This window comes from Mesorhizobium sp. M2A.F.Ca.ET.043.05.1.1, from assembly GCF_003952445.1.
In the GTDB taxonomy this organism is placed as follows: domain Bacteria; phylum Pseudomonadota; class Alphaproteobacteria; order Rhizobiales; family Rhizobiaceae; genus Mesorhizobium.
In genome coordinates this window covers 6,637,730-6,749,192 of record NZ_CP034446.1, presented here as the reverse complement: position 1 = coordinate 6,749,192, position 111,463 = coordinate 6,637,730, and the positions used below count along the sequence as shown (strand labels likewise).

Below are 111,463 nucleotides of genomic sequence, written 5' to 3'. Positions count from 1 at the left end.
CGGGTTCGACAGCGCCCAGCAGATCGCCGGTCGTGCCGCTGGCGCCCACAATCTGCCGGCGTTCTCGCCTGCCCTCAGGCTGACAGCGGATTGGGGTTTTCGCTTGCGGGACTCGCAAGCGTCCTCGCCTTGGGCGGGCGGCAACAACTTGTCGGCGTGCGGGACGTGATGCGGCGGCGGTTTTGTATCTTCCTTTTCGCGGCACCGAGCGGCCTCCTCGTCTTCCAGATGGGCGGAATCTTCCTCGGCCCAATTGGTCGCGCGACATGCGCGACGGTATGCTTTTATCTTTGGCGATCTTGGTCGCCGCCTGGTTCGCCTCCGGGCAGATGTTCGGCAAAGCATGGCTCTGGCCCGCCTTTCACATGTCTTTGCTCGTGCGGGGGGAGATAGGCCCGCAGTCAATCATGCGCGGCCCTGTTCGCACCGCCTTCGTGGAATGATCGTCGATTGGCTAACTCTCCAGCCAAGGCTGACGGCGAGAGCGCAACTGCTTGGACCGAGTGTAAAGAAAGCGGAATGGCTGATGCTTCACAGGAGCGAGCATTCTCATGCAGCTTAAAATCTCGGCTCATTGGGTGAAATGGAACGGTAAATGATGCAGCAGTCGGCAGAAACTCGGCCTACCATCGGCGACGCCGTTGCGCATGAGCAACGCGCCTATGAGAACTCAAACCCGACGAGCAGACAGAAATTTGAAGCCGCCAAGGAGGTCTTGCCTGGCGGCAACACTCGCGGTTCGCTGTATTTCGATCCGTTCCCGCTTTTCTTCAGCTCTGCACGATCCAGCAAGGTAATAGATGCGGACGGCCACGAATATTCGGATTTCGGAAATGACCTAACCGCCGCCCTCTTCGGCCATTCGAATGAAGCGATCGTGTCAGCGCTCAAGGCGGGGCTGGACCAAGGAGTGAGTTACGGGGGCACGCACGATCATGAGGTGGCGTTTGCCCGCGAGATCTGCGACCGGTTTCGCTCCATCGAGAGGGTCCGCTTCCTGACGTCTGGGACGGAAGCAAATGTTGCCGCGATACAACTTGCCAAGGCCGAAACAGGACGGCCATTGGTGCTGGGCTTCTTCGGCGGCTACCACGGCAATGTCTTGAACTGGCTTGAGCCCGAGAGTGAGATGAACGTCGATCGCGCGGACGTCCGCCTCGCGCGATTCAATCACTTTGAAACCGTCGAGGAGATCGTCCGGAAGGAAGGCAAGGACATCGCGGCCGTTCTGGTCGAGCCGATTATGGGCAGCGCTGGTGGCTTTGTGGCTGACACGGCTTTTCTGAGCCGACTGCGTTCGATTTGCGATGAGATCGGCGCGTTGCTGATATTTGACGAGGTGCAAACCGCAAGGTTCGCCGTCGGCGGTTATCAATCGGTCATCGGTGTCTATCCGGACCTGACCACGCTGGGCAAGTTCTTCGGCGGCGGTCTCAACTTCGGGGCTTTGTGCGGGCCCGCGCGGCATATGGACAGGCTGGGGCCCGGTCATGCAAGAACGCTCTCGCACGGCGGCACTTTTAGCAACAACGTTCTGACCATGATCGCGGGGCATGCTGCGCTGAAAAAGGTCTTTGTTCAGGAAAATGTCGACCGGCTGAATGCCCGCTCCAACGAACTGCGGTCCGCTTTACTAGGTCAAGCGAACAACCGAAGAGTGCCCCTGCAATTAGGCAGTTTTGGCTCCCTTATCTCGACACATTTCCAAGCGGACTTGCCGCGCGGCCCTGAGGACGTCAAAACCCCGCCGGCCTTTCGAAAGCTATTACAGCTTTTCATGATCAACAACGGCATCTTTGTCACCAGGCGCGGCCAGTTTACCGTGTCGATGGCCAATACCGAGGACGAGTTCTCGGAGCTGGAGAATGCTTTTGGCATCTTTTTGGACCGATTCGGCGAACTGACTGATCACTTCGACTGACGATCCGCACGCCAATATCGAAGCGGCTGCCGGCCGGTCAGGCGAGGACGTTGCTGTAAATGCACGAACAATTCTGCCTTCTGGTCATGTCTCACTGAGGGCGGCAGACCCGAGCCTCCGGGTGCGCCTATTAGTGAAAGATTAGGGAATACAAACATCCACAGACGGCCCTGCTCCCGCACGAGGAAGCTGGTGCCAAGGTCCTGCGCGGAGCAATAGAGCTCGTAGATGTCGCTCTTCCGGTCACACATGCCCACAGCGCTCGGGCGCGCCAGACGCTTGTCGGGAAGGCCGCCGTAGAAAACTCTTCCTTCTGCCAAGCGGCTTCGCTGCTGCTGGTCTTGTCTCGCATCCGCCTCCTTGATTCGGGTCACGGTGCGGAGAACAGGTTCGGTCGTTCGGCTACAAGGCCGCTGAAGCTCGATGCCGATGCGCCAGCACTGTTGAAGCTGTTGCAGCGCTGGCGCGACGAAGCCGACCAAGCCGGGCACGCGATCAAGCGGATCGCCGTCGCCTATGAGGCGGCCGGCGACGGCTTCTGGTTGGCGCGCTTTTTGCGGGCGCACGGCATCGAGGGCCTATGCCATCCATCCCGCCAGCGTTGCGGTGTCGCGGGAGCACCGCCGCGCCGAGACCGATCGCCTCGACACCGAACTGCTGATGCGTGCCTTTCTTGGCTGGCTGCGCGGCTAGAAACGCCATTGCTCCATGGCTGCGATCCCGATCATCGAAGAGGAGGACGCGCGACGGCCGAGCCGCGAGCGGGAGAGCCTGGTCGGCGAGCAAAACGCGGCTTATCAACCGCATCAAGGCGGTGCTCGCCCGCTTCGGTATCACAGCTTCCGGCTGAGTCTGCGCAGCGCGGCGGATAGGCTCGAGAATATCCGCACGGCTGAGGGGACGGCGCTGCCGCACAATACCCGCGCCGAGGTCCACCGCTTCCTTCAGCGGCTCAGCTTGGTGCGCCAGCAGATCCGCGCGATCGAACAGGAACGGGAACGCAAGCTCTCGGCCGCCCCGCCGGCGGAAAACGGCCATGCGATGGTTGGCCTCATCGCGCGGATTATCGGCATCGGCGTCGACATGCTGGTGCACGAGGTCCTGTCGCGCGGCTTGCGCGATCGCCGCGCCGTGGCGCGCTATGCCGGGCTGACGGGATCGCCGGACGAGAGCGGCAAACGCCGCCGCGAGAAAGGGGTGGCACGCGCCGGAGGCGCGGCATGATCCATTGGCCTGGCCCTTTCTCCGCTTCCAGAAGGCGCGCACGATCGACGGCCGCAAGACCACGCGCAAGACGGTGATCGTAGCGCTGGCCCGCAAGCTGCTGATCGCGCTATGGCGTCTCGTCACGGCGGGCGAGGTGCCGCAGGGCGTCATCGTGCGTGCGGCATGATGGACAGAGGGACAGAGGAGAACAACGCACGACCCAATCGGCAGACCAGCAGCAGGGTCTGCCGATGACGATCCGAGGTGGCGGCAACCCGAAGCTACACATCGTCCTTCGGACCGCCGACGTAGAATGGGCCCCCGCCGCCCCGGAGCTTCGCCACCGATGCGCATGCTGCATCATGGTCAGATCCGCTGCGATCTACCGCGTACAAGTCTGCCGCGCGACCTTTGCGCCTGGCTCGGCGAGCTCGCCCCTGAAATCTGTCGTCGGCATTTGGCCCCCACCGGAAACGGGCTCACCCGACCCGGCAAAGCCTGCCGCCCGTGCTCGTGACCGTCAAGGACAAAGTCGCTTCGCGATGGCCCTGCAGCCACCCTTGACCGTCACTGCGCGCGGCGGCTAGTTCGAAGCCAGGTCGGCACGAGGAGATGAAGAAATGAACCAGGATCAAGCTTGACAATCATCGCCCCATACAGGTGTAGCTGACGGCTTAGTCGCCGCGCTCTTCGGCATGGGGCCGGGCTGATCAGCGTGCCACGGCTGGCAGGCTGATGAGAGGATCATCGCTCATTTGGCTGATGGTTTCCAGCGTCATGTTATCTGGCGCGCTGCACGGCCCATTCGTTGTTCTGTTCGAGCAAGATCGCGCCAACCAGGCGGACGTCCTGCAGGCGCACCTCGTGCCGAAGTGCCCGCATGCCAATGTGTTCAACCGTCGGGGTCGCGCCTGGCTCGAGCGGCAGGTGCTTCCCGACGACGAGCGGACCGCTATCGCCCGCCACATCCGCGAGATCGATCGCCTGGCCGAGGATCTGGCTGATCTCGATCGCGACATCGCCCGGGAAGCGGTTGATGATGTGCAAGTCCGGCGGCTTCAGACGATCACCGGCGTCAACGCCATCGTCGCGAGCGGTATCATCGCCGCCGTCGGCGACATCCGGCGGTTCCGCGAGCCGCAGAGGGCAAGTGAGCTACTTTGGCCTCAATCCGCGTGTGCGCCAATCCGGTCTTGGCTTGGCGCAATATGGCCGGATCAGCAAACATGGGCGTTCCCATGCCCGCGCCATGCTGGTCGAGGCCGCCTGGGCGGCGGCGAAGGCGCCCGGACCGCTCAGGGCCTTCTTCCTACGCATCCGCAACAAGCGTGGCCATCAGGTCGCAGCCGTGGCGGTCGCCCGCAAGCTCGCGGTATTGATCTGGCATCTGCTGACAAAGGAGCAGGACTACTTCTGGGCTGGCCCGGCGCTGGTCGCGGCAAAGCAGAGGCAACTCGCTCTTAAGGCTGGCGCGCCGGGCGAGCGCGGTGTCGGTCGCCGCGGTTCGGCGTACGCCTACAACGTGAAGGAGTTGCGAAACAGCGAGAAAGCCGCGGCCGAGAATGCCGAACGTGCCTACGAGCTGATGGTTCGGCATTGGCGGTCACGCGGGCCGAAGCGGCGCACGGACGCCACAAACGAGGAACGACTATAACGGCTGCGCGGCGGCGCTCTCATCCTCTCACGCCGCTCTTTGCCACGTGGTCATCCGTGCCGGACAAATATAGCATAAGGAATGTCCCGGCACGACCACCGTCTCGGTCCGCTCCAGACTGGCGCCGTGCTCGACGCCGTCAAGGCGTGGCCTGGAAACCTCGCAGCCGGCCGTGCCGCCATCGCACCGGCCAGCCTTGACTGCGTCTCGAAACGCTCGCACGGGAAGAAACGCAACAGGAGTCGAATAAGCCGAAATCACGCTTGTCGATGTCATCCGTCGAATGCAGCTTGGCGCAGTGCTCCTTGGGGATGCCGAGGGCAATGTGACCGTCATCGTCTTCCGATTTATTCCACATCGTCGGCGGGGCCTATTGTCCCGGTGATGCTGGTCGGCGACGGCGCGCCATTGCGTGCTTGCGGCCTCGGGCGTTTCCTGGGCGAAGGCGGTGGCGATGAAAGCGGAGACGACGCGGCGCCCGCTCTTGCTGGCATGGGCCAAGACGTTGTGCATGAACTGCACGTTATGCCGACGTCGGCATAATGCAGAGCGTTTTTAGCTTGGCGTCGCGGAGAAAGGCGGGTGGCGAGAGCGCGCTGGGTTGGATCGCGACCGTGAGCTAAAAACGTGTTGGACTAAGCCGCCGGCACGGCTGGCCGCTATGGGCGTTCAATCAGGCCGTGGCCATGAACAGGCATGGCGTGGGCGGGGATGCGGTCGTGGACGCAGGGTCGCGTGCGCCGAAAGCGGCACGGATTAGATTCGGCAAAGTGAGGACCGGCGTCGCGCCTTGCCCGGCAAAGGCAGCGGGGGTGACGGCGCGCAGCTTCGCGGGACCGACTCGGTTTTCGGGCCGAACGGCTCGTCCGGCGGGCGGCGGCAAGGTGGCCGCCGGACGAGGCAAGAGCTCGAAGGGGGCTCGATGTGGCGCAGACCTTGTTGGTGGCAATCCGCAGGTAATGGGCGGTGGTCGCGAGGCTCCTGTGACCGAGCAGCAGTTGAATGGTGCGCACGTCGGCGCCGGCCTCCAACAAATGGACGGCAAAGGCGTGCCGCAAGCTGTGCGGCGTGACCGGCTTGGATAAGCCGGAGAGGTCGCGCGCTTTCGCGCAGGCTTGCCCGACCGGATCCCTGGTGATCGGCTGGCCGGCGCGGTCGCCGGGGAAGAGCTAGGCCACTGGCCGGCGCACCTTCGAGTAGCTGCACAGGATCTCCCGGAGCTGGGCGACAGCATCACGTAGCGGTCCTTCTGGCCTTTGCCCTGCTCGACACGGACGACCATTCTCTGGCTGTCGATGTCCGTGGGCTTCAGCTGAATCGCCTCCGAGATGCGCAAGCCGGCGGCATAGCACGTGGTCAGGATCGCGTGATGTTTGATGTCGAGCACACAGCCGAGGAATTGTTGAACTTCCTCGGGACCGAGGACGATCGGCAGCTTCTGCGGCTTCTTCGGGAGTGGGAGGACCTCTTCAGGCGCCCAGTCCCTTTCGAGCGTCACACTGTAGAGAAAGCGCAACGCCGCGATGGCGGTGTGGATCGAGCCGGGCGCGAGCTTCTTCTCGTTGGTCAGATAGACCTGATAGGTCCGAATGTCCTCGCGCCCGAGCAGGTCCGGCGATTTGCCGAAATAGCGGGCGAGCAGCGACACCTGTTGCAGATACGAGAGCTGAGTGTTGAGCGCGAAGTTGCGCACCTCCATGTCCTCGCTTTGCCGGCGAACTCGCCCGACAAGGCTATACGCCGCTTTCCGCTCGCGAGCAGATACGGCTGGTGGCGCGATTGAGCCGCTGGCTCGCATTGGAAGGCATGGATGTGGAGGGACTGGGTACGAGCGAGGTCGATCGGTTCGTCCGTACCCGTCGTGCCGCTGGCCCGCAACTCCGCTCGGTCAAAGCATTGCAGCCCCCGTTGGCCTATTTGCAGTGTCGCGGCGTGGTGCTGCCGTCGCCCCGTGCACCCGACGATCCGGCAGATCAGCTGCTGGAACGATACCAACGCTATCTGGCGATTGAGCGCGGTTTGGGAAAGCGACCGCCGATGTCTATGCCCGGATGGTGCGCCCCTTTCTGCATCATCGATTGTCGTCCGACGGGCGTGCCTGGACCTTGCGGGTTTGGCCGCGACCGACGTCGTCACCTTTGTCGTGGCACGTTGCCTCAGCTGAGCCGCGGCGCGGCAAGCCTGACTGTAACGGCGCTGCGGTCGCTGGCTCAAGAAGCTTGTGGTACAGGGAAACGCCGGCAAACGACACCGACTGTCGTGTTTGTCGAATCCGCGACACATCGTTTCGACTTTGCTGCCTAGGCGCAATTGGCATGACTTTTGCGAAGTTCTCTTCGTGAAACGCAACGCCAGGCGGCATTTCGCCTGGAGGATTCGGATTGGTCAGTGATAGCCGGAGCTTCTCGTTGCCCACGCAACGCCCAGTGGGCGCGAGTGACATTCCGAATGACCGACGGAGTTTCATGCCGCCGATGTATGGGAACTCATCAGCGCTCTACCGCCGTTGGACCGCAACTCGCTCTAGCGAACTCTTGCTCTGCACTGATTTCGCCAATACCTGCGTGCTCGTGGAGCGTGCCGGCGAGGTTATTGGCTGGTTGGGGGCCTACGGTCGGCCGGGCGATCCCTGCAGGCGCTCTTCATGGCAGATTGCTGGGCACTCTGCCTCGGCAAGGAACTGATCCGCTCAGCCCTGAGCAAGCCATCTTGCCAGGGTGTGACGCAGATCAACGCCACTGACGCTCAGCAACCGGGCGTCCAGGTTGCTCTTCGGAGCAGGGGCTCGGGACCTGGGTGCGCCAATCTCGCAGCGAAACTGTCCGCGATTTTCTGTGTCTCAGCTCCCCCAGGACCAGGGGGTGCACTCCAATAATATTTTTTCTCGATCCGATCGGCCAAATTGGCACGGGTTATGAACCCTTCAGTGTGAGGCTGGAGAGCTGCCGACCGAACTCATGTCGCCGGTAACTGCGATGGATGGAACGAAGAATGGAATTTCACATGAATCTGGAAACAGAGCGTTTATTCATGCGCCCTATACGTCCTTGGGATGCCGATGCCCTGCATCGGCTGCACTGTGATCCGCTGGTAGTCGAATGGATGATGCAGGGAAATCTGCCAACCCGGGAAGAGTCTTATGAGCGGCTGTCCCTCTATCTTCATGAGTGGGAAACCTACGGGTATGGATTCTGGATGGTCTATGAACGAGAGAGAAATGGCGGCTTGCGCTTCGCAGGGCGGTCCGGGCTGCGCCGCGTCGATGACAAAGACATCGAAATCGGATACGCCTTGTTCGGAAACCGGTGCGGTAAAGGCATTGCGCCGGAAAGCCTTAAGCCCGTGATCGAATTTGCCTTCGCAACCCAACGTGTCGATCGGCTGGTCTCTTTCATACGCCCGACGAATATACGATCTCAGAGGGTGACAACCAAAATGGGCTTTACCTGCCTTGGGCCGGTTGATGGAACGAACTATGAGGTCTTTGAATTACGCCGTCCACCTCAGTGATGCAAACTGATGCGCTTTGGGCTCAAAGGTGTCCGGATCAGGCCGCCAAACCAAAATGTTCTCGTCCGGATTGGCCGGCAAGTCGGACGCGACCATGCGTTTGGGGGTCATGCAACCTGAACTCGCAAAGCTTGCCGGCTGAAGCAGGAATTATGAGCCGGCACATTTACACCTGTATGGGATTGGCGAAAATCTCCTCGTCCCGACCTAACTTCGTTCTGGCCGCCGCGCAGTGACGGTCAAGGCTGGGCCGCAGGCCACCGCGAAGCGACTTGCCCTTGACGGTCACGAGCACGGCGGTAGGCTTGCCCGGCCGGCAGGGGACCCGGCGAGGTGCCGACAATGGATTCCGAGGCGGAGTTCGCCATGAGCAGTCGCGGGCCGCGGGCCCATTCTCGTCCGCTGTCTGAAGACCAATTGAGTGTGCGTTGCTCTCCTCTTCCCACGCGCCCCCATCACATCACACGCAAGCTGACGCCCTGTGGTGCCTCGCCCGTGATGACGAGGTGCCACAGCGCAATCAGAAGCTTGCGCGCCAGCGCCACGATCATCGTCTTGCGTAGCCTCGCGGCCGTCGGCCGTGCGCGCCTGCAAGCAAGCGGTGCAACTTGGCGCGGGTATTGTCCGGCAGCGGCCTTCCCTCTGCCTTGCGGATGGCCATGAGCCTGTCGACCGCATTGCGCAGGCTCAACCGAAGCTGCGAATGCCGAAGCGGGTGAGAATCGCCTTGAGTGCCGCTCGCGGTTCGGCCGCCGCGCGTCCGCTTATTCAAGCGTCGGAATCGCCGCCATACTGCAATGGCGCTTCTCGCCGCGCGGCCAGCCGAGAAAGGCGCGCATTAAAAGCTCCGTGTCGAGTTATCTGTCTTGGCACGCCGGTGCTCCCGCGACACCGCAACGGTGGCAGGGTGGATGGCATAGGCATCGATGTCGCGCGCCCGCAGCCAGCGCGCCAGCCAGCAGCCGTCGCCGGCCGCCTCATAGGACGGCGATCCGCTTGATCATATGCCCGGCCTGGCCGGTTTCGCCGCGCCAGCGCTGCAGCAGCATCTTCAGCGCCTGGCGCTTGAAACCCGGAACAAGCGCGGCAATCAGCCACTTCACCTTGCACATTTCGATGAGGGCGACGATCGTGTTATTCTGTTCGAGAGCAGTAAGGGACCGGCTTGCGTCAAAAGACCTCGGCATGGGGCGCCTCCTTCTGAAGAGTTCGTTCTAACAGCGCCGAAAGATGCCACACCCTCGCCGCTCGCCCCATAGCATCTAGGACATAGAGACCATGAATTCCGCCAGGCGCAGCTATCGCCAGACGGCTTTGAAGATGTCCAGAGCGGTGATTAGGCTGTTCGGGCTGGATCGGCGGCGCTGCGGTGATGGCGAACTGTGAATCGGCGTGCAAAATTGACCCCATAATTGGAGTGCGCCCCTTAGGGTAAACAGATCGGGATGTGTGGATTGACCAATGCAGCTATCGTCGCCTACAACCGGCATGGGCGACCGGTTTCACCGTGTCGCCGGTTATTTCTGCGAATGCTTGCTCCGCACGTTGGCTTTGCCTCCAGGCTGCGTCCATCACGATGATCGCGAAGGATGCCCTCGAGCGGGCGGGTATTCACGGTTATGCGCACCAGGGCGCGCACCTCTTCCGCCACAGCCTTGCGACCGACCTGCTGCGGTCGGGGGCCAGCTTTGCCGAGATCGGCCAGTTGCTTCGTCACCGGAGCATCGACAGCACAAGAATGCCAAGCTCGACATCGAGAAGCTGCGCGAACTGAGCCTGCCCTGGCCGGGAGGTGTCCAATGAGTAGTCTTCGAACAGCGCTCGAGCGCTATGTGGGCAGCGATTGGGATACAAGTATCATGGTCCCGCTCGCTCGACGGTTGTCGGAATGGATGTGCCAGGTGACATTCTTTTCTCTTCTCGTGCTGTCGCTCGGAATCCATGGTCTGAGCCCCGATGGCATGACGCGGCCCGTTTCCCGAGCCAAATCCACCTTATATACGTCGCTATTTAATACAGCAGCACCAACATCCCGCTTGCGGCGGACAAGGGCGCAGGACGGCGAACTAATCTATGAAGCGGCATTTGGCCATGGGATTGCTCGGTTCGCCCACCTGGATCAGCCAGGACTGATCGGGTTCCGACCGAAGCGTAGAATTCGGTTTGAGGTGACGGATCGCGATCAGGCGGCCGTCATGACTACTCCGTTGATGACGATGCCGGCGTTGACGTATTTCCACAGTGCGACGAGTATTGCGGGCGAGCGCCACAATCAGCGTCTTCTTCAGACGACCACCGTTCTGCTTCACCCGCTCCTTGAAGCACAGGGAGAGCGCCGATTGTGGTTGATGACGCAGCCACAGCCAGGCAAGTTGGACCAGCGTCGTGCGTAGCCTTGGATTGCCGGATTTTGAGACGCCTTGTTCACGGTCGATTGATCCGCTTCGCCAGGGGGTCGCCGCCAGGCCGGCATAGGCGGCGACCTGGCGCCGGTTGTCGAAGTGCCGTGACAGCCCTTCCGACCACAGCACGGCGGCAAACTCCGGCCCGATGCCTTTTAGGCCGAGCAGCATGGCCGGGACTGGCGAGGCATGCTGCTCGGGCGTCACGCTCGGCCTCGACCGCCTTGATCTGCTCCATCAGCAACTCCAACCGGTCGAGCTCGCGGCTCATCTGCCGCTTCAGATGGACAGATAGTGGACGCCATCGCCGGTCTTCAGTGCCTCGAGATATTTGCGCCGGTCGCGGTGCAGCGGTTGATAGCCGGACACGCCCAGGGCAAACAGCAGACCCTTGACGCGGTTGACGTGCCGCACGCGCTCGTTTGTCAGGACCTTGCGCTCGCGCGCGAGGCGGCGGCGGTCCTCTTCTTCGGGCGTTGGCACCCTGAGCATAGCGCAGACCCGCGGCTCGCCCCGTTTATTGGCGAGCAGCCCGTGTCAAGCGAAGTGAGGATTTGACCCCTCGTATTGCCTCACCGAAGAATGTTACCGGCGCGATGGGGGCCGACATGGCCGCTATCTCCTTCCGCCGCGGCGGAGTGCGGCGCGGCAATCAACGTGAGAGCGCGTATTGCCTCACGTAACGATGCTTCCCGAGATTCAAGCGTTGCCTCATCCATTTTGCTCCCGGCTTGGGGCGAAGGAGGCCGGGCGCGGAGATGGCCGGGGTTTCGCAGCGCCCGGCCTCCTTCGCGAGCGCCACGGCGCCTCAGTGTGGCCTTGCGATCTCCAGGATCGGCGGCTCCTTGTTCAAGGGGCCAAACAGCAACGCGTCCGCCTGTTCGCTGCGCCAGACCTTCAGCCGACGCTGAAGTGTTCGAAGCAGTTTTTCCGGGTAGGCGCCGGGATACTCGGCCTGCAGTCGTGACAGAAGTTCGCTGCCGGTCCGCCATGGTTCGGCTTCGAACCAATTTCGCAAGTCGGCAGTCGCCTTGACGAGAGGGTCAGGACGCCGCCGCCCCCTTTTGGCTTTCACAATCGGGCGATCCGTCGGCCGGATAGCACCGTCCTTCCAGGCAGTCCGCAAAGTCGCCAGGAAAAGGTCGATCGGCTGGGCTGCCCCGTCAGGGCGCACGGCCGGCGAAGTGTCGGCAAGCGCAGCGAGCCGCTCCTGCATGGCGCGGATATCGCGCAATAGCAGGACAGGATCGAGTCCGGCGTAGATTTCCTGCAGACGGGAGCGGACTGCATCTGAGGTGCGAGCGTCGGCAACCAGACGCTGATGCGGCGTAGCCGGCGGACTGTACGTCTTGCGCACACGCGCGCCGTCGCGCTGCTTCGCGATCAACTTGAACGACGGTTGAAAGAAGTTCACGAACAGCCGCGCTGACCGGTAGAGCTTCGCTAGCAGCGTGGCGGCCTCGAGCCCCTCGAACCGACGATATCCAATCATCCTGCGCACCACGGCGCCATTCTTCTGCTCGACAAAGGCCTGGTCGTTCTTGCGATAGGGGCGGCAGCGCGTGAAGACGATGTTGGCGGCGTCGCAGTAGTCCTTCAGCGTCTCGTTCATGAAAACGGTGTCGTTGTCCGTATCCAGGCCGAGAAGCGCGAAGGGCAGTTGCTTGCGCAATTCTGTGAGCACCGTGCTCAACAGCGTCTGTTCGCGAACCAGCAGCGGCGCACATTCCGTCCAGCCGGTTGCGATGTCGGTGAGCACGAGGGTTTGGATGAAGCTGCCGCGAGCCGAAGGGCCGCTATGGGCTACGAGGTCCGCCTCAACGAAGCCTGGCGCTGGATCGTCCCAATCCGCCGACGTTCTAATGGGAATGCTCCGTCGTAGGGCGTGCGCTGCGGGCCGTCGTCGGGGACGCCCCAAGCCTGCTCGGATCGGTCCCAGCGTCCTGTCGATCGTGGCCGCGCTCATCGCCAGCAATTTTCCCCGGATTTCGGGCGCTAGGTCAAAATGACCGTGCCGTTCCATCGCCTCGAGAAGGACCGGCAGCAACGCCTTCAGCCGCTTGCCGCAGACGCGGTCAGACGCCTCCCACAGCAATATCAGCGCATTGCGTTCCGCTTCATCATAAATCCGCGGCCGCACTCGCCGGCCTGAAAACGGCCCCTCACGGCGTCTTAGCAGCCGCATCGCGTGCTTGCGGTGAAAGCCCGTGATGACGACGAATTCATCCAAAATTCTCGCCTTCTCCGCTCGCGTCGAAGCACGATAGCGCTCTGAAACCGCAGCCGTCAGTTCTTTCCGTGTCGCCATGCTCAGCCGTCCCATAATTGCCCCTGCTCATACCCCTCGGTAGGGAGCAACTTATGTGAGGCAACGGCTGAAAATTCAGGAACATTTTCGACGAGGCAATGCGGCTTCTCTCCCAGATTGTCGCGCTATAGACGCACTCGCGAATTGACGCTGCCCGGCGGTTGCCGAAGTTTGCTCATAGGGCCGTACTTGTTGAACCGATGCTGATCCAGATGTGCGAGCAGCGCATCGATTTGCCGCCCATCCAGCGCCTCGAAGGCTGTGCATATATCGATGCCGCACGCCTTCAGGATTTTCGCGGGCGCGCTTCGCATTTCATTCCGTTCATGCATCAGGGTAGTCTCCGATTATGGCGGCAGTCGCTTTGGTCAGCAGCATAATCGGTTTACCGCAGAGATTGCGAGACCGAAAAGCCAATCCGGGCGGCCTTGACCGGATGGCTACCGCAGAACAGCTGGTTAGTAAGGATTCTCCAGCCAGCGTTCGCACAGGCTTCGTCGGAGAGGTTGTGCATCGACTTGAGAATGGCCAGTCCCGCCATTAGCCGTGTCGGCAAAGGCGGCCGGCCAGGATCGTCGTCATAGACCTCGCCGAGCCGCTCTTCCAGGAAGCGCCATTCGATCGTCTTGGCCAGCTTCACCAGCGCATGATCCATATTGAGGATGTGGTCGAGCCGGGATCGCAACAGGTCAGTCTGGCCGCTCTCGCGCCCTTCGGTCGCATCGCTTCCCTCGTAGCGTAGTCATCGCTCGAGTCACGCAGAAAAAGCGCATCCAATTTGCCGGAAATCGCAGCCTTTGGCCACCAATTCGGCAATCTGAAACCTGAACCAGCGGAACTTGCCTGAGACGGAGCGCCTCAAGCCATAGTGCTGGTTGCCGTGCCCAGCCCTGCTCCAGCATCCCGTGCAGCGCCCAACAGGTCAATCGCATTCATACGATTAACGCTGCCCCAAGATGAGTACGACAGGGTCGAATTTGGCGCCACAAGAAGGTTCACCTTGAAGGCATTCACGAACTTTCACGCCCCATATTTGTGGTCTACGGCGGCATCAAGGCTGTTACTGCGACTCCCACCGGTCATCGGCGAAGCCAGCGGCGTAGCGCCATACCTGGCTCCGGATCCGCACGTCTGGGAGCGAGTAAATCGATCGCTCGAGGCTTGGCACCTGCACAACTCGACAGATCCTCGGCTCGCCGCGTTCCCGCGCCCGATCGAGTCGAGACGTCATGAGGCGAAACCACATGAGTAGGCGAATTATGGCCTGCTACAGCCGTTTGGGCGGGGATATCTGCAGCCGGAGCGCGTACATGGCAGGCCACGACGCGCCGGTCCGCCATCGACACCAAAGGGGGCATTTCGACGCGGCAGCGTTCGATCGCGAGCGGGCAACGCGGGTGGAATGCGCACCCGCTTGGCGGATTGATCGGGCTCGGCACCTCGCCCTCGACGGGTACCTCCAGCCGAAGCCGCGTCGGATCCGGCACCGGAGCAGCCGCGATCAGCGCCTCGGTGTAGGGATGGACCGGTTTCGCAAAGAGCGCCTCGCTCGGGGCGAGCTCCACGATCCGCCCCAGGTACATGACGGCGACGCGATGCGCGATATGTTCCACGACGCCGAGGTCATGCGAGATGAAGACGAAGGCGATACCCATCTGATGCTGGAGATCCAAAAGCAGATTCAAGATCTGCGCCTGCACGGAGACATCAAGGGCTGATACCGCTTCGTCAGCGATGATGAGCGAGGGGTTGAGCGACAGGGCGCGGGCAATGCCGAGCCGCTGGCGTTGACCGCCCGACAGCTCGGACGGCAGCCTGTGCATCATCTCAGGCGACATTCCAACTTTTCGCAGAAGGTCCGCGGCGAGTGCCTGGCGCTGGTTCCGGCTGAGACGCTCAAAATTCTCGACGGGTTCGGTGATGATCTGTTCGGCGGTAAGGCGCGGATTTAGCGACGAGTAGGGGTCCTGGAAGACCATCTGCATGCGACGGCGCCAGGCGTGAAGTGCATTCTTCTTGAGTCCCGCAATATCCGTCCCGTCGATCAGCACGCGCCCGCCCGTCGGCTCGACGAGTCGCATCAGGAGCCGCGCGACGGTAGACTTGCCGCAACCAGATTCGCCGACGATGCAAAGCGTCTCGCCCGCCTCGACGGTGAAGGATACATTCTCCACCGCCCGGATCACCGGAATGCTTTTCCGGAAAATTCCCGCACCGAGCGGATAATGCTTGGTCAGATTCTCGACTTTCAGCAGAGGACCACTCATGCGCCCATCACCTCTTCGGCGCGCCAGCAAGCTGCGGCGTGGCTCGACCCCACATCCCGCAAGACGGGTGTCCTCTCGCGGCAAATATCGATCGCGAACGGGCAGCGAGGCGCGAAGCTGCAGCCGACAATGGGCTCGCGCAGACTTGGCACGATCCCGGGAATTTCTGGAAGGCGGCGCTGTCGGTCCCGCCGCCGATCCGGCACCGATCGCATGAGGCCTTGGGTGTAGGGATGTGCGGGACGCGCGAACAGATCGATCACGTTCGCTTGTTCTACGATCCGGCCGGCATACATGACGATCACGCGCTGGCATGTCTCGGCCACGACGCCAAGATCATGCGTGATGAACATCACGGCCGTTCCCGTGCGCTCTTTCAGATCGACAATGAGCCGCAGAATCTGCGCCTGGATTGTGACGTCGAGCGCGGTCGTCGGTTCATCGGCAATCAACAGTTCCGGCGAGCAGGCAAGAGCCATGGCGATCATGGCCCGCTGGCGCATGCCGCCTGACATTTCGTGAGGATAGTTGCTGACGCGACGCTCGGGTCCGCGATGCGGACGAGACGGAGCATTTCCTGTGCCTTTGCCATGGCAACGGAACGGGAGGCTTTTGTGTGGATCTGCACCGCCTCGGCAATCTGGTGGCCGACCGTGTAGACGGGGTTCAGGCTCGTCATCGGCTCCTGGAAAATCATGGCGATCTGGTCGCCGCGGATCTTTCGCATCTCCCGATCGGACAGCTCAAGCAGATCGCGTCCATGAAAGCGGACCTCGCCGCCGACGGTCCTGGCGGACAGCTTCGGTAGTAGGCGAAGGATTGACAGGGCGGTGACGCTCTTCCCGCATCCCGATTCGCCGACGACACCGAGCGTTTCACCTTTCTTCACCTGGAAACTGATGTCGCTTAACGCGTGGGTGACGCTGTCTTCGCCGTAAAAGTGCGTCTCGAGGTCGCGAACATCGAGAAGAACATCATCCTCTAGAGATTCTCGCATCAGCATGTCAGCGTCTCGGCTTCGCGCGGGGATCGAACATGTCGCGCAAACCGTCCCCGAGCAGATTGACGGCAAGGACTGTGACGGCAAGGCAGATACCGGGGCGAAGATCGTCAATGGTGCGATGGCGAGATACAGGCGCGAACTGGCGATCATGTTGCCCCAGCTCGGAATCTCGGGCGGCACGCCTACGCCGAGGAAGCTCAGCCCCGCCTCCGTCAGGATCGCGCTGGCGCAGACGGTGGCGCCCTGCACCATAAGCGCCGGAATGGTGCTCGGCAGGATGTGCCGCCACAGCACTTTCGGCAGGCTCGCCCCGCCGCAGAGCGCGGCCTCCACATAGGGACGCTCGCGAACACCCAGAACCACCGAACGAACCAGCCGCGCGACGCCTGGCGTCTCGGGGATCGCGATGGCGACGATTAGGATGGCGATGCCGGGGCCTGTCAGAGAAATGAGCGCAATCGCCAGCAGAATCGTCGGGATCGACATCAGGCCGTCCATGATCCGCATGATTATATTGTCGAAGCTGCGGTTGTATCCGGCGACAACACCGATCAGGAGCCCGACCACGGCCGCGCTCGCAGCCGCCAGCAACCCTACCAGCAGGGAGATGCGGGCGCCGAAGATCGTTCGCGCAAATACGTCCCGGCCCAGATTGTCGCTCCCGAACCACATCTCGGCCGACGGCGGCTGGAGGCGCTTGAACGGATCCATGTTCACCGGATCGCCGACGTAGAGCGGGGCAGCGAGCGCCAGAATGATCATGAGCGCCAATAGGCCGCCGCCTGCAACAACCAGCGGGTGCCGTCTTGCCAGCCGGGGAAGATCGGATAGCTGCAGCCGACCCATCGGCACGGCTTCAACTGGTGCGGAGATGAGGGTCATATCAGTACCGGATGCGGGGATCGATCAGCGTATAGGCGAGATCGACCGTGAGATTAATGACAACGTACAGACCCGAAGTCAGGATGAGCACGCTCTGGATTATGGGATAGTCGCGATTGTTGATCGCATCGACGACCAGACGACCGATGCCGGGGATGTTGAACACCGTTTCCGTGAGGACAACCCCGCCGATCAGATAGGCGAAACTTATGCCGATGACGGTCAGGATGGGGACTCCGGCATTCTTCAAGGCATGGTGGAAAAGCATTGCATAGGACGAAGCACCCTTGGCGGCGGCCGTTCGCATATAGTCTTCCGACAGGACCTCGAGCATGCTCGCCCGCGTGACCCGCGCAATGAATGCAATGTAGCCAAGACCTAAAGCCACGCTGGGAAGGATCAGATGCACAAACCAAGACCCAAGGCCACCGTCGATCGGCCTATATCCTTGGACCGGCAACCAGTGTGTCCTGATCGCGAACAAGTATATGAGGAAAAAGCCGACGACAAAGACCGGAACGGAATAACCAAGTGCCGAAAAAGCCGCTAGGAGGCGATCGACGAGGCCGCCCGTTCGCCACGCAGCAAGAATGCCGAAGGAAACCCCGACCGTCACTGCGAGGATCATCGTCAGGATCGACAGGGAAAGGGTCGGTTCAAGCCGCTGTGAGATCAGTTGGAGAACCGGCTGCCCAGTGAAAATCGAGGTCCCGAAGTCGCCGCGTAGGATGCTGAGCGCCCAATGGACGAGCTGAACAGGCAGCGGTTCATTGAGTCTCAGCTGTTCGCGAATGCCGGCGATCACCTCTGGCGTGGCCGTGTCGCCGGCAATGATGGCCGCTGGGTCGCCAGGCGTGAGCCTGAGAAGCAGGAAGATGAAGATCCCGACCATCGCCATGACGGCGATGGTCGATACCATCCTGCGCAGGGTGTAAGTGACCATTGACTCAGGCCTTCCGCATGTTCCACATGCACACGAGCCCGCTAGGCACCTCGATGAGGCCGGTAAGCGCCTTGCGGTGCGCGGTTGGTGAGACACTTCCACCTAACAGAACGCCGCCTACGAAGTCCACCAAACCCTTGCATCTTGCGGGCCAGGGCCTTGCGTTGTTCGAGCGTCTCAACATCTGCCCATGTGGCCCGCAGAGCCTCGTATTCATCGTTCTGCGGCCAGCCGTACCAGGCCTTGTCACCGCTCGCGAGTGCAAAGGAACTGGTGATAGGACTGCCGATGCTGTAATCGTCCCAGCTGCTGATGAAGATATTCCAGCCGCCGTCCTCGACGGGGCCTTTGTTCGCCCGGCGCTTGACTATTCCGCCCCAGTCGCTCGGCGCAAGTTCTGCATTGATCCCTATTTTCCGCAGTTCGGCCGCCAAAAGCTGCGCGGCAGCGTCGAACTGCGGGTAGTTTGTGGGCTGAAGAATGATGACCTTCTCGCCGGCATATCCGGCCTCTTTGAAGAGCTGCTTGGCTTTTTGCGGGTCGCCGCCCTTCTTGAACCATCCCGTATTTTCGTCATTGGAATAGGGTGTGGTGTTTCCGAATAGCGACGTGACGGTATGGGTGTATCGCGGGTCGGGAGACATCACCTTAAGAAAGGCTTCCTGGTCTATCAGGTGAAGCATTGCTTGGCGCGCCTTCACGTTGTCGAACGGCTTTTGCAGGAAGTTCATGCGGAGAAAAAAAACATCGCCCGACTTATTTAGCACTTGGAGTTGAAGGTTGGAGTCGCTCTCGATCACTGGGTAGAGATCGGGCGGCGGCGCCTCAACGAAATCAATCTCACCTGCCTGCAATGCCGCCAAAGCAGTCTGCTGATCGGCGATATTGTCCAGATGACACGATCAACCTTGACGGCCTTCCCGCCGGCCAATCCGTCAGACGGCTCCTTGCGCGGCACATATTGTTCATTGCGATCGTAGGTGAAGCTCGAGCCCGGCTTGGCAAGAGATTCATTGAATTTGAACGGCCCCGATCCGATATTCGCGGTCACCTGCTCTGTCGCGGGGCGACTAGCGTCCTTCTCGCGCATGATGAACGGCAACGGCGCCGTAGCGCCCGCCAGGATTTCAATGAGAGGCCCCAGTGGTTCCTTGAGTGTGATCGTGAAGATCTTGTCGTCCCTTTTCGAGATATCCCTTGCTCGTTCCATGAGCAGTTGTCCGCCGGGATGCACTTGGCCCCAACGACGGATCGAAGCCACACAGTCCGCCGCGGTGACGGTACTTCCGTCGTGGAATTGTAGGCCATCCCGGAGCTCGAAAGTATAGGTCATCTTCTCGTCGGAAACGCTCCACTTCTCTATCATTTGCGGCTGCGCCAAAAGCTTTGAGTCGAGCGCAAACAGTGTGTCGTAGATCGCTAGGCCATGATAGGCGGTTGTTCCAGCCGTCGTAAAAATCGGGTCGAAGATGCTAAGGTCGCCGTTTATCACCATGCGTGCCGTTCGCGCTGGGGTTGGTGCCGTCTGTGCCCGTAGGGCCGACGGGATAGAAAAAGCGGCTCCGGCGGCCAAACCCACCTTGATAATTTCGCGTCGTGAAATAGTCATGTTCCAGTTCCCCTTCTCATTAGCGCTGTTCTGAACAGTTGTCGTCATGACCCGCCGACGGCGAATTCAGGACAATGATTGGCCCGCCGTACCGTGGAGGGCGGCAGCAGGCCGACACATGAATTCCAGTTGCCACGTTAGCGGCAGTCGTCGTGCCGTGAAAACTGACGACAACGGGAGGACAAGGACTGAATATCAATCCGGCACTCGCTCTCGGGAAAGCGTCGAGAACTCCCTGCGCAGGATCATGAGTCGTGGTTGTGTAGCTTGAACGCACTGATCGTGCCGGGCTGCCCCCCATCGATACCGGCAAATGCCGCCGCGTCGACGCCAATGCTTACGGATCCCTCTAGCAACTTAAAATCTCGCTAAGCGCCCTGGCGGCGATGAATGTGATCTCGACCACTAATGTTTGGTATATTATCATAAACATTTTTGCACGTCAACAGAACAGCGCTTATTCAATGGGCAAACCTTCGGCAGCGGGCACGCCCTCCCCGGAGGGGGCCTCGCCGGAGGTGAGTTATGGGGAAAAGCCGCGATGACTGCAATCTCGCGCCGAACAAAGCGTCCGCCGTTCCCCCGCCGGGGACGCTTAATCGTGATATATTATGTTTGAAAATGGAATATCATTATGTTACCAAATGATCACGCAGGAGAAGAGTAGAATGCATGAAGACCGGTGGCTCCCCGCTCAAGGGCTCGAAGAGTCAGCCATTTTGGAGGCGATGGAAAATGCGCGGCGAGGTGACGTGGACTGGCGTGGAGGTCGCTTGCCTGGCTTCTACGTGCATTTCGCCGGCGATGAAGTTGATCGCATCGGCAAGCGTGCTCTTGAGATGTTCCACGCCACCAATGCGCTAGGCAGCGGGGCCTTTCCTTCGATCAAGCGCTTCGAGAGGGAAGTCGCAGACTGGTCACTGTCGCTGATGCATGCCGATGGCGGAACCGCCAGCATCACATCCGGGGGAACCGAAAGCATCTTCATTGCAATGAAGGCGGCGAGGGAGTGGGCGAGAAGCAACCGCCCGGAAGTGACAAGGCCCAAGATGGTAATCTCTCACAGCGCACACCCTGCCTTCGACAAGGCGGCCAAGTACCTAAGCATTGACGTCGAGCGGATTGCGCCCCGCGATGACTTCAAAGTCGACATGGACGCATTTGTGGCTGCGCTTGACGATCGGACCATATTTATAGCCGGTTCGGCGCCGCAATTCACGATGGGCGTGTTCGACCAGATCGAGGAATTGGCCTCCATCGCCATGTCGCGGAATATCTGGTTTCACACCGACGCCTGTGTGGGCGGATTCCTATCACCCTTTGCGGAGCAGAACGGACACGCCATCCTCTTTGGGATTTCCGGGTAAAGGGGGTGCGGTCAATTTCCGCGGACTTGCACAAATACGGCTTTGCGCCGAAGGGGGCCTCGATCGTCGCCCTCTCGGACCTCGCCAATCGGAAATATCAGGTGTTCGACTTCGACAACTGGTCCCGCGGACGTTATGTGACCTCGACATTCGCGGGAACACGTTCAGGCGCAAACATCGCGGCAGCTTGGGCCGTGATGCGTTTCCTTGGCATTGAAGGATACTGCAGGATTTCCGAGCGGATTTGGCAGGCGCGTGATCGGCTCATCGAGGGCATTCACGGCATCGACGGACTGTTCATATGTGGTAAGCCTGAACTTACCGTTATGAGTTATGGCTCAAGGGCGCTTGATGTCTCCGATATTGCGGCGGGCTTATCAGCAAGGGGCTGGTATACCGTAGCTCCTTCGCGGCATCCCCCTGCCATCAACCTAGGAATTCTGAGCCTAGCTTTCGCCGAGGTAATACATGAGTACTTATCAGACCTGCAAGAGATCGTCGAACAGCTGAACGGGGGCGAAAAGAGCTTCGATCATTCCCTTATCGGAAACTACGGCTCCGGCTAAACCCGTGACCGGGAGCAACCTCGTTGTTGGGGGTCATCCCCGAATCGGCCTCAAGATCGCGGCAGCATCCATAATATCGGCGATGTAAGTCAGCGACTGGTCAATGTCTTGCCTTATCTCCTCCGCAACCATTGCGGCATCCTGGTTCTCCACTCCGATGGCAATCCTCTCCCTCCAGTCTCCTCGGGCTGCGGATATCGAAGTGACATAGTGGGGAAACAAGAGGTTTAGATACGGTCCAGACTTAAGCCAAAGGGAATTGATGATCTTGAGCAGGTTCGGCATTTGGCACTCGCCATAGAGTTCGAACTGAAACCTATACACAAGGATCAAGTCGGCCCGCCGATCGCGCTCAGCTCGCGCCTTCTTCAGCTTATTGGATATTGCGCGCAGTCTGACGGCGAACTCGGGCGTCCCTCTTTGCGCCGCCCGCTCCGCCGCGAAGCGTTCGACGTGCAGCCGGATATCGCGCAGTTCGCAAATTTGTTCACGGGTCAGCAGTGGAATCAACGCGGACCGGTTTGCCTCACCCTGCAGCACACCCTCGGATATAAGCCGATAGAGGGCCTCGCGAACCGGCGTCGGGCTCATCTCGAAGTCCCTGGCCAAATTCCTAATCGTGATCTTTTCGCCGGGAGCGAACTGGCCGCTCCGGATCAGTTCACCGAGCCGCTCGTAGACCTGGTCTCGTAACATATCTGAGTTTGGTGATTTCAAGAAATCCATCCTTTGCTTCGTCCCTTGCCTTCTCTTCTAAACGTTGCGCCGCCAATAGAAAAGTCGTGAATTTGTCGGTCGACTTTGGTATATCAGTTATTATAGATTGACATCACATTTTTGGACGTATAATTTCGGGATCCGCGACGGACAATAGGGCACAGCAATGCGTGTGATGGCAGCGTTTTGGCAGCAAGAGACCAACACCTTCAATCCGCACCTCACAACTCTACAACGATTCCGGCACGGCGCGCTGATGTTCGGAGAAGACATCGCCCACCGCTTCCGGGGCACCGACACAGACTGGGGAGCGTTGCTCGAACGTGCCCAGAGCAAAAACTGGGAGCTTGTGACGCCGCTCCATGCCCACGCCGGATCGAGCGGCGCTCTGACGGGGTCAACTTTCGAAGAGCTGGCTGACATCCTACTCGAGCCGCTTCGTGAACCACGCTCGGTCGAGGGTATCCTGCTGATGCTCCACGGCTCCATGGTCTCGGAGAGGATTCAAGACTGTGAAGGGGAGATCCTGTGGCGCGTCCGGCAGCTGGCCGGGTGGGATGTGCCTGTTGTCCTGACATTGGATCCCCATGCGAACGTTTCCCACCGCATGGCCGACATGGCGAACGCCATTGTCGCTTACAGGACGACGCCGCACTTGGATCAGGCCCAAACGACACAGCTTGCGTGTCAACTGCTTAGCGAGATGGTCGAAGGGGGCGCGCTCACGCAGGTGAAGCTGATCAAGCCCCCTCTGCTGGCCGGTCTTGATAGCGCGAGGACAACCAGTAAGGACGGCCCGATGCCTCGGATTCTTGCCCTTGCCGAGCGCTTGACCGTGGAAAATCCGGCCATCCGACATATTAGTGTCCAAGCCGGGTTCTCGTATGGCGACGTTGCCGACATCGGGCCTAGCGCGGCAATCACCTGCTCAAGGGCCACCGATGACTACCACAAGGAAAGCAATGCATTGGCGCGGGAAATGTGGACAACGCGCGCCGAACGTACCGTGACGTTTCACTCTGTCTGCGAAGGATTGCAGATCGCGGAAAACCTCGCGCGCTGCGAACGGCCTGTCGTTGTGGTAGATTACGCGGATAATCCGGGGGGCGGTGCGGCAGGCGACGATGTCTCGATTCTCAAGGCCATGCTTGAACGAGGCACGCGTGACGCCTTTTTCTTCAGCTTATGGGCACCTGAGGCTGTCGAATCGTGTTTCTCAGCAGGTCTCAATAAGGAGGTTAGGCTCACGCTGGGGTGCGATCATGACCTAAAGGTGACCGGCCATGTTAAGGCGTTGACGCCTGGCGACTATTTGCGCAGGGGTGCGTATTTTCGCAATACAATTGGAAACTTGGGAGCAAGCTGTCTCGTCCTGATCCAGGGGATCAAGGTAGCGTTGACGTCTATAGCAATTCAGACTGAGGAACGGGAGCAGTTTAAGTTGTTTGGCGTGCATTTTGAAAGCGAGAAACTGGTGGTTTGCAAGGGAATGAATCATTTCCGGGCAGACCTCGAACCCCTCTCCCAGGCATTGGTTTTCGTTGACAGCGGCAAAAGCTGCACCGCAAACTATGCTTCCATTCCGTATGAACGAGTCCGACGGCCAATCTGGCCGCTGGATGATTTCCAATAACAGCGCCCGACGACTTCGGGAGCAATGTTTAACTGCTCACCGCATGCGCCGCCTACAAGGCCCTCTTGGAGCCCGGCAAGGGAGCGTTTGATTTCTATGTCCAATTCTGGTGAGCCGAGCAATTCTGCGGCAACGGGGATGTGACGACTAATGAATCAATGTAAATTCTGGCTTCGCGAGCCTTCAGAGGTAGAGAATAAAATGCGGAAGGAACCTGTGTCGGCCCCGAAGCAGCTCGGGACGCGTTCCCATGAGCTATTTTCACGTGCCCGAAACGTGTTTCCCGACGGCACGACGCGTGCGACCGTTGAAAGAGACCCCATGCCGCGATACGTCATGAAGGGTGAGGGTGCGTATCTCATCGATGTCGATGGGCAACGTTTCCTGGACCTGCACAACAATTTCACCACCCTCATTCACGGACACGGATTTGCGCCCGTAATTGAGGCCGTCGCGCGTCAGCTTCAGGACGGGACTTGCTTCGCCAATCCCACCGCTCACGAAATTGACCTGGGAGAGCTGTTGGTCGGCCGTATTCCGGCGATCGAACAGATCCGCTTCGTCAACACCGGTACTGAAGCCGTGATGTTCGCGATCAAGGCGGCCCGGGCGTTCACCGGGCGTCCCGCAATAGCAAAGATAGAAGGTGCCTATCACGGTGCCTATGACTGGGCTGAGGCCGGTCAGGTGGGCACCCCCGCCACATGGGGTCTAGCCAGTGCTCCCACAGCCTTGCCATCGTATATGGGTACGCCCGAGACAGTGGCGGACGACGTCATTATTCTTGGTTTCAACGACGCCCACGGCGCCCGCCAGCAGATCGCGGCCGCCGCGGGTCGTCTCGCGTGCATTCTCCTCGACCCGATGCCAAGCCGGGCCGGCCTGATCGCGCCGGAGGCCGACTTCATCGAGGCTGTTGTTACGACCGCACGCCAATATGGCATTCTAGTCGTCAGCGACGAAGTTCTGAACCTTCGCCAAGGCTATCAGGGCGCTTCCGTCCGCTACGGCATTCAGCCCGACCTCCTTGTTGCAGGCAAAATCATAGGCGGCGGATTTCCTATAGGTGCCGTGGGGGATCACGCCAAGTGATGGGAGTGTTCGATGGCTCGAGCGGGCCGGCCAAGCTGCAGCAGGGAGGTACTTTCTCCGCCAATCCAGTTTCCATGGTTGCGGGCCGGGTCAGCATGGAGCATATGACAGAAGCTGCATTCGAGCGCCTCGAACGCATGGGCGACTGGCTCCGCCGAGAGCTCGCCGCGGCCATCAAGATGCGCCAGGCTCCTTATGTGGTCACTGGCGCGGCTTCACTGCTCCGGATTCATCCTAAACGTCGAATGCCGCGCGACTATCGTGAGGCATATACGCAGCCTGGCGAAGCGGCATCGATCAGAGAGATGGGCCGCTTCTTTGCCAGCGAGGGCATTATATTTCCCGCAGCCGGAACCGCATGTCTTTCCACAGCGATGTCTGAGGGCGACTTGGAAAATGTCGCTCTGGTCTTCGAGCGTTACCTCGCGGTTGAATCCACTCTTTGACCCGGAGTTGCCGGCATATGGCATAGGTGTCGTCCCTCGGTCGAACTTGTTCGACGACACATGGCGGATCACCTCGTCCGGTTCATTGTAGCCCTTAGTGACGCCTTCGAATGTTCAGTCTTGCGGGGAAAGCGTGGTGATTTCTGCCGCCAAATCGAGAAGGACGGTGCCGAGCGAACGACAGTCGGTTGTGGTGCAAATATTTTAGCTTACCTCGGCTTCGAACTGCTCCTTGATTGTCTGGCGCGTTAGCTAAGCCACCGGCGGCGTGGACATCACCCCCGCATCAGGCTGGCCCCTCTGCTCGGCCAGTTCCCCGGGCGATCATTTTCAGGGCCGGCGGTATGGCGGCGGCCATTACTCGAAGGGTTCGGAACGCGGACGGTCGCCCCATAGTGATGCAATGTGATATTATCTTTCAAGGACATAAATGAGGTTTTGTGATTGCAAAGTTATATTTGTGATATTTGATGGCGCTGCTTAGTTGACGGCCGTGCTTGACTCTAGAGGAGATGACAACAATGCTGATCGGATACGTGAGCGACGAGAACTTCGTCGCGCTCAGTGACGTAATTGTGGAACTAGTCGGCGCCAGCGGGTCGGTCGCGACGCGATCGCGAGCGTCGGGCGCAGTGCACGCGGACATCCCCCCGGGCACTACACCGTATACCTGAGCTGTCCTGGATACGGCAGCAAACACAGCGAGATTGACGTGGCACCCGACCGGCCGGTGCAGCTACGACTGCTGCGGGACAGCCTGCTCGGCTACGCGTGGCCGAAGTGGGTTCGCGCGGGCGACGAGGTCGAGGTGCGAGTGCACTCCCCGGCGGAATACCGCGTCGAGCTATGGCGCTACGGCTGGGAGAAGCAGCTCGTCCGTAGGCTTGGCTACGGTCGTCATCCGCTAGACGCCACCCGCTTGATCGTGCCCGACGGCGATTACACGCAAACTGGTGTCGGCTGGCGCGACCCGCTCTGCACCGAGTCGCCGGCCGAGTCCGGCCTGTACTTCTTTCACGTGCATACGGCCTCTGGCGAGACCGCAGCGTTCCCGCTCGTTGTCGCGCCCGCCGTGCCGACAGCACCGATCGCTGTGCTCACGTCGTCAATAAACTGGAACGCCTACAACCACTTCGGTGGCCGCAGTAACTACATGCACCCCGTCGCACTACCCGAGAGACCGTCGGTCAACCGGCGCCAGGACCTTGAGCGGTACCACCACCCAGACTCCGCGTTCACGTCGATAGGGACGAGTGGCTTACGGACGACTACGCGCCGCTGTCCTTTGACCGTCCGGAGCCGCAAAACACTGTGCCCGTCGACGCACGGATCACCGATCCGATCGAGGGACGTGAGCCCAACCATCTTGCTGCCGCCGAGTGGCGGCTACTCGGGTGGCTGGAGCGCGAGGGCTTCGCCGCCGACACGTATTCCGACGTCCACCTGCACACGGGTGCTCTCGACCTCGATGCTTACCGCGTGCTCGTGCTCAACACGCATCCGGAATACTGGACTAGGCGGATGTACGACCGGGTATTGACCTGGGTCACTGAACGCGGCGGTCGACTCGTCTACCTCGGCGGCAACGGCGTCGACTGTGAGGTCGAGCTCCCGCACGAGTACACGATGATCGTGCGGAACGGGGACAACAGGGTCCTCGAATCTAACCCAAGCGCGCTGCAGACCCGATTCGGCATGCGTGGAGTCCAGACGGCGAGCCTGCTAGGCGTCCGTGACGATGGCGCGGGTTTCCTTACGGGCGCGCCGTACCGCGTCATCGACGCCGCGCACTGGATCTTCGAAGGCACCGGGTTGTCCGACGGCGACCTATTCGGCGAGCGCAGCCTTTCCACCCGGAGCCCGGGCGGTGCCTCCGGCCACGAGATGGACAAGACAACCGAGAGCTCACCACCGGGCACGACGCTCCTGGCCAAGGGCGCCAACGTGGGCGGCACGGGTGCGGAGATGGTCCACTACCAAACGGTGAGCGGGGGCGAGGTCTTCTCCGTGGGCTCGCTCGCCTACCCGAGCGCACTCCCCGTCGACGACGCAGTCTCCCGCATCACCGCCAACGTGCTGCGCAGCTTCACGGCCTGATGCAACCGGAATCAAGACAGTGGCTATGGCTTGTCTACGCGGGCGAACGTGAAATCTCCCCGGTGGCGGCCGCAAGTCGAAACTTGGACGCTCGACACTAGCGCGCTTTGGAATACCGCATCAACAGGGTCGCTGTGGAACGGGATGTATCGGCTGGGAGGAGTTCATGGAGAACCAGAGGCGACCGAAGTGAGGATTTGACCCCCGAAGTGAGAAACTGACCCACTCTTTACGGGTTTGCTGTTTCGTTGGGTCAAGCGCCGGTCCGGTTTTCTGCAGAGGCCCGGCCCGACGTGTCAGCACCAACTCGCGCAGATGCTTGCGACTCTGATCCGCCGGATGCCGCCGACCGCGCCGGCGGTGAGGGAACGGTTTGATGTTGGCCGTCCCGGGTAATTCTGACGAGCGGCTCACGGCCGGCGTCCCACTTCTGCGTTGGTGAGGTGGTGCGTCACCTCAATATGCGCCCGTTTTGTGGGAATCGTCAGCACGCGTTGCGCGACACCAAAGGACGCCGGGTCGGCCGCTGCCACATGGTGGAAGAAAGATCGTATCGCAGCTAGTGGGCATTGCGCGTGGCGACGGTGTTGTTCCGCTTCTCCTCGAGTTCGTCGAGAAAGGCGAGAACGAGGTCTCGATCGAGATCTTCGAGCACCAACGCCGCCGGCCTCTTCCGCAACCTGGCGGCGGCAAAAAGGATCAGCTGCGGCGCGGCAATCAACGTGAGAGCGCGTATTGCCTCACGTAACGATGCTTCCCGAGATTCAAGCGTTGCCTCATCCATTTTGCTCCCGGCTTGGGGCGAAGGAGGCCGGGCGCGGAGATGGCCGGGGTTTCGCAGCGCCCGGCCTCCTTCGCGAGCGCCACGGCGCCTCAGTGTGGCCTTGCGATCTCCAGGATCGGCGGCTCCTTGTTCAAGGGGCCAAACAGCAACGCGTCCGCCTGTTCGCTGCGCCAGACCTTCAGCCGACGCTGAAGTGTTCGAAGCAGTTTTTCCGGGTAGGCGCCGGGATACTCGGCCTGCAGTCGTGACAGAAGTTCGCTGCCGGTCCGCCATGGTTCGGCTTCGAACCAATTTCGCAAGTCGGCAGTCGCCTTGACGAGAGGGTCAGGACGCCGCCGCCCCCTTTTGGCTTTCACAATCGGGCGATCCGTCGGCCGGATAGCACCGTCCTTCCAGGCAGTCCGCAAAGTCGCCAGGAAAAGGTCGATCGGCTGGGCTGCCCCGTCAGGGCGCACGGCCGGCGAAGTGTCGGCAAGCGCAGCGAGCCGCTCCTGCATGGCGCGGATATCGCGCAATAGCAGGACAGGATCGAGTCCGGCGTAGATTTCCTGCAGACGGGAGCGGACTGCATCTGAGGTGCGAGCGTCGGCAACCAGACGCTGATGCGGCGTAGCCGGCGGACTGTACGTCTTGCGCACACGCGCGCCGTCGCGCTGCTTCGCGATCAACTTGAACGACGGTTGAAAGAAGTTCACGAACAGCCGCGCTGACCGGTAGAGCTTCGCTAGCAGCGTGGCGGCCTCGAGCCCCTCGAACCGACGATATCCAATCATCCTGCGCACCACGGCGCCATTCTTCTGCTCGACAAAGGCCTGGTCGTTCTTGCGATAGGGGCGGCAGCGCGTGAAGACGATGTTGGCGGCGTCGCAGTAGTCCTTCAGCGTCTCGTTCATGAAAACGGTGTCGTTGTCCGTATCCAGGCCGAGAAGCGCGAAGGGCAGTTGCTTGCGCAATTCTGTGAGCACCGTGCTCAACAGCGTCTGTTCGCGAACCAGCAGCGGCGCACATTCCGTCCAGCCGGTTGCGATGTCGGTGAGCACGAGGGTTTGGATGAAGCTGCCGCGAGCCGAAGGGCCGCTATGGGCTACGAGGTCCGCCTCAACGAAGCCTGGCGCTGGATCGTCCCAATCCGCCGACGTTCTAATGGGAATGCTCCGTCGTAGGGCGTGCGCTGCGGGCCGTCGTCGGGGACGCCCCAAGCCTGCTCGGATCGGTCCCAGCGTCCTGTCGATCGTGGCCGCGCTCATCGCCAGCAATTTTCCCCGGATTTCGGGCGCTAGGTCAAAATGACCGTGCCGTTCCATCGCCTCGAGAAGGACCGGCAGCAACGCCTTCAGCCGCTTGCCGCAGACGCGGTCAGACGCCTCCCACAGCAATATCAGCGCATTGCGTTCCGCTTCATCATAAATCCGCGGCCGCACTCGCCGGCCTGAAAACGGCCCCTCACGGCGTCTTAGCAGCCGCATCGCGTGCTTGCGGTGAAAGCCCGTGATGACGACGAATTCATCCAAAATTCTCGCCTTCTCCGCTCGCGTCGAAGCACGATAGCGCTCTGAAACCGCAGCCGTCAGTTCTTTCCGTGTCGCCATGCTCAGCCGTCCCATAATTGCCCCTGCTCATACCCCTCGGTAGGGAGCAACTTATGTGAGGCAACGGCTGAAAATTCAGGAACATTTTCGACGAGGCAATGCGGCTTCTCTCCCAGATTGTCGCGCTATAATCAGCATGCGCAAGGCGTCGCGATAGCTCGCGACAGTCGCAGGAGTGGCGTTGCGCTGCTTGGTCAAGCGCCGGCGAAAGTAGGATTCCAGGAGCGGCGCCAGGAGCAGATGTTCGCTCATGCTGCACCTCCATCGAGGAAAGCGCGATCCGCCGCAATGGCGAGAAGATCCGCCGAACCAGTGAGGTAGTAAGCTGTATCGCTGTAGCTGGCGTGGCCGAGATATGTGGCGAGCAACTGGAGCAACGCCTGAACGTCTGCACGCTGTTGATGCCAGAAGCTGAGACGGGTCACGGCGAACCGGCGCCTGAGATCGTGCGGCCTTAAGGGCTTACCGCCATCAAGGCCGGCGAGCTTGCGGACCTCGGCAAAACCGTTTTCCCCGCGGGTCACTTCAAATTCCCCCGGTTGGGGTCAGTCAAACTCCCCCACCTGCAAGGCAGGACAGGAAGTGGATTTGTTAGTTTGACTTTGTTTCCCGGGCAAGGGCTTCAGCGGCTTCTTTGAGGCGATAGCTGCGACCATCGAACTCAAGCAGATGGCAATGATGCATCAGCCGATCGAGTATCGTCGTGCTCATGGTGGTGTCTCGCAGGTACGTGCCCCAGTCCTGCACCACCCGATTGGAGGTGACGATGACGCTGCGGCGCAGTTTGTAGCGCTGATGGATCAGGGTCTGCAGCCATGCGCCGGCGTCGTCGGGAATGGCGCGTGCGAGGAACAGATCGTCCAGCACGAGAAGATCGCAGTCGATGATTGTTCTCATCCGGGCCTCGCGTTGCGCGGGAGCGTTCAGAGCATGCCGGTGGAAGAAGTCATCGGTCTCGAGATACTGGACCTTGTGGCTGTGCAGGATCGCTTGATAGGCAATCGCCTTGGCGATGTGGGATTTCCCGGTGCCGGGTTTGCCGACGAGCAGGGCGTTCTCGCCGGCGGCAACGAACGCCAGTGTTTGGAGCTGGAAGCAGGTTTGGCGCGGCAATTTGGGATTGAAGGACCAGTCGAACTCGGCGAGCGTCAGTTTTTCATCGAGCCCGGATTGCTGATATCGCCGCTCGATAAGGCGAGACTGGCGACGGTCCAGTTCGTCCTGCAGGATCAAGGAGAAGGTCTCCAGGAAGGGTTGGTTTGCGCCCTGCGCCTGCAACACCCGCGTCTGCAACGTGTCGCGCACGCCCGACAGGCGTAGCTGTCGCAGGCAGCGTTCAATTTCGGGTATGGTCATCATGGGATTGGGTCTCCAGTTTGAGGTGAGAAGGCGCAGCGGCAGCGCTCGTGGTGCCGAAGCTGGTCCGGGTTGCGCAGGCGCCACGAGCGTGGATCGTAGGGGCACGGTCGTCGTGAGCATCGGCCTGGGCGCCATCGTTGGCGGCCTCGTGTCGCGCAGCGCGGCTGAAGAGGTCGCCATATTCCGCGGGGGCGCGGATCAGTGGATGATCCTGGGTGAGCTGCAAGGCCGGCTGTGGAGCTTCTTCAACCTGTTCCAGCGCGTGCTCAAACAGCCGCTCGACAGTCGCGCGTACGTGCCTGTAACGGTAGATGCCGTTGCTGATGGCATGAGCACAGGCTTGCTCGACCAGCCGCGTCGGATATTTCCGGCTCAGTCCCACAATGCCCCACATTGCGCGCTGTCCGGGGCGTCCCTCGGCATCGAACATGTGTTGGCACAGGGCCCTGGTTTGGGGACCGATGCGACCGGCGTTCGCCAGCAGCACGGCGGTTTGCCGCGACGGATTGAACGGCCGTTCGTCGGTCGGCAGGACGACAGAACCGGGGTGCGTCATCCGGGAATGAACACGCAGCAGCGCATGGGTGTGGCGATCACGGATCTCGATCGTGGAAGCGTAGACGCGCACGTTGACCTGACTGCCGATGAGCGCGGGCCGCGCGGCGTAATAGCTGTTGTCGACGCGAACGGTGGTGTCGTCGCAGACGGTCCGAACCACTTCAGTGAACATGCGGAAGGGTGCGACGGGAAGCGGTCGCAGGTGAGGTTTTTCCTCTTGGAACATGGCCTCGACCTGACGGCGAGTGCTGCCGTGGATGCGCTTGGAAGCCCAGTTCTCCTCCCAGTGCCTCAAGAACTCGTTCTGGGCTTCCAGCGTCTCGAAGCGCCGTCCGGTCAGCGCGGTGCCCTGGGTATGTTGAATCGCGTTTTCGACGCTCCCTTTCCGATTGGGGTCCGCCACGCGGGCCGGGTCGGCGACGACGCCGTAATGGGCCAGCATCGCGCTGTAGATCGGATTGAGCTCAGGTTCGTACAGATCGGGCTTGAGGACGCCTTCCTTCAGGTTGTCTAGGACGACATAACTGACCACCCCGCCAAAATATCGAAATGCCTCTTCGTGAAGCTGCGCCCAGACTTGCTGGCTGGATTTCCAGACCACTCGCCGGAAGCTGCGCCGCGAATAGCGCAGCGTCATCACGAACAGGCGGGGCCGGCGATATCGGCCGCTCTTGGGATCGATCGTCGGCGCGCCCTCGCCATAGTCGACCTGAGCTTCCTCGCCGGGAAGGAATTCAAGACGATCAAACTGCTCTGGATCGCTGTGTCGCAACGTGCGCACAAACCGATTGACGCTCTGGTAGCTGGACGGAAAGCCAAATTGATCGACCAAGTCCTGGTAAATCGCTTGCGCATTCCGTTTCAGGCGGACCTGGTCTTCGATCCACGTCCGATGCGGTTCGCAGGCCGACCGAGCCAGGCTGCTGGTGACCGTCGCTCCTGACACTCCAGAAGCCGGTGGTCGGGGTGGAGGAATTTGATCCTCCGCGCTCGCCGAGCCGGTGGTCACTTGCCCGGGGGAATTTGCCTCCGCACCATCCCGCTGCGCTTGGTAACGCCTTATCGTCTTGCGATCGACCCCCGTCAGCCTTTGAATCTCGCGTTGGCTGGTGTTGCGATCAAGCAGTGTCAGTACGGTGCTTTGCAGATGTGCCTTCAAGACGTTCAACTCCCGATCCCCCTTGCGGTATGAAAGGGGGCGAAAATAAACGTCCTGCCTTACCGGCTACCGCTGTTCAGCAGCGCTGCCGGTCATCATCAGGTGGGGGAGTTTCAAGTGACCATACATGGGGGATTTTGACCGACCCACGGGGTTTTGCAGGCCGGTCGCTGAGAGGCGGTTGCCACGAGAGCTGAGGAAGAAGCCCTGGTCCTTGGGCGTGGGAAAAGCGGCGTCACGCTCACGGGCGTAGTGGCGAAGGGCATCCCGGGTCGTCGTGTGAACTGGAACGAGACGGTCCTTGCGGAACTTCGTCTTCCGAACCAGAAGAACCCCGCTGGTCAGATCGACGTCGGAACGATCAAGCCTGACCACTTCGCCAGATGGCAGTCCCGAGCTTGCTAACAATCCGATCAGCGTTGCCATCGTCCGCCCCCTGAGAGGGATGCCTGGCGAAATGCGCGCACATGCGTCGATGAGCGACGCCAACTCTGACTCGCTGAGGATCCGCGGCGGCGGAATCGCCCTGGATCTGGGAAAAACTCTACGCTCCAAGGTCTCAAGGTCTCCGTTTGGGCATCAAAGACGGCGAGATACTCGTAGAATCGGCGGAGCACGCCGTGACGAGTGGTGCGGCTGTTGGCGGCGCCGCCGAACGACAGGACGAAGTCCAGCGCCATCGTCCGGGTGGCGGGCGCATCGTACTGAGCGCGTTCAACGTAGCGGACGAAAGCCCGCAACGTGCCAGCTTGTTTGCTGAAAGAGTAGCCGAGCGAGTGGCGCAGTTCGATGTAACGCTCGGCCTTCTCGCCGAGGAATCGGGTAAAGGCGGTCATGCCGCGCCTCCCGGAAAGGGGAGTGCGACCTCGGCGAGTTGCGAGGCCGCAACCTTCACGTACAGCGCTTTGTGTTGATGCTCCGGTGGCCAAGAAGATCGGCGACCTCGTTGATTGGCCTTCGCTGCCTGACGAGCTGGGTGGCAAGGCTGTGGCGCAGGAGATGCGCACCTGCGACCCGCCCGAGTTCGACCCCGCCATGCCGCAACCGCTTCCGCACGATCCTCGAAACAGGCGACGCGCACTTGAACGGCCCCAGCGGCGGCGCGAAGGACAGGAACAGATACGGACTATCCACCTTCGGTCGAGCGCAGGATGTAATCGGCGCGGCGCCGGTCTCCTCGAGGAGTGGTACCACCCGATCACGCTTGCCCTTGGTGCGCCGGACAAAAACCTCGCCAGTACGCCAGTCGATATCCTTCAGCCGAATGGCGCGTAACTCGCCGTTGCGAATGCCCGTGGTGGCGAGCAGCAGCAGGACGGCTCGATCGCGGATGTCGACCGGCGTCGTTGCGCCGATCGCATCGATCGCCTGCCGCACGTCATCCCATGCAAGGCGCGGCGGCAAATGTGCCAAACGCCAAGAGGGCGTCCGCAACGCGGGCGAGATCTTGGCGATGGTGGCCAGCCCAATACAAAAACCGAAGAAATGTTCGGATGTGAGAAGTCGCTGCCGTGCGGCTGCTGGAGGTCGCCGATAGTGACAGCCGATGCTCGACAGCAGCGAGGACGTGCTCAGCCGCCAACGCCTCGAGGTCCTGGCCGGGATGGTGATGGCGGAACCAATCCAGAAAGCGGCGGCCGCCCAGAAGAACTCCTTCGCGGGTCTTCGGCTCCAGGCCCCGCACCCTGCGCAGATAGTCCGAAAAGGAGGCCAGAAGCGGATTATCCGGGTCAGCATCTACACTGGGAACGGAAGCAATGAATCGCTCCGGAGCCACTCGCAGTGCGTGTCCCAGCGCCGACACTGCTCCAATGCGTGGAGAATCCGTCGTAAACGTGGACAAATAGCTATCGACGACATCCTGATGGATCGGCATCGGACCACAGCGCGTCGCGGCAAACTGGCTAAAGCGCGCAATACGGCTCAGGTAAATCTTGGCGGACGCTCGCTTATAACCAAGCGTGAAAAAATGCTCCGCGAGGCGATCCATCTCCCGCCGAGCGCACCGCTACGCAGGCGCTTGAGTACCCCACGATACGAAAAATAGAAGTCGAGCATATTGCCCCTCCAGCATTGCGGCGCAGGGGATCCCGCGTCCGTCAGAGAGGCATGAAATATTATGTGGCGGAGGATTCCAGATTTGGCAGACTCCGGCTGGCGCCAGGACGGCTCCGCCACAAAATCTCACCCGATGCATAAGAACGGTTACGTAGCGCGCCACCTAACCGTTCAGTGGTGCAGTCTATGTGTTCCGCGCGAAACGGGCACAGCTTGTTTCATTGTACATCCTTTTGTCAGATTCCCGGCAGCCGGATCATCCTATCATATTGATAATCAATGTAGTTTTTGGGTCGACGTTCGATCACGCGCTGCACCGCTATGCGTACCGTTTCGGAGCTTAGCGCCTCGACAGGAACTAACCATTGCGAGCCTTTGATTGCCTGTGTTGCCGGCAAGATGCCCTTCAGCACCAAGCTCTTTGCTGATCCGACGCAAATTCCAAAATGATCCGCAGCCTTCGCAAGGCTGATCATTTGATCGTCCGATGATGCGGGGTCGTAGTCCGGCAAGCCTAAGCGTTCGCGCATTTCCCGTACGCGAACGGTCGTCCAGGTCTCGCCGTCGCCGGTCTTACAGCGCATCCGATTGAGCGACACTGCGAGCTCTCGATCTGGCCAACGACCAGCGAGTTTGCGAAGTGCATCAACGGCGGTAGGTGCCATATCCCCCGGATATCGGCCAGTCTTGACGCGAGCAACACGAACCTCCGTGTGCCGGCCGCCGGTCCAGTGGATGAGTAGAACCGCCTCATTGGTATTCTTATCGAGATCGCAAACAATCTCTCGGACAACGATGTGAACCAGTCGCTGCTTGGTGCGTGTGTCCGTGGACGGTGCATTCCAAACCCGCGGCAGATCATGCGCAAGTAGCAGAAGCAGGGCGCGGTCGATTTTGGGACTTTCCGCCGATGCGGCGCGCAACTCCGTGATGCGGCCCTCAAGCTCGGCTACCCGTTCCAATGCACCGTTCCAGCGCGCCTCGAGTTCACGGGCCACATGGCGCTTGGCAGGATCCACAAGCTCGTATCGGCGCGCTGCAAGAGATGCTTCGTAGCCTGCGACTTCAAGCTCCCGTTCGACGGCGGCCATAATGTCTTTTCTCGAGCGCTCAACTTGGTCGGACGCCAATATCGCTGCCTCGACAGCCCGATCGGAGACCGCCTCAAGGATCTGCAGCGCAACCGCACGATCGACCCGCACTCCGCCAATGCCGATACATAAGCCCGCTCCGACATGGGCGTCATCGCCGCGGCATTGATACCGATGTGCATTCCCCTTGGCCTGGCCATAGAACACACGCATCATCCGCCCGCAACGACCGCACCGCATCAAGCCAGTCAGGAGTGCGCGACCCCCGCGCGCCGATTTGCGCGAGCAGTTCTTCTTCATGTGTGCGTTTTCCAGCAGCAGCGTCTGATTGTCTTCATACTCCTGCCAACTGATGTAGCCGGGATGATTGTCGCGCAGGAGAAAAGCCTTCGTGCGTCAATCTGGCCGCGTAAACGCGTGAAAACTCGCCATAGGGGCCGTGGATCAGCTTCCGATACAGTGTACTGCGTTGCAAATAATCACTTGCATTCATGTGTTCTCTCCTTCGCGCCAATCGCGACGGAGAGACCCTAATCTATGCCGTCCCAGCTGCGGCTAAACCATGAAAAACGCTGGCGGAAACGCGCCAGCTCGGCATAGTTCGGCGGTCGGCATAAACGTGCAAGCTGAACGACGTCGAGCCGCTCGGCTTGCGGATTCCGAGGTCATCGCGCGCACCATTCCGATTTGATCGCGCGCAGCATTCCGAGAATTACCCGCGCAGCATTCCGATACGATCGCGCCCAGTTTGGAGTTAGGAGAACCTGATCCTTGGGGCATCCTCCGGTCTGGCAACGACCGGAGGAATGGATGCCGACGAGGAGGGTTAAGATGCGCCACGTACGCGAGATTTTGCGTTTGAGCCTGGAAGCAGGGCTATCGACGCGCGCGATTGGCGAGCGTGCCGGGGCCGGGGCGACGACGGTCCGGGATATGCTGAAGCGGTTTGCACACTCCGGGCTGAACTGGCCGGTCCCGGCCGAGATGAGCGACGCCGACCTGGAAGCTTGTCTGTACGGCTTACCTGGGGTGAAGCCCGGCCGGCGCAAGCAGCCGGAACCGGACTGGTCGGCGGTGGCACGCGAGCTGAAACGCAAGCATGTGACGCTGCAGGTTCTGTGGGAAGAATATATCGCCGTGCACCCGGATGGTTATCGCTACAGCCGTTGGTGTGACCTGTTCCGGAGCTGGGAAGGCCGCCTGCCTCTGACGACGCGGCAGAGCCACGCGGGGGTGAGAAGATGTTTGTCGACTACGCCGGCGACACGGTGCCGGTTGTGGTCGACCGCCGGACCGGTGAGGTGCGCGATGCCCATCTGTTTGTGGCGGTGCTCGGCGGATCGAGCTTGTCATTTGCCTGCGCGACGTGGACCGAGCAGTTCGCGGACTGGATTGAAGCGCACAATAGCGCCTTCGCCTTCTTCGGCGGCGTGGCCCATCTTGTGGTGTGCGATTACGTGCCCGGGCACGTAATCGGGGTTTTGTGTCTCGAACGGTTATGTGCCCTGAGAGGCAGAAGTTCCTGCAATTGAACGGTTTGTTTGTCCCTAGCGGCACATCGCGCAGGCGATGCAACGAGCGCATCTTCCATTTCTCCCTAACCCAGAATGGAGGTTGCCATGTTGGAACGCTTTTTCGTCAAGCCGCAGACAGTCGATCGGATTATGGATTGCTGGCTTGGGCCCCAGATCGATGAGTATGTAACGGCCTTATGCGACCGGGGCTACGCGCCTCGGAGCATTTATCGCCGAGTTCCGGTCCTGACGAAGTTTGCAGCGTTCACCGCGGCCCACAATGTCGACCAGATCAAACGAACCGAGGTGCTCATCGAGCCATTCATCGACGATTGGTTGTTCACTCGTCGTGGCGACCGATCCGCTGAAGCGTGTCGACGCGATCGCAACTTCGTCGGGGGCGTTGTGCGGCATTTCTTCAGCCAGGTCGTCTCGAAGTCGGATAACACCAGCCATAGAACAGCCTGGCCGATCCCATTCGCTACCCAGGTGGTCGGGATTCTTTGATTACCTTCGCGAAGAGCGGGGCCTGCGTGCGAGCTCCATTCATCACTACCGGCACTATCTGCGTGGGTTCGAGCGATATCTCAGGGATGTTGGATGCGAGGTGACCGCGCTTTCGTTGCCAGTGGTGACGGGGTTTGTCACGACGCAGCCTCAGCACTTCGGGCCCATCAATGATCGGTCTCGCAAGCACATTGCGGGTTTTTCTCCGATATGTGCATCGAGAAGGTCTTATCCAACGCGACATCAGCAAGCTCGTCGAGGTGCCCCAGCATTACAGGTTGGCCGACATCCCCCGATCGATCGGTTGGGATTCCGTCCGGAAGATGCTCGACCAAGTCGATCGCCGCACCGTCGTTGGCCGACGCGATTACGCCATGCTGTTGCTAATGATCACATACGGTCTGCGCGCCCGCGAGGTCGCGACGCTGACGCTTGATGACCTCGATTGGAAGCGGGATCGCCTGCATGTGCGCGAGCGCAAGGCCGAGCATAGCACGACCTATCCGCTGGCGGCCATCATCGGCGAGGCGATCGTGGATTATCTCAAGAATGGGCGACCCGAGGTGGCAAGCCGGCTGCTTTTCTGGCGGCACCTGGCGCCGCAATCGGCGCTCACACAGTCCGCGGTATCCGCCACTGCCAGCAAGTATCTTCATCGCGCTGGTATTGCGGTGAGCCGTCCCGGATCACACACTCTCCGTCATGCCTGCGTCCAGCGCCTGGTCGACACGGGTTTTTCGCTCAAGACTATCGGCGACTATGTAGGACATCGGTCCGCCTCCTCAACCATGATCTATGCCAAGGTTCAGGTCGATGGCTTGCGTGAAGTGGCTCTGGGTGATGGGGAGGATCTGTAATGAGAACCCGTCTTCCCGAGCCTTCAAGTCCGATCGCGTCCCACATCGTCGCTTTCCTCCGCCACAAGCGCGCGCTCAACCGACGCTACGACGTCGAAGACAAGGTGCTGCGCATGTTCGACGGCTATCTGAATGCTCAAGGCGTGACGAGCGTAGCCGAGATCACCGCGACATTCCTCGATACGTTTTTTCTCAGTCGTCCACGCACGCGGCCGCGAAGCTTCAACCACCTTGTAGGTGTCGTGGGCCGGCTGTTCGAGTGGATGGTCGAACACGACTTTGTCGATCGCTCTCCAGTCACGATGAAGCCGCGTCGCCGGGGTAATCCAAGACCGCCCTGCATCCTGGATCTGCGGACCGCTCAACAGCTCATCGATCGCGCGGCCAAGCTCCCCGACCGCAGCAACGCCCCGCTCCGCGGCCCCGCTTATGCCACCATCTTCAGCCTGCTGTTCGGGCTTGGTCTGCGCGTCGGCGAAGTTGCGCGCCTGCGTTGGCGGGATGTCGATCGGGATCGTAACGTCCTGACTCTCCGCGAGACGAAGTTTTCCAAGTCAAGGCTCATTCCCATGGGGCCGCAGCTGGCACAGCGCCTTTATGCGTTCACGGCGCTGCGATCACAGCACGTGGTTTCGGTTACCCCCGACACGCCGCTGTTTTCTTTCTTGCAGGGTCGGGCTGTGAACCCCGGCACGATCAGTATCATTTTCCGTTCGCTGGCCGATCAGTTGGACATACCGATCCCGCCGGGAGGAACGCCGGCTCACGTGCATGATCTTCAACACAGCTTTGCGGTCGGGCGACTTCTACGGTGGTATCGCGACGGACATAATCCCACCGACAAACTGGTCAAGCTGTCGACCTTCATGGGTCATGTGGATCCCGCTTCCACCGCCGTCTATCTCACCGTTACCGCCGATCTCCTAGAAGCCGCCGGTCAGCGCTTCGAACGCTTTGCAGCGCCGCTTTCGCGTGGAGGGCGGCCATGAGGACCGTCGGCAGCCTCGTCTATCAGTTCTTCGAACACCATCTCAAAGCCGAGAAGGGTTTGGCGTCCACCTCGATCCGGAGCTACCGCGACGGAATCCGGTTATTTCTCCTGTTCTTGGCCCGAGAGAACCGACGCCCGATCAGCAAGCTAAGGCTGAGCGATCTCAGCGCCGACAATGTGCGGGCCTTTCTCGCCCATCTTGAAGCCGAGCGCGGCAACGGCATCCGAGCACGGAACCACCGGCTCGCAATGCTACACACCTTCTTCGCCTATGCCGGTGGCCAGGAACCTATGGTGCTGCCGGAGGCCGAACGCATCGCCGCCATCCCGAGGAAGCGCGCGCAGCCGGCAGCCACCTATTATCTTGAACGCGATGATGTCGAACGGCTCTTCGACAAACTGCCGCGCGACGGGAAGCTGGCCATCCGCGACAAGGCCCTGCTCATGTTCCTGTACAATACTGGTGCCCGCGCAACGGAAGTCATCGGACTGATCGTCGATCAGCTGGTTTTGACCTCCTCGCCGCGGGTGAACCTGCACGGCAAGGGCGATAAGTGGCGGACCTGCCCACTATGGCCCGAGACCGCTCGCCTGCTTGGCGAGATGCTGCGTGACCGACGCCAGCCATCCATGCCGGAAAGTTCAGTATTCCTAAGCAACGTCGGCAAGCCGCTGACGCGATTCGGCCTGTACAAGCTCGTCCGGCGTCATGGTTCGAACATTCGCATCGGCAACGGACAGAGGTCCATTTCTCCGCATGTTTGGAGACACACGACGGCCGTCCATCTGCTTGAGTCCGGCGTCGACGTGAACGTTATAAGAGGTTGGCTTGGCCACGTCAGCCTGGATACGACCAACCGATATGCCGAGATCAGCATCAGGATGAAGCAGGAGGCGCTGGAGGCCTGTCAGCCGCCTTCGAGTTCTTCGGTGGGACCGCCACGAAGACCAGTCTGTCAAAGCGAGCCAAAACTTCTCGAATGGCTCGCCGACCTCTGATCGTTATGTGCCCCACAATCTGTTGATCCAAGCGGCTTCGACGACGGGGGCACATAACCGTTCGGGACACAAAATCCCGACAATGCGAAGGTCGCGGTGATCAAGGCATGTCACTTCGATCCGATGGTCAACCGCAGCTACACCGACATGGCCCGTCATTACGGCACGGCGGTGCTCCCGGCGCGGCCGAGGAAGCCGCGCGATAAGGCGAAAGTCGAGGCCTGCGTCGGCATTGTCGAACGCTGGGTCCTGGGCCGCTTGCGCAACCGGATCTTCTACAGCCTGGCCGAGGTGAACGCGGCGGTCGCCGAGTGCATAGTTGTAGAAGTTTGGACTTGACATGACAGTTGGTGTCGGAGAGTGGTCAGTTTGGGTCTGTCCGGTAGGTTTAAGCCCCCATCATCTTTTCCCTCGCCAGCGGCGTCGCGTCAACAAAGGTCTGCATGGGGGTCTTCCCAAAACACCAGCGACCCTGATGTGGCCGTTGCTCATTGTAACTCTCGACCCATTCATCCAGGTCGACCTGGAACTCCTCGATCGTGTGATAGATCTTCTTGCGGAAGGCGACCCGGTAGAACTCGTCCAGCATTGTCTTATGGAGGCGTTCAACGATGCCGTTCGTCTGCGGGCTCTTGGCCTTGGTGCGGGTATGGTCCACGTCTTCCACCGCCAAGTAGAGCTCATATTCGTGATGCTCGGGATTGCCGCAATACTCGGTGCCCCTGTCGGTCAGCACCCGGCATAGCTTTATTTCCCGGGTGTCGAAGAAGGGGATCACGCGGTCATTCAGGAGATCGGCCGCGGTGATCGGCGTCTTGCGGTCATAGAGCTTGGCGAAGGCGACCTTCGAGTAGGTGTCGACAAAGGTCTGCTGATAGATCCGGCCGACCCCTTCATGTTGCCGACATAGAAGGTGTCCTGCGCACCGCAATAGCCGGGGCATTCGCTCTCGAACTCGCCATGGGCCTCCTTCTCGGTCTTGGCCTTCTCCAGCGCCGCGAGCTGGCTTTCGGTGAGGATGAGGCCCTCCTGGGCGACCTTCGCCTCCAGCGCCTTGAGGCGCTTCTTCATCGTTTCCAGATCGTGGCGTTGCCACACCCGCGCACGCCGGCCGGCGAGATCGACTGGCCGAGCTTGCGCACCTCGTTGGCGATCCGCGTCTGGCCGAAGGCCGGATGCTCCATCGTCAGCGTGAGGATCACGCCCTCCACCTCCGGCGGCGTCCGATTGGCCAATAGCGGCTTCTTGCGCGTCAACTCCTGCAGCGCAAGCTCACCGCCCGTGTCGTACAGCTCCTTAAAACGATAGAAGCTGTCGCGTGAATAGCCCATCATCTTGCACGCCTGGCTGACATTCCCGAGCTGCTTGGCCAGCTCCAGCAACCCTACCTTGCCACGAATAACTTTCTGGTCCTTGGTCATACTCAGTGCCTTTCTAAACGCTGAGGCCGGGCGCTGCGAACCCTCACCACTCCGCGCCCGGCCTCAGCTCTCGCTTCAGCTGTATGACACTGACTGTCAGATTGAGTCTTAACTTTTACAGCATAGTCGATCTCAACGACACACGGGTGCTTCGCCAGTTCAGCAAAACGCGGCGCCAGCTGTTCGAGGAGATCGACGCGCCGAACCTCAAGCCGCTGCCGGCGGAACGGTGGGTCCACGCTGAATGGAAGCGTTGCCGAGTCGGGCTCGACTACCACATCGCGATCGAGCACCACCATTACTCGGTGCCCTGGCGTTACGCCCGCCGCGAGGTCGAGGCTCGAATTACCGCACGCACCGTCGAAATCTTCCTCGATGGCGAACGCATTGGCGCGCACATGCGTGGCAGCGGCAACGGGCGGCATACGACGATCCCCGAACATATGCCGTCCAGCCATCGACGCTACCGTGAATGGACGCCCGTGAAGATCCGGGAGGAAGCGGCGCGGATCGGTCCGATGCTGTCGTTGCTGGTTGAAAAGATCATCGAGGATCGGCCGCATCCCGAGCAGGGCTACCGTTCATGCCTCGGCATCATCGGGCTGGAGAGGCGCTTCGGCGCCGAACGCCTGGAAGCGGCCGCGCGGCGCGCGCTGGAGATCCAGGCGCGCAACTATCCCTCGGTCAAATCGATCCTCGAGAAGGGGCTCGACAAGGTTCCGGTGCGCGAAGCCCCGGACCACACGCCGATCTTCCACACCAACATCCGGGGCTCCGGATATTACCACTGAAAGGACTGCAATGCTCAAACATCCGACACTCGAACTGCTGGGGCAACTCGGTCTGGCAGGCATGACGCATGCGTTCATCGAACTGGAAAGCAACAGCGATGCCGCTAACCTCAGCCACGCCGAATGGCTTGCTCTGCTCCTCGATCACGAGGCGACCTACCGCAATGACCGGCGCCTTGCGCTTCGCCTTCGTCATGCGCGGCTACGCCACCATGCCGTGCCCGAGGATGTCGATTACCGTGCTGCGCGTGGTCTCGATCGCCGGCTGTTCGACAGGCTGCTCAAGGGTGACTGGATCGCCGCCCATGAGAGCTTGGCCATCGTCGGGCCGGCCGGGGTCGGGAAGAGCTGGTTGGCCTGCGCCATCGGTCACAAGGCTTGCCGTGACAACCGTTCGGTCCTCTACACCCGACTGCCGCGGCTCATCGATGACCTGTCCCTGGCCAAGGGCGACGGCCGCATCGCCGCGCGCATGAAAAGCCTCGCCAGGGTTGATCTCCTCATCCTCGACGATTGGGGCCTCGAACCGCTCGACGGCAATGCCCGTCACCACCTGCTCGAAATCCTCGAAGACCGGTACGGACATCGCTCAACACTGGTGACCAGCCAACTCCCGGTGGCCCGCTGGTTCGATCTGATCGGGGATCCCACCTACGCCGATGCCATCCTCGACCGCCTCGTTCACAACGCTCACCGGCTCGAACTCAGCGGCGAATCCATGCGCAGATCCATCATCTCCGCTGCCGCTTGACCGAACCGCAAATGCAGTGACATCTTCCCCGACGATCAGGTGCTCCACCTGCGCGCGATCACTGCGCGCCATCCTCGGAATCCGCACTCGGCTACCTCGCCGACGTCCTCACCAGGATCGTCAACGGCCACCCGAACAGCCAGATCGACGATCTCCTGCCTTGGGTCTACATCGCCGCTCCCAAGCTCAAGGCCGTGGCCTGAGAACACCCGCTTACGAAGTTTTAACGGATATTAACTTTTCGGTCGCGCAACGATGTTCATCGTCATCATCGATAGCGCGCGACAAATCCGTCGCTAATCGGCGGATATTGCGTAACCGCCCATCCGGCAGGCGGATGACAACAAAGGCAGGTCCGCGCCCCGACCGAAGTGATGCCACCTCAAACCGCTGTCCACAGAGCGCGTGTCGACGGTAGTGAGACACCAGCCGATCAATGACAGGGGCATCCTACTCTGCTTGGCTCGCCAAAAACACTGTCCCGTTCGCCCGCGGAGCGGGTTGGAGGTGACCTGTTTGACGCCGTTGCGACTGAAGAGCTTGTTCTCGGTCGCGTCGTCGGTCAGTTCGCTCCGCAATGGCCAGCTCAATTCAACCGCCGCTGCGCGCTGCAGATTATCCTGCACTGTACTGCGCACTATTCCCAACACGACGGCAATCTCGCGAAAGGTCGTCCTGCTTCCGGCGCAGCATTTGTCTCGATTGTCTCATAGTTCATCGCGATAATGCCAAAGTTGCTGACCCGGGAGGTAATCTTCAGTGCGGAAAACTGCCCGACTTTTGATTGGAATGGTCAGGTCGGAATCCGCACATCGACTTTGTCAGCAACGCTACATTCGAACTTGGTTGCAAAATCACAGCACAAATGGTGGCCACCCTGACCAGTGTCGTGCCCGTCTATTGTAGAACAAACTCTGCGCGCATCTATGATTTTGACCCGCCTATTAACGATCACGTAATTCTCGGACGCCGGACGCCGGACGGCGAGGTCGAGGGCGCCGCGTGGCCTCGGGTTGAACGCAGGCCGCGCAGATGTGGCCAGCCAGTGCATCAAGCGACGCCTCGTGCTCCTTCAGAATCCCGATGATGTTCGTCTGTGAAACAGCTGCGCTTCATTCTCTGGTCCTCACAATTGGCCAACCTCCTTCCGGAATGGGTTGAATGAGGCATCAATTCCGCTCCCCTGCATAAGACTCCCGCGGAGAAGCCGGGCAGCCGACACTTGGTATCGGAGCTTGTCGAGTCCGCGACACGGTGGCGTTCGGCCCGGCTTCCTCCTGCACTCGCATTTAAGCCATTGAACAAGGAGCAGAAAAGTTTTCTCTGGGCCTTTTATATTTTAGTTGGCACGATTTTTGAGAGCCTCTCATCGTGCGGGGGCAGGAGCTATCGGACCGCCATTCATGTGGTGGTGAGATCACGATCGATCGAACGAAGGGAGCGATAGCAACATGTCAGGTCTGCGACAGATCGCGCCCTCTGGGAAAGGAGATATCGGCAAATCCACCGCGTCCCAAAATAGACTCAGCGTCCCCTCAGACGTCGGGCAAAAGATCTTAGTCGTTAGATGCGGCCCGAAGACCGGATCCGCCCTAATCCTGCACCTGAAGGCACAGGATGCCGTCCTCCATCTCGCCGCGCGCGATCACACTAAATGGTCGGTATATTCCTGGCCGCAGCGGGCATCTACCGGTCCGACTTCGAGACCCGTCTTCATGTTCATCGTACTCTATTCCCAAGCAAGGAGCCAAAATATGTGCGGCATCTGTGGATGGATTGATTTCGATCGTGACCTAGGAAGTCCCGAGGCGCGAAGGGAGCTGGCCGACATGACGGCCACCATGGCTTATCGTGGTCCGGACGATGAGGGGACTTGGATCGACGGTCCTGCGGCACTGGGACACCGCCGCCTAGCGATCATCGATATCCAAGGCGGTCGCCAGCCGATGATACACCAGGAGGACGGCCGACCGGCGTTGGTGCTCATTTACACGGGCGAGGCTTACAACTACCGCGAGCTGCGTCAACGGCTTGCCGTGCTAGGCCATCGGTTCGACACGAGCAGTGACACCGAGGTGGTGCTGCGCGCCCACCGCGAATGGGGCCACCGCGACCCCTGCAGCGCCGTGAGCGAAATCAACGGGATGTTCGCCTACGCACTCTGGGACACCGGCAAGCGCGAACTGCTTCTCATACGCGACCGGCTCGGCATAAAGCCGCTTTACTACTACCCCACCGAGCACGGAGTGTTGTTCGGCTCCGAGCCAAAGGCGATCCTCGCCAACAGTCTCGCGGAACGGGCCATGGACGCCGATGGGCTTCGTCGCACTCTGTGCTCCATCGCTGACCCGTACAACACCGGGTTCCGCGGCATGCGTGAGGTACGGCCCGGCCACATCGTCCGCGTGACCCGCGACAGCATCCAGCAGATGAGCTACTGGCAGCTCACCGACAGTGGGCACACCGACGACGTGCCTACCACCGTTCGGCGCGTCCGCGAATTGCTCGAGGACACGATTCAGCGGCAGCTCATCGCCGACGTGCCGCTGTGCACGCTTTTGTCGGGCGGCCTTGATTCCTCGGCCTTGACCGCACTGGCCGCGCGCTTCAGCGACAAACGGATTCGGTCCTTCGCCCTTGACTTCGTCGGTTACACCGACAACTTTACCCCCGGCCCGAACCGCCCCACACCCGACAAGCCGTATGTGCAGGAGGTCGCGAAGTTCCTTGGTACCGACCACACGGACATCACGTTGTCCGCGGACGAACTCATGAACCCGAACGTGCGTGCCGCCACTCTCCAGGCCCGCGACCTGCCGTTGACCACGGGCAACATTGATAGCTCGCTCTACCTGCTGTTCCGGGCCATCGGGCAACACTCTACGGTGGCTCTGTCTGGGGAGGCGGCCGACGAGCTTTTCGGCGGCTACTCGTCGTTTCACGATCCAGCGCAAGTCCAGGCCGACACGTTTCCTTGGATCGAAGACAGCGACGATATCATACGGCGGTCCCTAGACCCCGGCCTCGTCGAGAAACTCGACCTACCTGGCCACCTCGACGAGCAATACCGCAGGGCACTTGCGGAAGTACCGGCACTGACCGGGCCGGCCTCGGCCGATCCGCACGAGCGTCGAATGCGCGAGGTCTGCTATCTCTTTCTCACGCGTTACCTGCCGATGCTGCTCGACCGCAAGGACCGGATGAGCATGGCTTTCGGTCTCGAGGTGCGGGTCCCCTACTGCGACCACCGCCTCGTTGAGTACGTGTTCGGCACCCCATGGGCCCACAAGACTTTCGACAGGCGCGAGAAGAGCCTGCTGCGAGCCGCAACAGCGGAGTTGCTGCCGCAGTCGGTGGTGCAGCGTGTCAAGAGCGCGATTCCGGCTATCCAGGATCCGACCTACCACAGAATGCAGCGCAGCCGGTTCACAGCGCTGCTGAATGACCGCAATGCGGCAGTGGCACCGCTGCTGTCCGTCGACAGGTCCCGCGCGTTACTCGATGCGACCGACAACCTCAGGGGGATAGAGCGTATCTTGGCCCTCCAAGATTTCCTGACCGAGTACAACGTGAGTTTCACGGCTTGAGACGGCGGAACACGCAGGAGGACAGCAAAGGGGGTTCGGGCGCCCGATACGGCCTGGCCTCATCCCGAACTTTCGGGATTGCATATCCATTACGCAGCACACCAATGCACAGGAGTCTCCGCAATGATACCCGGACCTTGTATTTCAACTCGGGGCACCCGAACCGCATGAACCGAGTGTTTGCGATTCCGGGTCCACGCATGAGGTCGGCACGTGCCGCGTTGAAGGTTCGCACACCTGGACAGTATTGGCGTTGCCTCCGTTGAAACGCTGCTACTCCGAAGCGCAGCAGTGGACGGATGCTTCATGTTTGTGCCGTCGTCGACAACGAATTCCAGACGGTTCGCGATCCGTATGAGTCAAAGTGCGAAACGGACACGTCTGCCCACTAGGCTATTGGACACGCACTCAAAGTCTTTGGATCGAGAATTAAGCTCGGGCGATATCGCTGTCGCGCCATACGACCCGACGCTTCCAAGGAATTTCCACACGTCTGCTGCCACGCGGACGTCACCGACACCTACTGGTACCTGCAGATCGATGCGCCGCCAGCGCACACGCCATCAATCCCACGTCCGGCCCCGTCTCGAGGATTTGCGCCAGTTCGGGCCTTCTGTTCCGGCGACAGGCGCGGCGTGGGTCCGCCATACCAGGCATCCTTCAGACATCAGGACCATCCTCGTTGAAGCGATGCACCCGCCCCGCAGCATCTGGCGGTCCATGCCGCCGATCCGTGCAGCATTCTCATTCCGTCCATGACCCCAGCCAGCGACAACAAGCGCCTGCTCTGGTTGACGTACTTTGCCGTCTTCGCCAATTGCCCGAAGCGCCACAGCCGAATAATTAGTCCGCATCTTCACCGCTCATCCCGTCGCCCGAATTCTCCTCGCGACAAGGAGTCTCGGCTCAATCGAGGCGGATATCCCTAGAGCACGTCCTGTTTAATCCGGTTCATATCCTGCGGCTTTGAAGTAATTGGCACATTCGGCTGGGGGAAGAGGTCGACGACCGCGCCGACCGCGTCCCACAGAGCCTTGATGGTTCTCTCGGCCTTTGCTCGCAGCAGCGCCTTGAGTTTGGCGAAGGCGTTCTCAATCGGATTGAAGTCGGGACTGTAGGGCGGCAGGTAGAGCAGGCTCGCGCCTGCGGCCTCAATCGCGTCGCGCACGCCGGCGGCCTTGTGGGCGGGCAGGTTGTCCATGACGACTACGTCGCCCTCTGACAACGTCGGGACCAGCACCTGCTCGACATAGGCCAGGAACACGTTGCCGTTCATAGCGCCGTCGTAGACGAAGGGCGCAGTCATGCCCGTCAGCCGCAGCGCTCCGGTGAAGGTCGTGGTCTTCCAGTGGCCATGCGGCACGCCGGCCCGGCAGCGCTCGCCGCGCGGCGCTCTTCCACGCAGGCGGGCCATCTTTGTGGAGAGGCCGGTCTCGTCGATGAACACGAGCTTCGCCGGATCGAGATCGAGCTGGCCGTCGAACCAGTCCCGGCGCCGCTTCAGCACGTCGGGGCGATCCTGCTCCAGTGCGTGCGCGGACTTTTTTTGAATGTCCAGCCGTGGCCGCGAAGCCAGGCGCTCAAGGCGCTGCGGCTGATCCGCACCGACTGCTCGGCGACGAGCCGCTCCACCATCTCGTTCAGCGTGATGTCCTTGCGTTCCTCGATCAGCCCGACGATGAAGACTTCATGCGCATCGAGGCTGGAGGCGCGGCGGCGGCCCTGCGGGCGTGGTGCCAGTTCGCCGATCTTCGCCCGCGCAATCCAGCGGATCGCGCTGGACACTCCCACGCCGAACCGCACCGCCGCTTGCCGCGCCGACATTCCCTCGTCCGAAGCCTTCAAAACCCGCGATCGAAGATCCCCGCTCAATGCTCTTCCCATCGTCCACCTCCATCGAGGTGGATGTTGAATCAGCACAAGACGCAGCTGTCACATCACAATCGATTCATCGATCACAGGACGTGCTCTAGAGAGTCAGCTCTCAGAACCTTTGGTATGAGTACTTCTTCCACTCGACCTGGGCTCGGAAAGTCTGGCCTTTTCAAAGCCGTTCTCGACTACGTACATCGTCTACGCTTCGCGCTGGATATTCAGCAGATATACGAGGGAAAGAGCCCACCCTTCCAGTCGAAGTCCAGCTCATTGAAGGACGCCATCTCCGGGCGGGATTTTATCCCACGGGCGAGGTGTTGCCAGGGCGCCGCCGCGCGGCACCGGCTGACCGGACCGGGGCTATAGATTTCGCATCTCTCTGATCGCGATCTCGATCGCTTTTGCCATGCTAAGGACGCGGCGGTCTTCTCCGTTTTTAGCAATAACAAGAAGGCCAACTGGCAACTGATCCTGGGCCTGGCATGGCATTGTCGCGGCACAGCAGTCGAAGAAGTTCGCTATCTCGTTGTTGCGACCGATCAGGAATTCGATCCGCTTCGCCTGATCTTCATTGGCCAGATCCGAGATTCGCGGTGCGAGTATGGGTACGGTAGGCATCAGAACAGCGTGGAAGCGAGCCATCCGATCGTGTGAGGCGTTCACCATTGACTCTCGAAGATTGAGAGCCTCACTTCGATCGCGGGCCGAGACGGAGGCGCCCGAAAGGATGATCCGGGCGACCTCGGCATCAAAATCTGCCAGGCATTCCTCGACCAAACGGCCGTGCACAGCGTATGTCTCGCTGTGCGAAATCACAGGATAGGCGTCGCGCCAAACACCTGGCTCGATCTCGGGCCAGGAGAACTCAAGAACGGTCGCGCCTGCATCTGAGAGGTATTTCAGCGTGGCATTAAAGTCGGCGGCAACTTCCGGATCAAGATCGTCAAGGACCACGTTCGTCGGCACGCCGAATGACAGCCCACGCAGCGGCAGCTCTGAAAGCAGGCGCCACGGCGCATCAGTCAGAACGGCGTCGATTATGGCACACGATTCAATTGATCTGGCAATCGGACCGATGGTGTCAAATGTGGTAGAAAGAGGTGTCACGCCCTGACCGGGCACACGTCCCTCCGAGGGCTTGAAACCCACTAGGCCACAAAGTGCTGCGGGCCCCCGGATAGAGCCGCCGGTATCGGTGCCTAGCGCTGCGACTACGCTGCCCTCGGCTACGCTGGCCGCCGAGCCGGATGAAGATCCACCCACTAACCGATCGGGGGCGCAGGGATTGCGCGGCGTACCAAATTCACGGTTTTCGCCCGTGTTCGCAAACGCAAATTCTGACATGTTCGTTTTGCCGATGATAACTGCACCCGCCGAGCGTAGTCGGGCCACACATGTGGCATCTCGCACCGCCGGCGCGGCATGAGAGAGCGCGGGAGATCCTGCCTGTGTGATGTCTCCCCGCGCATCACAGTTGTCCTTGATGGCGATGGGAAGACCCGCGAGCAGCGATGGAGGTAATGTGCCGGCCGCCACGAGAGAGTCCTCCCAAGCCGCAGATGCTGTCGCCTGCTCAGTCCAGATGCGGGTGAATGCTGAACTTCCCCTTTGGCGAAGAGCCGTTGCCCGCGCGAGAGACCTCTTCACTAGGTCAGATGACGTAACCAGTCCTAGGGCGCGCCAACCTGCAAGTGCCTCTACAGTGTCTGCAGATCCAAACCCCTGCGGGAGATGCCCTTCACAGGCCATGTCCGCAATCGCTGGATCATCGACGTGGCGCTCTCCGGCTGGTACACCCTCCTCGCGTACAGTGCGCATCATGAATATCCATTAACTCGAAATTTGAGGAGGAAACGAGCAGCTTGCAACTCTGCAGCAAGGTTAGCCATCATCTTCGGGAGCTTAACCATGATGCTACCGTCAGAGGCACTCCAGTTCTCGATCACGCCGAAGTAGACGACGACAGTTTTGGTATAATGTTTGCGAGGAAGTACTAACCGCCCCCCCATGGCAGAACCAAGTGTCGTCGGTTACCATTTGGCGGCTATATAGTCAATGCCGGTCGAATTTCCCAAAAGTGCCGAAGTAAAACTCCTCAGTTCCGCCGCTCAGGCTGTCGCGGAGGGTGTCATTTTTCGGTGGCCGGCCGCGCGGCCGCGATGGTGGTATTTGCGCCGATGGGCGACATCGGTCGGTCCCGACCTAGTGAGTTTTCGGACCGGCATTCAACTTCAGTGCAACAGTAGGAACTAGTTGCCGCCAGGTACCAAAAATGGCGCCGGCGGGACCGGGATCGGCGCCGGCCGGCAAAGCTGCCAGGCGTCGCGCAGGGCGGCTTCATCCTCGGCGTGGCTGGCGAGCCGCATGCTGGCGGCGGCGCATTTCAGCGCCAGCCGCTGGCGCCAGGCGCCGGCCCAGGCCGGCTGCGCCCGGGCGAGGGTATCGAGCGAAGCCAAGGCGGCGCCAGCCTGGAAGGCCGCGTCGGCGTCGGTTGCGCTGCCGCCGCCGGCAAGCGCCCAGGCCGGAACGGCGGGCGGCGCGGCGGAGCTGGCGGTCGCGGGATCGAGGCGAATCATGCTTTCGAGGGTAAAGCGTCCGTGCGCTTTGTGCCACGATTTTCGGCGCAAAACGCACAGCTTGTCGGAACAGAAAAACGAATGATAATGTTGCCTTATCGTTCTTTTTGCTCTTTATATTGAAAATGGCCCAAAACGTCGATCAAAAGCCCGAAAACCACCTCGCGCGACCTTCCGGACAGCTCTACAGCACGGCGCCGGCGGATGACATTCCGGACGCGCGGCCGTCGGCGGAGAACGCGGCGCCTGGCACCGATGATCTCCCCGACATCATCGACGTCGTGCTCGAGATGGGGCGCGCGCCGGAAGAGCCGCAGGCGAAAGCTCAAGCCCCCTCCCCTTCTCTTCCGGCCGCTTCTACTCCGCGCCTGCCGGGTCATCTCGCGGCGCTGGCCGATCGCGGCGCGTGGTTATGTCGAGGCGGCGAGTTCCGCCAATACGCGTCGCGCCTATGCATCCGACTGGAAGCATTTTTCGAGCTGGTGCTGCCGGCAAGGGGTTGAACCGTTGCCACTACGCCGCCTGTCCTCACTCTCGTGGAACTATGCGCAGCGCGGGCTGCCGCTTGATCGCAAGGATCGGCACATCGCCACCGTGATGGCCGGCACCCGCAACAAGCACGCCGCCCCGCCGCGCCAGAAGGAAGCGATCCTGCCCGAGGATCTGATCGCCATGCTGGAAACGCTCGACCGCGGAACCTTACGCGGCTTGCGCGACCGCGCCATGCTGCTCCTCGGCTTTGCCGGCGGCCTGCGCCGCTCCGAGATCGTGGCTTTGGACATCGACCGCGACCAGACCGAGGACGGCCGCGGCTGGATCGAGATCCTCGACAAGGGCATGCTCGTTTCCCTTCGCGGCAAGACCGGCTGGCGGGAGGTCGAAGTCGGGCGCGGCTCGTCCGATGCCCTGCCCGGTTGTCGCGGTGCAGACCTGGCTCAAGCTCGCCGGTATCGCGCACGGACCGCTGTTCCGGCGCGTCACCGGCCAGGGCAAGGCGGTCGGCGCCGATCGGCTCGACGACCAGGAGGTTGCACGCCTGGTCAAGCGGACCGCGCTGGCGGCCGGCGTGCGCGGCGACCTGCCGGAAGGCGAACGCCGAAAGCTGTTTTCCGGCCATTCGCTGCGCGCTGGCCTCGCCTCCTCGACTGAAGTCGATGAGCGCTATGTGCAAAAGCAACTTGGCCATGCTTCGGCCGAAATGACGCGCAGATATCAGCGGCGGCGTGACCGCTTCCGGGTCAATCTCACCAAGGCGTCCGGGCTCTGAAAAGCTCCCCTCCCCTCCCAGGGTTGATCCGCTGGGTGAGGCGGTCAGGTCCTTTGAGGTCTCGACAACGCCTCATCGAGCACAGCGAGCGCTGCGTCCAGACTGTCGGCGGCCGACGCTTCGTAGTCAGGCATGATCATCAGCTGCGCGATCGCGCGGCTGACGAATTCCGGGTTGAGCTTTTCCATCCGTTGTCTGGTGCGAGCGACTTGTTCTGGGAGCGCACGCAGAGCGTTGACGACCTCGTCCAATTGCGACCGGGCTGCGGCGGCGATGTCGAAGATGTCGCGCGGTTTGGCTTCCGATCCCCGGAAATAGACCTTCTTGGCGATAATTTCCGGAATGGTTTCTAGACGCACCGTCCTGCCTTCCACCATGCGGGTCTCGAACGGCGTCGTTGTTAGCGCTCCGGCAACGATGAAGTCGATTTCGCCAATTCCCTCGAAGGCGAACTTCTGAAACCGAAGCCCGTCACCCAGATAGTTGGATGGCATCGTTCCGAAGTGCAGATGGCTTCTGGAGGGGTCAATGAATCCGAGCAATTGAGGGTCGTCGAGGAAGATATCGATGTCATGGCTTTCGCGATGGCCGATCTGGATCATCATCGCCGTTCCGCCACCAAATGACCATTCAAAGTCATCGCCCCCAGCATTCTCGCGAAGCTGATCGATCAGGTCGATAGTGATGCGAAAAAGCCGCCGCCATTCGGACGGGCGTCGGCTATCATGTCCAGCCATTACGCGGCGAGCGGGTAGCTCTCGCCGGACCAGGCAGAGAACTTGGCGGCAAAAGCCTTCAGGTCGTTGACCGCGATGTGGTGCGCGTTTGCGAACTCGACTTGCTGGGCGAGAGGGACCTCGCCGAGAAAGGCGCTGACATGACCGGGATGCTGCTTGGCCAGTTCGATATCAGCAAGGCAATGCGCCAGCGCCGCGTCGTCCAGTTGATCACTGTAGGGCGCGTTCACCGTCGTCAGTACTGAACCCAGATGCTTGCTCATAATGCGTGCAAGATAGTCGTTTCAGCCTTGTCGCACAAGTTGCCGCCCTCTTCCGCACCCATCGGCGGTCGGCGACGTGAGCGTTGTTTTCGTGACCCAGATCAGCCAGAATCGCCCCTCCAAGATCGCCGACGACGACGCACGGCGTCTCCCTTGACGAAAAAAGCGGGATTTCCCCCCCCGGCCGGAGCCCGAGAATGACCGAGCAAAAACCCGTCCGCCTGCCCGCCCCCGCTTCCGTCGAAACCGTGCTAGCGGGTTTAGAGCCGCAGTCGGCCGACGTCGAACTCTCCCCTGCCCTGAACAAGGCCTTTCCGGGCTTCGTCTTCACCGTCGCGAACATCGACGATCCATACTGGTGCAACCCTCACGACGTTGTCGCTGCCGACGGCACCCGTCTGGGCGACCATCGCGCCTGGTTCGAGCATGAACTGGCCGAGGTCGGCGGTGACCTCAACGCCTTCTGGAATCGGCATCGCCAGAGGGGGGAGAAATTCGCCGAATGGCTCGGCACCACCGCCTTCGCCTTTGCCCCGACCGGTCCCGGCGTCGCCGACTTCGTGCAGATCTCGCTCGGCCGCGAGATCGAGTTTCTGGCCGGCGCGGTGGTCGATCCCGACTATCGCCCCCGCAACGTCGACGACTGTTCGAGCCGACCTGGGTTTTGCGCGGTTCCGCGGTAGAGCCACAACAGCTCGCAGGGCCAGTCTACCGGCTGCGCGGCCGTTCCGGCGGCTGCATCGTCCACATGCAGTTTTTTGGCGCGCCGGACGCGCATCGAACGCGAACTGCGCGAGGCGCAGCGGCCTGAGCTGGAAAACCGGGTCATTCGCGAGGTCGGGCCAGATGGCACGCGCGACATCGCGTTTTTCGACGCCAATCCCGACTGGTTCGATTTCGTGCCGCGCGAAAGCCGCCTTTTTGTTGCCTGGGAGCGATCGAGTGCGGCCGCCGACCGCATCTTTGCTCACTGGACCTTCGACATCCACGACCTCGAGGAACGCGGCCGGCGCGAGATCGGTTGTTATTCCGCGGCCCCTCAAAATGCCGACTGAGCGGCTGCTCGCCGACGAAGGCGTCTCCGTGCACCGGCTGATGGAACGGGTCGAGGCGATCGACACCGAAATCGGTCTGCCCTTCGCCTGGTTCCTTCTGATGACCCACGGCCACTGGGTCGATCCGAATGTCGGTCACGCGATCGCCGAAGGCCTGCGCACGGGCCGGGTGCGGCTACCCGATCAGGACGCCGCCGTTCTGCTCGCTTGGGCGGACAGACCGTATCTGTTTTGAGCGAGCACCATGGACCTGGGGCTCTCGAACCTGCATCAGACGCAAAACTGTGGCGCGCCGACGCGCTTAACACGCGGGATTCGGTGGCTGCCCCTCCCATCGTCGCGCGTTTTTGGTCGGCATCTTGTCCGACGACGATGTCAAGACACTGTGCCATTCCCCCCGTTTGAGGCGGCTGCGCGACGGTAGCTTAGCGTTTCGATTGGAATCGAGAAGTAGAAGCAACACCGGCTTCGCTAGAGTGGGCCTTCGTCGAAGTGGTCTCGCCGAGACGCGATTTGGCATCTGTCCGGGAGCCATCTTCGAGGGGTCTGGCAACGAGCGCTGTCACATTTTCGTTTGGTGAGCGAACTCGACACCATTATTCCGTCCTCTCACTTGGCGTTTATCGTCGGCCACGGGCTGATGAGGCGCTGCGCCGTCTCCTCCGACGAGCTATCAGCTGGAAACGCTTTGGCTTAGCTTCTTCAAGGGAGACAAAAGATGACATGCCGCTTTGCAATGTCGGGTCAGCGCGCGGTCGAGTTTGATCTGCAGATATTTGTCAGAAGATCAGTGTCGCGATCACTTGCTAGGCACCGGTGCGGGTCGCCTCAGGAAGCCGATAAGAATTTGCGCGGGACGCTTGGGTAAGCAGGGATTTGTGCTTGGATAAGCAGTCTTTGTCCGCAGACAAAATCGCCGAATTGTGTAGCATATTCAGGTGCATGAATCACATCATGTGATCCTATCCTGAGACCATTAAGCTTTTGTTAACTTTAAATTTCTTGCCCGGGCGAACGAATCGGACATAATGACGGTTGCTTGGCGCTTTTACGTCAAAAATCGTTTTTAGAGAGTCTCGATCGAATGAACGTGAGTTCGCCCGTTCCTACGAAAACCCCGCTGCTGTTCGAGAAAAGTATCCTCGATCAGGGCGACCAGATATCGAAGAAGTTGCACCTGCTTTCGATGCAGCGCTTCCCTCCCCACGCAAAGAAAAATCTTCGTTCGTTCTCGCTTGCGGAGGTTGCCACATATCTGGGGGTTTCCCAGAGCCATCTGAAGAAACTGCATCTCGAAGGAAAGGGACCGGTGCCTGAAACCTCGACGTCGGGCAGACGCTCGTACACTGCTGAACAGATGCTTGAGCTGCGCCAGTATCTCGACCAGTACGGTCGATCCGACGCCCGCATGTATGTTCCCCATCGGCGACCGCGCGAGAAGCTTCAGATTTTGGCTGTGGTTAATTTCAAGGGGGCAGCGGGAAGACCACTACCGCTGCCCACCTCGCCCAATACCTTGCGCTTACCGGGCACCGTGTCCTAGCTGTCGATCTCGATCCGCAGGCATCGCTTTCTTCGTTGCATGGGTTCCAACCTGAACTCGACCAGACGAAATCGCTTTACGACGCGATTCGTTATGACGACGAGAGGGTGCCTCTCTCGGAAATCATCAAGCCGACGAATTTCCCAGGCTTGGACGTCGTCCCAGCGAACCTAGAGCTGCAGGAATTCGAATACGACACGCCTCTGGCAATGACGGACAAGTCTTCGAATGTGGGCAGGGCGTTTTTCACGCGCATCTCGAAGGCATTGATGGAGGTCGACGATCGCTACGATGTCATAGTTATCGATTGTCCGCCGCAGCTTGGCTACCTGACGATCACCGCACTGACCGCGGCGACCTCAGTGTTGATCACGATCCATCCGCAAATGCTCGATGTTATGAGCATGGGCCAGTTTCTGCTGATGCTCGGGAACATCCTGGAGCCGATCAGGGCGGCCGGTGCGGAGGTGAATCTGGAGTGGTATCGCTATCTTGTTACTCGATACGAACCCACGGATCAGCCGCAAGCGCAGATGGTGGCGTTCCTGCATACGCTGTTCGGCGAATTCATTCTCAAGAACCAGATGCTGAAATCAACGGCGATTTCCGATGCGGGGATTACCAAGCAGACCCTCTACGAAGTCGAAAAGAGTGCGATGACCCGTTCCACATACGAGCGAGCAATGGAAGCCTTGGACGTCGTAAATGGCGAAATCGTAGCTTTGATTCATGAAGCATGGGGGCGTTGACTTTGTCTGCTGACAAAAGCGGATATTTGCCAAATGTATTCAATGGACTACGCCCTATCTGGAGGAAAAAATATGGCACGTAAGAATCTTCTTGCAGGCCTGGTAGAAGCGGAGATCGACGACCGGGCGTCATCAGCCTCCGCTGCGGCATATCCGATCCGCGGCGCGTCAAAATCGATGATCCGCTCAGTCAACGAGTTGGCAAAGCAAGCGGATGCGTATCTTGAGGGCGAGCATGTCGTCGAACTCGACCCAAGCGCAGTCGATGGCTCGTTCGTTTCCGACCGCATGGGCGGCGACGAGGAACAATATCAAGAGCTGCTGGAAGCGATTAGGGAGAGAGGGCAGGATTCTCCCATACTTGTCCGTCCGCATCCGAGCTCAGACGGTCGCTACATGATCGTCTTCGGCCATCGCAGGGTCCGAGTCGCCCGCGAACTGGGACGGAAGGTGAGGGCGGTCGTAAAGGAGATCGACGACAAGACCCATGTAATTGCCCAGGGTCAGGAGAATTCCGCTCGGGCAAACCTCAGTTTCATCGAGAAGGCGATGTTCGCAAAGCGCCTTGAGGATTTGGGGTACGACAGAGATGTGATCTCGTCAGCATTGGCCTCGAACGCCGCTGCGGTCTCGAAGATGGTATCGGTTGTCACCAGAATTCCGGCATCTGTGATCGGTAAGATTGGATCAGCTACGTCTGTAGGCCGCGAGCGGTGGGTTGAGCTGTCTCTGCTCGCCGGCAAGAAATCCGAAGTCGTTAATGCAATCTTGTCCGAACCAGAATTCGGTGAGCTGGAGAGCAACGAACGCTTCGAAAGGTTGCTAGCAGCCTTGAATGCGAAGGGGAAGCCGGTTCGCAAGGTAGCCGTGAAGTCCCAAGCACAGTCCTGGGTCACCGAGGACAAATCAGTCAGCGTCAGCGTCAAGAAGGCAGGCAAGGCCATCACGATCGCCGTGAAGGAGATGGACGGCAGCCGCTTTGGGACGTGGATTTCCGATAATCTGGGCAACCTTTATGAGGCGTTCAGAAAGTCGGAGAAGACATCAATAGGAGACTGAAACCGCAAAAGAAAAAGGCCCCCGAACGTCACCGTCGCGGAAGCCCTTCTCGTCTGTCGCAAGCTGAGAATCGCATTTCCCCGAATCACTGTCAAGAGTCGTGGCGCCGTTTTGGCGAGCAGATTTCTTTTGCCTAATCGAGGGTGAAAGAAAATGGAAACGGGTATTGCAACGACGCCCTTTGGGCGGCGGCCAATGTCGCTTGCCATGCTGGCAGCGCAAAACGAGTCACGTGAGATCCCCAAGGGCAGGGTCGTCGACAAGTGGCAGATCTACCGCAACCTCTGCGAAGGCAAGAGCATCGTCGGCATCGGCGATCGTGCCCTGGCGGTCCTGAATGCGCTGCTATCTTTCTATCCTGACAGTGAGTTGAGTGAGGAGAACGGACTGATCGTCTTTCCCTCGAACGCTCAGCTGTCGCTCAGGGCGCACGGGATGCCCGATGCCACGCTCAGGCGGCACCTGGCAGCTCTTGTGGACTGCGGGCTGATCATCCGTCGGGATAGCCCGAACGGCAAGCGTTACGCCCGCAAGGGCAGAGGAGGGGAGATAGAGGAAGCATTTGGCTTCTCCCTGGCGCCGCTGCTGGCCCGGGCCTACGAATTCGAAGCGGCAGCCGAACGCATTCGCGCCGACACCAGGGCGCTCAGGCTTATGCGGGAGCGGATCACCTTGCACCGCCGTGACATCCACAAGCTGATCGAGGCGGCGCTTGAGGAAGATGTCCCGGGCGACTGGGGAGGCCTGTGGAAGCGTTTCCGCAGCGTTGTGGGGGCAATTCCGCGCCGGGCCTGCATTGCCGAGCTCGAACCAATCGTAGCCGATCTGGCCGCATTACACGACGAAGTGGACAAGCTGCTGGAAATTCATATGAATTTCATGAATCCGAGCGGCAATGACTCTCAAAACGAGCGGCAGCAATCTGATTCAAATACCGACTCTATTTTTGAATTTGAACCTGCTTTAGAGAAAAGCGGGGCGACGGCCGAGCCCAGGACGAGGACCGCGGAGCCCCCAAAAACCTATCCGCTGGGGCTTGTGCTGAAGGCCTGCCCCGAAATTGTGGACTACGCCGTCGCCGGTATCGGTAATTGGCGCGATTTCATGATTACCGTCGCCCAGGTGCGGAGCTACCTTGGCGTCTCGCCGTCAGCGTATGAGGAGGCCTGCCATGCGATGGGCCAGGAAACCGCCGCGATCGTGATTGCCTGCATCCTGCAACGCGCTCAGCACATCAATTCCGCCGGCGGATACCTGCGTGTGCTGACTGACAAGGCCAGGGCAGGGGCGTTTTCGGTCGGACCGATGCTGATGGCGGCGCTGAAGGCGAACGGCGCCACGGCGAGGATGGCGGGGTGAGCACGGGGACGGTCTCAAGGGTCTCGGTATGAAGCTGAAGGACCGGCATCGCGGCGCGAACGGCACTGGCGGAACTCCGCTTGTCCGGACCTTTTCCAAAGGCGGTCCTGCTCAATTCGATCCGGCGCCTCGACGCGCTTATTACCGATCTGCCGGGTGGGATCCGGGGTTCGATTTTCCGCGGTCAGTTGCCTCGGGATCATTGTGGACTTTGTGCCGGGCACTGCCTTCGGGCTCGACATCTCCGTGCAGCGTAAGGGCGGGAGCTTGTTGCACCGTGCGTTCCGCGCAAAACGGCATGCGCGCGCCGCGAGCGACCTGCACCATCATCCGGATCTATATGATCACCCGCGCCGCCCGGCCGAGCGTCCGCTCCGCGTCATTGTAATAGTTCGAAGCCTGCTGGACCGAGTGGTGCTGCGACTGCTGCATGGCTTCCGGCAGCGGAATGCCGCGGCGGGCGGTTTCGGTGAGGTAGCCCGAGCGCAGGCCATGCGCGGAAAAGGCCTGCGGGTCGAGGCCTGCCTCAGCGATGCGGCGCTTCAGGATCAGGTTCACCGCCTGCGGCGTCAGGGCGCGTTTTTCGAGATTGCCCCAACGGTCGATGCCGCGAAACACGGCGCCTTCGCTGATGTTCGCACGCTCCAGCCACTCCCGCAGGACCCGCACCGGACGGCCGACCAGCAACACGAAGGCGTCGCTGTCGGCTTGTGTCGTCTTGGTCCGGCCGAGCCGGATCGACATGCAGGGCAGCTTTTCGCCGTCGAGGTCCTTGGGGTCGAGCGGCACCGGATCCTGTTCGACCAGCTGTTCGAGACGCAGCGCCGAAATTTCGCTGCGACGCCGGCCGCCGGAGGCGAATGCGGTGATGAGGATCGCGCGGTCCCTGACGTCGACAAGACGGTCGCCGGCACAGGCCTTGAGCAGCACGGTCAAAATGTCGGCGGTCACGGCTTTCTTGCTCTTGCGGCCGCGCGGTCGGGCGCTGGCGCGCACGGCAAGCTTTACGGCGCTCTGCAGCCCCAGAGCGTTGAAGTTTCCTTTCAGGCCACGCCATTTGGTTAACGTCGACCAGCTCGACAGCCGCCTGCGAACCGTGCTGGGCGCGTGGGGACCGTCGACTCGCAACAGTTTGGCCGACTTCAACGCCGCGGTCACGTCTTCCGGCATACCGTGCGAAACGTCGGTTTCGCGCCTGGCTCGATCCCATAGATGATGCGCGACGAATTTTAGCAACAGCGCTTCCGGCGCCGGCCAGGGCAGAGGCTCGCCCGTGGACGCTTGGCACCAAGCCTCGAGGTAGCCAAGGTCGGAAGCCAGCGCCCGCAGCGAATTATCGCCGATGCCTTCTTTTGCGAGATGACGCAACGTGGCGATGTCGTCGTCGGTGAGCAATTCGGCCAGGAAATCACGCCGATCGAAGGGCAGCACCGAATCCAGCGCGTCGAGCGCCTCCGCACGGCGCAGCTTTTGGTCGGGTACGGGTTTTGGCAGGCGAAGATCCATGACGGCGGCTCAGAACAGATATTTTTTGTCTGCCCAGGCGAGCAGCACGGCGGCGTCTCGATCGGGCAAACGCACCCGTCCTTGGCGCAGGCCTTCAGCGATCGCATCGCCGACGTCCGGATCGACCCAGTGTCCGTGCGTCATCAGAAAGAACCAGGCGAAGGGCAGGCCCACCTCGGCGTCGATCGCCTCGGTCCGCTCCATCAGGCGGTGAACCGAAATGCCGTCTTCCAACGCCAGCTTCCCGGCCGGCATTTTGAGCGGCCGCGGGATAAAACCGATCTCGCGCCGGCCACGATCTTCGAAATCGTGGATGTCGAAGGCCCAATGGTCAAAAATGCGGTCGGCGCAAGCGCTCGACCGCTGCCAGTCGGCAAAAAAGCGGTTTTCGCGCGGCACAAAATCGAACAAGTCCGGATTGGCGTCGAGGAACGGAGTATCCCGCATGCTGTCGGAGCCGACCTCGCGGATGACACGGTTTTCCAGCTCGGTTCGGCGCGCCTCCCGCTGTTCGCGTTCGATGCGCGCCTGGCGCGCTAGAAAACTGCGCATGTGAACGATGCCGCCGCCAGCGCGGCCGCGCAGCCGGTAGATGGGCCCGGCAAGCACGGGCGCGACCGCATCAGGCTCGCGCCGCACCCAGGACGGGTCCAAAAGATCGTCGGCGCTATAAGGGCGATAATCGGGATCGACCACCGGTCCGGCCAAAACCTCGATCTCGCGGCCGAGCGAGAGCTGGACAAAATCGGCGACGCCGAGGCCGGTGGGCGCGAAGGCGAAGACGCTGGCGCCGCGCCATTCGGTGAACCGGAGGTCGCCGCTTCGGTGTCGGTTCCAGAAGGCAGTGAGGTCGCCGCTCAGGTCGGCCAGCTCGCGCTCGACCCAGGCGCGATGGTCGCCAATGCGCGTGCCACCGGGGGACAAAACGGTGCGGGCGTCGCCGCGCCAGTAAAAATCGTCGATCGAGGCTGCGGTGAAATCAAAACCGGGAAAGGCGTTGGCAAGAGCAGCGGCGAGCTCGGCGTCGGCCGACACCGGCTCGAGGCTTTTCAGGACGGCTTGGACGGAAGCGGTATCGGGCAGGCGGATCGGCTCTGCGGTCATAGTGGCGTCCCTTGCGCGCGAGGTCGTCCACGCAAGCGGGACGAACCAATCCACTGAACCAGGCAGACGACCAGCGCCGAAACCCTACGGTTCCAGGCCTGTCCAGCGATCCAGGGTGAGGATTTACGCTGTTTGCGGGCTGAGATCAATCACTATCGATAAGCGGTCATTATCGATAGTGATAAGTTCGCCGATGAAACCCACCTACAAGTCAAGTTAAATGGCAGATAGCTGGACTATCGCGAATCAGCTATCGTGAAATCAATGACTTACGACGTCGCCAAGCTGCCTCTGGAAACCCTGGTCGGGCCGGTTGCCCGCGCCACCGAGCTGTTGGCGCGTCTCGACGAGCGGCTGTTCCGCTCTCCCATCCGTGAGGGCTGGATCGAGCGGCAGAATTTTGCTGACGCAACCGCTGCACTTTGGCTCGAGGGCGAGCTCGTCCACCTCGAGGACCTCGTTCTGCACGACGCGCATATGGATGTCCGCGCGCCGACCCACGAACTCACCCGCGCGCATGCCGTCTTGCGCGCCAGACGGCAAATTATTTCCCGCACTGCGGACTGGGCGCTCAGCCGCGAGGGCCTTCGCCAGCTCACCGGCCGCGGCGGGGTGGGACCGGCAGAAGGAGGCCGGGAAGGGGAGGGGAGTTTTGTGCCAGCGCTTGGCGCTGACGAGCCGACCGCCATGGACGAGCCGGATCCCTTGGCTCAAGAGTTGGCGGCGATCGATGCCGTGCTGGAACGGTCGACCAAGGTGTTGGAAGGTGGAACCGCAGCGCCACGCAAGGAGGCGGCGCCAAAAGTCGATCGTCCAGCTCTGGTCTACGATCTTGACTGGGACGAAGATGCCCGGCTGGCCGAGTGGCAGGGTGTGCTCGGCGAAACGCGCCAACTGCCGGTGATCCTGCGCGCGGCGGTTCTCTTCGACACATGGTCCAGCATCGACGTGCTGCAGCATGCGTCCTGGCTGGGGCCGTTGCTGGTTTCGGCACTCCTGAGGCAGGAAGGGCTCGCCGGCTGCCACCTCGCCTCACTGCATCTCGGCGCCAAAAATATCCCAAGAGAGCGCCGTCGGGCCCGCAATCGCGACGACCGACTATTGGCCTGCATCGACGCCGTACACGAGGCCGCGCTGGCGGGATTGAAGGAGCATGATCGCCTGGTGTTGGCAAAAAGCCAGATGGAACGGCGGCTGCGTGAGCGCCGCGCCAGCTCGAAATTGCCGGATCTGGTCGAACTCGTCATGTCGCGTCCGCTCGTCTCCACGGGCATGATCCAAGACCGTCTAAAAGTCTCGAAGCAGGGTGCGCTCAACCTTGTCAGCGAACTCGGCCTGCGCGAGATGACGGGCAGGGGAAGATTTCGGGCGTGGGGGATCGTCTGACCACGTTTCATCGTCCGTGTTAGTCGTCTAGGAAAGAGTTGGGTCGTTTTGGTTTTCGAACACGTCGGGTATGGGGACAAAGTTGAAAAATAAGGCAAAATTCGTGGATGGCCGGCAGCGACTGCTGCTAAATTAGGCGAGCGAATCATTACTTCGTTTACAACTTTGCCGAATCTTGGGGGCGGCGCGTGTCAGAAACGCCATCTATACATGCGTGGATCAGGTTTATCAGAAACTATGGACCGATCCCCACCAACGACAATATGTATGACGAGACAATTCAGCGTGCGCTGCGTCGTCACAAAATTCGGCCGATTACACTCCCCGCGCCACTTCGCGACGAGCTCGTTGAAAATTTTCGCGGCGCCTCTCCAGGGTCCTACATCATAACGGGTACAGCGGGTGATGGAAAAACATATCATTGCCGAGAGGTCTGGATCGAGCTCGGCGGCGATGCGAACCTCTGGAATCAGGGCGACAAGGTTCAGCGTCTGGCTCTTGGCGACGGCCGCTCACTTGTCGTCGTCAAAGATTTGAGCGAACTGCGCGACGACGAAAGTGCGTCGCTTATCGCCGATTTCTCGGCCGACATCGCGAACCCAGCCGCCGCAACATCCTATCTGCTTGCCGCCAATCACGGGCAACTCCTCGAGAAATTCAAATCCGCGCCGAAGACGCCTGAGATCGAACGGGCAAGCCAGGTCGTGGAAGACCTCTTGGTAACGGGCGTGACGAGCGATGCCGGAATTCGTCTCGAGCTGAGAGACCTCAGCCGATCCCCGGCGGCTCAGATGATAACGGCCATCATCGAGGCGATAACCAAGCATGAAGGTTGGGAGGGGTGCGACGCCTGTTCCGCACGCAGCGACGGCGCTATCTGTCCCATCTTCGAAAATCGCCGACGGCTGATGGGCATCGGCCAAGATGATCCCTTCAAGACGCGACTAGCGGCGGTCATTGAACTCAGCGAGCGCAACGGGAGCCATTTTCCGGTACGTCAGCTCCTGGCCTTGATCGCCAACAGCATCCTCGGCCATCCTGACGCCCGGGACGGCTTGATGACATGCGCCGACGTGCCTGCGCTGCAGGATGCCGGGCAGCTCGATCTTGCGAGCATCTACCGCAACATTTTTGGCGAAAACTTGAAGCCGAGCAGGGCGGAGAAGACAGAACTTTTCCGCAAGCTCAACGCGTTCGGGATCGGCGCGGAAACGAGCAATCGGGTTGACAATCTGCTCGTCTATGGCGCCGACGATCCGGCCTATAAGGCCGACTACGATGAACTTGTCGTCTCGGATCCTGTGTACGGAGCGACAGCCGCCTTCGCCAGCGCTCAACGCACCTACCTCGAGGGCGCGGATCTCAATGAACGCACCGCTTTCCTTGGAGCGCTTCGCGCACAACGGCAACGCCTGTTCTTTACGATGCCGGAGTCCAGGATCGACGAGTACGATCTCTGGGATCTCAGCGTGTTTCGTTATGCGGGCCTCTACATCGAAACGGCGCATAAAATCTCAGCCGGACAGGCCGCGCCTCGGCAGGCGGTTAGCATGATCGTCCGAGGGCTCAATCGTATCTTCACGGGGATGTTGGTTCAGAACCAGGATGAGCTCGTGCTTGCGACGTCCGGCAGCTTTTCGCAGTCGAAGCGCAGTCCGTTGCTCGATGAAATCATCTCGGTGCCCCGCGCGAGCGGCGAAGAGGTCAGCATTGTCCCAGACAAAGCCGGCCGAAACTTCGGAGTCTCGGTCAAGCTGGTGCGCGGTGGCGAAATTCCTCCCGTGTTCCTGGCATTGTCGCCGACCAGGTTTGAGTTTCTCGGGCGCGTCGCTGAGGGTGCCCTGCCCAGCAGCTTTTCGCTTGAGTGCCACGAAGATCTACTCGCCTTCAAAGCGCGGCTGCTGCGGGAGACCGAAAACCGCCGCAAGCTCGATGGTGACGATGTGACGGCAGACGGAGAACTCGTTCTGCGGTTTATCGACATCAATTCCGATGGCCGCGCTCAGCCGCGACGCGTGAACGTGCGAGTATGACAATGGAATTTCTTGATCGCCCGACCCAGTTCGAAGAACGCACCGGCCCTGCCTATTGGATCGATGAAGCAATCTGGGGACACCGCCTTCATGACGAGCAATCACCATGGCTGACATTTCTCGAGTTTCTGACGGTGCTCCTGTCGGAGCACCGTGAAGGGCGAGCACTGAGCGAGCAAACCTATAACAGCCTCTCATACAAGCCGCAGCTTCAGCTCCGCCTGCGCAACCTAGTGTTCAACAATCCCCATGTGATGACTGTTCGCGCCGAAGCCGAGTCGGACGACGCGGCATGGTCACTTTGGCTCGATAAGATGGCGGAAACCGCAGGTGGCATCGACAAGCCTGATTTCAGGTACCTTCGCGATCGCTTCGAAACGTTCGATGATTTCGCGGCCGTCTTGAACTTCCTCCAAGGCTCAGCAATCGAAGGGTCAAGCAACAAGCGGTGGAGTTCGAAGTTCGTCTTCCCGTTTGGGCCTCATTCTCTGTTCGAAGACGTCAACGTCAAACCGAACGGCAGCGTCTCGAACGATCGACGGTTCTTCGCCCGCACCGGCGAGATCCTCTACCTCATGTTAAGCAGGAGCAAGCACGCACACGAGCTTCGCCTATTGCTGACGTCACGTTTTCTGGACCAACCGGCGCCCTATGATACGATGGCGCGCGCGCTCCAGGGAGATATCCAGCTCGCCAAGGCAGGGCGCGGGGGTGCTTATCTGCCGTGTTCGCAGCATCCTGTTTTCGATCGCATGGCGGAAGATTGGCTTTCAATCTTAAAGTTGCCCATTCCAGGCCATGACGCAATTCCGCACCTTGTGACCATTGCCGGCCTCAACCTGCTTCTTTATCAACTCGATCGGGCAAGAGAGCTGCTTGATCATTCTCCTGTCGAACTCGTTTGTGAAATCGTCTCGCCAAAAAAGTCCGTTGTGCGGGATCTCTCGGCCGACACCTATCAACACAACAACATGCTGCCGCAACTGGCGATCGAGCGTTTTATCATGCGCATTGCCGAGACGCCGGCCTGGACGGCGGCCGTTGCATCTGACGAACCCGTCTTGAGGGTCAGTGACCTGATGCAGCGCGAGTTCGGATGGCCAGACGGGGACGAAGACGAGACTGTCGGTGATCCAAAGCAACTGCTTGACGAACTGCTCAGAAAGGCCACCACCCGTCACAAACAGCACGTAGGCAAGATTCATGCGACATGGTCGCGGGCAATCGGATTGTCGTCACGTCGATCGAGCCGGCGCGTCCGCTACGCACCAACCGATCGCTTGTTGAAGACCCTCGTCGTGACCTGCGTGGATAACAGGCTTGAATTCAAAGACTTCCTGGCCCGCTTACATCAGCGCTACGGGATCATCATTGGGGATGCGCAGGCACGATCGTTTGTCGATGCCGGGACTGCAGATCAGGAAGACTTTTCGGACAATGCGCATCGCCTTGAAGAGCGATTGGCAAGCCTGGGCCTTCTCAGACGCCTGTCGGACAGCTGCGCCTACGTCGAAAACCCATTCCAGAGAGCGACAACCGAGTGAACCCCTCTGATCTCATTGGCGCCGCCGGCGCGACATCCATCCGTTTGCGTCTTGACGCGCTCTCGCCGGAAGATGGCATAGCGCGATATCTTCTCGATCGTTTGACCGGCGAGCAGGTCGCTGCGATCACGCGGGCCTTGCTCACGGATACGAAAGCCACCGAACTTCTGAACATTGCGTTGCCGCGCAGCCTGGTTTCACCCTTCGGACTTCCGGATAGCGTCATGACGGACGAGCGGATGGTGGCGATCCGGCACGCCGACTACAACCGTCCCGCACTTCTATTCGCCAACACGGATGAAGACCAAGGTGCCTCCCTCGGCGATGTAACCCTGATTGGCGCGAAACAGCTGACGGAAGAGCCGGGACCTTGGGTCGAGGCCGCCGCCGTCGGCCTTGGTCTGAGCGAGAGCCAGATCGCGACCTGGATGGCTGCGTTGAAGGGGCTGACAGCGGCCGATGACTGGACGCTCCACCAGATTGCAACCTATGTCGCCATGACCCGAATGCGTATCGAAACCGATGCGGTGCCGGTCACGGATGCCCTCGGGTGGGCATTGCCGGCCTTGCGCCTGCCGCGCGACAGCGGTTACTTTCTGGGGCTTGGCGAACGCGATCGCGAAGTCCCGCGTCGATGGAAAAAGCTGTTCGAAAAGCTCGTCGCCGAGCGCAAACCTTTGATGGTCAAGCAGCGTCCCAATCGCCAGCTCATCGAAAATGAAGAGCTGAGAGAGCAATTCGCGGAGGTGCGGGACGATATACCGGCGGAGGTCCATCCTGCCATCGATGCTTTCATTGAGGCCGCACCGGGCTGGGGCTTAGAAGCAGAAGCGCTCAGCCTCTTCGAATGGGAGGCTGAGAGCGTTCTTCAGCTGTTTTCCGGGATCAAGCTGAAGAAAACATCGCTCGCCCAAGAGACAATCAATTTCTTCGAGTTCACGTTTCCCGACCGTCTGAGCCCAGGCGACAACGAATACCTCCGCGTTCTCAAAGGCCGATCGCTGAAGGAGACGCGTGAGGACGATCGCGAATTTTTCGAGGCTCATCGGGATGATCTGGCGCAAGACAAGGCTCTCAAGGTCAAGTGGGAGCGCTTCGTCTTCGGCCGCCCGATCGAATGCACCGATTTCCTCGAAGGCCTGCTGCGTGTCATCGAACGTCTCTTTGGCCAAGTGAACCTCGGAGGCGGGTTGCGCACGCTGAGCATTAAGTCAGCCAGGCGATCGCGTAACCAATGGCTCGACCTCAATGCTGACGTTGGCCTGTATTTCGGCCTGCGCTACAGAGGATTACCGGCGCTGTTAGGAGCAGCCGTCGAATGGGACGTGCCCCATCTCTTTAGCTACGAAGAATTGCTCGATCGGGCGAAAGCACGGCAAAAAAAATACCGGCGAAATGAATCGACGGCACGAAGTGCCTTGCAGATCAAATTCGATGTGGCGCTAACGGCTGGACGGGAAAGGGCAACCGTTCAGCTCGTATGGACCGGCCAGCCAGCAGCAATCGGTTTGGAACTGCCGAAAGATCTCGGCCGGCTCATCAAGCGCCCGTTCGGACGCAGCAGCGTTGCGCGTCTCTCGGTTAGTCGAAAGGGCGCCCTCCAGTCGGTATCTCTCAAAGATACGGGAACGCTGCAACCAGCCTTCGGGCAGGATGCCGGAACGCTCATCCCGCGCACGAGCACCGCCATCGACCTTGTGAAGCTCTTCCTAAAACTCTTGAAGGAGGCAAAGGAGGCAGGCCGGATCACCCAGGCGGGCGTTGACGATATTGCTGCGGCGTGGAAGCGATTCGCCACCATGTATACCGCCGCACTTACATCCCTGCAGTCGTCCGGGTACGCGTCTGCCACCCTCATCGCGCAGGCTGACGCTTACGGCGCCCTGCTGAACAGCTTGGCTAAGAATGCCATAGGTGATCTTAACCGCCGTGATATTTGGGAGCCTGTGCTGCGGATCGGGACGATCGAAGTACTCGGGAGCGCGCCGTCAGCCATTGTCGCGCCTTGGCATCCACTGCGCCTGGCTGGCGTCGCGGCTAAGATGCGATCGGTGGCAGGCCTGGCCGACTATCTCTTGTCGGATGTCGAAGTGAACTTCGGCGACTCGCGTCTATTTTTCGGCGATCTCCGCGACGAACTCAGCCATCCGCTCTATCCTGAAGTGGCCGTCGGCTATGACAGCAGCGAACCTGTCCTCCTCACGGAAACAAGCACAGTCAACGACTACAGCTTGGTCGAGCGGCCGGTCCGAGATCCGTCTGAGGCGACCACGGACGTTGACCCATCAGAGGCCGCAAGACAGATCCGCGCTCTGCTCGAACGCTATCTCGACCTGCAGCCGCACGAGCGGTCGAATCTCAGCATCATGCTCTACAATTGCGATGCGGCCGGCTTGCCGCTCGCAACCGTGAGCGCGCTAAGTTCGGTGCAGGACCAGGAGGAAGTCCATTGTAATGTGCTGGTCCGCCATCGCGACCGGGCTCGCTTGTCTGGAGTCTATACCGAGCTGCTTGAACGATCGGAAAACGATCCGGATGCGGTTGTGGTCAGCGAGACATCGCGGAACTTCATGTCCAAGCTGCGTATCGGCGTCATGCTCGACGTCGCGGGCGGATCAAAGTCGGGCGGAGCACGCGAGATAGACGTGGCGTTCCTGCACGACGTTGTGTCCCGTCAATCGCGCGAACAGTGGTTTCCGGTTCCGACTTTGCAAGATAATCCTTCGTTGCTGGAACACGTACCGGCCCGCTGGTCGTACCGCCGGGTCACCGCCGAAGACGAACTCAAGGCGACGAGCTACCTGACGTGCCCACGTCAGCCAGACGTGGGCTGGGCCTATATCGACGCCGTCGCGAACGTTGTTCGGCGCCAGTCGCACGGACCAGACGAGCACTATCTGCCGGCCCGCCAGATCTCGTTTCAGGATGGTGGCCTGAAGGGATGTTCGACGAGGTGCATAAATTGGCGGAGTGGGTCGCCACTTACGACGATCTTCTCGACAAGCGGCAGCTTGCTGCCCAAGGGATCAACGTGATCCGGTATCGTCGCCAACGTACCCACGGCCGCAACATGGTCGTATCGTCGACATCGGAGCTACGGATACTTCACGTGCTGGTCAAGCGGCGGCTTGCCGAACTCTCCTTGGGTCTTGACGACGACCGGCTTGCAGGTCTCGCGCGGCGAATGATCGAAGACGCCAATGCCATATCGGGCGACATCGTTTGCGGGCAGCCAAACGGGGCGTCTCGGCCGGCGAGCTGATCGGTTTGGTGCTGAGCCGGGCCCTGGTCGAAGAGGAGCTTGGTGAGCGCGCAGCCGTTGCCTGGTTCCTCCTCGATGATTACGCGGAATGGCTTGGGCAAAAGGAAGAGGGTATCGCAGACATCCTTGGCATCAGCCTCTCGACAGGCGAGGATGGTCTTCCGAAGCTCAGGGCAATCGTCACCGAAGCGAAGTACGTCGACCAATCCGGTTTGGCGGAGGCGAGCCGCAAGTCACGCAGCCAGTTGCGACAGACCGTTGCCCGTATCGATGACGCCCTGTTTGGCGATCCCGGACGCCTCGATCGCGACCTCTGGCTTTCCAGGATTTCCGATCTGCTGCTGGACGGCACGGCGGCACTGGGGCAGGCAAACCTTCTCGAACGCGTTCGCGACGGCATTCGCCGCGGTGCCGTTCCGATCGATTTGCGCGGTTACTCGCATATTTTCGTTTCCGGCCCCGCGACGGACGGCAGTTCGCCGGGAGAGCAAGATGAGTTGCCGGAAATCCAGATGGGCCTTCAGGAAACCTTCACGCGCGAGGGCCTTCGCAAACTGATCAAGGCTTACGAGGCCAAACAGAGCCTAACCGAACTTCGCGCCCAGCTCGGCGAAAAGCACACGTGGAACTCGGTCAGCTATCGTCATCCGGCGCCTCGGGTGGATTGGACCAAGGCCATCAAAGAAGAGCATTCGATTGCTGCAATCGAACAGCCCATTAGCCACGACTATGATCAGGATGACGACGAGGGCGATCCCGAAGGCGGAATCGTTATCGAGGCCGTGGAACCGGGCACAAACGGTAATCGATCGGTCGCCGCGAGCGGCGATAGCGGCGGCCTGTCTAGCGGGGAAACCATGCCCGCCTCAGTCTCGGCCCAAACCAAGGGCGAAAACCCGACAACCATCTCAACGCCGTCTCTGACGAACACCCAACCGGGTGCCCCAGCGTTGCCGAGTGGCGACACGACTGCTCCGACGCCCGACACATCCTCTCGCGCCGGCGTCGACATCGGCATTGCCGCCCTGATCGAAGCTCGCGCACAGAAAGCGCGCGAAAACTCGGCGGACGAACGGGAATGGTTGGACAGCACGGCACAAAAGCTGCGCTCCGCCCTGCTCGGCTACAATCTCCAGGCCAAGATCGTCGGCACGCGCCTAACGCCAAACGCCGCGCTGATCCGTTTCATGGGGTCGGATCGTCTGCGCGTTCAAGACATCGAAGCGAAACAATCATCGCTTCTGACGACGCATGGGCTTAGGCTGATCTCGATTTCGCCATTGCCGGGCGAGATCGTCGTCGGCGTAGCGCGGCCGCAGCGACAGGTCGTTTCGCTTTGGGATGTTTGGGGCCGACGGGAAATCAATCGCAATGCCGCGGGCGTGAACACGTCCTTCGTGCTCGGCCTAAAGGAACTCGACGGCGAAATCCTCTATCTCAACCTTGGTGGCCCATTCGCCGGCGGGCAACAGCATGAGCCGCACACGCTTGTCGCGGGCGCAACCGGGTCGGGGAAATCCGTGCTGATCCAAGCGCTCCTCCTCGACATCGCTGCGACGAACTCCAGTGATCTGGCGCACATCCACCTGATCGATCCGAAGATGGGTGTCGACTATGCGGCAATCGAGCGGCTGCCGCATCTGCAGGGCGGGGTGATTGTCGACCAAGCGCGGGCGGTCGAGGTCATGGAAGGTCTCGTCACGGAGATGGAGCACCGCTATGAGCTGTTCCGGTCCAAGGGGGCTCGAGACATTCGAGCGTTCAATTTTAAGGTCGAGCGTTCCGAGCGGCTGCCATATGTCTTCCTGGTCCATGACGAGTTTGCGGAATGGATGCTGACGGAAGATTACAAGTCCGCCGTGACATCCAACGTTTCGCGCTTGGGCGTGAAGGCACGCGCCGCCGGCATGTATCTGATCTTCGCGGCGCAACGACCCGATGCGAATGTCATGCCAATGCAGCTACGCGACAACCTTGGTAACAGATTGATCCTGAAGGTTGCGAGTGTTGGAACATCCGAGATCACTCTCGGCGTAAAGGGAGCGGAACAGCTTTTGGGCCTCGGTCACCTTGCGGCAAGGCTAAGCGGCGAGCCAGCAATCATATATGCTCAGGCGCCGTTCCTGTCCGATGAGGATATAGAAGCGGCAGTCGGTGCAATATCAAACTCAGATAGCGCGACGAGCCGATTAACCGATTAAATAAAGGAGACAGAGGGTGGGAACGTGGAACTCAAGTCCGCATCCAATCTCGGACCTAAGGGATTGGAACTCTCTTGGGCGCCTTGAATTGCGGCCTTCCTTTCAGCGGAAGGAAGTTTGGAATCCGGCCGCGCGCATTATGCTTATCGACACCATTCTGAGGCAGGTTCCAATGCCGAAGATGTTTCTTTGGAACGAGGTTCGAAACGAGCACACGCACAGGCAGGTAATTGACGGCCAGCAACGAATCTCAGCAATTTTAGCGTTTTTAAGAGACGAATTCGCTTTAGATGAACCCTACTCGGGGGAATTCTTTGGCAAAAAATTTAGTGAACTTCCGAAAGATGTAAAAGATGGCATTCTACTATACAAGATCGACTACAATGAGGCCACAGGGTTTACCGAGGAGGAAGTAAGGGAGGTATACTCCCGCGTGAACAAGTATTCAATGCCATTGAATAGGCAAGAGTTGCGCCGAGCGGACTTTCCCGGGAGATTCCTTGACCTATCGACGGACCTCTCCATAAACGAATTCCTCGACGCCTCAAGGGTGTTTACCGTCGGCCAGCGAAGGCGAATGGGCGACGTAGAATTCGTGTCCGAGATACTTTCTGGTATGCTTGAGGGGCCGCAAGACAAGAAGGGCGATCTGGACTATTTTTATTCAAGATATGCGGAATGGAAGCCTGAAGAAGAAGCCAAGGTTAAAGAAGCGTTCTTAGCGGTCATACACGACCTAGAAAGCATTTTCGCCGCTGAAAAGTTGCCGTTAGCCAAGACACGTTTTCGGCAGAAGTCGGATTTTTATTCGCTCTTCCTGACGATATATGAATTTCAGAATGCCGGAGATAGCTTGACAGGCAAGGATCTCGAACCACTCAGGGGAGATCTACGAATACTTGACACGAATATCGCGCCCGAGTCTGAAATCGATATCTTGAGCGAGTATGCGATAAAGTGTGTATCGCAGGCCAATAGCGTGTCGAGCCGGTCTTGGCGAAAGAACTTTCTCATGGATGTCTTACAGGGAACTTATCGTGGTAGAAAACCAGACGGCGCCATCCGATCAAAGTTCGAGTCCATCGCCCTCCAGCTGGAAAAAGGCGGCGCCCAAGGCAAGCTTTTTGAAAAGTGCATTGGATGCGGCGAGCCACTGCACACGCATACCGCCGACGGACGGGAATTAGACTGGCCGCTGGATACTCAAGTGTTCCAAATCTCAAACGCTTGTTGGCGGATGCACGGATGCGGGGCGAGGGCCTGAATGGCGTTACTATTCTTTGGCCGCGGCGAAAATTTAGGGAAAGAAACGATTGTTATTCCGGATGAGCTGCGAACGCCGTTCGGAAAGACCTATGAGGTTGGCGAGAGAATCGCTGCTGGTGGAAATGGTGTTGTACATCGGTGTACCGATCTTGGGGATGGTACCGAGTATGCCGTCAAGTTTCTTCTCGATCTACGTACGCATCGGCGCAAGCGGTTCGATCGAGAAAAGACCCTACTTCAGGGTATCCGACATGACCATCTAATCGCATATCAAGATGCAGGGGACATAGATGGTGAGCAGCGGAGGGCGCGTTCATCTCAGCTGATAAAGGATATCCCATTTATTGTCATGATGTTAGCCAATGAACCCCTCTCAGCACTTGTAAAACGGGCTCCTGTTCCGAATGAGATTTTTCTGGCTCAGTTCCGCGGACTCGCACACGGTCTCGGCGAGCTTCATAGAAGGGCTGTCCATCGTGATATCAAGCCGGACAACATTCTGGTGATGGGAGATCGCTGGGTGCTCAGCGACTACGGCTTATGTGACATGTTGGATCTGCCGGTTGAAGAAAGAATGACCCCCGACTGGGAAATCGTCGGTCCGCGGTTTTGGATGTCTCCAGAAGCAAATAACCGTAGCATTGGTAGAGATGACCATATCAACGCGGCATCCGATGTATTTCAGCTGGCATCGGTATTCTGGTTTGTGGTCAACCGTAGTCATCCCACAGGGGTTCTCTCTAAAGAGGACTGGAAGGGACCAGAAACACTGTTCGATCCGATATTCAAGGCACTTCATCACAGCGCTTCCATACGGCCCGCCAACGGCGAGGCTTTCGCGGCCCAGATTGATGAAGCAATTCTAGGGTAATCGATCGCCCCCGATGATCATTTGTGGCAAACAACGCAACTGCCAGCCCCTTCGTCAAGGCCGTACACGTCGTCGATTGTTTCAGTGGTCTTTCCCGACAAGGGATTGATCCGCCGGCCACGCCGCAGCCGCTCCCGGCGTTTCTCGTAATCTGACTTGATCTGTTCGACCCGTTCGGGCGAGATCAGATCCGTCAGGGTTTCCCCTTGGCTCCACGTGAACGGAGAGCCGTCTCGTAGCGCGGTCTTTTCATAATCCACGGCCTCGGCGAAGCGATCTGGATGATGTTCGGCGAGCCGAACCCATTCGATCTTCTGCTGGTAGAAGCAGAATGTGCACCCGGAGCGGGAACGCCATTGATAGTAGGCCGGCTCACCGACGTCTGACTGCTCGAGTATCTCTATGACCCCGGTACGATCGACTCCTGCTTCACGAAGCGGAAGATGGACCCGCATGTTGGGGTGTGTGGCTTGATAGCCCTCGCGGCTTGGCTCATCGGCGCGGATAGCGACGTAGGAGTGGATGATCGTCCCGGTTTCCAGATCCTTTTGCAGCCAATGCTCCATCGGCCGGAGTTTCAGCTGTCGCGTGCACCAGCGGGTGCGGGGGGAGGGGAGAAAATTACCGTACTCGTCCAACCAGAAATCAAAGTCGCGATCGGGGTTAAGCCGCTGGATGCGCCGACCCAGGAAGCCTTCGAGCTTATCAAGGAAGCTATAGACCTCAGGCAGTTCCTTACCGGTGTCCGTGAAGAAATACTCGATCGGCAGCTCTGGATGATGCTGCCGCATGTAAACTGCGAGCGCGGCGCTGTCGCGCCCGCCTGAAAGACCGAGGATATGACGTTCCTCACTCATTGCCTGCCAACCTCATCTTCGCCATCTGCCGCCGTCATCGCGACTGCACGCGCCAGCGCGGCAAGCTGCAGCCGTCCACTCTTGTTTTCTGATCTGAGCGAAGCCACCAGGCGATCAGCGATGCTTGCTGCGGCTACCTTTTCGGTTTCGCTCAATTCGAAGCTGCGCATCAATGGCGGCGTCTTCGGGTCCAGGCCGACGACAAGTGCAAGGGCCTCGGTTTGGGAGCGCCGATCTCGCACGATCGCCAAAGCCTCCAGCTCCCGGAAACGGCGCCCGTATCGCGCAATTTCCGTCAATGCTTCCTGCCGGTCTCTGTCCGACCAGTTCCGGGCGGGGCGATGCAACAAAACGCTGACCGTGCTCTCGATGTCGCCTTTTTCAAGCTCCATCGCTGCGACGCGATCTGCAAAGGCATCGAAATTGTAATCGTTGGTCAGGCCTTTAAGCAGGGATGCGCGTTCAGCAATTCCTGCGAAACTCACGGCATCGATGCCGAGCGCCTTTCCAAGTGCCAGACGCAACTCCTCAAGAAGCGTCGGATAGCTCGCTTCGGCTACTTGAAGGGCATGATAGATGGTCTCCGGAGCGAGCTCGTCACCGAGAGCTGCCGGAAGATCGTCAAACAAGAGACGCTCGGGATCGTCTGCCTTCATCACGATTCCGCGGATTTTCACGGCCAGCGGATCAAGATTGGTGGTGCGCTTCGCGAACTGGGAGAGTTCTTCAAAACGCTGAAAAAGAGCTGCGGCGACGGGCAATGACGCCCCGTGATGGTCGACGCCGAGTAGCTGCGCGAGGCCACTGAGAAACGCGGTTTCGCGCACGGACCGGTCAATCCGCCTCAAACGGAAGATACCAGGCTTCTGTAGAAGCTTGTCAACGACCACGTCATTGATTGCTGTTTGATAGACCCCGTCGACATAGACGGCGACGCTCTCGCGCTTGGCAAGTATGTAGCCAAGCGCCAATACGGGCATCACTCCGGCTTTGATGCCATAGGGCGGCCGAGCCCACTCCGCATAGACAGCATCGAGAGGCTTTTCGCCCGCATGGTCGATTACTTCCCACGCAGGGCGGAGCGATGCTCCCTCTTGGCTATCGTCCGGGTCCGAAAAGCCAAACACGCCGGCCTTGATCTCTTTGTGCAGTCCGAACGGTCGAAGCAAGGTAAGATAGAGGCCGAGCTCTGCTGGATACTGGGTCATCCCCAGCTGCTCATCTCCATGCGAGTTGACCATTGCATGAGCCAGCTCGCGCAAAGCCGCCATCGAGTTCGATGATGGTTTGTCGCGTTGGAGCAACTCGCTTTTGATAATCGGCGCCTTCGAGAAACCGGCGTCGGCGAGTGCACTTGCAACGACCGTTAGCGGTGCGCGAATGGTTTGGCTCGGTTGAGGCGCCAGGTACCAGCTTGCGTTCTCAAATGCCGTCTCGAGCGCCCGATGAAGCTGATCGATGCAGTGGGATTGTCTCGCCGCAATCTCCCGCCTTGCTATTCTGTCGCCCTCCAGCTGCGGGTGCTCACGGAAAACCCGTTCGACCGCCAACAACTCTGCGGCCGTTGACCGGAGAGCAAAGCTGTCATTTGCGCCGCCTACGGCGATTACATGCTTCTCCGCCGCCAGCGCCTTGGCCGCTTTCTGCGCCAGCTGATTGACTGATTTCGCCGTCAAAGAACCGTCGCCGAGAAGCAATAGCAAAAGGCCGCTGCCATGAAGAGGGCGGGCCAAAATGCCGCTCGTCAACGACTCGATGGTGTCGTCCGGGCCGACAACCTGCAGCGCTATCTCAAAAGTCCTTAGCGCCCCTTTCTGGAAATAATGCCGTTTGGCCGTGGCAAAGCCCAGGCCGACCCGGCGCGGAATGTCTGCGAGCTCAAGTGAACCCGGCGGTTGGATAGCGCGGGTGATGGCTTCCTCAAGATCGAAGTCGCTGCCGGCAAACAGTGCATATCCGCCAAGGCGCGGCTGCCGGATCAGAATAGCCCAATCGACGAGATCTTTGATCGCTCCGCTGATCGCTTTCATCCCAAAGCCGGGTACCGACGCGCTCAAAAAGTCGTCTGCGAGCACGACACCGGACCCGTTGCGGAAAAACTCGATGATCGCGGCCGCTTTCGTCAGAGCGACATGCAGACTAGTTCCTTTGACGCCGGCCCGCTCGATCGCTTCGAATGCGAGGCTGAGGCGACTGCCGTCGACACCCGCGGTAAGGGCCATTCCGAAGTTAGCAGCAAGATAATCCCAGAGCATGGCGGGGTCGTAGGTCCCGCCCTCAAGTTCGGTCGTCTCCAGAAACTCCTTGAAGCCGGAGGGCTCAGCCGAACTCAAGAAGCCAAAGACGCTCCGTTCATTTTGGGCAAACCGCGCTCTGGAGATCGGTCCGAGCAGAAGCGCGCTCACCGGGTTGAGAGGCCACGTCTGCGCAAGCGCTTCCGCCAGCACATCAACGTCTGTCGGACGGCGTTTGGCGACCGCTTCAGCAACAGTGCGGGCGCCGGACGCGTCGTCATCAGGGCACTCAGCGGCAATGGCCCGGCCGAGCAGTGCAACTGTTTCGTCCGCGCCCGAAAGGAACGCAATGTCCTGATAGCGGCCTTGAACCTTACGCCATTCCTGGCGCGCATCGCGCGCTGCACGCGCGGTGTACTGGTCGAACGACTGGTGGAGAATGCCAATCACGACCAAACGGCCGCTGCTGCGCGAGGCATGCTCGGCGAGGTCCTGAAGCAGATGCACGTCGCCGCCTTCGAGCGCCTCGTGTTCAAGAAGCTTGCCGAGTTCGTCGAGAATTAGGAGGGTTCCGCTCGATGCGCCTTCGCCGCCCCCGATCAAAGCCTTGATTAGCCGATCATCGCTTGCTGCGAACTGTGACGCGCTATCCTCAGACCAACCAAGCGCGTTGCGTGCGGCTTCAACGATTGCGTCCCGGAGCCGTGTCCGGCTTCCGGTAACGGCGACGACGTTCCAGGGGCCGCGAGTTTCCGGGAAAGCCTGGGCGAACAGGGTCGAAAGAGGCTCCCCCGCAATGTCTCGAGCAATTTTCCGGTTCTTCTTCGTGCCGGCCACGAGGTTTGCAAGCAGCAAGGCAGCACTCGACTTGCCGCCGCCATAAGGACCGGTCCAAGTGTAAGCGCCTTGATGGTGGTCCCGCTGGCTCTCACCAAGGGTACGCAGGGCTTTCGCGACGCTTGCTTGCAAAACGTATCCGACCAATGGCGGCGTGCCGTTCAGGTCCGCATCGAGCCGGGCCGATCGCGCGAAACGGCGATCAATGGAAACTATACTGGCAAGCTTGCTCATGCTGCGATCTGACGGTCGGGTTTGCGTGGGTAGGCGAGAGAAAGAACCGTCGTCGGATCGAACTCGGACGTGCGTTGAATCTGGCGAAGACCGGCCGTGTCGACCCATTGCCAAGCACCCGCGGTCAGATCGTCGAGCCGCATCAGTCGGGAAACCACGCTGTCTTCGTCGAGCTTGAAAACGCGTCCCGGCGAGCCTGCTCCATAACAGATCTGTTCAGCCGTCAATGTCGTCGCACCGCCGGATCGTTCCCAGAACTGACCAAGCGCGTAAGCGAAAACGGCGTCATGGAGGCCCGGCTTCGGACCGCGAACGAACTCGTACCAGCCGCCAAGCCGAGCTTCTCGGACCAATGCAAGCTCGGCTAACAGAGGCTCTGCTGCATCTTCATTGAGAGTATCCGCGCGCCGCACATAGCTGCGCAAGAAAACCTCGATATCGCGCTTAAGTGTTCCGCGCGTTGCCCGCCATCCATTGCTCTCGACCAAGGCCATGAGCTGGTCGAGCAACATGGCTGGATCAAACTCGATCGCGTTGAGCAAATTAAACGCGTAGTAGGCAGTTGTTGTCATCCAAGGCGTGCTGGCCATATGCCAATGAGCGAGCCAAATCGTCGCTGGTTGCTCGAGGTACGGATCGAGGCCCTCATCGGAGAGAATGGCGCGACCAAGCCCGGTTGGCGCAATCATGCGATCAACTTCGGCGAAGAAGCCCGAAGCCAGCGCCCAATAGCGCATCGACACGGCCATATTGCGCCCGACGCCGAAACGGGTTATTGCATCTTGTTCCTGAAATGTTCTGGACTCGGCGCCGTCGCCGATTGCATCAAAAGCCTTCTTCAACCATAGCAGCCGAAGCGGGAACGTTTCGTGTCCCGCAAACTGCCCCTCGAATCGATCTTTATCGTCGCGCGTCCCATGAAAGGGACCCTACTGGTGAAGGTCTCCAGTTTCAAGGGCGGGACAGTGCAGCAGCATCAACAATGTGGCCGGCTGCCTCTAATATCTCTTCCGAATTCTGGTAGCGATTGCAGAAGATGCGAATAACGCCACGGGCATCTATTTCAGAAAGGCCAATAGATTCAAGAACATGAGAAGTCTTGATTTGCCCTGAGGTACATGCTGAGCCCGTCGAAAGCGATACGTGGCGCGCGATACGGCCGCAGAGCTCGTCCGCATCGACGCCGAAGAGCTGGATGGACGCCGTGCCTGGAACCGTTGGCGCATCGCCGCTGACACGCCGGAAGCGAAGTTGCCGGTGTTCAAGCGCCTCAAGCAACTGTTCGATCAAGCCGAAGCAGTGCTCTTGGTCGGACGCAAGCCGATGTTTTCCAACCCGAGCTACCGCACCGAAACCTGCAATTAGTGCAACCGGTTCGGTTCCGGGCCTCAGACCGCTTTGCTGGCCCCCACCCAAAGTCAGGGGAAGCGGCTTCGGCGCCGATGCGGCAACATAGAGGGCGCCTACGCCCATCGGGCCATAGCATTTGTGGGCGGAGAGCGTGAGGTAGTCGACATCAAGCTCGACGACGTCGACATCGATCTTGCCGGCGGCCTGCGCTGCATCGCTATGGAAGAGCGCGCCGCTCTCATGCGCCAAGGCAACAGCTTCCTTGACCGGCTGGATGACACCTGTCTCATTGTTGACCATCATCACGGAAGCAAGGAGGAGATCTTCGTCGACGAGCCTCGCAAATTCGGCAAGATCAAGCCGACCGCGACGATCGACGGGAGCAATGCTGACGTCGAACCCTTCGGACTGCAAGGCATGTGCAGGCTCCAAGACAGCCTTATGTTCGATTGCCGAAACGAGGACGCGTTTCCGGTTTGGTTCGAATCTGCGAGCCGCGCGCGCCATGCCCAAAATGGCGAGATTGTTAGCTTCTGTGGCGCCCGACGTGAAGGTGATCTCGCTTGCGGTGGCGCCGATCAGGTCGGCAACCGATTCGCGGCCCTCGGCAATCGTGCGTGCGGCAACCTCGCCTGAAACGTTCGGCGAACCCGCGTTGCCCGGGTGCGCCCAAACGGCAAGCATCGCGTCGCGAGCTTCAGGCGCGAGCGGCAGAGTGGCAAAACCATCGAGATAGATCGGATGCCCCATTTCAAATGTTCCCACTCTGGGCTCGTATTAGATGCCAAAGAGAATCGGACGGTGAGACGAATAGTATACCGAACGAACCACTTGGTCAGAAGGTGATTTGCGAACAACAATGCGAAGTTTTCCGGTCGTTCTCGGATTCCTTTGGCAATCGCCTCTCGCAGTAATGACGCTCACCGGTGGCCTGTGGTTCGGTGTTGCATGGTCACGCAGAGGGTGGAAGATAGCCTCGATCGAGGTATGGCTATTTTTCAGAAGTTCGAATGAAACACGCGTTTAGTCTTGCAAATCGATTGTGGGCCTACCGTACGCGGCTGAAATTTGTCATAGGAGTGGGCGCGCGGCAAGCAAGGCCGGCTGCCCCGCGGGAGCGGAGACGAGCAGGCTCCCCAGACTAGCCCGGGTTATGCTGCCACGGCGACATCGGAGCTGCGAGATGCCCTCCCAAAAGGACTTGTGCTCATGGTAATAGGTCGCTCTGGTTGTCCAGGTTGCTCCAGTTGACAAAGTTGCTCAGCACCCGTATGTTTCTCATCAGAGGAGGTAGGACCATGGCAGACAAAGCGCAAGTAAAAGCATCGTCCGTCACCGCAAAAGCGCGCGGCAGGGGCGTGCTGACAATGTTCACGATGAAGGGCGACCCCATCAAGGCGCTGTCCGGGTTCAAGCTGCCGGCCGGCGCACGCGTAGCGATCATATCCGAAAAGCCGGAATCTGTCAGCGCGATCAGGAAGTCGGTACGCGGTCGCGTGGATCGCGTCACCGAAGTCATCGAGCAAGCCGCACGTCACACCCGGGTCGAGCGCGAGCCGCTGGTGGACAAGTCCGCATTCGAGCCCGATGCACGCAGCCGTGCGATGCTCGAAGGTGTTCGTATCGCGCAGCAGGATCTTCGCGAGGCAGGCGGCGCCTATGACCTCGACGAGGTCCGCACCCTCATGCGCGGCGTCTCCCGGCAAGCGATCGACAAGCGCGTGCAGGACGGGTCATTGCTTGCCGTTCCCGGCCCGAGCAACCGGCGCAGCTACCCCACTTTGCAGTTCAACCGCGACGGCACTGTAGTGCCCGGGCTCAAAGCCATTCGTGAGGCGTTGCGGACCAGCAATTCCTGGACGGTGCTCAATTTCCTTACCCTTCCAGATGTAAGACTGGGCAATCGCAAACCCATTGAGCTGCTCAAATCCGGCCAACTCGATTTCGTGCTTGAAGCCGCGAGGCGGCACGGTAAGCAGGGGGCATGAGTGGGCCAATTCCTCCCGCAGATCTGGACAAGCGCCGGCCCAAGCTAGTGAATCTACGGGCAGGGCAGGAAATTCACCGGTTCTACACCGCCAAGTGGGAGCCGATCTTCTTTGACAGGTCGAGCCAAGGGCGGTTCAATGCTCCCGACGCCTCCTATGGTGTTCTCTATGCGGCAAGAAAGATCCATGGCGCGTTCGCCGAGACGTTTCTAAGAACGCCTGGGCGCACGCTCATCGATACGGATCTCCTTAAGCGGAAGGCCTACGTTCGCCTCCAAATCAAACGAGATCTGAAATTGATCCGGCTCGCCGGGCCTGGTCTCGCTCGCCTTGGGGCAACCGCCGAAATCGCACACGGGGGATTGCCTTATGACGTGCCGCAGGCGTGGTCGATCGCGCTCGCATGGCATCCCGCTGGCGCGGACGGCCTCGCCTTCCATGCTCGGCATGATGATGCCGAACTCTGCTATGCGCTGTTTGAGCGATCGGCCAATGCAATCGCGGAGGCCGCACGCGACGTCGACCTCGATCAGGACTGGTTCTGGCGGATAGCCGAGCGCTATGGGGTGGGCCTCGCGCCATAAGCTGGTCAGTTAGCGAATAGTTCCTTGTAGCCGGTTGTCACCATCCAGTTCGCCCGGTCGAGATGGCTGCGCGCCGCGTTGCGGGCGCGTTCCGGTTCACGCTCCGGGTCGATGCCAAGGATGAGGTCGGCCATTTCCTCGTAGCTGGCGTTGTCAGCGGCAGCATCCAGGAACCGCATGTAGATGGTGAAATGCGCCTTATCGTAAGCCGTCAGGCTGTCCGACCATGGGACATCAGCGGCGACGGGTAGTACATCGGCAGGCATAGGGTGTTGTCTCCTGTTCCTCGAGTAGAATGCGCAGCAAGGAGGCTATTGATGCACATATGCGGTTGTCACTGCTGTGCCCGCCAGGCGGATCCTTGAGCAAAACAGTTGGTGATGGGATCCTTGCTGTTCGGCTGCGGAAAAGACCGCATGTCTCGCCCGTCAACCTTTGTAGCACTGCCGTCAATGCAGGACGGACAAAGTGCTTCTTGCTGTATCATCACGATCCCGGCTATACCGTACTCTGCTAACACCCGCATGACAACCCCAGATTGCGGCTTGGCGCCGCCGTCTGGCTTAATCAGGCCACTTACTGTCCTAAGCGGGCCACAGACTCTTGAGAAGAGCTGAGATGCCGGATACAGCCTGATCCACCTGGATTGCGTACCCAGAATGGGTGTTTCCGGTCGCGGTCTGGCACTCGACATTGTCGAGTGCAGCGGACAAGCCGAAGAAGGAAGCCGCGCCCGCCATGGCCGCAGGCGCCGACTTCTAAGACGTTGAGAAATGCCCCGCTGTCATCTGTGCCAGGCGGGGCATGCCGCACTATAGAATGGAAGTCATGAACATTGACCGGCATTCCAGGGCGTTCATCAAAGCGGGTCGAGTAGAACGCCTGCAATAGCATTGTCCGCAGTGCAATAGCCGACCCCAGCGTCGCCAACGGGCGATCAATACCATGGAGCAGATGCTCCTGCAGCACCAGAGCCTCACATTCCCGTAGCTGAACAACTCACCAGATCAGATCTATGTTCTGCGCAACTTTCCACTTCAAATTATCGTTTTGACAAAGTCGCTGATATTGGGTTTTTGCCTGTCGAGCTGCGACTGATTTACTGTGATAGTTCTGCCGGCTAGATTCTTGGTGCCCGCATGCAATCCCATAATTGGGATGCCGAGCGCGCCCGAAATCACCGAGGCGGTATTGGCATCGTTGATTTCCGCCTGAAACATGCGCCGAAAATCCCGCTGCGAAGAAGGAATTTGTGTGCCGGCTGGGTGAATGGCGAATAAGTTCGGGTTACTCTTCCAGACGTTCCAGATTTCGGCGCCGATCTCATTGACAACAGTTTTAAATGCACCGGCAGCTCCCAAATTCATTTGGGTTAGCCGGTTGCCTACGTAGCTATAGATCCGCGGTATCGACATTCTCCAGCGCTGGGATTCAAGGAAGAACTGCGATTGCGGAGCACCGGCAATGCGGGTTATCCCGTAGAGTAATGCAAGCACAGCCTTAACTGCACGCTTGGACGATCCATCCGCTGAGAATGGAATGATGAGGTTGTCTGAGGCTGACATGGCAAGCTCTGTGTAGACCGTGAAGCTGGGATTGCAGTCGATAAAGACGGTCGAATCTTGCACGCCCCACGAGCGGCGAATATCCGCGATCAGATCAGATATCCAAAAGTGCACGATTCGCCACGCGTCTGCTGGTCCCGGTGTGGTTGCATTCGCGACACGGGAAGCTTGAATTTCAAGCTCCTCATCGCCGACGACCAGATATAGGTTATCTGGAATCGTCTCGTTGAAAGGCCGCACCTTAGACACGTATGAGGCTCCCACATTCGGACTCATATAAGGGCTGAGAATTCGTTCTTCGATGTACCCTGCGATCGTTTTCCGACGCGCCGCAGCCGTAAGGGCAATCTGATCCAAGTGCCTTTCGCCCTCAATGATCCCACCCAGAAGCATACTCGACGAATTCGATTGCGGGCATAGATCGATCACAAGCACCTTCTCATTCGGATGGGTACGTGCGTATTCGGCTGCGATCTGGAAAGTCAGATAGCTCTTTCCGACTCCCCCTTTGTTATTCCAAACTGCATAGACTGACATGAGTGGCGCTCCAGCATGGTTCCGCGTACTCCCTGCCAGAAAATTGCGCTTTACTGTTAAAGTTTTTCAATGCCGAAGGCCGACGTTCACGCGAATTTTGAGAGGTGCAAACCTGCCTAGTGGCCGTTGCGGGAGGGGTGCGACCTTACTGGTAGTGGTCGCCCCAGATCGGGCCATGATATTTTCGAATAGATGAGGGTGCGCCGCGCGCTCCTGTTGAATTCGCCTCCCGAGAACCGGCTTAGCCGCGAGCGGGCATTGTTTCGCAGCAGCGGATGGCGACGACCGGCAATTATTCAATCTCCGTGTTCGACCGCTGCGGCCATCACCTCGCACTCGACTTGGCTCGTCGGCGAGCCGAAGGTCAGCGCCGCGTTTTGTGATGCCGCTCGCAAGGGGCTGACTCCTTTCTAGGTCGGCGGCAGCGTGCCGCATGCTCGCGTCGGTCGCATCCTTCAATCCGCTGCGGCTCTGCGGGCGCCTCCTGCCTCGTTCAGCAAGCCAGCCAGTCCTTTCCATCGCCACCCTACTCCAGGGAAGAGCGCGGGAATTTCCGAGCAGAGAACAGCCCGAGTGAGTGCCCCGAACATTTATTGCAGGTTGCCGCTGTGGAGCACGCGGGTCAGATTGAACAGGACCACCGCATCGAGAAATCCTCAGCCGGGAATATCAGCAAAGCAAGCTGACTGGCTCTTGCGCACGCGCAAGAGCCGACGGTGGACGAAACCCCCGCGGGAACATAGATCGAGCGAAACCTTGCGCAGCTTGCTCTAGGCCCGAAGAATGTCCAGCGAAAGGCGGGGCACCCCCGCCTTTTCGATTACGTGCACTAACGAACGCTCAGGCCGCGCCGTTTTTGCGGTTCCTCTTTGCAGAGGCAGCCTGTTTGATCTGTCCAGGCTTTCTGCCCAGCCCCATGGTCTTGGCCAAAGCAGAACGCGCTGCAGCATAGTTCGGAGCCACCATCGGGTAGTCTGCCGGCAGGCCCCACTTGGCGCGGTATTCGTCAGGCGTGAGGCCATAGTGGGTCGCGAGATGCCGCTTCAGTGACTTGAATTTTTTTCCGTCCTCCAGGCTGATGATGTAGTCGGGCGTGACCGATTTCCTGACGGAAACGGCAGGCAGGCGCGCTTCAGGCTTCGCCACCGGGCCGCCGATCGTGCCTTTTAGTGCGGCATGCACCTGGTCGATCAGGCTCGGAAGTTCGCCAACGGGGACTGGGTTGTTCGAAACATAGGCAGAGACGACGTCGGCGGTAAGCTCGATGAGAGCTTCTGAATTATTCTCGGATTCTTCTGTCATGTGATGCTCCTGATTTTGCGGGTTTTGCGAAGCTCGGCTTCATTAATGAAACCAGCCGCGAAACGCAATGAATGTAGCGCTAGGTCTTCCCACGATATGGTCTTCTCAAAACGTGCCGCAAGCCATGGGCACCGGATGGCGGATCGTCACGCTTGAACCTGCCGGCAGAATGATCGATTGGCGCCTTGGCTATGAGCGGGACAGGTATTTCTAGCAGAACGTTTGTTTCGGCTTGAAGCAGACTTCGAAAATTACTTGGGCTTGGCATCCACAATGCCCTGATCCTGCCACTCTCCATGGGCAAGTGCACCAAAGGAGAAACCTCCAACTAAACATATACACCAACAGAGAGGGGCTCGCCCAATGAGCAGGGTGGCGCGCGCGGACGCGGCTACAGTTTCGTCGGCGACGTTTGCTCCGTTGGAGAACTCCACGTTCCGTGCCGTTTGGCTTGCCGCACAGGTCTCCAGCCTGGGCTGGCTGTTTCAGACGGTTGCGGTTAGCTGGCTGATGGCAACCATCTCCAGCTCAGATGTGATGGTCGCTTTGGTGCAGGCCTCCACGACGCTGCCCGTATTCATTTTGTCGATTTTCGCCGGGGCTATTGCCGACAATTTCAGCCGCCGCAATGTGATGGCGCTTGGCTGGTGCGTGATAGCGTTGTCGTCGATTATGCTGACTGCTCTCGCTGGGCTGGGGTTTTATGATCCGTGGATGATCCTCGCCTTCAGCTGTCTGGCTGGATGCGGCGCTGCCTTTACTGATCCGGCCTGGCATGCCTCTGTTGGTGACATCCTGCGAAAGCGCGAGGTCCCGGCAGCCGTCACGCTGATCTCGGTCGGCTACAATGCCATGCGAAGCATCGGTCCGGCGCTCGGCGGCGTCCTGGTCGCTTCCTTTGGACCACTGACGGCTTTCGCCCTAGCGACGCTGACCTATTTGGCAATGCTGGGGGTCATAGGGCGCTGCAAATGGAGCGGTCGCTCTTCGCCTCTGCCCCGCGAGCCGATGACCACGGCCATCCATGACGGCGCGCGCTTTACGGCACTGTCGGGCGAGATCAAGGCAGCAATCGCGCGTGGATTCCTTTTCGGTCTGACGAGCATCTCGATACTGGCGCTGCTGCCTCTCGTTGCCCGCGATCAGTTGGGAGGCGGACCAGTCGCTTATGGTGTGCTGATGGCCGGGTTTGGCGTGGGTGCGTTGTGCGCAGGCATTTCCAATAACGCGCTGAGACGCTCGCTTTCGCAGGAGCGGCTGACCACACTGGCGTGCATCGCCTGCGCCGCCTGCTGCCTGGCTCTTGCTTTCACGCCTTCCCTGGTGGTGGCGACGATCGCCTTGACATTCGGCGGCGCAGGCTGGGTCGTCACCTGGACGGGACTTGACGTCAGCGTGCAGTTGTCGAGCCCACGGTGGGTCGTTGGTCGCACGCTCTCGATCTACTCTGCGCTGGCGTCAGGCGGTATCGCGGCCGGCAGCTGGCTGTGGGGCCTGGTCGCCGAAAACTATTCGCTCACCTTGGCGTTGGAAAGCTCCGCCGGCGCTCTGCTGTTGGTTGCCGCCACCGGGCTGTTGCTGCCAATCCGTCAATGGAAAGAGTCCGACCAGGATTCTCTTGGCTTCGAAACGCCAGCACTCGCCCTCGACCTGAAGTCGAGAAGCGGTCCGATCGTGGTGAAGATCGAGTACGATATACCGGAAACCAACGTCGAAGCTTTCCTCGACCAGATGCGGGAACGGCGCCGGGTGCAAAGCCGGGTCGGCGCTCGGCACTGGAACCTCCAGCGCGATCTGCAGGAGCCTTCACAGTGGACAGAGACATTCCGCACGCCGACCTGGATGGACTACCTTCGCTTCAACCATCGCCTGACCGCCGCGGACAAGGAACTGGATCAGCGCCTCCTCGAATTGCATGCGGGAGAGGTTCCACCCCGTACCAGGCTCGCTATAGAGCGGCCGACCGGGTCGACTCGTAGGCGGGAGCAGTCGGGAAGCTTCTTTTTTCGACGGTGATCGCATCGACGCGTCGCTGTCATGAACCCGTCGCGCTCGAAGCGCAGCCAAGCCTAGGTTTTCAATTGCTGTCTGAGGTCGCGCTGGCGAGTTGAGTAGCACCTGCGCACCTGAAGGCGCGCATCGGGTGCTCGTGAACCGAGCCCGCTTGTCTTCGCGTCGCTCAGGCGGTCTCGGCCATCCGGCTTCGCCCCCTGGCGCGGGCAGCCCTTGCGGGCTGTGCCGGTCGCCGCCCCAGGGGCGGCGTTGTTTTATGATTTGGCCTTCCCGGCGGCGCGGTGTGGGCGGCTCTCCCTTCTAGGCCCGCCGCGGCGGCCCGCAACCCTTCGCTCGCGCTCCGGGTCCTCCACTTGCGTTCCGGTCCTGCGGATGCCGGCCACCTCTGACGGCGGGCCTTTCCGGTCGTTCTCGCCGCCCACCCCGCTCACATGGGGACTTTGTCGTCAAGGCTGTCTTCGCATATCAACCTCAATGCGTTTTGATCCAAGGTCCGAGCCTGTCGTCTTGGCGCGGTGACAACACCGGTCCAAACTCACATACGGTCGCTGCGCTGTGGCAGCTGCACCAACATCCCGCTTTCGTCGGTAAGGCTCAGGGGAACGCGACCAGTCTTCCGGACGGCATTTATGCCAAGTGGGGTGGGAGGTTCGTTCGCCCTGGATCAGCCGGGAGCGATCAATCCCGGCGGATGGAGAAGAGTACGTTGATCAAGCTGGCTTCATGACCGCGCCCTCAATGACAGCACCATGATGAACATACTTCCACAGCGCGATCAGAAGTTTTCTCGCGAGTGCAATGATGGCCGGCTTGCGGCGCCTGCCACCGTCGAGCGCGACCCGCTCCTGGAACCATTGGGCCAAAGCCGATCGAGGTTGATGCAAAAGCCAGAACCACGACAACTGCACCATCACGGTCCTCAGCCTCGGATTACCTGCCTTCGATACGCCCTGTTCCCGGCTGATCGATCCGCTTTGCCACGGTGTCGGTGTCAGACCGGCATAGGAGGCAAGCTGCCTTCGATTCGCAAATTCGCGATACAGACCCTCGGACCAAAGCACCTCGGCAAAGTCGGCTCCCACGCCGCGCAGTTGCTTGAGCATCGACATTCCACTGGCTACTTTTGATAGGTCGCATTCGTTGCGAGCCACTTCGTCACGTGCTGCCTCCACCTCCTTGATCTGCCGAAGCACGAGCTCGATCCGGTCCAGTGCACGGACAATTTCCGCTTTTAGATGCGACGGCAGTTCACGACCGTCTCCAGTCCTGACTTCTTCCAGTCGAATGCGCCGGTCCCGCTTCAGCGGCTCAAATCCCACGACGCCCTGCGAGAACAAGAGCCCCTTGACGCGGTTCACGATTTTGATCCGCTCAGCGATGAGAGCGCGTCGCTCACGGCTGTTGCGCTTTCGGTCCTCTTCGTCGGGCGATGGCGGAACGACCATGGCGCATACCCGCGGCTCGCCGCGCTTGTAGGCAAGTAGTGCGCGAAGGAGGGTCTCGCCGTCCAGCTTGTCTGTCTTCGCCCGGCGTTTCCTGCGTGACGTGGCGATGGATGCTGCATCAACCACATGGCTTTCAATGTCTTCAAGCTCAAGGATCCGATGTATCCAGAAGCCGTCCAGGCCAGCCTCCTGGATTGCGATCACCGGCACGTCACGGCCTGTTCTGCGGCGAACCGTCGCCTTCAACTGGCGGACAAGGTCCAACAGTCCGGCCGTATCGCCGGCCTTGACGGCGCGCTTTGACATCTTCGCTCCGTTGCACGGCAACAAGCTCGTCACCAACCAGGTCGAGCGACTGAGTTCCAGGGACAAGAAGATAGCCCCGAGCGTCGTATGGACCGCACCGGTTTCATTCTCAGTCACGTTTTCAGTCTTCATGTGTCCTTTCCCTCCAAGTTCTTCATGAGCAATATGCCGGTCAAAGCGAGCTGATCGCAGCTGCGGTCATCGCTTCGCGATGTGGTTCTGATTGTTGCCCGCCTCCGCTCGCGGGGTGGGCGACGCTCCTTTCTAGGCCCGCTGCGGCAGGCCGCAACGTTCGCTCCGCTCACGTCCTCCACTCCGTTTCGGCCCTGCGGGTGCGGCCTGCCTCGTTCAGTGGGCCAAGTCAGTCGCTTTCTGCCGCCCACCCCACTCACGGGGGCAGGCACGCGAGATTGGGATCGAGCGCTGCCTCCACCGCCCCATGGGATCTTCCGGGGAAGGGCGCGGCGAGATTGGCGAGCGGAGATTTGATCATGCGCAAGACCGGCAGACATAGTGCTAGCGGAGAAGTTGGCGGCAAGAGGAGCGTGGCGCTTAAGCGCAGCCTTTATTGCGAGATCACAGACCGCATCATCGCCGATCTGGAGCGGGGTTGCGTGCCATGGGTGAAGCCTTGGGGCAGCGCCAAGGCCAGCCTTGGCCTGCCGAAGAATGCCGCCACGGGGCGCGGCTATTCCGGCATCAACATCCTGATCCTGTGGGGCGCGGTCATCGAACACAGCTATGCCGGCCAGAACTGGCTCACCTTCCGGCAAGCGCTTTCCCTTGGCGGCAATGTCCGCAAAGGCGAGCACGGCACGACCATCGTGCATGCCGATCGCTTCATCCCGAAAAACGAGAAGGAACGCGCCAAGGCGGAAGACACCGAGCCGCAGGCAGTGCCGTTTCTCAAGCGCTTCACCGTCTTCAATGTCGCGCAGTGCGAGGGCCTGCCCGACGGGCTCTACAGCCAGCCCGAGCCGCTGCCCGAACGCCACATCATCCCGCATGCCGAGGCGCTTGTTCGCAAAACCGGTGCCGATATCCGCATCGGCGGCGACCGCGCCTTTTACATGCCGTCTGCCGATTTTGTTCAACTGCCGCCGCAACCTGCATTCTTCGAGCAGATCAACTATTACCGAACCTGCTTCCACGAGCTTGGCCACTGGACCGGGCACCCAACGCGGCTTGCGCGTGACCTCTCCGGCTCGTTCGGCACCAAGGCCTATGCCCGCGAGGAACTGGTGGCAGAGATCACGGCTGCCTTTACCTGCTCGAGCCTCGGCATCGAGCCGACCGTGCGTCACGCCGACTATATCGCCTCATGGCTCGAGGTGCTGCGCGAGGACAACCGCGCCATTTTCCGCGCCGCCAGCCTTGCCTCGAAAGCCGCCGATTTCCTGCTGGCCTTCCAGACGGATGCCGAAACCAAGGTGCGGGAAGGGATCGCGGCATGAGCGCTCCCGATCCCGTTGCGCTGCAGAGCGAGCCGGCGCCGGAAGGCGAGCAGATGCTCGATTTCGGCCGCTCCGAGGAAGCCAAAGGAAGCTTTGCCATGATCCTGATCACCGACGAATTGCGCGCCCGCTTGCTCGCCAATGGTGCCGCCGAAGCCGAAACCGACCATGTTCCGGTCGTCAAATTGTTCAATCCGGTCGGCGCCGCGACTTGGCTTCTGAGCGAACTCGACGCTGACGGCGACACGCTGTTCGGGCTTCGGCCTCGGCTTCCCCGAACTCGGCAGCGTCAGCCTCGCCGAACTGCAAGCCGTCAAGGGACCGCTTGGCCTCGGCATCGAGCGCGATCAATATTTTCGTGCGCGGTTTCCGCTCTCGGTCTACGCGCAAGCCGCCCGTATTGCCGGCCACATTACCGAGGCCGAGCGGCTTTTGCGGCAGGCCGCCGCCGCTCTCGAAATCCCCACTCCCGAGCTTCCGCCAGACCGGGCGGAATGACCCGCGCCGCCAGGCGCAAACATCCCGCCGCTCGGCCTGCGGCCTCGCGGTGGGGCTTTTAAAAGCCCAGACAAAGGAGAAAGACCCATGCAGCTTGCCCATGTTTCCATCGACCAGTTGAGCGTTTCCGCCATCAACATGCGTCATTCAAAGCGCGCGCCAGACATATCCGACATCCTGCCGTCGGTCAGGGCGCGCGGCGTGCTCGTGCCGCTTCTGATCCGACCCAATGGCACGCCGGACAGCTTCGAAATCGTCGCCGGGCGGCGGCGCTATTTCGCAGCCAAAACGGTCGCCGACGAGCGCGGCGAGGCCGAACCGCTGCCCTGCGCCATCATGGAAGAAGGGGACGACGCCGATGCGCTGGAGGCGTCACTCATCGAGAACATCGCCCGCCTCGACCCTGATGAAGTCTCGCAGTGGGAGACCTTTACGCGCCTGATCAAGGAGGGGAGGGGCATCGCCGACATTGCCGCCACCTTCGGCCTCACCGAGCCTCAGGTGAAGCGCATTCTGGCGCTCGGCGACCTGCTGACAAAGATACGCGAAGCCTATCGCCGCGAGGACATCGACACCGAAACGGTGCGCCATCTCACCATGGCGTCCAAGGCGCAGCAGAAGGACTGGCTGGCGCTCTTTTGCGATCCCGAGCAACGTGCCCCGCGCGGCTGGCAATTGAAGCAATGGCTGTTCGGCGGCCAGTCGATCTCGACCAAGGTGGCGCTGTTTCCAATCGAGGACTATCCCGGCCTGATCGTCTCCGACCTGTTCGGCGAGGACAGTTTTTTTGCCGATGCCGACCTCTTCTGGCACAAACAGAACGAGGCGATTGCCGCCAGGCGTGACGCCTATATCGAAGCCGGTTGGAGCGAGGTGGTCGCGCTCGAACCCGGCCAGTATTTCCATTCGTGGGACTACGAAAAGACGCCCAAGAAGAAGGGCGGCAAGGTGATCATCACCGTCTCGCAGCGCGGCGAGGTGGAATGTCATGAGGGCTATCTGTCGCGCAAGGAAGCGCGCCGCGCACGATCCAATGACGAGGCGAGCGAGGAGGCCGACGCACCGGCAAAACCATCACGTCCCGAGTTGAGCGGGCCGATGCAGAACTATGTCGATCTGCACCGTCACGCCGCCGTGCGCACCGCCTTGCTCGACCATCCAGGTGTTGCTCTGCGCTTGATGGTGGCTCACGCCATCGTCGGTTCCAGCCTGTGGACGGTGCGCGTCGAGCCGCAGCGCGCTGCCAACGAAACCGTCGCCGCCAGCGTCGCCGCCTGCACGGCGCAAGCAACCTTTGCCGAGAAGCAGCGCGCGGTTTTGACCTTGCTCGGCTCGATCGACGAGGAGGGTCCGGTAGCCGGAGGAAACAGCGACGACTTCGCGCTGGCCAGCGTTTTCGCCCGTCTGCTGGCACTCCCAGACGACGATGTCCTGCGCGTTCTGGCGCTGGTCATGGCCGAGACGCTCAGCGCCGGCAGCGCGATTGTCGAAGCGCTCGGCAATCATCTTGGCCTCGATATGCGCGGCCATTGGCAGGCCGACGATGCCTTCTTCGAGCTGTTGCGCGACAGGCAAGTCGCCACCGAAATCCTCGCCGATGTCGGCGGCAGGCTCGTCGCCGATGGCAATTCTTCGGAGAAGGTGAAGACGCAAAAGAAGATCATTCGCGACTTCCTTTGCGGCGAGAACGGCAGGCAAAAAGTCGACGGCTGGCTGCCGCGCTGGATGGCATTCCCGGTGTCGGGCTACACCAACCGTGGCGGTTTGCGCACCGCCGATCAGTGGGCGAAGGTCCAGACGCTGTTCGTGTCAAAATGATCCTCGCATGGCGGCGGCGACGTTTTGTGGCGTCGCCGCTCGTGCGCCAACCGGGCAGCATTTATCGCTCGGCAAAGTCTCCTGTAGGCCGCAGCGCCGGTCCGGTTTCAGCCGCGCGCACCGGCCGACGGAATTTCGAAACCACCCGGCCCGGTGGTGGCAATCTGGCGCTTTGTGCCTGGCACGATAGCGCTGGCGCGGCGCTGGATCGTCCGCAAACCTGTCCTCGGCTAACTTCTGCCTGGCAACCGCTACCGCGTCTTCGCGACATCTCCTTTTGCTCGTGCGAGCACCATTCCCCTGCCGCTGGCTTGATGACCTATGGGCGGATCCGGCCCGCCTGAAACCCTCGGCCAGCAGCTTTTTTCCCCGCCGCCTGCGGCGGCTCCTCGCGCCCGCTTCGCTTCAAAAAAGCTGCCCGCTCGGGTCCTGCGCTGCCGCTGCGGCCCTGCGGGTTCAGCCGGCCCAGACGCGCCCATCACGGTCCGCCATCGCAGGGGAATGGTCCCCGGCGACAAGCAAAAGGAGACTTTCAAATGACCGCGATCGGATACGTTACCAAGCAGGACAATGGCAGCTACAAGGGCCAGCTCAAGACGCTCAGCGTCCGCGCCGAGATCGCCATCGTGCCCAACCAGTCAAAGAGCGCCGACACCCATCCCGACTTTAGGGTGCTGACCCAAGGCGTCGAGGTCGGTGCCGGCTGGATCAGGATCGGCGAGGCATCCGGCAAGGACTATGTGAGCCTGTCGATCGCAGCACCGGAGTTCGGCCCGAGAAAACTCTACGCCAATCTCGGCCGCGCCGCCGGCCAGGATGACGACGACACCTTCGCCATCATCTGGAACCCGGCCGACTGATGCAGCAGGCCCCCGCGCCACCGGCGCGGGGGCTCACCCACTCCCAGAGGGGCGGGCATCAGCCGACCTCGCCATGGGCGGCGAGGAATGCGAATTGTGGTGGACTGTAGGCCGGCGTCTCCTCGCCGTCTTCGCCACCTCAACGATGTGCTTGAACGTGTTGCGCGCCCCGACCTGCTGTCGTTAGCCTCAGGCTGGATCGCAGGCGCGATATCCGCGCCGACGCTTGGCACGCTCAAGTTTAATTGACGCGGTGGCCGCGTCGTCTTCGCTATCGAAGGTTTCCACCATCGACTGGCCGTTGCTCCCGATCCGGCCCCAGTTACGGATGACCGATGCTCCGCCGAATAAGGTCGGTTGGATCGCAAGCGCATAGAAACGCCGCATATTCTGCGACGGGTCGATGCGGCGAAGATAAACCGGGCCTGGCTCTTTGTTTTCCATGGCCGGAGTCTCGCCTGCTTCGAAAGCGGGGTCTAACGAGTTCTTTGAATCGAACCGGCCCAACCGATTCATTACGGTCATGGGTCCGCGGCGCGCATTATTTACGCAGTTCTCTTTGCGAAGGGACGGGGGCTCCTCCTATTGGCCTCGCAAACGGCCAAGACGTGACGCGACTTTCAGGAGGCACGACATTGCACGCATAGAGCCCTTCCGATCACCGGGGTCTCAGTGAGCCAGTCAGCCAGCGACCTTTTAGGATTTTGATACTTTACTTTGCACAACCCACCTTGCAATCATGCCGAGTGAGTCTGAGCGGAGGAAAAATCGAGCACAAAAAAACCGGCGCGGAGGCCGGCTTTTCCAGGGAATAGGCTACAGGAGTTGGCGCTCCTGATCTCGCCCGAAGATTTATGTGAGACCGTAGCCCGTCTTTCCCGGCATTGCAAGAGAAATTGCGCTTCCGCGCCACGGCTTTGCACGGCCTGGCGAGAGGAAAGAAATGGATCTCTATTCAACGCTGAGCCTATGGCTCATGAACATCCGGTCATTGGCCGAGCTGGACGATTTTTGCCGCCAGCTCTGGAAGCTCTACGGTGAGGAATCGCTGGGCGAGGACGATGCGGAGCGGCTATGCGAGAAGGCTGACCGACAGCGCGCCACCCTCAAGAAGGGCCGCGCTGGTCGTTGCGCACTGCCTCGCTCTTGTTATCCGCAGCGGTCGCGCAGCGAGCGAAGCCGGCGCGAGGCAGCCCACGGCCCTCGAGATCCTGCGCGGTGGCGGCGCAAGCGGCGCCTTGCCCGCATGCAGGCTGTTCGGCCCGAGTTCGCCGGCGAGTTCACTGAAGGGGAGAGCGCGGCGCTCTACATCGTTATGTCCGATTGCCGGCAGCACGGTAAATGCGACCGATCGGTGAAGGAAATCGGCGATCGGGCCGGGGTCGGGCCGACCACTGTTCGCAATGCGCTGCGCAAAGCCAGCACGCTCGGTCTTCTGCGCGTCACCGAGCGCCGGCAATGGCGAGCCAGGAACCTGACCAATCACATTGTTGTCGTGCATCGGCGTCAGATCGCCTGGATCGCGAAATTTCGGCCCAATCTCGGCCTGAAACTTTATCCGACTGCCTTCAAAAAAGCGGCGTCCACAGGAAGCTCCCGCAATAATCAGAGCGGACGACCATTCGGCAGCCGATTCGACTGGCCGCCGGATGGGCCGAAGCCATTCCCTGGTCACGCATTGCCGACCGGCTGACGCCTTAGTCGCCAAAACACACTTGCCGCGGAACCCCTAAAGGCGGCCCGAGGCTGTTTGAAAAACAGCCCTTGCGATCGGCTGCGCCATATCAGGCCGGTTTATGCTTGCTCTCGGGTTCCTGAAACAAAAAGGTCGCCGGGTCGCGACCGAGCGCATCGCCGACGGCGGCGATCGTATCGACACTGATATTGCCAGCCGCGCGCTCAAGCTTGGTGAAGGTGATCTCCGACACGCCCAGGAGCTCCGCCATTTGATAGCGGACCAGGTTGCGGCGCTTACGCTCGCTGTCGATGATGGCGGCGAGGCGCGCGCGGATCGATTTTTCGGTGAGCTTGTGCGCCCAGGGTTCCAGCTCGGCGCCGCCGACCAGAAGTGTCGCGATCGACACCTCTAGCGCCTGGGCCATCTGCTCGACCGTGCGCAGCGTCACGTTGTTTCGTTTTCTCATGGTGCGGTTGTAGGTGCGGTATGCCAGCCCTTGACCCGGCGACGTCTTGAACAGTTCCGCCATGTGTTGATGGGGAAGCTCTCGCTTCTGGCGCTCGGCTTCGAGGAACCACGCAATATTGTCCCGAAGCGGATTGTTCACCTCGCCCGCTTCGTTTGGCAGCATGAATCTATGTATTCGCACGAACCCGCCTGTTCGGTCTGCCCTTTTCCCGGGTCAAAAACCATAGTAAAGTGTCAAAAACTCTCAGAGGAAAAGAGCCATCACCATGCTCAAATGTCTCGTTGTGGGCGCTGCCGCGATCGCGGGCACCGCGTCTCTTCCGTCCCAAACATTCGCATCCGAGTGGGGCTGTCAGGTCCTGCTTTGTCTGTCGGGTGACTGGCAGGGCACGCCCTCTTGTCATCCGCCGATAGATCGGCTGATCGACGCCCTGGGCTTGCCCGGGTTTTCGTGGCCAACTTGTCCGCAGGCCAATTCGTCCGGCGCTGGCTACGACCCGTACGAGGCGTGCCCGCAGGGGTGGACGCCTTACGCGCCGGCCAGCGACCGCCCGGGGCAAGAGCAGGCCAGCATGTGCCGAATCGCGGCTGGCAATCTCGGTCAGCCTGCCAACTTTAGAGCGCGGCATGGTCAGGCCGACGGAAGTCTGACGGGAACCATCCAACTCGGCGACCGCACCGTGCCGGTCCAACTTACTCATGTCTCCAGCGGAGCACATAACGATCGAACGACCACCTATTACGACATTCAACGACCGTGCCGCGCGAAGCCTTACTACATCGATTACGACGACGCGAACGGGCTGCGGCAGCGCGCCTGGTTCAACCTTAGCAGACCGTAAGCTTGAGTCACCCTGGCTGGCTAAATTAGTTGCACGAAATGAGGGAGTTACCCAGATGAAAAGCGTCAACAGGTTCACCATTCATGGCAATGTCGGGTCGGTCGCGCCGTTCGACAAAAGCACGAGGGTCAACATTGCCACCAATCGCAATTGGCGCGACGAACAGGGCCATGCCAAGGAAGCTACGGATTGGGTCAAGGTGACGGTCCTGGAGGAGACGCAAGCCGCCTGGGTGGCGGAGAACGCCAAGCCCGGCGATGTGGTCTTGGTCGAGGGCCGCATCAGCAACAACTCTTTCAAACGCAACGGCGAAACCGTCTATACGACGGACCTTATCGCGTCGACGTTCAACGTTTTTCCGAAGCCGTAATCATGTTCAATGCGGGGGCCCTTATCATGGCGGCGGCATCCGGAACATTGGTCGGCATAGGCGGCACGCTCGCATTCTATCCGACTCAAGGCCAGCTCTCCGCGGCGATTGCGTCGGAGCCGGCACTGTGTGCGAAACTGGCCGCGTCCGGCTCTGAGATTCCATCGCCGGCCGAGGCTCTAGAAGCTTTCTGGCGAGCAAAGAACACCGATCAAGCGACGCTGCGCATCGGAGAGTGCTCGCTTTCGACGGTGTGCAAGACAGACTGCGGAGCCGGGCCGAAACCAGAGCTTCGCAAGCGGACAATCATTGAGGCTGTACCGCTTGCCAGCCATCGGATCCCCTGGAGAACGCGACCACGCCGTCGCCTTCGTCTTTCCAGGAAGTGCGAAGCTTGTACTTCACGGAACGCCGTGGGACTTGGCGTGCATGCCACCTTCCTGCAGTGATCACCTCGCTAGCGGCCCCGGGTTTATTTGACACGCAATCCGGTCCATCGAAGGATCTTCTTTTGTGTCTCCGCAATTCCCATGCCCAAAGAGCCGGAGCCGGAGCGCGCCCTCAACAGCGCCGTAGGGACGGCGGAGGCCGGAGATGATGGCCCGCTGGCGGTTCCGGCTCTACACAAGCCGTCCGCGCGTGGCGCGGGGCCTGGCCACGGCGCTCACTTGTGTGGGGTGCAATAGACGCCTTGGGATACCAAAAGGACGGCGCCGCCCTTCAATTCCGTCAGCGCGCCGACCCAGGCATCGGAATAGGTGCGACTGGCGTCCACCGCCGTCAGCCAGATGACGCGGTTGTCGGCAAGCTCCACCTTGACCTCGCTTTGGAGAGGGCTTGCCTGCACCGTTTGCTGATAATGCCGCTTGATGCGCACATTGCCGCTCGCAAACTCGATGTTGTTGCTGTCGTAATTGAGCAGGAAAGGTGCATCCCCTTTAACGGCCTTGCAGGAGCCGTCGCGCTCACACACAATTTTCGCGGCCGTCGCGCAATCCCATCGCAACCCCGAGGGCCACATAGGATTGCTACCGGTCCCCTTGGACTGATCACCTGGAGCGGCGGCGCCGACGCTCGCGGCCGCCGCGACGGCCACCAATATCGCCCTAACCATCCGTTTCGCACGCCTTACTGTTCGGCACTATCAAAATCAGCTCGCGCTGGCGCATCATGCCGACGGAGGCAAGCGCGCTGTAATGCGCCAGCGTGGCGGCTGCCGCATCAAGCGCCGCCTCGCAGCCGTCGCGCGTCGAGATCTCGGCCAAAGCTGCCCTGAACATCACTGTCCTGTCCGGTTGATCGCTCATAAATTGACACTACACTTTGGGTTCAGTTATGACAATCGCCGGGCAGGCGGTTGCATAAAAGCGGTTCATCGAGGTCCCCGAGCTATGATCATATCTGCCGCTATCGCCAAAGGTGGCACTGGCAAATCGACCCTGCTGCGCGCTCTCGCCTCGGTCGCCCTCAATCGCGGCTACGCGGTGACACTCATCGACGGCGACGTTCGCCAGAACATGAGCCGGTGGGCTCAGATGCTCAAGGAGGCCGGCAATCATCCCGAGACACTCCAGCTCGTCAGCGCCACGACGCCGCGCGAGATCCTGGAGGCGGCGGAGCTGCATAATGGCGAGCGTAGCGTGGTGCTGATCGACACCGAAGGCACGACCAACGACAACCTCATGGCCGGGCTATTCGCCGCTGACATCGTCGTGGTGCCGATCTTCTTCGCGCTCGACGACGTGACCGCAGCAATCCAGATCACCGATCACTACATTCCGCTTGCGGTCGAAACACGCGGCCGGCCGCTGCCAGCCGTGTTTGTGCTGACAAAACAGACCATCATTGATGCGAAGGCGAGAGCCTTGAGCGAACTGCGCGCAATCATTCAGGCGAACGGCACGCCGATCGCAGACCATGTGCTGCAAAACCGTGTCGCCTATCGCGACCTGCAAAGCGGCCAGACACTCTATAGCCCCAATCAGCCTGACGCGAAGGCGATTGCCGAAAGTGAAGGGGTCTTCGACGATGTCCTCAAGACCTTCACCGAAGCAATCAGGAAGGCCGCATGAACGAGAACAGCACCCCGGACACGCAAGACGACAAAAAGGCTCGGATGATGCGAGCGATCTCCACTGAGCCGCCGGCGCTCCCGAGCATGTTCATCGCTCCGAAATCCGATTCCGCCCCCCAGCCGCTTGCCGCCGCATCTGCGGTGGCAGCGGAGGCTGAAGCTGCGGTCCATCGGCCGGACTTCCGTAAAATGTTGCGACAGGGCCAGAAAAAGGATCCGGTTGCCGGCAGGAAGATCCGCGAAGAGGAAATGGTGCGCTGCGGCTATTACCTTACGGCCGGCGAACAGCGGCAATTCAAGCTGCTTGCGATCAGCAACGGCCACAGCATGACCGAGCTGCTGCGCCAAGCGGTGCAGGACTACATCAAGGCCCATAAGCACAAGCTGCCAAACGATTAGGACAGCCCCGCCCCGGGGCATGTCCCCACAAGGTTCCAGAGAGCGCTGCGGGCCACACGGCCGCGGCCGGGCCATCGATGCTCGGCCCGGCGCAAATCAGCCGTGCTCGCCGGCCTGGGGCGCGTGACTCAGCTTATGCGCCTTACCTAACCCACAAGGGTCCCGCGATTCCCTCGCGCTCACGTTCCCTGCTCGATGCGATTTGTCTCCATGTTAGCATGCTATTTCCGCAGCAAGGCAACATGTTGAGTTAGAGACATGTCGCCAAGTTAGCTTGTCATCAAGTTGATGACACAAGAGTTCTCCGATGAAGCATGTTATCTTGCTAGAATGCGAAGATGATGGCGAATGAAAGATGGATCGCTTGGGAGGGTAGATTGAAGATATTTTGGTAATGTTGGTTTTTGTCTTTGGCAGGATAGCCTTTTTTGTGTTACACACGAAAAAAAACGGCGCGGCCCAAGGGCCTTAGCGCCCGGAAGCGGGCTTGAAGATGAGACCCAACAGTGGCCAAACAGAAGGTCGGAACGCATCGCGGCGCTATGGCGAAGTTCTGCATGTGCGCTTCTCAAGCGTCGAACTGGAGCGGCTGCGCACTATGGCTGATGGGGAGTCGGTGACGGTCAGCGAAGTCGTTCGCCGCCTTGTCCGCACCGAGGCGGGCTTTCTGCCGGCAGCAACAGGGGAGCTGCGACCCGCCATTGAAGAGGCCACCGACCAGCTTCGCCGCGTCGGTGTGAATTTCAATCAGGCGGTCCGCGCGATGAACGAGGGCCGGGTGCCATATGACGAAGACCTCGAGCGCGCCTTGATCGCTGTTGGCGAGCTCGTGCGTCGGTTCCGCGAAGAACTAAAGGCGATGATTGCGCGGCCGCGCAAGCGGAGCGAGGTCAAGCTATGAGCCGTCGCCTTGCCGGATACGCTGCCGACATCGAACGCTATCTGCGCATGCCGGGCGCCAGCGAGTTGGAGGCCCTTGAGGAGGATAAGCATTTGCAAGCGGCCCATCGGGAGACGGCCGATCGTCAAGCGATGAAAATCCGTGCGAGCGGGGTCGCCGCGGCCCCCTCGGCTTCGCCTATGGCGTCAATAGTGAGTGCGAAGCACCCGGTAGCGAGCCCCCGCGCCGCAAAGGCACCGGTTCAATCCTCGGGCCCGGGAGGACCGCTCAGCGCGAAACCACTGTCTGTGGGGACCAGCGGGAGTCTGCCCTCATCCAGCGACGCAAATGGGGCGATAGCGATTTTCGACCTGGCACTCGGCGCTTTCGTCAAGGAAGAGGAAGAAGAATGGCGGCGCCGTGGCGGGGGCGGCGGAAGGTCGGGCGCGCTCCCGTCCGCTCGACACTTCGCCCGGTCGACGCGAGAGGCGAGGGCGGTTGCGGCGCGAGCGGCCTATGCCGCGGGTGCGCAGCCGGCCGTGTTCAAGGTCCTGTCGAGCGCGGCCAATGGCAAGCAAGCCGGCGCCCTGCTCGCCTATATTGGCACACGCGCCAATGAACAGGGCGAGAAGCGCGACATCGAGATCTTCACCGATAGCGGACAGGGGCTTGCCAATGCCCAGGACCGCCGCGGCTTTCTGCACCAATTCACGCAGACATTCGAGCCCCAGCTTGAGAATACGAATTTCATTGAGGTGCGGTTCGAGCTCGCCGGTGACGTCACGGACGATGCGCTTGGCCAGGCGTTGAATGGGGCCTTCGGATCGAAGCCTTTCGTCTATGCGCGCACCGGCAACAGCGTCGCCGTTTATGGCCACACAGGAGAACGCGCCGGACCGCTTGCCAAGGTTCTATCGGCCGGGCGTGCAAATTCGCGCAGCAAAGCGCTCAATAAGATCGAAGCCGGCTTGCGCGAAGCCCTAGGGAGGCCGGTATTCGCGCCACAGCGGAAGTGACGGCGGCTGTCGGCAATGCGCGTAAGGCGCAATATTTTCTGCAAAAATTTATTCGGGCGCACGATCAGGTTCGCCAGGCGAATGGACAGGCGGTTTCCAGCAAACAGCCGACGAAATCGGCGGCGGCGATCTATGAGCAATGGCGGCCACAACTTTCCGGCCGGGAGCGGCGCAATGCCTATCACCTGCTTTTCTCTGCCCGGGCTGGTACGGACGCGCAAGCCATCATGGCGGTCGCGCGGGCCGTGCTCGAGGAGCGCGCGCCCGGGCACAAATTCGTGCTCGCACATCATGCCGAGACGAGGCACGTCCATATCCACGCCATGGTGCAGGCGCGGTCAGCCGACGGCGATCGGCTGACGTTCTACAAGGCGGATCTCCACGCCTGGCGGGAAGCTTACGCGGAGAAGGCGCGAGAACATGGCATAGCGATGGTCGCAACCCGCCGGTACGATCACGCAATGAGCCGACCGTATACGAAGGAACATGCGGGCGCCTACAAGCGCGCGCAGAACGACCCGCGCTACCAGATAAGTGACAAGACAAGCGCGCGCGTGGCGGACAAGCGGCAGGGTCGAATGGACCGCGGATTGCTCGTCGCCAATGGCGGAGCGATCGCCGGCGTGTGGCAGCGGACGGCCGCCGTGATGCGGGCGGCTGGCGTGACCAGCCAGGCCCTGACCGCGGCCGAGGCGATCGGCAAGAATGTCCTCCGGATTCATGCGCACAGGGCAGGCGAGAAGCCGGGCCCTGCCGCCTCCAACGCGCGGACCCCGTCGTTCTTGTCCCATCCCGGCATGAAAGAATTGACCAGGCTGATAGGAGCTACCGAAATGGCGCAGACACCTTTGGAAATGCGGCAGAAGATGGCACGTGTGAACCAGGCGTTGGATCAGATGCGGGACACGCTCCCAAACGATGAGAAACCCAGTTTCGAGCAATACCGCGAGGGCGTGAGCGACAAGATGCACGATCGTCTCGCCCGGCTCCAGTTCGAGCAGCAAAAGGGCGCGGGCGGAGGTGGGAGGCCGCGCCTGAAAGAGATGCGCGCGGCAGCGATTTGCCGGCCCGAGAAGACACGCGTCAGCCCGAGACCTCGGCGCGACATGCCGAAAAGGCGCGGCAACGCGTTCAGCAGCAGAAAGACTTAGCTAAGCAAAAGGGCCGGCAGGCCGACGATCAGGACCGCAAGACACAGCGCAGCCAGGACAACGAATACGAGCGCTAAGCACTTATCTTTCGAAGATGGGCCCGGTTTCGGGAGAAGACATGCTTAATTCAAGCCCTTAGACAAGGCGCCCGAGTCCTTTTCAGGCGCCCTGTTTTATGTGCGGCCACCGCGCGCCGCCAAACCCAATGGCCGGGTCTTTGCCGCCTAAAGTCACCTCTTCTCAGCAGAAACGGAGCTTGTTGGACCACCAACAATGACCGCCGCCGCGCGGTTGTAGGACGGGATCACTCGTCCACGACATCCGGCAATGCTTCCGCGACGACGCTTAAATTGCGATCGAATGTCTCGGAGTCAGTCGACTGCGAACGGAAAGATTTAGCCTCGGCGAGAATGGCCGCAATCACGGCCTCTTTTTGCGGCGAGATCCTGGTCGCCGCCGCCCGGGCCGCCAAAGCCGAAAAATCGACGGCATTGCCCGCTGCGGGCGCCGCCGCTGCCGGCGAGATGAGGCTCGCCTCAATCCCGGCTGCCTTTTGCGAGGCGGGCAGGCGACGGCGAGCGACTGGGGGCTCGGCACGCCCAACCTTTGCAGCGAACGCCGCACCGCGCTGCAGTTGTGATCGTGTGATGCCGGAGCGGTAGCGTGGCCCGACCGGCACGATCGACTGGACAGACGGAGAGGGGAGGGCAGCGGCGGCAGCGACTGGTTTGGCGCGCTTTACGCTCGCCGGGAGCACCATGAAAGCCCGCCTGGAGAGCTCCCGATCAGCGAAATAGAAATTGCGAGTCGCAAGGATTGCATTTTCGCCGCGTGGCAAAATGACGACCTTGCTCTTGTCCATGGTGCGAATTTCGTCCGGCCGCATGAGCGGCCGACGCACTTGCCTGCTGTGGACGGAGCGCGTGTAATAGGTGTCGAAAAGGCTCGCCTGGGTCCTGGTGACGTCCTTCTGGGTTCGGACGTTTCACCTATCTGCTCGGAGACGTAGCGCAGATCGTCGGTCTCCTGGGCGCCGAAGAAGATCTGGACACGGGCAGCGTTGATCAGCGTTTCGCGGCTTTCCTTGCGGTAGATCTCGTCGACCGATTTGAGCGACTGCACGAAAAACCACATCGGCACGCCGTGGCCGCCAAGCACGGTCGCCATGTCCGTCACATTCTCAAGCTTGCCGAGGTTCTGAAATTCATCGAGCAGGACAAGTACCTGGTGCTCGCCGGGGCGCGGCATGGATTCGGACATGAAATTCATCATCTGCGTGATGAGCACATTGAAAAGCGGGCCCAGCGAAGCCATCTGCTCGCGCCGGAAATCGAGATAGAGCGAGACTCGCTCGCTCTTGAGATTGCGGATGTCGAAGGAGCTCCGCGCAGTTGCCCGCATCAATCGCTCGTTCAGGAAGGGCGCCATGCCGGTGCGCACGCCGGCATAGAGACCGGAAAACTGCTTCTCCGCCATATCCGCATAGGGCAGCAGCGTCTGCAGCGTAAAATCCGAGACTTCCTGCCGGCGGGTGTCGCGCAGGCTCGCCAGGAACTCCAGGATCGGCTCTTCGGCGCCGTTCATGAGCTCGAGGATGGTGGCGAAGCTGCGGTTTTCGTCGGCAATCTTCGGCGACTCCATGACGTAAGAGGCAATGCCGGTGAAGAGGAGGCGCGCATCGTTGACCCAATAGGGATCGGCGTTCGCAGGCGGCCGCGGAAAGAGCGCGGCCGCCATGTTGCGCAGGTCGATGTCCCGCTGCGCCGAATCGAGCGAAATAAAATCCATCGGATTATAGAAGGCGGTGTTGCCGTCGCGGTCGGCCGGCGCGAAGCGGACGACCTGGCTGAAGGTGGCCCGGTGGCCGGCCGTAGCTTCATAGGTCTCGCCGCGCAGATCGAGCACGACAAGCGAATGGGGCCACATCAGCGCGTTCGGAATGATCAGCGCTGCGCCCTTGCCCGACCTTGGCGGTCCGATGACGAAGCCGCCGACGTCATCGCCGTCGATCCAAAGTTTCTTGCCGCCGCGAACTCTGGGCGTGTCAGGCGCAATTTGCCGGTGCGCCGATCGCGGTGCGGGGCAAAGACGTTGACCAGTCTGCCGCCGGCTCGTCCGATGAAGATGCCCTTCGGCTTCAGCAGGCCAGCTCGGCGAACGTCCGCCATCGACATGAATTTTGCGTCGTTGCGCTTGGGCGGCCGGATCAAGAATGCGATCGCGAGCGGCAGGAGGAAGCCGAATAGGGCCGCGGCGCCGGCGTATTGAAGCTTTGCGAGGCGTCCAGCCTCCAGATCCGCCCAGGCGTAGCCGAAGACTGGCCGCGGGTCCGCATTGATACTGTCGAAGAGAAAATGCGATCCGGTCCTGTACCAGTCGGTCGCCGCGTATGCGACCACAAACAACAAGGCGCCCAGCGCCACGGCCATCAACGCCAGAGAGATCCTGCCGGCGATCTTTTCCATGGTGCGCCCCTGTCAGATCGTCTCGGCCTTCGTGAACTTGATTTCGCTGATCGATCGGCTTCCGCCTTCGCCGCGCACCATCTGCACGACGACCGGGATCACCTCGCGCAAATAGTCGAGGATCTCGCTGCGAGAGAGCCCGACATTTCCTTGCATGACCATGAGGGCCAGGCGCTCATAGGCCGAACGGGCCGAATTGGCGTGAACGGTTGTCAGCGAACCCGGATGACCAGTGTTGATGGCTTGCAGGAAGGAAAATGTCTCGGCACCGCGTAACTCGCCGAGCAGCAACCGGTCGGGCCGCATGCGCAATGACGCCTCGAGCAGCTGTTGCGGCGTAACCCTGGCAAGGCCCTGGTCACCTTTCGAGGCAAGCAGCGTCACGGTGTTGCCAGTCGCCGGCTTGAGTTCGCGCGTATCCTCGATGGTTATGATGCGCTCATGAGAGGGGATGATTTTCAACAACGCATTGAGGAAGGTTGTCTTGCCGGTCGACGTGCCGCCGGAGACAATGAGGGAAATCCGATTGCGAACCGCATATTGCAGAAATTCCAACGGCGAGGTGTCATGCAGCATCTCGGCGAGCTGCTTTTCTTCGGCCGAGAGCACCAGGCCGCTGCCCATCTCGGTCTGTTCGAAGGCGCCCATCTTGGCGTAGTCGCCAAGGGTCATGTTCATGATGACCTGCTTGCGGATGGAGATCGCACCGCCATCGGGTGCGGCCGGCGGCAGCACGCATTGAAACCGCTCGCCTGAGGGGAGAGCGGCCGACAAGACCGGGGTGACTTCGTTGACGACCTGGTTGGTGGCCGAAGCGACGCCAACCGAGACCGAGCGGATCCAGTTTCTGGTGAGCTCGCGTTTGAGGACGTACTCCATCTCCTTTGCACCCAGGCGCTCAATGAAAACTTCGCCGGGTCGGTTGATGGCGATTTCGGAAACCGCTTCCTCCTCCATGTAGGGCCAGATCGGTTCCAGTTCGGCGCGCAGCACCGGTGCGCGCGCCCAGGGGTTCGGAACAGGCTGCACCTTCATCGGGCCGGAGTCCCGTAGCCTGGATAATGGGATCAGTGTCAGCCTTCGGCGTCATGAAGAGCGGCGTCGGATCGAGCGCTCTTGCCGGCTTTCCGCCGCGCTTCAGTCGCGCCAGTTCCTCTTCTACCGGATCCGCATAGAGCTCGGAGAAATCCAGATCCCGGCGCACGAAGACGATGATCGGCGTGCCCTGGTCAACGTAGATGGTCGGCGGGATGTTTTGTGTGTCGCGGAACGCCTCTTGCGCCAGCTGCTGCAGCGCCGTCGAGGATTTTTCGAAGGCGATGCCGCGGGCATCGCGTGGTGAACCCGAGCCGCCATAGGTGGTGGTGACCGTCTGCCCTGTGACGGGGTCGACGGTTGTCACCTGTTGTTGCTGGCTGTTGCTGCCATTGTCGGCGAGTGAGGATAGATATTCCGAAACGCCGCCCACGACCGAAAGCATGATCGCATTGCCGTAGCGTTCGAGCCAATGCGTATCGACGCGGCCGCCGAGACCGCCCCGCCCGAGACGGTCAGCGCCAGGCGAGGCGATGTCGACCGACATGCCGTCGGAACGTATGACGCGGTTCCAGACGATGAACACACGCTTTTGCCCGCGCGCGATCCCGGAACGATACTCGCCGGTGAGCCGAGAGCCTTTTGGGATCAGAATGCGGCGGCCGTCGAGCGAATAGACGTCCTCGCGCGCCACCGCGCGAACCATACCGGGCAGATCGGTGTTGATGGCGGTTTCCAGAAATCCGCGGATCATCGTGCCTTCCGGGATCAAAGCGTCGGTGCGGCGGAAAACCCGCGCCTTCGCCATCGCGTTCGAATGGGTTTCCGATTGCGCGAGGAAAGCCTTGTTCGGATCGTTGTCGGCGCCCGGCACTGGAACAAGCTGACCGTCGGCGGCGATCTGCGCCTGGGCCGGCTGATCGTGCCCGGCGGCCGGGTTTGCTTGCTCACTGGTGATCATCTGGTTCGACCGCAGGCGCTCCCACATTGCCTTTTGGCGCTCAGCTTCCTCGGCCTTTCGGCGCGCCTCCTCGTCGGCGGCTTGCTTGCGGCGGGCCTCTTCTTCTTCGGCTTTGCGGCGCGCCTGCTCGGCCGCCAGTTGGGCTTCGATCGCGCGCCGCTGCGCATCGAGATCGGCGCCCTGCTCAACCGTCTGGTCGACATTGTCGGCCTGTTGCTTGCTTGCTTCCCCTTCCGCGGGCGGCGGAACGACGATCTGGTCGATAGTCTTGTCGGCCGCTTGTGGCGTCTCGGCCAGCGCCGGCGGGTGAAATTCAGGTGGGTTGAAATTGTCGCTCGCGTCCGAGGCGGCATCGCGAGAACGCGGCTCGCGGGGCCAATTGATCCAGATCAGCGCGATCGCAACAATCAGCGCTGCGGCGACCATGGCGGCTTTTCTGCCCACGCCGGCATAGCGCCTGGCGACGGTCGGCCCGCCATCGAGCTCGTTATAGTCGATGTTGCTCATTTATCGTCCCCTCGCGGTCGGGGAAGTGAAGGGGTCGGGCCTCGCGAGCTTCTTCGGCCCGTAGACGGCGGAGACGGGATCCGCCTTGGACGGCCGGGCTCGATTGTAGAGGCAGAGCGTTTTGCCGTCGGCTCTCAGCGTAAATTGCCGGCCGATCTTATCAACGATCGTGTATTTTCCCTGGGTGCGCTGATTGACCAGCGATTCCTGACCTTTTTCGTCGACCAGGAAGATGGCCGGAATGTCGCCGGTGAACTCCAGGAACATCTTGGTGCCGTCGTCGAAAGCAACGCGCGGCTTCAGGCCATCATCGCCGGCATAGACGTAATTGTAGTTGAGATCGGCATAGTTGAGGTTCTTGAGGTCAGGATCGGCAGCACTTTGCTGGGCCTGGGAAAGCAGTCGCGTTTTGATCCTCATCCGCATACTTGAACCGGACCTGAAAGGATGCACGATCGCGATCGCTGTCGGTGGCTTTGAGCAACAGCGAATAGACGCGCCGGTCCGTGATGACGTTGACGTTCGTCCAGGCGTCCCGTTCGAGCGGCTTGATGAAAAGAAACCGTGAGCCGCGTTTCGGCACGATCGACCAGCCTTTGGTGTCGCCGGCCGAAACGGTTTCGATGACTTCCGACGGGCTGAGCTCAATCATCGTGGAGACGCCGAGCGCGGCGTTGACCGTGGTCACATTGTCGTTGTCGAAGGGCACGTATCGGATACGATAATCCCGGGCGGCAGCTGAGCTGGCCGAGCCAAGCAAAATCAGCAGGGAGAGAGCAGCCCTAAGATGGATCTTCATTGCGCGCTCCCTGCCGTCGGCGCGGACTCCTGATCGCGACGGTATTCGATCACCTGGAAGCCAAGCGGATTGTCGAAACGCCATTCGTTTTTGATCGGCGTCGTCGTGTAACGGAATTTCACCACGGCCACCCAATTGTCGGTCGTGGAGGAATTCTCGCGACGCGTCGTGGTCGAAAACCGCACCGACGCGGTCGTGTTGTTGAGCAGGGAAACCGACTTGACGTCGACGGAAATGGTGACGTTGCGCCCGTAGACCTTGTCGAGCGACTGCGCGTTGGACGGCGTGTAAGCCCAAGTCAAATCCTTGGACGCCGTTCCCGTCGAATAAAGCTGCGCCAGATCGTAGTTCTGCTTGATCTCGCGCGCGTCATAGGTTTCGCGGGCGCGAATATAGCGAACGAGATTGGCGGCCGTGACCGCCTCATTCTGCGACAGATCGCCGGGTTTCAGCGCGCGCGCAACTTCGAGATATCCGGTCGTCTTGTCGACCTCGATGACATAGGGCTCGAATTGCTTGAGCGGAAGGATGAGCACGAGCGTCAGCAATGACAGGCCCGCAACCACACTCGCGACGCCGCTGACAAGCCACGCCAGCGTGCGCGAACGTCTGAGAGACCGGTGTGTGTCGTCCTCCCATGTTGCGCCGGCCTGATAGTAGCGCTGGTCAACGAGTTTACCGATCTCGGCGGGGATGCTTGCCTGCATTTTTGTCACTTTACTTTAGCCTCACGTCCAAGCTCCCACTGCGGCCCTCAAGCAACACTTCTCAGGCGGATGTTTGCGCTTCTAGGCCAACGGCCTCGCGTTATCGCGCGCCGCTTGCTGAATGGATGATCGAGCCGCCTCGCTGGTGCGGGATGATCTCAGCCGCTGCCACCGGTTGGCGACAATCCGCGTGCTACGCGCGACATTGCCGGGCACATTGCCATAGGAGCGGTATGCGCCGACTGTGCTCAGATACCCGCCGCCGTTCAGGATCGAGGCGATTGCCGGGATCTGCATCAGCACATAGATGCCGATGATCGTGACCAGGACGAGCGGCAGGACCATCGACATCTTGTTGTCGACGCTGGCGCCTCCCGAGGTGGCAGTGTTCAAGGCAAGATTGACCAGCGAAAAATAAAAGCCCAGGAAGCTGTAGATGAGGATTTGCTGGATGATCAGATAGGTGGTGAGCGAAATGAATCCCTCGCTCATCCGGGTTGACCACCGGTAGAGCCAAAGCACAATCCAGACCGGCGCGAGCGCCAAAGTGATGAAAAGCATGATCTTGGCCGCGATGATTGCCGCGATCGCAAGCGCCGAAAAGATGATGGCGGCCAGAAGGACGATGGTGGAAAGCAGCGCGCCGAATATGTCGTAGAAAGTGCCGCTGTAGACCTGATTGGCAACGTCCTGGGCGCCGCGGTAGAGATTGTCGATCAGGGCTGGGATCGCATCTTGATCCGAGAGCTGGTTTCCAGTGGCGCGCGAGACGGCCCCGACGATGATCTTGCCGATTTCGCTCGGCACGGCTTGCACGAGCTTGTAGATCGTCTCGGAGAACGTCCCCCATCCATTCAGCAGCAGATAGATGACCACCGCACGGCCGAGACGGTATGCCGACTCGATCGGAGAGATCGCCTCGCGGCCGCTGAGG

The 111,463-nt window shown here is 60.5% G+C and carries 81 protein-coding genes and 23 pseudogenes (1 of these 104 only partly in view); 50 read left to right on the top strand and 54 right to left on the bottom strand.

Features of this window, described 5'->3' with window-relative positions; translation table 11 throughout:
• Window positions 1-595 precede the first annotated feature (595 nt).
• Window positions 596-1,921, top strand: a complete 1,326-nt coding sequence (locus tag EJ069_RS32595; RefSeq protein WP_126064589.1) for an aminotransferase class III-fold pyridoxal phosphate-dependent enzyme — start codon at window positions 596-598, stop codon at window positions 1,919-1,921.
• Here EJ069_RS32595 and EJ069_RS32985 read toward each other — a convergent pair.
• On the bottom strand, window positions 1,909-2,487 hold the full coding sequence (locus tag EJ069_RS32985; protein ID WP_189476584.1) for a hypothetical protein: 579 nt from the start codon (window positions 2,485-2,487) through the stop codon (window positions 1,909-1,911). The two genes, EJ069_RS32595 and EJ069_RS32985, sit on opposite strands and share 13 nt — an antisense overlap.
• 142 nt (window positions 2,488-2,629) lie before the next feature.
• Between EJ069_RS32985 and EJ069_RS32590 the strand changes: the two genes are divergently transcribed.
• Both EJ069_RS32590 and EJ069_RS32980 read left to right on the top strand, forming a co-directional pair.
• Entirely contained in the window at window positions 2,630-3,145 is a 516-nt protein-coding gene (locus EJ069_RS32590; RefSeq protein ID WP_126064588.1) for a hypothetical protein, read from the top strand.
• Window positions 3,146-3,149: 4 nt separating this feature from the next.
• A complete protein-coding gene (locus tag EJ069_RS32980) occupies window positions 3,150-3,314 on the top strand; it encodes a hypothetical protein (protein WP_189476115.1) in 165 nt (54 codons plus the stop codon).
• Window positions 3,315-3,837: 523 nt separating this feature from the next.
• On the opposite strand, the pseudogene EJ069_RS32585 reads toward EJ069_RS32980, so the two are convergent.
• Window positions 3,838-3,970, bottom strand: a pseudogene (locus EJ069_RS32585) (IS256 family transposase); the annotation flags it as partial.
• Window positions 3,971-3,991: 21 nt separating this feature from the next.
• On the opposite strand from EJ069_RS32585, the pseudogene EJ069_RS33675 reads away from it, so the two are divergent.
• Both EJ069_RS33675 and EJ069_RS32580 read left to right on the top strand, forming a co-directional pair.
• Window positions 3,992-4,231 (top strand): annotated as a pseudogene (locus tag EJ069_RS33675) (IS110 family transposase); the annotation flags it as partial.
• A 46-nt stretch (window positions 4,232-4,277) separates the two neighbouring features.
• Window positions 4,278-4,781 carry a transposase gene (locus EJ069_RS32580; RefSeq protein WP_189476112.1) on the top strand — a complete coding sequence of 168 codons (504 nt, stop codon included), beginning with the start codon at window positions 4,278-4,280 and terminating at the stop codon, window positions 4,779-4,781.
• Window positions 4,782-5,168: 387 nt separating this feature from the next.
• Here EJ069_RS32580 and EJ069_RS32575 read toward each other — a convergent pair.
• Window positions 5,169-5,315: pseudogene (locus tag EJ069_RS32575) on the bottom strand (IS256 family transposase); the annotation flags it as partial.
• Window positions 5,316-5,649: 334 nt separating this feature from the next.
• Window positions 5,650-6,480: pseudogene (locus tag EJ069_RS32570) on the bottom strand (site-specific integrase); the annotation flags it as partial.
• A 1,292-nt stretch (window positions 6,481-7,772) separates the two neighbouring features.
• Here EJ069_RS32570 and EJ069_RS32565 point away from each other — a divergent pair.
• Window positions 7,773-8,291 carry a GNAT family N-acetyltransferase gene (locus EJ069_RS32565; protein WP_245456401.1) on the top strand — a complete coding sequence of 173 codons (519 nt, stop codon included), beginning with the start codon at window positions 7,773-7,775 and terminating at the stop codon, window positions 8,289-8,291.
• A gap of 977 nt (window positions 8,292-9,268) precedes the next feature.
• On the opposite strand, the gene EJ069_RS32555 is transcribed toward EJ069_RS32565, so the two are convergent.
• On the bottom strand, window positions 9,269-9,478 hold the full coding sequence (locus tag EJ069_RS32555) for a hypothetical protein (protein ID WP_126064586.1): 210 nt from the start codon (window positions 9,476-9,478) through the stop codon (window positions 9,269-9,271).
• 389 nt (window positions 9,479-9,867) lie between these two features.
• Here EJ069_RS32555 and EJ069_RS33670 point away from each other — a divergent pair, with 389 nt between their 5' ends.
• Entirely contained in the window at window positions 9,868-10,065 is a 198-nt protein-coding gene (locus tag EJ069_RS33670) for a tyrosine-type recombinase/integrase (RefSeq protein ID WP_245456400.1), read from the top strand.
• A gap of 408 nt (window positions 10,066-10,473) precedes the next feature.
• Here the strand turns inward: EJ069_RS33670 and EJ069_RS32545 are convergent.
• From EJ069_RS32545 to EJ069_RS32505, 9 genes and pseudogenes are all read right to left on the bottom strand, one after another.
• Window positions 10,474-11,224: pseudogene (locus EJ069_RS32545) on the bottom strand (IS110 family transposase); the annotation flags it as partial.
• 277 nt (window positions 11,225-11,501) lie between these two features.
• Window positions 11,502-13,016, bottom strand: a complete 1,515-nt coding sequence (locus EJ069_RS32540; RefSeq protein ID WP_126064580.1) for an ISNCY family transposase — start codon at window positions 13,014-13,016, stop codon at window positions 11,502-11,504.
• 110 nt (window positions 13,017-13,126) lie between these two features.
• Entirely contained in the window at window positions 13,127-13,333 is a 207-nt protein-coding gene (locus tag EJ069_RS32535; protein ID WP_126064585.1) for a hypothetical protein, read from the bottom strand.
• A 129-nt stretch (window positions 13,334-13,462) separates the two neighbouring features.
• Window positions 13,463-13,689 (bottom strand): annotated as a pseudogene (locus tag EJ069_RS32530) (transposase); the annotation flags it as partial.
• A gap of 391 nt (window positions 13,690-14,080) precedes the next feature.
• Complete coding sequence (locus tag EJ069_RS32525; protein WP_245456399.1) at window positions 14,081-15,268, bottom strand: dipeptide ABC transporter ATP-binding protein; 1,188 nt, start codon at window positions 15,266-15,268, stop codon at window positions 14,081-14,083.
• A pseudogene (locus EJ069_RS32520) lies at window positions 15,265-16,271 on the bottom strand (ABC transporter ATP-binding protein). Before EJ069_RS32520 ends, EJ069_RS32525 begins: the two are co-directional and overlap by 4 nt.
• A 1-nt stretch (window position 16,272) precedes the next feature.
• Window positions 16,273-17,153: pseudogene (locus EJ069_RS32515) on the bottom strand (ABC transporter permease).
• A 1-nt stretch (window position 17,154) separates the two neighbouring features.
• On the bottom strand, window positions 17,155-18,096 hold the full coding sequence (locus tag EJ069_RS32510) for an ABC transporter permease (RefSeq protein WP_126064584.1): 942 nt from the start codon (window positions 18,094-18,096) through the stop codon (window positions 17,155-17,157).
• Between the two features lie 4 nt (window positions 18,097-18,100).
• Window positions 18,101-19,705: pseudogene (locus EJ069_RS32505) on the bottom strand (ABC transporter substrate-binding protein).
• A gap of 668 nt (window positions 19,706-20,373) precedes the next feature.
• Between EJ069_RS32505 and EJ069_RS33665 the strand changes: the two are divergent.
• Window positions 20,374-21,072, top strand: coding sequence for an aminotransferase class V-fold PLP-dependent enzyme (locus tag EJ069_RS33665; RefSeq protein ID WP_245456398.1), 699 nt, complete (start codon window positions 20,374-20,376; stop codon window positions 21,070-21,072).
• Between the two features lie 101 nt (window positions 21,073-21,173).
• Window positions 21,174-21,638 (top strand): hypothetical protein, encoded by a 465-nt coding sequence (locus EJ069_RS33660; protein ID WP_245456397.1) that lies wholly within the window; start codon window positions 21,174-21,176, stop codon window positions 21,636-21,638.
• Window positions 21,639-21,671: 33 nt separating this feature from the next.
• On the opposite strand, the gene EJ069_RS32495 is transcribed toward EJ069_RS33660, so the two are convergent.
• Window positions 21,672-22,364 (bottom strand): GntR family transcriptional regulator, encoded by a 693-nt coding sequence (locus tag EJ069_RS32495; RefSeq protein ID WP_126064583.1) that lies wholly within the window; start codon window positions 22,362-22,364, stop codon window positions 21,672-21,674.
• 157 nt (window positions 22,365-22,521) lie between these two features.
• On the opposite strand from EJ069_RS32495, the gene EJ069_RS32490 reads away from it, so the two are divergent.
• From EJ069_RS32490 to EJ069_RS33075, 3 genes and pseudogenes are all read left to right on the top strand, one after another.
• A complete protein-coding gene (locus EJ069_RS32490; RefSeq protein WP_126064582.1) occupies window positions 22,522-23,988 on the top strand; it encodes a M81 family metallopeptidase in 1,467 nt (488 codons plus the stop codon).
• Window positions 23,989-24,189: 201 nt separating this feature from the next.
• Window positions 24,190-25,526: pseudogene (locus EJ069_RS32485) on the top strand (aspartate aminotransferase family protein).
• A gap of 1,278 nt (window positions 25,527-26,804) precedes the next feature.
• Window positions 26,805-27,623: a N,N-dimethylformamidase beta subunit family domain-containing protein gene (locus tag EJ069_RS33075; RefSeq protein WP_348639382.1), complete on the top strand. Its 819-nt coding sequence runs from the start codon at window positions 26,805-26,807 to the stop codon at window positions 27,621-27,623.
• Between the two features lie 559 nt (window positions 27,624-28,182).
• Here EJ069_RS33075 and EJ069_RS32470 read toward each other — a convergent pair.
• The 10 genes from EJ069_RS32470 to EJ069_RS32425 all read right to left on the bottom strand — a co-directional run bounded on the left by EJ069_RS32470 (window position 28,183) and on the right by EJ069_RS32425 (window position 36,521).
• A complete protein-coding gene (locus EJ069_RS32470; protein WP_126064581.1) occupies window positions 28,183-28,407 on the bottom strand; it encodes a hypothetical protein in 225 nt (74 codons plus the stop codon).
• Window positions 28,408-28,496: 89 nt separating this feature from the next.
• Window positions 28,497-30,011, bottom strand: coding sequence for an ISNCY family transposase (locus tag EJ069_RS32465; RefSeq protein WP_126064580.1), 1,515 nt, complete (start codon window positions 30,009-30,011; stop codon window positions 28,497-28,499).
• A gap of 233 nt (window positions 30,012-30,244) precedes the next feature.
• Window positions 30,245-30,520 carry a hypothetical protein gene (locus EJ069_RS32455; protein WP_245456396.1) on the bottom strand — a complete coding sequence of 92 codons (276 nt, stop codon included), beginning with the start codon at window positions 30,518-30,520 and terminating at the stop codon, window positions 30,245-30,247.
• Between the two features lie 67 nt (window positions 30,521-30,587).
• Window positions 30,588-31,355: an IS21-like element helper ATPase IstB gene (istB, locus tag EJ069_RS32450; protein WP_126064579.1), complete on the bottom strand. Its 768-nt coding sequence runs from the start codon at window positions 31,353-31,355 to the stop codon at window positions 30,588-30,590.
• The gene (gene istA / locus EJ069_RS32445; protein ID WP_126064578.1) at window positions 31,333-33,081 is read right to left on the bottom strand and encodes an IS21 family transposase; all 1,749 of its coding nucleotides are present in this window, start codon (window positions 33,079-33,081) and stop codon (window positions 31,333-31,335) included. The genes istB (EJ069_RS32450) and istA overlap by 23 nt, the downstream gene beginning before the upstream one ends.
• Before the next feature lie 57 nt (window positions 33,082-33,138).
• On the bottom strand, window positions 33,139-33,561 hold the full coding sequence (locus EJ069_RS33655; protein WP_245456395.1) for a tyrosine-type recombinase/integrase: 423 nt from the start codon (window positions 33,559-33,561) through the stop codon (window positions 33,139-33,141).
• Window positions 33,486-33,908: a hypothetical protein gene (locus EJ069_RS33650; protein ID WP_245456394.1), complete on the bottom strand. Its 423-nt coding sequence runs from the start codon at window positions 33,906-33,908 to the stop codon at window positions 33,486-33,488. Before EJ069_RS33650 ends, EJ069_RS33655 begins: the two co-directional genes overlap by 76 nt.
• Window positions 33,909-33,963: 55 nt before the next feature.
• A complete protein-coding gene (locus tag EJ069_RS32435; protein WP_245456393.1) occupies window positions 33,964-34,449 on the bottom strand; it encodes a tyrosine-type recombinase/integrase in 486 nt (161 codons plus the stop codon).
• A gap of 1 nt (window position 34,450) precedes the next feature.
• Entirely contained in the window at window positions 34,451-35,062 is a 612-nt protein-coding gene (locus EJ069_RS32430; protein WP_126064577.1) for a site-specific integrase, read from the bottom strand.
• Between the two features lie 304 nt (window positions 35,063-35,366).
• On the bottom strand, window positions 35,367-36,521 hold the full coding sequence (locus tag EJ069_RS32425) for a zinc ribbon domain-containing protein (protein ID WP_126064576.1): 1,155 nt from the start codon (window positions 36,519-36,521) through the stop codon (window positions 35,367-35,369).
• Window positions 36,522-37,052: 531 nt separating this feature from the next.
• Between EJ069_RS32425 and EJ069_RS32420 the strand changes: the two are divergent.
• From EJ069_RS32420 to EJ069_RS32400, 7 genes and pseudogenes are all read left to right on the top strand, one after another.
• Window positions 37,053-37,624, top strand: a pseudogene (locus tag EJ069_RS32420) (transposase); the annotation flags it as partial.
• A 216-nt stretch (window positions 37,625-37,840) separates the two neighbouring features.
• Window positions 37,841-38,242 carry a hypothetical protein gene (locus EJ069_RS33645; RefSeq protein ID WP_245456747.1) on the top strand — a complete coding sequence of 134 codons (402 nt, stop codon included), beginning with the start codon at window positions 37,841-37,843 and terminating at the stop codon, window positions 38,240-38,242.
• Window positions 38,178-38,327: pseudogene (locus EJ069_RS33640) on the top strand (site-specific integrase); the annotation flags it as partial. The gene EJ069_RS33645 and the pseudogene EJ069_RS33640, both read left to right, overlap by 65 nt.
• Before the next feature lie 85 nt (window positions 38,328-38,412).
• Window positions 38,413-39,099, top strand: a complete 687-nt coding sequence (locus EJ069_RS33635; protein ID WP_245456737.1) for a tyrosine-type recombinase/integrase — start codon at window positions 38,413-38,415, stop codon at window positions 39,097-39,099.
• Window positions 39,099-40,088: a tyrosine-type recombinase/integrase gene (locus EJ069_RS32410; RefSeq protein ID WP_126064575.1), complete on the top strand. Its 990-nt coding sequence runs from the start codon at window positions 39,099-39,101 to the stop codon at window positions 40,086-40,088. Before EJ069_RS33635 ends, EJ069_RS32410 begins: the two co-directional genes overlap by 1 nt.
• Window positions 40,085-41,089: a tyrosine-type recombinase/integrase gene (locus EJ069_RS32405; protein WP_245456392.1), complete on the top strand. Its 1,005-nt coding sequence runs from the start codon at window positions 40,085-40,087 to the stop codon at window positions 41,087-41,089. The genes EJ069_RS32410 and EJ069_RS32405 overlap by 4 nt, the downstream gene beginning before the upstream one ends.
• 75 nt (window positions 41,090-41,164) lie before the next feature.
• Window positions 41,165-41,398 (top strand): annotated as a pseudogene (locus tag EJ069_RS32400) (IS21 family transposase); the annotation flags it as partial.
• Window positions 41,399-41,477: 79 nt separating this feature from the next.
• Here EJ069_RS32400 and EJ069_RS32395 read toward each other — a convergent pair.
• A pseudogene (locus tag EJ069_RS32395) lies at window positions 41,478-42,510 on the bottom strand (IS481 family transposase).
• A gap of 122 nt (window positions 42,511-42,632) precedes the next feature.
• Here EJ069_RS32395 and EJ069_RS32390 point away from each other — a divergent pair.
• From EJ069_RS32390 to asnB, 4 genes and pseudogenes are all read left to right on the top strand, one after another.
• Window positions 42,633-43,301 (top strand): annotated as a pseudogene (locus EJ069_RS32390) (IS21 family transposase); the annotation flags it as partial.
• Window positions 43,302-43,311: 10 nt separating this feature from the next.
• On the top strand, window positions 43,312-44,052 hold the full coding sequence (istB, locus tag EJ069_RS32385) for an IS21-like element helper ATPase IstB (RefSeq protein WP_126064574.1): 741 nt from the start codon (window positions 43,312-43,314) through the stop codon (window positions 44,050-44,052).
• A gap of 92 nt (window positions 44,053-44,144) precedes the next feature.
• Window positions 44,145-44,255, top strand: a pseudogene (locus tag EJ069_RS32380) (transposase domain-containing protein); the annotation flags it as partial.
• Between the two features lie 1,512 nt (window positions 44,256-45,767).
• Window positions 45,768-47,639, top strand: coding sequence for an asparagine synthase (glutamine-hydrolyzing) (gene asnB / locus EJ069_RS32375; protein WP_245456391.1), 1,872 nt, complete (start codon window positions 45,768-45,770; stop codon window positions 47,637-47,639).
• 941 nt (window positions 47,640-48,580) lie between these two features.
• On the opposite strand, the pseudogene EJ069_RS32370 reads toward asnB, so the two are convergent.
• The 3 genes and pseudogenes from EJ069_RS32370 to EJ069_RS32355 all read right to left on the bottom strand — a co-directional run.
• Window positions 48,581-49,523: pseudogene (locus EJ069_RS32370) on the bottom strand (IS630 family transposase).
• A gap of 351 nt (window positions 49,524-49,874) precedes the next feature.
• Complete coding sequence (locus EJ069_RS32365; protein ID WP_245456735.1) at window positions 49,875-51,263, bottom strand: amidase; 1,389 nt, start codon at window positions 51,261-51,263, stop codon at window positions 49,875-49,877.
• 501 nt (window positions 51,264-51,764) lie between these two features.
• Window positions 51,765-52,090, bottom strand: a pseudogene (locus tag EJ069_RS32355) (DUF1403 family protein); the annotation flags it as partial.
• A 125-nt stretch (window positions 52,091-52,215) separates the two neighbouring features.
• On the opposite strand from EJ069_RS32355, the pseudogene EJ069_RS32350 reads away from it, so the two are divergent.
• Window positions 52,216-53,357 (top strand): annotated as a pseudogene (locus EJ069_RS32350) (site-specific integrase).
• Between the two features lie 44 nt (window positions 53,358-53,401).
• On the opposite strand, the gene EJ069_RS32345 reads toward EJ069_RS32350, so the two are convergent.
• Window positions 53,402-54,094, bottom strand: a complete 693-nt coding sequence (locus EJ069_RS32345) for a nucleotidyl transferase AbiEii/AbiGii toxin family protein (protein WP_126064571.1) — start codon at window positions 54,092-54,094, stop codon at window positions 53,402-53,404.
• Entirely contained in the window at window positions 54,094-54,357 is a 264-nt protein-coding gene (locus tag EJ069_RS32340) for a hypothetical protein (RefSeq protein ID WP_126064570.1), read from the bottom strand. The genes EJ069_RS32345 and EJ069_RS32340 overlap by 1 nt, the downstream gene beginning before the upstream one ends.
• 197 nt (window positions 54,358-54,554) lie before the next feature.
• Between EJ069_RS32340 and EJ069_RS32335 the strand changes: the two are divergent.
• The 4 genes and pseudogenes from EJ069_RS32335 (at window position 54,555) to repC (ending at window position 60,122) form a co-directional block, all read left to right on the top strand.
• A pseudogene (locus EJ069_RS32335) lies at window positions 54,555-55,647 on the top strand (hypothetical protein).
• 849 nt (window positions 55,648-56,496) lie between these two features.
• Window positions 56,497-57,704, top strand: a pseudogene (repA, locus tag EJ069_RS32330) (plasmid partitioning protein RepA).
• Between the two features lie 72 nt (window positions 57,705-57,776).
• On the top strand, window positions 57,777-58,763 hold the full coding sequence (repB, locus tag EJ069_RS32325) for a plasmid partitioning protein RepB (protein ID WP_126064569.1): 987 nt from the start codon (window positions 57,777-57,779) through the stop codon (window positions 58,761-58,763).
• Between the two features lie 153 nt (window positions 58,764-58,916).
• Window positions 58,917-60,122, top strand: coding sequence for a plasmid replication protein RepC (gene repC, locus EJ069_RS32320; RefSeq protein ID WP_126064568.1), 1,206 nt, complete (start codon window positions 58,917-58,919; stop codon window positions 60,120-60,122).
• Between the two features lie 336 nt (window positions 60,123-60,458).
• On the opposite strand, the gene EJ069_RS32315 is transcribed toward repC, so the two are convergent.
• Together EJ069_RS32315 and EJ069_RS32310 are read right to left on the bottom strand one after the other, a co-directional pair.
• Window positions 60,459-61,628, bottom strand: coding sequence for a tyrosine-type recombinase/integrase (locus tag EJ069_RS32315; RefSeq protein ID WP_126064567.1), 1,170 nt, complete (start codon window positions 61,626-61,628; stop codon window positions 60,459-60,461).
• Between the two features lie 9 nt (window positions 61,629-61,637).
• Window positions 61,638-62,732 (bottom strand): hypothetical protein, encoded by a 1,095-nt coding sequence (locus EJ069_RS32310; protein ID WP_126064566.1) that lies wholly within the window; start codon window positions 62,730-62,732, stop codon window positions 61,638-61,640.
• Window positions 62,733-62,996: 264 nt separating this feature from the next.
• Between EJ069_RS32310 and EJ069_RS32305 the strand changes: the two genes are divergently transcribed.
• From EJ069_RS32305 to EJ069_RS32270, 7 genes are all read left to right on the top strand, one after another.
• Window positions 62,997-64,118, top strand: coding sequence for an RHE_PE00001 family protein (locus tag EJ069_RS32305; protein ID WP_126064565.1), 1,122 nt, complete (start codon window positions 62,997-62,999; stop codon window positions 64,116-64,118).
• A 263-nt stretch (window positions 64,119-64,381) separates the two neighbouring features.
• Entirely contained in the window at window positions 64,382-66,151 is a 1,770-nt protein-coding gene (locus tag EJ069_RS32300; protein ID WP_126064564.1) for a hypothetical protein, read from the top strand.
• A 2-nt stretch (window positions 66,152-66,153) separates the two neighbouring features.
• Complete coding sequence (locus EJ069_RS32295; protein WP_126064563.1) at window positions 66,154-67,695, top strand: hypothetical protein; 1,542 nt, start codon at window positions 66,154-66,156, stop codon at window positions 67,693-67,695.
• Window positions 67,692-70,730: a hypothetical protein gene (locus tag EJ069_RS32290; RefSeq protein WP_126064562.1), complete on the top strand. Its 3,039-nt coding sequence runs from the start codon at window positions 67,692-67,694 to the stop codon at window positions 70,728-70,730. The genes EJ069_RS32295 and EJ069_RS32290 overlap by 4 nt, the downstream gene beginning before the upstream one ends.
• Window positions 70,731-70,917: 187 nt before the next feature.
• Window positions 70,918-73,158, top strand: coding sequence for a DNA translocase FtsK (locus tag EJ069_RS32280; protein WP_210211319.1), 2,241 nt, complete (start codon window positions 70,918-70,920; stop codon window positions 73,156-73,158).
• 16 nt (window positions 73,159-73,174) lie between these two features.
• Window positions 73,175-74,422 (top strand): DUF262 domain-containing protein, encoded by a 1,248-nt coding sequence (locus EJ069_RS32275; protein WP_126064560.1) that lies wholly within the window; start codon window positions 73,175-73,177, stop codon window positions 74,420-74,422.
• Complete coding sequence (locus tag EJ069_RS32270) at window positions 74,423-75,295, top strand: protein kinase (RefSeq protein WP_126064559.1); 873 nt, start codon at window positions 74,423-74,425, stop codon at window positions 75,293-75,295.
• Window positions 75,296-75,312: 17 nt separating this feature from the next.
• Here EJ069_RS32270 and EJ069_RS32265 read toward each other — a convergent pair whose 3' ends face one another.
• From EJ069_RS32265 to EJ069_RS32250, 4 genes and pseudogenes are all read right to left on the bottom strand, one after another.
• Window positions 75,313-76,152 carry a phosphoadenosine phosphosulfate reductase family protein gene (locus EJ069_RS32265; protein WP_126064558.1) on the bottom strand — a complete coding sequence of 280 codons (840 nt, stop codon included), beginning with the start codon at window positions 76,150-76,152 and terminating at the stop codon, window positions 75,313-75,315.
• The gene (locus EJ069_RS32260; protein WP_126064557.1) at window positions 76,149-79,457 is read right to left on the bottom strand and encodes an ATP-binding protein; all 3,309 of its coding nucleotides are present in this window, start codon (window positions 79,455-79,457) and stop codon (window positions 76,149-76,151) included. Before EJ069_RS32260 ends, EJ069_RS32265 begins: the two co-directional genes overlap by 4 nt.
• Window positions 79,454-80,326: pseudogene (locus EJ069_RS32255) on the bottom strand (DUF4007 family protein); the annotation flags it as partial. The gene EJ069_RS32260 and the pseudogene EJ069_RS32255, both read right to left, overlap by 4 nt.
• Before the next feature lie 82 nt (window positions 80,327-80,408).
• The gene (locus tag EJ069_RS32250; RefSeq protein ID WP_126064555.1) at window positions 80,409-81,557 is read right to left on the bottom strand and encodes a cysteine desulfurase family protein; all 1,149 of its coding nucleotides are present in this window, start codon (window positions 81,555-81,557) and stop codon (window positions 80,409-80,411) included.
• A 548-nt stretch (window positions 81,558-82,105) separates the two neighbouring features.
• On the opposite strand from EJ069_RS32250, the gene EJ069_RS32245 reads away from it, so the two are divergent.
• A complete protein-coding gene (locus tag EJ069_RS32245; protein ID WP_245456388.1) occupies window positions 82,106-82,795 on the top strand; it encodes a hypothetical protein in 690 nt (229 codons plus the stop codon).
• A complete protein-coding gene (locus tag EJ069_RS32240; protein WP_126064554.1) occupies window positions 82,792-83,379 on the top strand; it encodes an RES family NAD+ phosphorylase in 588 nt (195 codons plus the stop codon). Before EJ069_RS32245 ends, EJ069_RS32240 begins: the two co-directional genes overlap by 4 nt.
• A gap of 5 nt (window positions 83,380-83,384) precedes the next feature.
• Here EJ069_RS32240 and EJ069_RS32235 read toward each other — a convergent pair whose 3' ends face one another.
• The 3 genes from EJ069_RS32235 to EJ069_RS32225 all read right to left on the bottom strand — a co-directional run bounded on the left by EJ069_RS32235 (window position 83,385) and on the right by EJ069_RS32225 (window position 86,783).
• The gene (locus EJ069_RS32235) at window positions 83,385-83,645 is read right to left on the bottom strand and encodes a DUF2285 domain-containing protein (RefSeq protein WP_126064553.1); all 261 of its coding nucleotides are present in this window, start codon (window positions 83,643-83,645) and stop codon (window positions 83,385-83,387) included.
• Between the two features lie 771 nt (window positions 83,646-84,416).
• Complete coding sequence (locus EJ069_RS32230; protein WP_126064552.1) at window positions 84,417-85,481, bottom strand: ParA family protein; 1,065 nt, start codon at window positions 85,479-85,481, stop codon at window positions 84,417-84,419.
• Between the two features lie 840 nt (window positions 85,482-86,321).
• Complete coding sequence (locus EJ069_RS32225; protein WP_126064551.1) at window positions 86,322-86,783, bottom strand: MucR family transcriptional regulator; 462 nt, start codon at window positions 86,781-86,783, stop codon at window positions 86,322-86,324.
• 363 nt (window positions 86,784-87,146) lie between these two features.
• Here EJ069_RS32225 and EJ069_RS32220 point away from each other — a divergent pair, with 363 nt between their 5' ends.
• A complete protein-coding gene (locus EJ069_RS32220) occupies window positions 87,147-88,799 on the top strand; it encodes an MFS transporter (protein ID WP_126064550.1) in 1,653 nt (550 codons plus the stop codon).
• A 707-nt stretch (window positions 88,800-89,506) separates the two neighbouring features.
• Here the strand turns inward: EJ069_RS32220 and EJ069_RS32215 are convergent.
• A complete protein-coding gene (locus EJ069_RS32215) occupies window positions 89,507-90,679 on the bottom strand; it encodes an IS110 family transposase (RefSeq protein WP_189476104.1) in 1,173 nt (390 codons plus the stop codon).
• A 359-nt stretch (window positions 90,680-91,038) separates the two neighbouring features.
• On the opposite strand from EJ069_RS32215, the gene EJ069_RS32210 reads away from it, so the two are divergent.
• From EJ069_RS32210 to EJ069_RS32195, 4 genes and pseudogenes are all read left to right on the top strand, one after another.
• Window positions 91,039-92,001, top strand: coding sequence for a zincin-like metallopeptidase domain-containing protein (locus EJ069_RS32210; RefSeq protein WP_126064549.1), 963 nt, complete (start codon window positions 91,039-91,041; stop codon window positions 91,999-92,001).
• A gap of 98 nt (window positions 92,002-92,099) precedes the next feature.
• Window positions 92,100-92,499, top strand: a pseudogene (locus tag EJ069_RS32205) (DUF2958 domain-containing protein).
• Between the two features lie 87 nt (window positions 92,500-92,586).
• Window positions 92,587-94,317, top strand: a complete 1,731-nt coding sequence (locus EJ069_RS32200) for a ParB/RepB/Spo0J family partition protein (RefSeq protein ID WP_126064548.1) — start codon at window positions 92,587-92,589, stop codon at window positions 94,315-94,317.
• A gap of 536 nt (window positions 94,318-94,853) precedes the next feature.
• A complete protein-coding gene (locus tag EJ069_RS32195; RefSeq protein ID WP_126064547.1) occupies window positions 94,854-95,177 on the top strand; it encodes a DUF736 domain-containing protein in 324 nt (107 codons plus the stop codon).
• Window positions 95,178-95,366: 189 nt separating this feature from the next.
• On the opposite strand, the gene EJ069_RS32190 is transcribed toward EJ069_RS32195, so the two are convergent.
• Window positions 95,367-95,621, bottom strand: a complete 255-nt coding sequence (locus tag EJ069_RS32190; RefSeq protein ID WP_126064546.1) for a WGR domain-containing protein — start codon at window positions 95,619-95,621, stop codon at window positions 95,367-95,369.
• 499 nt (window positions 95,622-96,120) lie between these two features.
• Between EJ069_RS32190 and EJ069_RS32185 the strand changes: the two genes are divergently transcribed.
• The gene (locus EJ069_RS32185) at window positions 96,121-96,870 is read left to right on the top strand and encodes a hypothetical protein (protein ID WP_126064545.1); all 750 of its coding nucleotides are present in this window, start codon (window positions 96,121-96,123) and stop codon (window positions 96,868-96,870) included.
• 91 nt (window positions 96,871-96,961) lie between these two features.
• Here the strand turns inward: EJ069_RS32185 and EJ069_RS32180 are convergent, their stop codons facing one another.
• Window positions 96,962-97,486: a helix-turn-helix transcriptional regulator gene (locus EJ069_RS32180; protein WP_126064544.1), complete on the bottom strand. Its 525-nt coding sequence runs from the start codon at window positions 97,484-97,486 to the stop codon at window positions 96,962-96,964.
• Window positions 97,487-97,589: 103 nt separating this feature from the next.
• Between EJ069_RS32180 and EJ069_RS32175 the strand changes: the two genes are divergently transcribed.
• Both EJ069_RS32175 and EJ069_RS32170 read left to right on the top strand, forming a co-directional pair.
• On the top strand, window positions 97,590-98,165 hold the full coding sequence (locus tag EJ069_RS32175; RefSeq protein ID WP_245456387.1) for a hypothetical protein: 576 nt from the start codon (window positions 97,590-97,592) through the stop codon (window positions 98,163-98,165).
• 55 nt (window positions 98,166-98,220) lie between these two features.
• A complete protein-coding gene (locus EJ069_RS32170; protein WP_126064542.1) occupies window positions 98,221-98,535 on the top strand; it encodes a single-stranded DNA-binding protein in 315 nt (104 codons plus the stop codon).
• Between the two features lie 664 nt (window positions 98,536-99,199).
• Here the strand turns inward: EJ069_RS32170 and EJ069_RS32165 are convergent.
• Window positions 99,200-99,631, bottom strand: a complete 432-nt coding sequence (locus EJ069_RS32165) for a hypothetical protein (RefSeq protein ID WP_245456386.1) — start codon at window positions 99,629-99,631, stop codon at window positions 99,200-99,202.
• A gap of 10 nt (window positions 99,632-99,641) precedes the next feature.
• Window positions 99,642-99,842, bottom strand: coding sequence for a hypothetical protein (locus EJ069_RS32975; protein WP_189476101.1), 201 nt, complete (start codon window positions 99,840-99,842; stop codon window positions 99,642-99,644).
• Between the two features lie 84 nt (window positions 99,843-99,926).
• Here EJ069_RS32975 and EJ069_RS32160 point away from each other — a divergent pair, with 84 nt between their 5' ends.
• The 5 genes from EJ069_RS32160 (at window position 99,927) to EJ069_RS32140 (ending at window position 104,055) form a co-directional block, all read left to right on the top strand.
• Window positions 99,927-100,607 carry a ParA family protein gene (locus tag EJ069_RS32160; protein WP_189476099.1) on the top strand — a complete coding sequence of 227 codons (681 nt, stop codon included), beginning with the start codon at window positions 99,927-99,929 and terminating at the stop codon, window positions 100,605-100,607.
• Window positions 100,604-101,008, top strand: coding sequence for a hypothetical protein (locus EJ069_RS32155; RefSeq protein WP_126064540.1), 405 nt, complete (start codon window positions 100,604-100,606; stop codon window positions 101,006-101,008). Before EJ069_RS32160 ends, EJ069_RS32155 begins: the two co-directional genes overlap by 4 nt.
• A 487-nt stretch (window positions 101,009-101,495) precedes the next feature.
• Complete coding sequence (locus tag EJ069_RS32150; protein ID WP_126064539.1) at window positions 101,496-101,909, top strand: hypothetical protein; 414 nt, start codon at window positions 101,496-101,498, stop codon at window positions 101,907-101,909.
• Window positions 101,906-102,904 (top strand): hypothetical protein, encoded by a 999-nt coding sequence (locus EJ069_RS32145; protein ID WP_126064538.1) that lies wholly within the window; start codon window positions 101,906-101,908, stop codon window positions 102,902-102,904. The genes EJ069_RS32150 and EJ069_RS32145 overlap by 4 nt, the downstream gene beginning before the upstream one ends.
• Window positions 102,901-104,055 carry a relaxase/mobilization nuclease domain-containing protein gene (locus EJ069_RS32140; RefSeq protein WP_189476096.1) on the top strand — a complete coding sequence of 385 codons (1,155 nt, stop codon included), beginning with the start codon at window positions 102,901-102,903 and terminating at the stop codon, window positions 104,053-104,055. The genes EJ069_RS32145 and EJ069_RS32140 overlap by 4 nt, the downstream gene beginning before the upstream one ends.
• A gap of 304 nt (window positions 104,056-104,359) precedes the next feature.
• Here the strand turns inward: EJ069_RS32140 and EJ069_RS32615 are convergent, their stop codons facing one another.
• The 9 genes from EJ069_RS32615 to EJ069_RS32105 form a co-directional block, all read right to left on the bottom strand.
• Window positions 104,360-104,815, bottom strand: a complete 456-nt coding sequence (locus tag EJ069_RS32615; protein WP_145965063.1) for a hypothetical protein — start codon at window positions 104,813-104,815, stop codon at window positions 104,360-104,362.
• Window positions 104,794-106,035: a type IV secretory system conjugative DNA transfer family protein gene (locus EJ069_RS32135; protein ID WP_281060080.1), complete on the bottom strand. Its 1,242-nt coding sequence runs from the start codon at window positions 106,033-106,035 to the stop codon at window positions 104,794-104,796. Before EJ069_RS32135 ends, EJ069_RS32615 begins: the two co-directional genes overlap by 22 nt.
• On the bottom strand, window positions 105,999-106,520 hold the full coding sequence (locus EJ069_RS33630; RefSeq protein WP_245456384.1) for a hypothetical protein: 522 nt from the start codon (window positions 106,518-106,520) through the stop codon (window positions 105,999-106,001). Before EJ069_RS33630 ends, EJ069_RS32135 begins: the two co-directional genes overlap by 37 nt.
• A gap of 12 nt (window positions 106,521-106,532) precedes the next feature.
• A complete protein-coding gene (gene virB11 / locus EJ069_RS32130) occupies window positions 106,533-107,477 on the bottom strand; it encodes a P-type DNA transfer ATPase VirB11 (protein WP_245456733.1) in 945 nt (314 codons plus the stop codon).
• Window positions 107,419-108,942: a type IV secretion system protein VirB10 gene (gene virB10 / locus EJ069_RS33625; protein ID WP_245456383.1), complete on the bottom strand. Its 1,524-nt coding sequence runs from the start codon at window positions 108,940-108,942 to the stop codon at window positions 107,419-107,421. The genes virB11 and virB10 overlap by 59 nt, the downstream gene beginning before the upstream one ends.
• A gap of 81 nt (window positions 108,943-109,023) precedes the next feature.
• Window positions 109,024-109,443 (bottom strand): TrbG/VirB9 family P-type conjugative transfer protein, encoded by a 420-nt coding sequence (locus EJ069_RS32120; RefSeq protein WP_189476092.1) that lies wholly within the window; start codon window positions 109,441-109,443, stop codon window positions 109,024-109,026.
• Window positions 109,388-109,822, bottom strand: coding sequence for a TrbG/VirB9 family P-type conjugative transfer protein (locus EJ069_RS32115; protein ID WP_189476089.1), 435 nt, complete (start codon window positions 109,820-109,822; stop codon window positions 109,388-109,390). The genes EJ069_RS32120 and EJ069_RS32115 overlap by 56 nt, the downstream gene beginning before the upstream one ends.
• Window positions 109,819-110,529 (bottom strand): type IV secretion system protein, encoded by a 711-nt coding sequence (locus tag EJ069_RS32110; RefSeq protein ID WP_126064531.1) that lies wholly within the window; start codon window positions 110,527-110,529, stop codon window positions 109,819-109,821. Before EJ069_RS32110 ends, EJ069_RS32115 begins: the two co-directional genes overlap by 4 nt.
• 81 nt (window positions 110,530-110,610) lie before the next feature.
• On the bottom strand, window positions 110,611-111,463 hold the 3' portion of the coding sequence (locus EJ069_RS32105; RefSeq protein WP_126064530.1) for a type IV secretion system protein. Its footprint extends 149 nt past the window's final position; the window shows 853 of its 1,002 coding nt (coding positions 150-1,002); its start codon lies beyond the right edge, outside the window; its stop codon occupies window positions 110,611-110,613.

Bases quoted from the DNA above. Each gene is read 5' to 3' on its own strand.
- EJ069_RS32245 (WP_245456388.1), top strand. From the start codon at position 82,106: ATGGCAGACAAAGCGCAAGTAAAAGCATCGTCCGTCACCGCAAAAGCG.
- EJ069_RS32595 (WP_126064589.1), top strand. From the start codon at position 596: ATGATGCAGCAGTCGGCAGAAACTCGGCCTACCATCGGCGACGCCGTT.
- EJ069_RS32260 (WP_126064557.1), bottom strand. From the start codon at position 79,457: ATGAGCAAGCTTGCCAGTATAGTTTCCATTGATCGCCGTTTCGCGCGA.
- EJ069_RS33635 (WP_245456737.1), top strand. From the start codon at position 38,413: ATGATCGGTCTCGCAAGCACATTGCGGGTTTTTCTCCGATATGTGCAT.
- EJ069_RS32145 (WP_126064538.1), top strand. From the start codon at position 101,906: ATGAGCCGTCGCCTTGCCGGATACGCTGCCGACATCGAACGCTATCTG.
- EJ069_RS32535 (WP_126064585.1), bottom strand. From the start codon at position 13,333: ATGCATGAACGGAATGAAATGCGAAGCGCGCCCGCGAAAATCCTGAAG.
- istB (WP_126064574.1), top strand. From the start codon at position 43,312: ATGCTCAAACATCCGACACTCGAACTGCTGGGGCAACTCGGTCTGGCA.
- EJ069_RS32200 (WP_126064548.1), top strand. From the start codon at position 92,587: ATGCAGCTTGCCCATGTTTCCATCGACCAGTTGAGCGTTTCCGCCATC.
- EJ069_RS32300 (WP_126064564.1), top strand. From the start codon at position 64,382: ATGTATGACGAGACAATTCAGCGTGCGCTGCGTCGTCACAAAATTCGG.
- istB (WP_126064579.1), bottom strand. From the start codon at position 31,355: ATGATGACCATACCCGAAATTGAACGCTGCCTGCGACAGCTACGCCTG.
- EJ069_RS32190 (WP_126064546.1), bottom strand. From the start codon at position 95,621: ATGGAAAACAAAGAGCCAGGCCCGGTTTATCTTCGCCGCATCGACCCG.
- repC (WP_126064568.1), top strand. From the start codon at position 58,917: ATGGAAACGGGTATTGCAACGACGCCCTTTGGGCGGCGGCCAATGTCG.
- EJ069_RS32565 (WP_245456401.1), top strand. From the start codon at position 7,773: ATGGAATTTCACATGAATCTGGAAACAGAGCGTTTATTCATGCGCCCT.
- EJ069_RS32590 (WP_126064588.1), top strand. From the start codon at position 2,630: ATGGCTGCGATCCCGATCATCGAAGAGGAGGACGCGCGACGGCCGAGC.
- EJ069_RS32220 (WP_126064550.1), top strand. From the start codon at position 87,147: ATGAGCAGGGTGGCGCGCGCGGACGCGGCTACAGTTTCGTCGGCGACG.
- EJ069_RS32230 (WP_126064552.1), bottom strand. From the start codon at position 85,481: ATGTCAGTCTATGCAGTTTGGAATAACAAAGGGGGAGTCGGAAAGAGC.
- EJ069_RS32345 (WP_126064571.1), bottom strand. From the start codon at position 54,094: ATGGCTGGACATGATAGCCGACGCCCGTCCGAATGGCGGCGGCTTTTT.
- EJ069_RS32310 (WP_126064566.1), bottom strand. From the start codon at position 62,732: ATGACCGCAGAGCCGATCCGCCTGCCCGATACCGCTTCCGTCCAAGCC.
- EJ069_RS32120 (WP_189476092.1), bottom strand. From the start codon at position 109,443: ATGAGGATCAAAACGCGACTGCTTTCCCAGGCCCAGCAAAGTGCTGCC.
- EJ069_RS32315 (WP_126064567.1), bottom strand. From the start codon at position 61,628: ATGGATCTTCGCCTGCCAAAACCCGTACCCGACCAAAAGCTGCGCCGT.
- EJ069_RS32490 (WP_126064582.1), top strand. From the start codon at position 22,522: ATGCGTGTGATGGCAGCGTTTTGGCAGCAAGAGACCAACACCTTCAAT.
- EJ069_RS32305 (WP_126064565.1), top strand. From the start codon at position 62,997: ATGACTTACGACGTCGCCAAGCTGCCTCTGGAAACCCTGGTCGGGCCG.
- EJ069_RS33630 (WP_245456384.1), bottom strand. From the start codon at position 106,520: ATGGAAAAGATCGCCGGCAGGATCTCTCTGGCGTTGATGGCCGTGGCG.
- EJ069_RS32155 (WP_126064540.1), top strand. From the start codon at position 100,604: ATGAACGAGAACAGCACCCCGGACACGCAAGACGACAAAAAGGCTCGG.
- EJ069_RS32195 (WP_126064547.1), top strand. From the start codon at position 94,854: ATGACCGCGATCGGATACGTTACCAAGCAGGACAATGGCAGCTACAAG.
- EJ069_RS32240 (WP_126064554.1), top strand. From the start codon at position 82,792: ATGAGTGGGCCAATTCCTCCCGCAGATCTGGACAAGCGCCGGCCCAAG.
- EJ069_RS32525 (WP_245456399.1), bottom strand. From the start codon at position 15,268: ATGAGTGGTCCTCTGCTGAAAGTCGAGAATCTGACCAAGCATTATCCG.
- EJ069_RS32115 (WP_189476089.1), bottom strand. From the start codon at position 109,822: ATGAAGATCCATCTTAGGGCTGCTCTCTCCCTGCTGATTTTGCTTGGC.
- EJ069_RS32495 (WP_126064583.1), bottom strand. From the start codon at position 22,364: ATGGATTTCTTGAAATCACCAAACTCAGATATGTTACGAGACCAGGTC.
- EJ069_RS32410 (WP_126064575.1), top strand. From the start codon at position 39,099: ATGAGAACCCGTCTTCCCGAGCCTTCAAGTCCGATCGCGTCCCACATC.
- virB10 (WP_245456383.1), bottom strand. From the start codon at position 108,942: ATGGTCGCCGCAGCGCTGATTGTTGCGATCGCGCTGATCTGGATCAAT.
- EJ069_RS32265 (WP_126064558.1), bottom strand. From the start codon at position 76,152: ATGAGTGAGGAACGTCATATCCTCGGTCTTTCAGGCGGGCGCGACAGC.
- EJ069_RS32295 (WP_126064563.1), top strand. From the start codon at position 66,154: ATGGAATTTCTTGATCGCCCGACCCAGTTCGAAGAACGCACCGGCCCT.
- EJ069_RS32110 (WP_126064531.1), bottom strand. From the start codon at position 110,529: ATGCAGGCAAGCATCCCCGCCGAGATCGGTAAACTCGTTGACCAGCGC.
- EJ069_RS33665 (WP_245456398.1), top strand. From the start codon at position 20,374: ATGCATGAAGACCGGTGGCTCCCCGCTCAAGGGCTCGAAGAGTCAGCC.
- EJ069_RS32555 (WP_126064586.1), bottom strand. From the start codon at position 9,478: ATGCCGAGGTCTTTTGACGCAAGCCGGTCCCTTACTGCTCTCGAACAG.
- EJ069_RS32405 (WP_245456392.1), top strand. From the start codon at position 40,085: ATGAGGACCGTCGGCAGCCTCGTCTATCAGTTCTTCGAACACCATCTC.
- EJ069_RS32975 (WP_189476101.1), bottom strand. From the start codon at position 99,842: ATGAGCGATCAACCGGACAGGACAGTGATGTTCAGGGCAGCTTTGGCC.
- EJ069_RS32175 (WP_245456387.1), top strand. From the start codon at position 97,590: ATGCTCAAATGTCTCGTTGTGGGCGCTGCCGCGATCGCGGGCACCGCG.
- EJ069_RS33645 (WP_245456747.1), top strand. From the start codon at position 37,841: ATGTTGGAACGCTTTTTCGTCAAGCCGCAGACAGTCGATCGGATTATG.
- EJ069_RS32470 (WP_126064581.1), bottom strand. From the start codon at position 28,407: ATGGATGAGGCAACGCTTGAATCTCGGGAAGCATCGTTACGTGAGGCA.
- EJ069_RS32210 (WP_126064549.1), top strand. From the start codon at position 91,039: ATGCGCAAGACCGGCAGACATAGTGCTAGCGGAGAAGTTGGCGGCAAG.
- EJ069_RS32170 (WP_126064542.1), top strand. From the start codon at position 98,221: ATGAAAAGCGTCAACAGGTTCACCATTCATGGCAATGTCGGGTCGGTC.
- EJ069_RS32510 (WP_126064584.1), bottom strand. From the start codon at position 18,096: ATGGTCACTTACACCCTGCGCAGGATGGTATCGACCATCGCCGTCATG.
- repB (WP_126064569.1), top strand. From the start codon at position 57,777: ATGGCACGTAAGAATCTTCTTGCAGGCCTGGTAGAAGCGGAGATCGAC.
- EJ069_RS32340 (WP_126064570.1), bottom strand. From the start codon at position 54,357: ATGAGCAAGCATCTGGGTTCAGTACTGACGACGGTGAACGCGCCCTAC.
- EJ069_RS33670 (WP_245456400.1), top strand. From the start codon at position 9,868: ATGATCGCGAAGGATGCCCTCGAGCGGGCGGGTATTCACGGTTATGCG.
- EJ069_RS32250 (WP_126064555.1), bottom strand. From the start codon at position 81,557: ATGGGGCATCCGATCTATCTCGATGGTTTTGCCACTCTGCCGCTCGCG.
- virB11 (WP_245456733.1), bottom strand. From the start codon at position 107,477: ATGGAGGAGGAAGCGGTTTCCGAAATCGCCATCAACCGACCCGGCGAA.
- EJ069_RS32365 (WP_245456735.1), bottom strand. From the start codon at position 51,263: ATGGCCTGTGAAGGGCATCTCCCGCAGGGGTTTGGATCTGCAGACACT.
- EJ069_RS32185 (WP_126064545.1), top strand. From the start codon at position 96,121: ATGGATCTCTATTCAACGCTGAGCCTATGGCTCATGAACATCCGGTCA.
- EJ069_RS32225 (WP_126064551.1), bottom strand. From the start codon at position 86,783: ATGACAGAAGAATCCGAGAATAATTCAGAAGCTCTCATCGAGCTTACC.
- EJ069_RS32615 (WP_145965063.1), bottom strand. From the start codon at position 104,815: ATGGTGCTCCCGGCGAGCGTAAAGCGCGCCAAACCAGTCGCTGCCGCC.
- asnB (WP_245456391.1), top strand. From the start codon at position 45,768: ATGTTCATCGTACTCTATTCCCAAGCAAGGAGCCAAAATATGTGCGGC.
- EJ069_RS32425 (WP_126064576.1), bottom strand. From the start codon at position 36,521: ATGAAGAAGAACTGCTCGCGCAAATCGGCGCGCGGGGGTCGCGCACTC.
- EJ069_RS32215 (WP_189476104.1), bottom strand. From the start codon at position 90,679: ATGAAGACTGAAAACGTGACTGAGAATGAAACCGGTGCGGTCCATACG.
- EJ069_RS32270 (WP_126064559.1), top strand. From the start codon at position 74,423: ATGGCGTTACTATTCTTTGGCCGCGGCGAAAATTTAGGGAAAGAAACG.
- EJ069_RS32160 (WP_189476099.1), top strand. From the start codon at position 99,927: ATGATCATATCTGCCGCTATCGCCAAAGGTGGCACTGGCAAATCGACC.
- EJ069_RS32540 (WP_126064580.1), bottom strand. From the start codon at position 13,016: ATGGGACGGCTGAGCATGGCGACACGGAAAGAACTGACGGCTGCGGTT.
- EJ069_RS32235 (WP_126064553.1), bottom strand. From the start codon at position 83,645: ATGCCTGCCGATGTACTACCCGTCGCCGCTGATGTCCCATGGTCGGAC.
- EJ069_RS33650 (WP_245456394.1), bottom strand. From the start codon at position 33,908: ATGACCGCCTTTACCCGATTCCTCGGCGAGAAGGCCGAGCGTTACATC.
- EJ069_RS32180 (WP_126064544.1), bottom strand. From the start codon at position 97,486: ATGCTGCCAAACGAAGCGGGCGAGGTGAACAATCCGCTTCGGGACAAT.
- EJ069_RS32465 (WP_126064580.1), bottom strand. From the start codon at position 30,011: ATGGGACGGCTGAGCATGGCGACACGGAAAGAACTGACGGCTGCGGTT.
- EJ069_RS32430 (WP_126064577.1), bottom strand. From the start codon at position 35,062: ATGGATCGCCTCGCGGAGCATTTTTTCACGCTTGGTTATAAGCGAGCG.